Source organism: Streptomyces sp. 4N509B (genome assembly GCF_052245655.1).
In the GTDB taxonomy this organism is placed as follows: Bacteria; Actinomycetota; Actinomycetes; order Streptomycetales; family Streptomycetaceae; genus Streptomyces.
The window spans coordinates 1-115,343 of sequence record NZ_JBQQBZ010000023.1; the positions used below are offsets into that span (position 1 = coordinate 1).

Below are 115,343 nucleotides of genomic sequence, written 5' to 3' on the forward strand. Positions count from 1 at the left end.
GGTGGGGGAGGTGGCGCGGGCGCGGTCGGTTCGACGGGCTCGACCGCCGGGCCGGACGGCGGCGTCGGCGGCGTCGGCGGAGTCAGCGGCATCGGTGTTCCCGGCGGCTCCTCCCCGGTCCGCTGGCGCGGCACCTGGTGGTGCCGTTCGACCGTGCCGGCCTGCTCGTCCCGCTCCCCGCCGCCCTCGGCGTCCGTGTCCATCACCTGTGCTCCTCCCGGACGCCGTCCACGGGATACTCGGCCGCGGTGGACAGCAGTTGGAGGCCCAGGCGGATCCTGCGGCACGCCTCCGCCTCGGCTATGCCGAGCCTGCCGGCCGTCCGCCGGTAGTCCTTGTACTCGAAGCGGGTGAGGTGGAGCGCGTCGCGCAGGGGGAGGGGCATGGCGGAGAAGATGTAGTCCGCGCGGGCCGCCGTGGCGGCGGCGCGCAGCGCGCCGGCCGCGGACTCCGCGTCGGCCCGGCCGCACCGGCCGTCCCGTTCCGCCGCGCCGTCGCCCCGCTCGGCGCGTCTGACCCGCTCGCGTAGCAGGTCGACCGCGCGGCGGTGCGCCTCGGCGGCGACCCAGGAACGCATGGGCCCCAGCTCGGGGTCGTAGTCCTCGGGGCACTCCCAGAGGCGGGCGAAGACCTCCTCCGTGACGCGGCCGGTGTCCTCCTCGTCGCCGAGGATCCGTTGGGCGATGCCGTACGCGAGGGAGGCGAAGCGGTCGTAGAGCTCTCCCAGGGCGGCGGCCTCGCCGGCCAGCAGTCTGTCCCGCGTGCTGCGGTCCCAGTGCGGCGGCGTCTCGTGCCTCATGCGGCACCCATCCTTCCCGAAGCCTCAGCCGTCGCGGCGATCGGGACGACCGACCGGCCCTGATCCGTCAAATGTAGTGCGGGGGACTGCGCGAGCGCGCCCCCGAACGCCGGTGCGCGCCGGGCACACACGGCAAAAGACCGTGAGCGTCCGGCGGTTCCACCGTCCCGATCGTTCCCCAGCGGCGAAGGGGACCGCAGCGATCCGGTCACGTCGGGCGACTCGAACGCGTGGTCACCAGAAAAGTGGGCAGTTCGCCCATAGGGTCGGGGAGTGTCCGACGTGGCACGCGGACCGACGGTGAGACGGAGAGGCTGCGCGGCGTGGCGTTGAAGGTAGAGGAAGAGCAGTGGGGCGAGTGGACCGTGGTGCGGGTCGTCGGCGAGCTCGACCTGGTGACCTCTCCGACACTGCGCCAGCAGGTGCACGAGGCCGTCGCCACCGGCCGGCGGCTGGTGGTGCTCGACCTCTCCGAGGTGCTGTTCTGTGACTCCAGCGGGGTGGGAGTGCTGGTCGCGGCGCGTCGCCTGATGCGGTCCTGCGCGGGCGAGCTGCGGCTGATTCTGCCCGCTCAGGGAGCCGAGGACGGCTCACACGTGAACCGTGTGCTGGCCGCGCTCGGCCTGCGTCGTCTCTTCGACTGCCATCCCGACGTGGCCTCGGCGATCGGCGCCGCGCCCGCGTCGAGCTCGCTGGACCGGCCGGTCTGAGGCGGGCGGGTCCCGGCGGGGACGGTCTCTCCCGGGGTTCGCGTCGCGGACCGGGCCAACGGGGCCCACGGCGGTCAGCCGGGTCCACGGCGGTCGGGCCGGGGCGGGGTGCCGCTCGCCTGGTCGCATGGCCGGGTGGCTGCACGGCCGGGTGCCGGGTGCCGGGAATCTGGGCCGGGTATCTGGGCCGGATGTCCGATGTCGGATGGCCGGATGACCCGCCATGGCCCGCCGGTGACGGCGCGGACGTGACGGAGCGCGCCGGGGCATGAGGCCACCCTGTGCGCATCTCGTGCGCCCGCGCGTGAGCGCGCCCTCGTCCGCCGGGCGCCCACCCCCGAGGCACCGGCCACCTATTGACGTCTCGTGGTGGCCTGATCACCCTAGGGAAAGGCCCAGGTGAGTCCCTGGAGGCGGGGCGGCCCGGGCCGGGGTGACGCGCTGCGAGGGGACGTCGAGGCGGTCCCACGCGAGCCCGCCTCGGCGAACGCGTCGTCACCCCGTGGGCCCTTCCCCGCCCGGGGAGGGGCCCGTCGTGGCATCAGGCCCTGCGGCGTTCCCGTCGGCTCCTGGCGATGGCGCCCGCGATCCTCGGGGCGTCCCTCGACAGCTCGCGCAGCGCGCCGCTGATGGGGTTGGCGTAGCCGGTGAAGTACAGGCCGCGCGCGGCGGGGTGGGTCTCGCGGCCGTGGACCAGCGGGCAGCCGCGGCCGTCGAGCACCCCGAGGTGCCCGACCAGCGGTTCGAGCCCGCGCCGGTACCCGGTGGCGGCGATCACGACCTCGGGGCCGACGACCTCGCCGTCGGCGAGCGTCACGCGGTCGCCGTCGAACGAGACGACGGCCGCGACCGGCTCCACCCGGCGGCGCCGCACCGCGCGGATCAGGCCGGTCCTGCCGGTGTCCAGCACCGGGATCGCGCCCTCGCGGACCCGCGTGTACAGGCCGGTGTCGGGGCGGGGGAGCCCGTACTCGGTGAGGTTCGGGAGCGTCCGCTCCAGCTGGCGGGCGGCGCGGTCCACGATGCGGACCGGCAGGCGCCGCACCAGGACGGCGCTGGCCTGGGAGGGCCAGCCCAGGGTGGAGCGGCGCAGGATGTGCGGGGCGGTGCGGACGGCGAGGCGGACCCGGGCGGCGCCGCCGAAGGCGAGGTCGGCGGCTATCTCGGCGCCGGTGTTCCCGACGCCGACGACGAGCACGTCGCGGCCGGCGTAGCGGTCGGGGCGGCGGTAGTCGGCGGCGTGGAGCAGCTCGCCGGTGAAGCCGTCCATGCCCGGCCAGTCGGGGAGGCGTGGGGTGTGGTTGTACCCGGTCGCGACGACGACGGCGGAGGCGTGCAGCTCGCGGCCGCCGTTGGCGCGCAGCACCCAGCCGTCGCGGTCCGCCGCCTGGTCGACGCGGGCGACGGTGACGCCGGTGGCGAGGTCGAGCTGGTGGAAGCGGGCGTACTCCTCGCAGTAGCGCACGAAGTCGTCGCGGCGGACCCAGCGGCCCGCGGAGCGGGGTATGGGGAGGCCGGGCAGCGAGGACCACCTGCGGGTGGTGTGGAGCCGCAGCCGTTCGTAGTGGGTGCGCCAGGAGGCCGCGACGTCGCTGGAGCGTTCCACGACGACGGCGCGTATGCCGTGTGCGCCGAGGGCGGCGGCGGTGGCGAGCCCGCCGGGGCCCGCGCCCACGACGTAGACCGGGTGGTCGTTCCCGCCGTGCGTCGGGTCGGCCCGGATCGTCCTCGCGGCGCGTGAGGCGTCGTCGGCCGGCGTGGCGTCGTCGGCTCGGGGGGCGCTGTCGGCTCGGGTGGCGTCGTCGGACGCGCGGTCGTCGGTCTGCGCGGTCTGCGCGGTCCGCGCGGTCCGCGGGGTCTTCGCGGCATCCGCGATGTTGGTGGTGCTCGTGGTGTCGGGGGCCGCGACAGCCGGGGATCCCGGTGATCCGGGCGTTTCCGGCAGGGGGGCCTTCGCCGGGTTCTTCGGCATGTGCATGAGAATACGCAGCCGCGCTCGTCCTCGCTTGCCCGCGCTCACCACGGGGCGCGCGGCGGGAGGAACGCGCCGGTCCGGCGGACGGGAACCGGGCGGCGTCAGCCCCGTTCCCTCGTCACTGTCAGCTTGTCGTGTCAGTAGCTGTCAGGGGCTCTCCGTCAAGGCATGGCATGACATGACATGGCGGTTCATTCAGGTACGGGCGGTCATGTCAGGACTCGGGCGACTCGGCCGCGCTCGTCGATCCCGAGGACGGCGCGGCCGCCTTCTTCGCCGGCCGCGTCGACCGTGCGGATCTGGCCGACTTCGTGGTCTTGGCGCTCTTCGCCGTCTTGGCGGTCTTCGCGGTCTTGGCCGTCCTGGCGGACTTCGTGGCCTTGGCCGTCCGCGCGGTCTTGGCCGCCTTGGCCGTCTTGGCGGTCTTGGCGGTCTTCGCGGCCTTGGCCGCCGTCTTCCTGGGCGCCTTCCCCGCGGCGGTCCCTCCGCCGGGCGCGGGCTTCCTGCCGGTGACGCCGAGATGCACCAGCAGCACGAGCGCCGGCCTGAGGTCCGTCTGCTTCGCGCCCAGCGCCTGAAGGCTCTTGGGCTGCGAGGCGACCGCCGTGAGCATCGTGACCAGCGCGTTCGCGACGGCCGCCCCCGACACCTCCGTGCTCCTGCCCGCCTGGTCCACCGCGTCGGCGAGCGGCTTGACCACGCCGCCCTGCACCCGGGTGCGGATTCTCACGAAACGGCGGTCGCCCTCGGCGGCGCCCAGGTCGATCACCCGCAGGATCGCGTCGTTTCTGCGCCAGAACGCCATCAGGCCGTCGACGAGCTCCTCCGCCGCCGCCCTGCCGGACTGGCCGGCCCAGGAACGCCCGTCGACCAGATCCGACAGCTCGGCGCTTTCCGCGACCGCTCCCTCGGCGATCTCCAGAACAGCCGCCTCGACGTCCGGAAAATACTGGTAGAAGGTCGCCGGCGAGGTGCCCGCCTTGCGAGCGACATCGATCACCTTGACGTCCCGGTACGGCGAGCTACTCAGCATCTTTCCGAGACAGTCGAGCAGTTTCTGGCGTGTTGCCTGGCCACGTCGGCCGGCTACCCGGCCGTCAACTGTTGTTACCTGTCCTGTCATGCCGTCAGCTTATCGACACGTGATCAAATCGCTATCTGACCGCATCCGAACGGGTTCCAGGCCACTTCCGGCCTTGTTTTTCCCACCTTCTGGTCGGGATCCACGGGGAAGCAGGTGGGGATCCCGTAAGGATCGGGCAGAGGATCTCGTGGGAAGGGGGAGCGGATCGTATGCGGATTCGGAAAGGCGTCGAGAAGGCCGACGCGGTGGCGAAAGGCGGGGCCCGGCCGCCCCGGGGCCCGCACGACATCCGACGCCCGGAGAAAACCCGAGGTCGACGGCCCGGACACGGCCCGTCACCGCGAACGGTCCGCTGCCCCGGGTTCGCCACTGTCAGTCCCGGAGGGAAGAATCTGTTGAGACGTCCATCGCCCCGGATGGCTCGCCGGAAGGCGTGGCAGAAGGCGTGACGATGTGCGGGTTCGATGGGCAATGAGATGCTGCGTGAAGGGCGGCATGTCGAGAACGCCCTGACGGGGAGGTGCCAGGCAGATGGTGGAGCAGCTGACGCAGCACGATCCGCGAAGGATCGGGCCGTTCGAGGTGCTCGGCCGGCTCGGCGCCGGGGGCATGGGGCTGGTGTACCTGGCCCGTTCCGCCTCCGGGCGGCGGGTGGCGATCAAGACCGTGCGCAGCGAGCTGGCCGAGGACCAGCTCTTCCGGGTGCGCTTCACCCGGGAGGTCGAGGCTGCCCGCGCCGTCAGCGGCTTCTACACCGCGGCCGTCGTCGACGCCGACCCGCGGGCCGCCGTGCCGTGGCTGGCCACGGCGTACGTGCCCGCCCCCTCGTTGGAGGAGATCGTCAGCGAGTGCGGCCCGCTGCCGCCGCAGGCCGTGCGCTGGCTGGCGGCGGGCGTCGCCGAGGCCCTTCAGTCCATCCACAACGCGGGCCTCGTCCACCGGGACCTGAAGCCGTCCAACGTGCTGGTCGTCGAGGACGGCCCGCGCGTGATCGACTTCGGTATCGCCTCCGGCGTCTCGAACACGCGCCTGACCATGACGAACGTCGCCGTCGGCACCCCCGCGTACATGTCGCCCGAGCAGGCCAGGGACTCCCGCAGCGTGACCGGCGCCAGCGACGTGTTCTCCCTCGCCTCCACCCTCGTCTTCGCGGCCACCGGCCACCCCCCGTACCACGGGGCGAACCCGGTGGAGACGGTCTTCATGCTGCTGCGCGAGAGCCCGGACCTGGAGGGGCTGCCGGAGGAGCTGCGCCCGCTGATCGAGGCGCTCATGGTGCACAAGCCGGAGGACCGGCCCACGCCGAACGACCTCCAGGCCCAGCTCGCGCCGCACCTCTTCTCCGGTGGTGACGACAGCGGCACGGCCTCGGCCTGGCTGCCGCCGGGCGCGGTCGCCCTCATCGAGCGGCGCAAGGGGCGCGCTCCCCGCATCCCCGAGCCGCCGCCGTCCTCGCCCCCCTCCATGCCGCGGCCCGTGCCACCGCCGCCGGTCGGCCCGCCGTCCTCGCACCCGTCGCCGCACGCGCCGCGCTCCCACGCCGTGCCACCGTCGCCGCCGCCGCCGAGCATGGCGCCGCCCGCGCCCCCGTTCGCCGCGCCGCCTCCGCCGCCGCATCCGTCACAGCACGGCTCGCCCCCGTCGCAGCCGGCTCACCCGTCCCAGCCCGTGGCCCATCCGTCGCAGCCCGTGGCTCATCCGTCCCAGCCGGTCCCGCCGCAGGGTGGCCACGGCGATCCCGTGCGCCTGCCCGGCTCGCAGGTGCCGATCGGTCCGGGGCCCCACCGTGGCGGCCCGGACCCGTCGGGCGCGGCTCCCTCCCCGGACTGGGCCCGCCCGCCGGCGGAGCCCTCGGCCGCCACCGCGATGCCGAGCCCCGCCACGGCCAACGTGGGCCCCGCCGCGCACGCCACCCCGCCCGCCCCGTCGGTTCCCGCCCAGCCCTCGGGCCCCGTCCGGCAGGGCGACGCCGCCAGCGCCGGCGGCCCGGCCGCGCCCTCCGTGCCGGCCCAGGCCTCCGGCGGCTCGGGCGCCTCGGGCCAGCCCGGCACCGCCTGGGGCCCCTGGCGCTTCCGGATGAACAACGACCTGTGGGGCACGCCCATCGTCCGCGGCGGCCTGGTCTACGTCACGTCCTTCGAGGTGCACGCGCTGGACGTGGCCAGTGGCCGCCGCCAGTTCAAGACCCGCGAGGTCGCCTGGTCCATGGCGGTCAGCTCCGGCCGGCTGTTCGCCTCGGACGGCCCCAGCCTCTACGCGCTGGACGCCACCGACGGCGCGGACCAGTGGCGCGTCTCGACCGACTCGTGGGTCTACGCCCTGCGCGCCGCGCGCGGCACCGTCGTCACCGCCACCCGTGGCGGGGGAGTGCAGGCGTGGGAGGCCGGCACGGGCGAGCAGCTGTGGGAGCTGACCGGCGCCCAGAGCGACTTCGAGTCCGAGGACACGGGCCCCGTCGTGCACGACGGCACCGTCTACGCCTGGGGGGAGGGCCAGCTGTACGCGCTGGAGGCCCGCTCGGGCCAGGAGCTGTGGCGGTACGCCGTCGGCGACAGCTCCACGACCGGCGGCGTGCCGGTGCGGACGCTGCCCACCTCCGACGGCGTGGTGTACGTGTGCGCCGGCTCGCGCGTCCTGGCGCTCGACGCGGCCAGCGGCGCCGAGCGGTGGCGCTTCGACGCCCCCGCCGCGATCCTGTGCCCGCCCGCGTACCAGCCCGACCGCGGCGGCGCCGGCGGCATCTACTTCGCCGACTACCTCGGCACGGTCTACGCCCTCGACGTCACCACCGGCGACGACCGGTGGCGCATCGCCACCGAGGCCCGCCAGTCGACGGAGCCGGTGGTCGTCGCGGACGGCCTGGTCCACCTGGGCAGCGGCTCCGCCATGTACACCCTGGACGCCGTCAGCGGCACGCCACGGTGGCGCTTCGCGGCGGGCGGGACGATCGCGGGCTCGCCCGTCCCCAGCGGCGGCCGGGTCCACTTCGGCTCCGAGGACCACTGCCTGTACACGGTCGACGCGGTCAGCGGTCGGCTCAGCTGGAAGCTGGAGACCGGCGGCGCGATCACCGGCACGCCCGTCGTGGGTGGCGGGGCGGACAACGCCGGCATGGTCTTCGCGTGCAGCAAGGACCGTTGCGTCTACGCCCTCGACGCGGCGTGGGGCACGCGGCAGTCCCGACAGAAGTCGTAGGCCGGCGGCGCCGGGCCCGGACAGGCTCGGGGCTCCCGCCGGCCGCTCCCGGCTGCGGCCGGTGGCTCAGGCGGCGCCGCGGCGGTGGTCCGGCGGCTCCTCCTCCTGACCGGGCTGACCGGGCTGACCGGGAGGCTGCTCCTCCCGGCTCGTCCGCTTCCGCCACGGGCCGTGCAGCAGCCGGCCTCCCCGCTGGTGGCCCGGCTCGTGCGGCGGCGGGGGAGGAGGCTGCGCGGGCGGCGGTGGGGCGGGCTGGGCCTGCGGCTGTTGCTGGGTCCCCGCCGGCTGGGGCTGGGTCGGCTGGCCCGGCTGGGCTTGCGGCGGCGCCGCCGGTTGCGCGGGAGGCTGCTGCACCGGCTGGCCCGGCTGTGCCGGCTGCATGGGCTGCGCGGGCTGCGCCGCCTGCGGCTGCTGCGCGGGCGCCGGCTGGGCCTGCGGCTCCCCCCGCGCCGGCTCCGCGCGCTCCGGTGCCGCCGCCGGCCGGCCGCGCCGGTGCCGCCCGCGTCCGCGCCCGTAGGTCGCGACGGCGCCCGCGAGCGCCAGCACACCGGCCACCAGCGCGCACGCCACCCCCTCGCCGAGCCCTTCCCGGCTGACGGACAGGGTGTCCGCCACCTGGTACTGCCGCACCATCCACAGGATGGTGATGCCGAGCACGATCAGCGAGGCCAACGCCATCAGCCACGCCAGGCGCATCGCGATCGCCAGCACCAGCAGCACGGCGGCGATCAGCATCACCACGAAGACGCCGCTCAGCAGCCCGGCGTTGTCGGTGGAGATGCCGTCGCCCGAGAAGAGGTCCCCGAGCCTGAAGTCGCGTCCCTGGCGTTCGCCGTACCAGTCGAACAGCGGACTGACCAGGGCCAACGCGGCGGCGACCGCCGCCAGCAGGCCTCCCAGCGCGTTGCGGAACCAGTGCCGTTTCGTCGTGGTCTGTCCCGTCGAACGGTCCATGTGTTCGACGCTACGACCCTCGGCGCCCCCTCGCACCCCGACCCGTGTCCCGCGCCGCTTCCGGCCGCTCCCGGCCGCTTCCGACCAGTCCCGGCCCGTTCCGTGCCCGCGCGCCGTCCCCGTGCCGCCCCCGTTCCACGGCTGCTCCGCGCCCGTGCCGGGCGGACGTCGGGCCGTGGTCATCCGGCCCCGGGGCCCGTCCCACGCCGTAGTGCCGCTAGCCTCACGGCACATGAGCCACCCCGCACCCGCGCTCGCCACGCGCACGCTGACGCTGCTGACGGCGGTCATCACCCTGACGACGGTGGAACTGCTGCGTGTCGCGGGCACGACGACCGGCACCTCGGCCGGCGCCGCGACGCTGACCGTGCTCGGCTTCGCCGGCGCCGCGCTGGCGGGTCCGGCGGTGTGGTGGCTCGGCGTGCGCAGCGCCCTGCCCGCGGCCGTGGCCGGGCTCGCGCTGGCCCGCCTCGTCGTGCAGTTCCCCGCCGGCCGCACGGCCCTGATCGTCGCGGTGGCCCTCGCCCTCGCCCTCGTCTCGCTCGTGCTGGCGGTCCGCCGCTGCGCGGCGGCCGGCGGCACGGCACGCGCGCTGCGGGCCGTCGCGTTGGCCGTCGCCGCCGACGTGGCGCTGCGCGTGCCGCTCGACCTGTGGGACCCCGTGTGGCGGGGCGGGCTGTGGGGCTGGGGGGTCGCGCTGGCGCTCGCCGCCTCGCTGGCGGTCCTCGCCCGCGAGGCGTACCACGCGCCGCCGACCGCCACTCCCGCCGGCGCCTCCGGCCCCGAACTGGGGCTGCTCGGTCCGCTCCTCGCGCTCTACGGCGTGTTCCTGGCCGCGCCCGGCTACGTGGCGGCGCAGGCCGGGATCTCCACCACGGCGGCCGGGCTGTGGATCGCGACCGGCTCCCTCCTCGGCGTCTGGGCCCTCTCCTGGCCCTCGGCCGGGCCTCCGAAGCCCTCGGAGTCCTCGGAGTCCTCGGAGTCCTCGGAGACCTTGGAGACCTCGGAGTCCTCGGGATCCTCGGGGGCGGGCTTTCGGTCGCTCCCCGGCTTCCTCCCGGGCCGCCTGGCCGGCGCCAGGGTGCCGACCGCACCGCTCCGGGCCCCCGTCTGGGCCGTGCCCACGGTGCTCGTCGCCGCCGCGCTGACGTTCTTCCTGCTGCCGGGCAACGGCGTGCTGGTCCCCGTGGCCACGGCCGTCGCGCTCGCCGTCCTCCCGGCCGTCACCGCCGCCGCGCTCGGTCGTCGCCTCGCGACGGGCCGGGGAGCGCTCGTCGACCTCGCCGTGGCGGGGGGCGGCGGCGGCCTGGCCTACGCCGTGCTGGTGCTGCCCGTACAGCTGCGCATCGTGCCGGGGTGGTGGCCCGTCCTCGGCGCGGTCGCGCTCGCCGCCGCGGCCTGGTTCGCGACCGCGTCCGCCGCTGCCGCGGCCACCGCCGTGAAGGTCCCGGCCGGACGCGCCGCGACGGCCCTCGACGCCGACGCCACCACGGACCCGGACGCCGACGCCACCACGGACCCGGACGCCGAGATCACCACGGAGCCCGACACGGACACCGCCAGGGACCCGAGCGCCGCCCCCGCCTCCGCACCCGCCCCCACCACCGTCGGCGTGTCGCCACGCCTGTCGCGCCCCTTCCTCCCCCTCCTGCTCGCCACGCTCCTGCTGGCCTACCCGCCCCTCGCCAACGCCGTCCGCTCCGCCCCCGCCCCCCTGCCCACCGACACGGCCGGCGGCGCCTACCGCCTCCTCAGCTGGAACGTGCACTTCGCCGTGAAGGGCGACGGCGAGGTCGTCCCCGACGAGATCCTCGGCGTCATCCGCGACTCCGGCGCGCACGTCGTCGTCCTCCAGGAGGTGCCGCGCGGCTGGTCCGCCGCCGGCGGCCTGGACCTGGTCGGCTGGCTGGAGCGCCGCCTCGACGCCGAGGCCGTCTGGTCCCCGGCCGCCGACCGCCAGTTCGGCAACGTCATCCTCACCAGCCTCCCCGTCGTCGACCGCGAGACCGGGAGCCTGCCGCGCGGCGACGGCCGCATGGACCGCTCCTACGCCTCCGTGACGGTCCGCCTCGCCGACGGCGAGACCGCGCGGATCGCCACCACCCACCTGGAGGGCGGCGGCAGCGGCGCCGCCTCCAGCGCCCGCGCCTCCCAGCTCCAGGAGGTGCTGGCCGCCCTCGACCGCGGCCACCACGCCCACACCGTCCTCGCGGGCGACTTCAACGCCGAGCCCGACTCACGGATCGTCGACACCGTGCTGGAGGCCGGCTTCACGAGCGCCCAGGACGTGGCCGGCAACCCCGACCGCGTCACCCACGTCCCGCCCCACCGCCGCGTCGACTGGATCTTCGGCGGCGAGCCCGTCACCTTCGAACACTTCCGCATCCTCGACAGCCCGGCCTCCGACCACCTCCCCCTCACGGTCACCGTCTGGCTCGACTAGGGTCCGGGGCGGGTGAGCGACACCCAACACGGCACGGACGGGGAGCGGTTGTGCGGACACGAAGGCTGGGCGGGGCGGCCGTCGCGGTGGCGGTGGCGGCCTCGCTGGCGGCGTGCGGCGGCGGTGACGAGGGCGGTCCCGGCCAGCTCGGCGGCGGCAGCGGTCAGAAGCCCGAGGCGGGCGGCGGCGAGGAACTGGCGGCGCTGCCCCCAGAGGAGATGCTGCAACGGGCGATGGACGCGGTCGTGAACGCCGGCTCCGGCCGGGTCACCTACACCGTCTCGGGGATGGCCACCACCGAGGTCGACTACGCGAGGGACTCCGACGGCACCTGCGTGGGTGAGGTCACCAACAGCGAGGTGGGCACGGTCGAGTTCGTCGCGCGAGGCGAGGAGGTGTGGGCCAAGCCCGACGAGCGGATGTGGCAGGACGCCGGGGCGGGCGCGGGCGGCGCGTTTCACGACAGCTACGTCCACGGTCCGGCGGATCACCCCTCCCTCAGCGGCGTGGCCAACGTCTGCGGCGACTGGGAGGAACTCGTCTCGGTGGAGGAGCAGGAGTCCCAGACCGAGGAGACGGGCGCCCGCGTGGAGTGGCTCAGAGGAGAGGACACCGCCGTCCTCGGCCAGCGCGCGCACACCATCCGCTGGGAGTACCGCGACGGCGAGGACAGGATCGACGCGACGTACCTGGTCGCCGCCGAGGGGGAACCGTACCTGCTGCGTACCACCATGGAGAGCACCTCCGAGCTCTTCGGCGACACCACCGGCGAGTTCGCCCTCAGCGACTTCGGCGAGCCCGTGGACGCCACGGCCCCGCCCGCCGACCAGACCGTGGAGATCGAGGAGCTGGGGGACGTCAACCCGTTCGCGAGCCTGGGGTGATCCCGCCCGTCCCGCCCGTCCCGCCCGTCCCGCCGGTCCCGCCGTTCCTGGCCGTCCCGCCCGTCCCGGCGACCCCACCCTCCCCGGCGCCGTCCAGCACCCCCGCCACGCCCCGCTCGGCACGGACGTAGGCCGGGTACTGGTCGGGCGCGCAGCGCACCCGCCGCCAGCCGGGCCCCTCCAGCGGCTCGGCGCCCACCAGGGGCGTCCACGCGCCGTCCGGCACGTAGAGCCGGCGCGAGCCGCCGGGTTCCAGGAGCGGCGCGACGAGGATGTCGGGGCCGAGCAGGTACTGGAACCGGGCGTCGCGGGCGGCGCGGTCGCCGGGGTACGCCAACGGCATCGGCCGCATCAACGGCAGCCGCTCCCCGCCGCCTGCGTGACCCGGTGCGGACGTCACGAGGTAGCTCCGCAGCCGCTGCCGCAGCCGGCAGGCGGCCAGGGCCGCGCTCCGCGCCGGCTCCGGGTAGGCCGTCGGCTCGCGGCGCCCGGTGCCGTGGAAGCGCATGATCGGGCAGAACGCCGCCCACTGCGCCCACCGCCCGTACAACTCGGGCTCGACGTCGGCGACCATCTCGTACGGCGTCATCGTGGCCCGCAGCTCCTCGCCCCGCCGGTACGAGGCCGGCGTCCAGTACCCGCCCGCGTCCTGCGTGACGGCCGAGAAGCCGCTCAGCGACATCGACAGCAGGGCACGCAGGCTGGAGATCAGGCCGCTCCAGGTGGACGGCATGTCGCCCGCCCAGTGGGCGGGGTCGCGCTGCGATCCCGCCGTGCCGGAGCGGGCCAGGGGCACGAAGTCGCCGTGCCGGGCCCGCCGCCCCGCCTCGCGCACGGTCTCCTGGTAGAAGAGGCCGTAGCTGTTGCGTCGCTCCACGCCCGTGCTGCCGTCGGCGAAGACCGCGTCGGCGGGGATCTCCTCGCCGAAGTCGGCCATGACGGCGGCGTTGCCCTCCTCGCGCAGCGTCGTGGCCAGCCGCTCGCACCACCACTCGCGGGCCTCGGGGTGGAGGAAGTCCAGCAGCAGGTTCCTCGGGTTGTCGGAGGTGGCGGCAGGCCGTCCCTCGGCGTCGCGCAGCACGAAGCCGCGGGCGGTCAGCTCCTCGGCCAGCGGCGTGCCGCGCGTGACGTACGGGTTGATCCACAGGCTGACGCGGGTGCCGCGGTCGGCCAGCGGGCGGGTCCAGCCGGCCGGGAAGCGGGCGCGGTCGGGGCCCGTGCTCCAGGAGGCGTCCGCCAGCACGCACGCGTCGAGCCACTCGTCGACGTGCACCACGTCGACGGGGCAGCCGGCGTCGGCCAGCTCCGCCACGTTGTGCTCCACCTCCTCGGCGGTGAAGTACGAGCTGCGGCCCATCCACACCCCGTAGGCCCACTCAGGCAGCGGGCTCGGCGCGCCGGTCAGGGCCAGGTAGCGGTCGAGGAGGGTGGGCGCGTCGCCGCTGAGGAGGAAGAGGTCGAGTTCGTCGCCGACGATCTCGACGCGGGCGGCCTCGGCGTGGGTGGCGCCGAGGTCCGCGGTGATCGGTCCGCCGCCGTGCACGAACATGCCCCAGCCGGCGTCCGACCACAGCAGCGGCACGTTGAGGTACGCCGAGTCGCGGCCGGCGGCCCGGTTCTCCTCGATGTTGCGCAGGCGCCGGCGCCGGCCGCGCAGGTCGATGCCCTGGTAGCTCTCGCCGCCGCCGTAGACGGCGGTGTCGGGCGTGAGGTGGATCGTCTCCACCCACCGCGCCGGCTCGCCCGGGGACGGCGGCACGTACCCGGCGTGGAAGGGGAGCGTGTCGCCCTCGGGCTCGGAGAAGCGGTGGAACGCCCCGAAGCGCAGGGCCTGCGGCGCGCCCTCCTCGTGGTCGGCTCCGTCGAGCCGCCCGGCCTCCCACAGGGCGTGGACGCCGGGGCCGCTGATCTCGATCCCCTCGGGTGTGCGGGTCAGCCGCGCGGGGCGGTGGGGGAGCCCGTTCGACAGAACGGGGTCCGGCAGGCGCCGCGGGTCCTCGCGCGGGTCCTCCCACGGGTCCTCCGGGGCCGGCGAGCCGGGGGCACGGGCGCGCAGCCGGAGGACACCCTCCAGCGGGACGGTGCACGAGACCCGCACGGTGCGGCCGGAGGCGAACGTCACCCGCAGGTACTCCTCGGCGGCCGCCGGCTCGGCGGCGACATAGGGGTCTGTCCGCGTCACCACGCCGCCGGGGTACCCGGCGCGCACCGGCTCTAACGTGCTCGGGCGGGGGCGGGGGCGGAAACGGCTCTGGCCCGGACGGCTTCCCCTCCACGCCATCCGGGCCAGCTTCCCCCCGCTTCCCCCCGCTTTCCCCCATCCCCCCCGTGGTCCCCGGGTCCCCCCAGACCCGGGTCCCCCCCGCTGTCCGGTGGTTTCTCCCAACTCCACCGGACAGCCTCTTTTGAGGCCGACCGCGCACCCCTGCTTCCGGTCGGCCACTGTCGAGACTGCCAGTCAGCCATAAACGAAAAATCAACGCCCGACGAGTGCCGTTCTCCTCGCCCGCCTCGTCGCGGGCGACCCGTCGTGGCGCCGCGCCCTCCAGAGGACTCGGCCCCGGCCCTGGCCCCGGTCTCGGTTTCGGCCCGGCCCCGCTCTCGGTCCCGGCCCCGGTCGCCGGTGGCGGCTCGGGCTTGCGGCCCGGGACTCCTGCCCGGGGCTGCTGCCCGGATTCTCGCCCGGGCCTGGTGCCGGGGCTCTGGCTCGGCGCGGACGGCTCCCCTCCCCGCCGTCCGAGCCGGCGAACCCAGAGCGTGGTGCCTGTCCGGCGACTCCCCCGCAGTCGCCGGGCAGGCACCCCCTGTGGAGGCCGGTCGAGCACCCCTGCTTCCGACCGGTAGCTCTGAGCATGACAGCCCGTCATAAACGTGTAATAAACGTAGGGGCGGGTCCGTGGCGGACCCACCCCTGACGAGTGTGGCTGTGCGGATGTGGTTGTCCCGGCCCTCACTCGATTACTTGGGCCAGAAGTCGTTCGGGGCCGAACCGCTGTCATGCGCAACCGCCGCCGGCTGGTCGGCTAAGGCGGGTGCTGCTGCCCCTGCCACCAGCGCGACCGCGACGGCGCAGGCGGCAAGGATTCTCCGCATTCCTGACATGCAGACTCCCTGGTGGAGGCGGGCTGCCCCTGGTGGTCACGCCGGGTGACGCGCCACCTGAGGCAACGTTTGTTCGTATTGATGCCCGCATTGCTTGTAGTGAGAACCGACAGCGATGATCGGCATGGCGGTGGGCGACCGAACGCCCTCGGAGTTCGCTCCGACGTCGGCGGCTACTCGCCGCTCCGGGGCTCGCTCTTGGGGTAGAAGTCGGTGGGCTCGATGTCGCCGGCCTTCTTGGGCTCGCTCTTGGGATAGAAGTCGGTGGGCTCGACGCCGCCCGTCTTCCGGGGCTCGCTCTTCGGGTAGAAGTCCGTCGGCTCGACACCCCCGTTGTCCGTGGACTCGCCCTTGGGGTAGAAGTCCGTCGGCTCGCCGACAGGCTCCTTGACGGGCTCGTCCTTCGGGTAGAAGTCGGTGGGCTCGACGACGCCCTCGGCCGACTCGTCCCGACGGTCCCTGCTCGTGCCCTGCTTGGGCGTGCTGGTGGCGTCGCTGTCGTGTGTCCTGGTCTCGGACAAGGTGAAACCCCCATGTGTCGTCATCTGGAATCCAGGCCGTCCAGGGCAGTCCTCGCGCCCGTGAACGGACCCCCCTTGCTCTCGCCGTCGCCCCGAGGGCGAGCCGCGCGCCAGAGCGTCGCAGCACCGGATAAACGTTCGGTCAACGTCCTCGTGGCACCAACGTTCCGACGGCGGAAGGCTTGCCTACTCAGACGGTCACGGACGCCAGAAGGTTGCGGACATCCGCGGCTTCCGGGCTCCCGTTGCTGTCGAGGATCTCCAACGCCTGCTCCCAGCAGGCTCGCGCACGCCCCGTGTGTCCGGTGTCGTCGAGCGCGCGCCCCAGGACCGTCAGCACGTTGGCCCGCCACGAGGGCCCTCCGGTGTCCCGCAGCCGCGCCAGCGCCTGTTCGGCCATCGGGGCGGCCTCGGTGGCCTGGTCCGTGGCGAGGTGCACCTCCGCGAGGCGGAAGAGCGTGAGCCCTTCCCAGAGCCGTTGGCGGTTGGACTGGAAGCCGGTGAGCGCGTCGTTGAGCTGGGCGACGGCGGCCGCGTACTGACCGTTGGCGGCCAGTGCCATCCCCAGGGTGTACTGGCCGTTGGCCAGACGAAGCGGCGAGCCGACCCTGCGCAGGATGCCGAGGCTCTCCTCCGCCAGGGCGACGGCCTCGCTCGCGTGGTCGAGGTTGAGGTTGACCCGGGACAGGCAGCTGAGGACGCTGGCCTCTCCGGGAAGGTCCCCGTCCCCGCGGAACTCCTCCAGTGCACGTGTCAGGTACGCGATCGCGTCCTCGTGCCGGTTCTGGTAGAGCGCGATGATGCCGCAGGAGTTCGCCCCGTGCGAGCGGGCGATCGGGTCCTCGGCCGCCACGCCGAGCAGCAGGGCGCGCCGGCCGTGCTCGTAGGACAGGTCGAGGCGGTCCGCCATGTGTTCGGCCTGCGAGAGCGCGATGCGCACGCGCCCCTCGGCCAGGCAGTCCTCGGCCGCCTCCGCGGCCTCCAACACCGCCGTGCAGGCCCGTTCGTACTGTAGGGAGAAGGCGCCGGACTCCGAGAGGTCGAGCGCGACGAGCAGCAGGTCCGCCGCCTTGCGGAGCCGTTCGGCGTCGGTGGCGTGTTGCGCGCACGACAGCAGGCAGTCGGCCTCGGTGAACAGCCAGTCGACCGCTGCCGCCGGGGAGTCGAAGGCCAGGCCGGGGTGGGTCGTCGGCTGGAGGTGGTTCACGCGGCGGTCACCGGGTCGTTGGAGCGCGTAGACGGCGGCGGTCGTCGCCAGATAGAAGTCCAGCAGGCGCGACAGCGCCGCGTGGCGCGCCGAGGAGGGGTACTCGGCGCGCTCGGCGCACGCCTTGGCGAAGAGCCGGACCAGGTCGTGGAAGCGGTACCGGCCCGGCGCGGCGGACTCCAGCAGCGAGGCGTCCACCAGGGACTCCAGCAGCACCTCGGCGGTCTCCGCGTCCCGGTCGAGGAGCGCCGCCGCGGCGGGGAGCGAGATGTCCTGGCCATCCGCCAGTCCCAGGAGCCTGAAGGCGCGGGCCTGTTCGGAGCTGAGCTGGCTGTAGCCCAGCTCGAAGGTCGCCTTGACGGCCTGGTCGCCGGCCTGGAGCTCGTCGAGGCGGTGACGCTCGTCGCTCAGCTTCTGGGCGAGGGCGGCGACGGTCCACGTGCGGCGCGAAGCCAGCCGCGAGGCGGCGATGCGGATGGCCAACGGCAGGAAGCCGCACAGGCTGACCACGACCATGGCGGACTGCTGCTCGGCCGAGACCCGCTCGGCACCGACGATCCGGGTGAAGAGTGTCAGCGCCTCCTCGCGACTCATCACGTCGAGGTCCACGAGGTGCGCCCCCGCCAGGTCCACCATGCGCTGGCGGCTGGTGATCAGCGTGGCGCAGCCGGCCGTTCCCGGCAGCAGCGGCCGGACCTGGGCGGCGTCGCGGGCGTTGTCCAACAACGCCAGGATGCGGCGGCCGTCGAGGAGCGAGCGGTACAGCGCCGACCGCTCCGCGACGCCTTCGGGAATCGAGGAGTCCGGCATGCCCAGGGTGCGCAGGAAGGAGCCGAGCACCGCCTGAGGCTCCGCCGGCTCGGGCCCCGCTCCCTGGAGGTCCACGTACAGCTGCCCGTCCGGAAAGTGCTCGCGCGCGGCGTGGGCGACCTGGACCGCCAGCGTCGTCTTGCCCACGCCTCCGATGCCGGCGACCGCCGAGACCGCCATGACCCGACCGCCCGCGGTCGCGAGCTCCTTCCCGAGTTCGGAGACGAACGCGATGCGCCCGGTGAAGTCGGGGACGGCCGCCGGGAGCTGGGCGGGGCGGATCGGGGGCGGGGCGCCGACCGTGGCCGGCGGGGGGCCGGCGAGGTTCAGGGACTCGTCGGCGTTGAGGATCTTCTGGTGGAGCTCCGCGAGGGCGGGGCCGGGCTCGACGCCGAGCTCGGCGACGAGGACGCGCCGGGCGTCCTTGTACACCGCCAGGGCCTCCGCCTGCCGGCCGCTGCGGTACAGCGCCAGCATCAGCTGCTCCCGCAGCCGCTCCCGGAACGGGTGCGCCGTGGTGAGGGCCGTCAGCTCGGAGACGGAGTCGGCGTGCAGGCCGAGCTGGAGGCCGACGTCGAGGCGCTGCTCGATCAGGACGATCCGCTTGTCGCCCAGGCGGTCGCGGTGCAGCTCGGCGGCCGGGCCGGGTATCCCGGCCAGCGCCTCGTCGCCGTTCCACAGCTCCAGCGCCGCGCCGTACAGCTCGTGGGCGCGCGACAGGTCCCCGGCGCTGGTGAGCTTCTCCGCCTCCGCCACGAGCTGCTCGGAGTGCTCCGCGTCGAGCCGGTCGCCCCTGACCAGCCGGAGCGCGTACCCGCCGGCCTCGGTGACGAGGGCGTCGGCGCGCGGGCCGAAGGCGCGGCGCAGGCGCGTGGCGTAGGTGCGCAGGGTCTGGACGGCCTTCTGCGGCGGCTCCTCGCCCCACAGGGCGCCGACCAGGTCGTTCGCGGTCGCGGTCCGACCGCGGCGCAGCAGCAGGGCGGCGAGCATCGCGCGTTGCTGGGGGGTGCCGGCGGCCAGTGGCTGTCCGTCGAGCCACACGCGGACCGGACCCAGCACGCTGAACTGAAGACTGGGCACGACGCGCTGACCTGCGGTCTCCTCGCCCATGGCACCCACTTCCATGGCGTCCCCTGCTTCTTGCCGCTTCCCCGGGCTTGTGGAACCCTCGCCTCCGCTACGCGTCCAAGGCGAAAGCGTTACAGCCTATCGACTAGTTATGCCGCCTAGGAAGGGGCGCCAAGGAAGATGGGGTTGCTCATCGCGGCCATCGCGCCCGGCAGGCCCGGGGCGCCGCCGTCGGCCGGGGTGTGGCGGGCCTCGGCGCGCACGTAGGCGGCGTGGGAGACGGTGGTCTGCCAGGTGAGCTCGCCGGAGCCCTCGGCCGTCAGGGGCTCGGTGCGCAGCACGCCCTGATCCGTGATCAGGCGCAGCTCGCCGCCGCCCGCCACGCCGGAGGCCCGCGCACGGACCGTCACCCTCGTGTCGGGGCCGGTGACGTCGGCGTCGAGGCGTTCGCCGATGCCGACGTGGCGGCCGTGGTCGTCGCTGACGGTGAGGTCCAACTCGACGGCGGAGGACTCCGCGACGTACGAGCGGCCGGCGCGCAGCCCGTCGAGGATCGCCTCGCGCGTCAGGTCCTCGGCGAGGACGACGGTCTGCGGCAGCCCGACGGGCTGCGGCTCGCGGTGGGCGTCGCTGTTGCCCATGGCCGGCAGCCACGTGCCGTCGCGGCCGGCCGCGACGAGGGCGCCGTCCCAGCTCGCCACGGCCGCCTCGTCGTCGGGGGTCCAGGGCCCGTTCCACACCTCGACGGCGTCGGCGTGCCGCATCCCGAACTTCCAGGCGCAGCCCACGCAGGGCGCGTGGGGGTGTGCGGGGACCAGCAGGCCGCCCGCGCGGTGGACGCGTCGCGCGTAGCGGTCGTACGCGCCGTCGCGGGCGCGGTAGCGCCAGTCGACGAAGGTGCCGGGCTCGATGCCGAGGGCCAGGTAGTGGCCGTTGCGGGTGGTGACCTCCTCACCGCACAGGATCAGCAGGTCGTCGCCCCACAGGCCCTCCCAGGCGCCGTGGCCGGCGGGGGTGTTGTGCTCGGTGGTGGTGATGAAGTCGAGGCCGGCGGCGCGGGCCGCCGCCGCGACCTCGGCGGGGGTGCGCTGGCCGTCGGAGTAGACGGTGTGGAGGTGGCAGTCGCCGCGGTACCAGGCGCGGCCCCGGCCCCGCGCCCGCGTCGGCGGGTGGACGGGGCGGGGGGTGCGGCCGGTGGGGCCGTGGGTGAGGGTGACGGTGACCTCGTAGGCCAGGCCCTGGGGCGCGACGGTGTACGGGCCGAGCGCGACGTGCCAGGTGCCGGCGTTGACGGGCCCGGGGAGGTACCCGGGGGTGGCCTCCTCGGCGCTGATCGCGAACGCGGTGCGGGCGCCGCCCGACCAGCCGCGGAAGCCGTCGCCGGGCAGCGCGGTGCCGCGCTCGTCGAAGACGCCGATGTCCAGGGCGTTGCCCGGGGTGCCCGCGGGGACGGCGGGCCGGTCGTAGCGGTAGGACACCGCGATCCGGCGGACGCCGCGCGGCACCTCGACCGGAAGGTAGACGAGGTCGGGCGCGCCGGGCTCCAGACGGCCCGTCACCGTGCGCGTCTCGGTGCGGCCTTCCTCCGGGGCGCCGTCCCGGCCGTGGTCGGGCCCGCCGTCGGGTCCGTCCTCGGGCCCGTCGTCCCGTCCGTCGGCGTGCGCGGAGCTGTCGGCGAAGGTCACGGGGGCGAGCGTAACGGCCGCCGCGCCCGGTGCGGCAGCCGTGAGACGGAGGAGAGCACGACGCGTCACTCGCGACATAACGGCCTCTTCGGGAGGAATAGGACGCGCGGCGGGGGCGCGCGGGGAGAGTGAGTACCGTCACACACGGAGGTGGCGTGCGGGAGAAGACCCGTCAGGAGCTGAGCGGACGGTCGGAGACGGCGCGGGAACGGGCCCACGGCGGCCGTTCGCGAACGCCCCACGAGTGATCACGGCCATGTCGCGTGTCACCCGCCGCTCTTATGCTCGGGGCCATGACATCACGCGCGGACGGAACAGCGGAGAGAGCCGCGGGGAGCACTCCGCGGCCGGACGGCCCGCCCACGGCCAACGCGATGCGCCGCGCCCTGCGCCGCGCCGAGGACGGTGTGGCGCTGGACGTCGAGGAGGCGGCCGTGCTGCTCCAGGCGCGCGGCGCCGAGCTGGAGCGGCTCGCCGCCACGGCGGCGCGGGTGCGGGACGCGGGCCTTCAGGCGGCCGGGCGTCCCGGCGTCGTCACGTACTCGAAGTCCGTCTTCATCCCGCTGACCCGCCTGTGCCGCGACCGCTGCCACTACTGCACGTTCGTCACCGTGCCGGGACGGCTGCGTCGCGAGGGCCACGGCATGTTCCTCTCCCCCGACGAGGTGCTGGACATCGCGCGGCGGGGCGCCGAGGCGGGCTGCAAGGAGGCCCTGTTCACCCTCGGCGACAAGCCGGAGGACCGCTGGCCGGAGGCCCGCGAGTGGCTCGACGCCGCCGGGTACGACTCCACGCTGGACTACGTGCGCGCCATGTCCGTCCGCGTGCTGGAGGAGACCGGGCTGCTGCCGCACCTCAACCCCGGCGTGATGACGTGGACCGACTTCCAGCGGCTGAAGCCCGTCTCCGCCTCCATGGGCATGATGCTGGAGACGACGGCCACCCGGCTGTGGTCGGAGCCCGGCGGGCCACACCACGGCTCGCCCGACAAGGAGCCCGCGGTCCGGCTGCGCGTGCTGGAGGACGCCGGCCGCTCCAGCGTCCCGTTCACCACGGGGCTGCTCATCGGCATCGGCGAGACCCCGGTCGAGCGGGCGGAGACGCTCTTCGCGATACGCCGGGTGTCGCGGACGTACCACGGCGTCCAGGAAGTCATCGTGCAGAACTTCCGCGCCAAGCCCGACACCGCCATGCGCGGCATGCCCGACGCCGAACTGGCCGACCTCGCCGCCACCGTCGCCGTCACCCGGCTGCTGCTCGGCCCCTCCGCCCGCATCCAGGCGCCGCCGAACCTCGTGGCCGGCGAGTTCGCGCTGCTCCTCCGCGCCGGCATCGACGACTGGGGCGGCGTCTCCCCCCTCACCCCGGACCACGTCAACCCCGAGCGCCCCTGGCCGCAGATCGACGCCCTCGCCGAGCAGACCGCCGCCGAGGGCTTCTCGCTGAGGGAACGGCTCCCGGTCTACCCGGAGTTCGTGCTGCGCGGCGAGCCGTGGCTCGACCCGCGGATCCTGCCGCACGTGACGGCGCTGGTCGAGCCCGACACGGGCCTGGCGCGGGAGGACGCCGTGCCGAGCGGCCTGCCGTGGCAGGAGGTCGACCCCGAGCAGGTCCTGACGGCGGCCGGCCGCACCGAGCTGCACCGCACCATCGACACCGAGGGGCGCGCCGCCGACCGCCGCGCCGACTTCGACGAGGTCTACGGGGACTGGGCCGAGCTGCGGGAGCTCGCCGCCCCCGGCATGGCGCCGGAGCGGACCGACGGGGACGTGCGCGAGGCGCTGTCCGTCGCCGCCGACGACCCGACGCGCCTGACCGACGCGCAGGCCCTGGCCCTGTTCCACGCCGACGGACCGGCCCTCGACGCGCTGTGCCGCGTCGCCGACGAGCTGCGCCGCGACGTCGTGGGCGACGAGGTCACCTACATCGTCACCCGCAACATCAACTTCACCAACGTCTGCTACACCGGCTGCCGCTTCTGCGCCTTCGCCCAGCGCCGCACCGACGCCGACGCGTACACCCTCTCCCTGGACCAGGTCGCCGACCGCGCCGAGCAGGCGTGGGACGTCGGCGCCGTCGAGGTCTGCATGCAGGGCGGCATCCACCCCGACCTGCCCGGCACGGCGTACTTCGACATCGCCCGCGCCGTGAAGGCCCGCGTGCCCGGCATCCACGTCCACGCCTTCTCGCCGATGGAGGTCGTCAACGGCGCGGCCCGCACCGGCCTGTCGATCAGGGACTGGCTGACGGCGGCCCGCGAGGCCGGCGTCGACACCATCCCCGGCACGGCCGCGGAGATCCTCGACGACGAGGTCCGGTGGATCCTCACCAAGGGCAAGCTGCCCGCCGACACCTGGATCGAGGTCGTCTCCACCGCGCACGAGCTGGGCATCCGCTCCTCCTCCACGATGATGTACGGGCACGTGGACGCCCCCCGGCACTGGCTGGGCCACCTGCGCACACTCGCCCGCGTCCAGCGGGAGAACGAGGAGAAGGGCGTGCCGGGCTTCACCGAGTTCGTCACGCTCCCGTTCATCCACACCAACGCCCCGGTGTACCTGGCGGGCATCGCCCGCCCCGGGCCCACCCACCGGGACAACCGCGCCGTCACGGCGATGGCCCGCCTCCTGCTCCACCCGCACATCACGAACATCCAGACCAGCTGGGTGAAGCTCGGCACCGAGGGCGCCGCCGAGATGCTGCGCTCGGGCGCCAACGACCTGGGCGGCACCCTGATGGAGGAGACCATCTCCCGGATGGCGGGCTCGACGTACGGCTCGTACCGTTCCGTCGCGGAGCTGCGCGCGATCGCCGACGCCGCCGGCCGCCCCTCCCGGCTGCGGACGACGACCTACGGCCGGGTCTCGGCGGAGCGCGAGGCGGCGGCGCTGGCGGCCGACGGGCAGCTGCCGAGGCTGCTGCCGCTGGTGGACCGCGTCGCGGAGGCCGGGGTCGCGGACGCCGGTGTCGTGGGGAGCGGGGTCGCGGAGACGGGGGTCGGATCGGAGGTGGGTGCGTGACGTCACCGGTAGGGGGCGCCCTGTGGGGGCGCGCGGAGCAGCAGGACTTCCGCAGCCGCGTCCGCGGCTGCCTGCTCGGCGGCGCCATCGGCGACGCGCTGGGCGCCGGCGTCGAGTTCAGCTCGCTGACCGCGATCCGCGAGCAGCACGGCCCGGACGGCGTCACGGACTACGTGCCGGCGTACGGGCGGCGCGGGACCATCACCGACGACACGCAGATGACGATGTTCACCGTGGACGGCCTGATCCGCGCGCACGTCCGCCGCGACACCGGCGCCTGGCACCCGCCCACGGACGTCCACGCCGCGTACCGCCGCTGGTACGTCACGCAGCGGGACTGGGGCCCGGACGAGCGGCGCGCCGACGACGGCTGGCTCGCCCGCCAGGAGTGGCTCTACGCGCAGCGCTCCCCGGGCCGCGCCTGCCTGACGGGCCTGGGCGACGCCGCGATGGGCACCGTCGAGAAGCCGAAGAACCCCGACTCCAAGGGCTGCGGCACGGTGATGCGCTCCGCGCCGTTCGGCCTGCTGGTGGGCTGGGAGCCGCAGCTGGTCTTCCAGCTCGGCGTCGAGTGCGCCGCCCAGACCCACGGCCACCCCACCGCCCAGCTCGCGGCCGGCGCCTTCGCCGCGATCGTCCACGCCCTCGTGCGGGGCGACTCGCTGGACGCCGCCGTGCAGAAGGCCCTCGCCCAGCTCGCGATCCGGCCGGGCCACGAGGAGACCACCGACGCGCTGAAGAAGGCGCTCGGCGCGGTCCGCCAGGGCATGCCGACGCCCGAGCGGGTCGAGTCGCTGGGGGAGGGCTGGACGGCGGAGGAGGCGCTGGCCATCGGCGTGTACTGCGCGCTGGTGGCGGAGGACATGCGCCACGGCCTGCTGCTGGCCGTCAACCACGGCGGCGACTCCGACTCCACGGGCTCCGTCTGCGGCAACCTGCTGGGCACCCTCCACGGCGAGTCGGCCCTGCCCCCGGCGTGGCTGGCCGAGCTGGAGGGCCGCGCCACACTGCTGGAGCTGGCCGACGACTTCGCCATGGAGATGACCCAGGGCCCCGCCCTCCACGGCCCCGGCGACTCGGCGCCGGTGTGGCTGGAGCGCTATCCGCGGGGGTGAGGGCTCACGGGCTGGCGGTCGCGGCCGCACGCTCCAGCGCGCGGAGGATGCGGGGCAGGTGGCGCGGGGGCGCGGCGAGCCGGACGGGGGTGCCCGCGTCGTCGAACTCGGCGGCGTGCCAGCCGCGGGGGACGCCGTCGCCGTCGTCGCCCCGGACGGGCCGCACGGCCCGCACGGCGAGCCGCCGCACCGGGATCGGCCTCGCCGCGAACCGGCCCGGCCCGGCGTGGGGTGTCACCGCGGGCGGGCCGCTGCCGAGGACGATGTGGGTGCCGAAGGAGCCTCACGGGTTGTAGTCCGTCGCCTCCAGAAACCGAGCCGCCAGAAACACCTCCCCCTCCCCCTCTTCCTCCTCGGGTGTCCCTTCCCCGGGTGACCCGTTCGTCCCCGCCCCGGGCGGCCACGCGCGGGTGGCGCGCCAGGCTCAGGTGAACAGGCCGAGCGTGGCCAGCGAGCCCGCCGCCGCCCAGGCGATCGCCCGGGGCGACGCCAGCAGGGTCGTGGGGTGGAGGTAGCACGGCGGGAGCAGCCACAGGGCCGTGCCCGCGAGCGCGCCCGCGAACGGCAGCGACGAGGGGAGCACCTCGTCGACGGGCCGACGGCGTCCGCGCAGGCGGAGCACCACGATCGCGCCGGGGTAGCCCGCGGCGAGCGCGGCCAGGGCGGCGAGGACGGCCACCACGCCGGCCTCCGGGATGTGCTGCCGCCACGCGTGGTGCTCGCCGACGACCTCCCGCACTCCGCCGCGCCAGACGGTCAGTTCGACCTCGTCGCCGGGTTCGAACCCCTCGGCGCCCTTCCGCGAGACCGAGACCCGTTCCAGGGGCCGGCCGTCGACGAAGTACAGCCAGCTCCTTCCCTCTCTGCCCCTGCCGACCTCGGTCCGCGCGATCACGGCCGGCAGCCTCGTCAGGCACTCGCGCCGTTCCGCGGCGGGCGTCGTCGCCGTGCACTCGACGGCCGACGTCCACTCCCACGTCTCCGACTCGGCGACCGGCACGAACCGGGCGGCCAGGCCCGCGGCGGCGAGCAGCGCCCCACAGGCGACCAGCAGCACGACCAGGCCGCGCCCGGCGGTGCGGTGGTGACGACCGGCACGTGGCCCGACGCCGGGGCCCCGTATCGGCGGTGCTCGCGCGCAGCGCCGCCAGCCGCGCGTCGAAGTCGCCCTGCCCTCCTCCGACGGGCAGCGGCAGCGGCAGCCGCCGCCGGCGCCCGTTGCGCTGCACGAGGACCACGCGGCGGATCACCCCGTGACGCGTGCGGTGCTGGTACTCGCCCAGGTCGGCGACGTCGGGCCAGGCCCGTTCAGCATGCGGCGGGGACACCCGCGGTGGCGAGACCGCCCGCCGCCGACGTGTGCTGTGCAACGAACGTTTGACAGGTGCTGAACGCCGTCTATCCTGGAAGTATGGCAGCGACCATAGGGTTCCGTCCGACGGAAGAGGATGCCCGGATCATCGAGGCGGCCACGCGTGAGGGCGAGAGCACCAGCGACGTGATCCGCAGGGCGCTGCGCCTGCTGGAGCGGGAGGCATGGCTGATGCGCGCCAGGGCCGACGCGGAGCGGCTGGCGGAGGAGGATCTCTCCGACGAGGCGGATGCCTGGTGATCCGCGGCGCCGTCTACCGGGTCGACCTCGGTGAGGCGAAGCGGGGCCACGAGCAGCGGGGGCGCCGCTACGGCCTGGTCCTCAGCCCCAGCGCCATGCCGTGGAACGTGGCCACGATCGTCCCTACCTCGACCAGCGCCCAGCCCTCCGTGTTCCGTCCCGAGCTGGACCTGCTGGGGACGACGACCCGATTCCTGGCGGACCAGATCCGCACGGTGGACGTCCGCTTCATCCACGGCGACCCCGTGCACTACCTGGACCGGGACGAGATGGCCGAGGTGGAACACGCGGTGAGCCGCTACCTGGGGTTGTGACGAGACAGCCACGCCGACTGGGCGCGCCACTCCAGCAGGCGCAGCACCGTGCGGTCGAGGGCGTGGCTGCTCCGCCAGGGTCGGGAAAGCGCTGTGGCGCGCGGACAGCGTGTGGAGCGCGTCGTGGTCGCGGACGGGGACCCGCAGCGGCTGGCCTGCGTGAGCTGCCGCTCACCCTGGCGCCGCGGGTCTCGTCCGTGGCCCATACGCCTGTCTTCCCGGTGGGTGGCTGGTCGTCGTTCGTCGCCGCAGTGCAGCGGCGGCGGCTCTGGCAGGGCGGCGGCGAGCGGGACGTTTGTCGTTGGCCGTAGGCCTACCGGTCGGTGGTCACCAGTCCCGGGTGGCGATGAGCTCCTCCACGTCCGCGCCCGTGAAGCCGTAGGCCGAGGCGACGAACCAGAAGTCCTCGGCGATCGCCTCCCGCGCGACGGTCTCGATCTCGCTGCCGGCGGCGTCGAACTCCGCCTCCAGCCGGTTGAACTCCTCCGTCGCGGCCTGCGTGAGCACGTACAGGGCCGCGAGATCCGCCGGCTGCTCCGACTCGATCCGTTCGCACAGCCGCAGCAGGATCGCCCTGCCCCTGTCGAGGGCGTGGTCCGGGAAGTAGGGGTCGGCGTAGAGCTGCCGCAGGAATGCGTGTGCGGTGACCTGCTGGCTGGTAATCGGCATGGTGACTCCTCGTCCCGTCGTCGCGAGCCGGCGATGCCGATCATGCAGCACGCCACTGACAGCCGGCCTACAGCAGCCGCAGCTGGGTGTCGCGCGGCGCGCGCGGGCGGGGGACGGGGGCGCCGACGCGTTCGCACAGGGCGGGGTCGGTGGCCAGCGGGTCGAGGAACGGTGAGCGGGCGGCCGTCCGGACCGCGCCGTGGCGGAAGCGTTCCGCGGCGTGCGTCAGGTACAGGCGGCGCTGGGCGCGGGTCATGCCGACGAAGAGGAGGCGGCGTTCCTCGGACTCCGCCTCCGGGTCCAGGTCGGCCCCCGGCCAGCGCATCGGCAGCAGGCCGTCCTCGCAGCCGACGACGAAGACGACGGGGAACTCCAGGCCCTTGGAGGCGTGCAGCGTGAGCAGGGAGATCCGGTCGGCGCGCGGGTCCCACGTGTCGACCTCGACGCCGAGCGCCAACTGGTCACGGAAACGGGCCAGGTCGGCGCCGCACTCCGCGGCGAGGGGGAGGAGCAGGTCGACGGCGGCGCGTTCCTCGCCGGAGGAGGCGGGGGTGAGGGTGGCGCGCAGCGCGTCCCCCAACGCCTCGTCCGCGGTGGGGGCGAGGGCGGCCAGCACGGCCGCGACGCCCGGCCGGTCGGCGAGGCGGTCGTGGGAGCGCTTCTGGAACGGCAGGCCGGTGCGCGTCAGCGTCTCGACGAGGACCCGCGCCTGCGCGTCCGTGCGGTAGAGGATCGCGAAGTCGGAGAAGCTCAGCTCGCTCAGCGCGTTGGACTCCTCCGTGTCGACCCGGCCGCTGTCGAGGGAGTGGAACGACGCCCCGCCGATGAGCCGTTCGATGGTACGGGCCACGAACGACGCCTCCGCCTGCTCGCCGGCGGCGGCGTGGAGCGCCGGGCGGCTCGTGCCGTGGCCGCGGCCCATGGGGTCCAGGCGCCGGTCCGGGACGAGGCTGCTCGGCGCGATGGCGCGCAGCGAGGCGGCCAGGATCGGCGCGGCGGAGCGGTAGTTGCGGCTGAGGTGGACGGTGCGGGCGCCCGGGTAGTCCCGCTGGAAGCGGAGGAAGAAGCCGACGTCGGCGCCGCGGAAGCGGTAGATCGCCTGGTCGGGGTCGCCGATGGCGGTGAGGTTCGCGGCCCCCTCGGAGGGTGAGAGGAGGCGGAGCAGCCGGTACTGCCGCTCGTCCACGTCCTGGTACTCGTCGACGGAGATCCAGCGGTAACGGTCCTGGTAGGCGGCGGCGAGGGCCGGGTCGGCGGCCAGCAGGGCGAGGGGGAGGGCGATCAGGTCGTCGAAGTCGACGAGATCGTGGGCGCGGAGCGCGGCGCGGTACGCCTCGCCGCGCTCGTCGTCGCCGGCCGCCTCGGCGATCTCCGCCTGGCGGGCGGCGTCGGCGATGCCGAAGCCGGCGCCGAGCCCGGCCCGTTCGTGCTGCTCGCGGAGGATGGCCAGGCCCAGGGAGTGGAACGTCGCCACGGTCACGCCCGGCGCGTGGGCGGGCGCGAGCGCGGCGAGGCGTTCGGCCATCTCCTCGGCGGCGCGACGCGTGAACGTGATCGCCAGGCACTGCTCGGGCGGCACGCCCCGCTCGGTGACCAGGTGCGCGACGCGGTGCGTGAGGGTGCGGGTCTTGCCGGTCCCCGGCCCGGCGATGATCAGCAACGGCCCGCCGTCGGAGCCGGCCGCGGCCCGCTGCTCGGGGTCGAGACCGTCGAGCAGCGACGGCACCCGCGGGGCCGGCGGGCTCGCGGGCGCGGGCCGTCCCGTGCCGCCGGCGTCGCCGCCCGCAACCGCCGGACGGGCGTGGCGCGGGGTGGTTGTCCCGTCGCCCGCGCTGTCGCGGTGCGCTGCGTCGCCGCTCCCGGCCGCCCGTTGGGTGGGAACGGGTGCGGGGCGGGCGCCCTCCGGGCTGCGCTCCGCGGTCCGCTGGCCCGGCAGGGCCGCGCCGGCCGGGCCGACCGCGCGGGCCGGGCCCGCCAGGGTCTCCGCCGAGCCGAACAGGCCGTCGTCGTCCCCGAAGAGCGTCGGGACGGTGACGGCCGTTAACTTCTTCAGCTCGCCCGGTTCGAAGAGGCGGATCACGCCGTACTCGCCGTCGTAGCCCGCGTCGCGGATGACCTCCCCCCGACGCAGCCGCGCCACCGCCTCTCCCAACAGCGGGTGGTGCGCCGCGATCTCGTCGACCGGCAGCTCCTGAAGGATCGGCAGCTCCGGGCCGAGCGCGGCCGTCAGCGCGTCGAGCTCGCCCCGCACCTTCTTGCTCTTCGGCCCGACGCCGAGGATCTCGCTCATCATCTCCGGCAGCGGTACCAGGCTGTGGAAGGGGGCGGCGCCGGCCAGGCGGAAGCCCTCCGGCCGGTCGGCGAGGTCCAACACGCGGCTGAGCACCCCCACCGTCAGCGGCTTGCCGCACGCCGGGCAGCGCCCGCCCCGCTCCCGCGTCTCCTCCGGCTCAAGCCGCACCCCGCACGCGCGGTGCCCGTCGACGTGGTACTTGCCCTCCTCCGGGAAGAACTCGACCGTGCCGGCGTGCCCGACGCCCGTCTCCAGCGCCCGCCGGACGGCGAAGTAGTCCAGCTCGGTGTCGAAGAGGGTCGTCTCGCGGCCGAGCATGGGCGGCGAGTGGGCGTCGGAGTTGCTGACGAGGCGGTAGCGGTCGAGGGCGGAGATCCGCCAGTTCATCGCCGGGTCGCTGGACAGGCCCGTCTCCAGCGCGAAGATGTGCTCCGACAGCTCCAGGTAGCAGTCCTCGATCGCGTCGAAGCCGGACTTGGAGCCGAAGACGGCGAACCACGGCGTCCACACGTGCGCCGGGATCAGGTACCCCTCGCCCCGGCCGCACTCCAGCACGATCTCCAGCAGGTCGTGGGAGTCCAGGCCCAGGATGGGGCGGCCGTCGGAGGTGATGTTGCCGATGCGGCCGAGCCGCGCGTTGAACGCCTCGGCGGCGGCGAAGTCCGGCATGTAGATCAGGTGGTGGACCTTGCGGGTGCGGTCGGCCCGCTTGTAGATCGTGGAGATCTCCACCGAGAGCATGAAGCGCACCGGCGCCGCCGCCATGCGGGGCGGCAGCGTCCGCGCGATGTCGCGGTCGAGGTCGTCGCGCAGCCGGAACAGCCCCGGCTCCGCCGGCACCAGAGTCTCCTTCAGGTGCGCGAACCAGGCCGGGTGCGTGAAATCCCCCGTGCCGACGAGGGTGATGCCCTTGCGCCGCGCCCACCAGGTCAGATGCTCAAGGTCGCAGTCCTTGCTGCACGCCCGGGAGAACTTCGAGTGAATGTGGAGATCGGCATGGAAACGCATCACCGGGATCCTGCCACAGAACGCCGACGCCCCCCGCAGGTCGCCGTCTGCGGGCCGGCGGACTGCACCCGGGAGGAGGCGGAACTCGCCCGCCGCGTCGGGCGTCTGCTCGCCGAGCGCGGCGCGGTGGTCGTCTGCGGCGGCGGTGGCGGCGTGATGGCCGCCGTCGCGACGGGGGCGCGCGCCGCCGGCGGGCTGGTGGTCGGCGTGCTGCCGACCGCGAGCCGCGAGGGTGCCTCCCCCGAGCTGTCGGTGGCCGTGGTCACGGGCATGGGCCAGGCGCGCAACGTCGTCATCGTCCACTCGGCCGACGCGGTCATCGCGGTCGGCGGCTCCTGGGGGACGCTCAGCGAACTCGCCCACGCCAGGCGCCGGGGCGGCATCCCCGTCGTCTCCCTGGCCGGCTGGCGCCTCCTGGACGCGGCCGGCGCGCCCGTGACCGGCATCGACCACGTCGACACTCCGGAAAACGCGGTGGCCCGCGCCCTCGCCCCCTTGGTGTAGTGGGCACATGACGAGGACGGCGAGGACGGCTATGGATGGTGTGGCGGGTGGGGCCGGTGTGGCGATCAGACGGGCCGTCGAGGCGGACGCGGCGCGCCTCACCGCGTTGGTCCAGCACTCCGGCGCCTACCGGGGCCGGTACGCCTCCATCGTCGCCGGCTACGAGGTCAGCCCCGAGGACATCTCCGAGGACCGCGTCTACCTCGCGGCCGACGCCGCCGGCGGGGTGCTCGGCTTCTACGCGCTCCGGCTTCGGCCACCGGGGCTCGACCTGATGTTTGTGGCGGACGAGGCCCAGGGCAGGGGCATCGGCCGCCTGCTCGTCGACCACATGCTCGCCGAGGCCGGCGACGCCGGCCTGAGCGAGGTGCGCGTGGTCTCCCACCCGCCGGCCGAACGGTTCTACCTCCGCGTGGGCGCCGAACGCGTCGGGACGATGCCCCCCATCCCGCCGGACGTCACCTGGGAGCGGCCGGTGCTGCGCTTCGCCGTCCCCGAGCCGCCGGCCGAGGAGCCGCTGACCGGAGGGAACGTCAGCGCCGGCGTGGTGCGCGTCGGCGACACGGTCCGCCGGCCCGCCGGGCCGTGGACGCCGGCCGTGCACGCCCTGCTGGACCACCTCCACCGGGCGGGCTTCTCCGCCGCCCCACGCCCCCTCGGCCTCGACGAGCAGGGCCGCGAGGTGCTCGGATACGCCCCCGGCGAGCCGCTGTGGCCCGACCCCGAGCGGTTCGCGTACCTCGCGCCACCGGAACGGCTGGCCAGGCTCGGCCGCCTGATCCGTGACTTCCACGACGCCGTCGCGGACTTCGTGCCACCGCCCGACGCCCGGTGGCGGCCACTCATGGCGGCGCCTGCCGACGAGGACGGCGAGATCATCGCCCACCACGACCTGGCGCCGTGGAACCTCGTGGCCGACGGGCCCGACGGTGCGTGGGTCGTCATCGACTGGGACACCGCCGGACCAGGCTCCCGCCTGTGGGACCTCGCCTACGCCGCCCACGGCTTCGTCCCCCTCTCCGCCCACCCGGACTGGCGCCTCCCCGACGCCGACGCCGCCTCCCGCCTGCGGGTCCTCGCCGACGCCTACGGCCTCTCCGACGCCCAGCGCCGCCGCCTCGTCCCGCTCCTCACCCGCCGGACCCGCGCCATGCACGACTTCCTGCGCGAGCAGGCGGCCGAGGGCGTCGAGCCCTGGCTGACGCACTGGCGCACCGGCCACGGCGACGCCTGGCGGAACGACGCGGAGTACACGGAGCGGCGCGAGGAGCTGTGGCTGACGGCGCTGCTCGGCTAGGTTCACCGCGTGAGCGGCGGCATGCTGGAGGGACCTCCACGGCGGAAGGCGAGGGCGAGCGCGATGGCGACGAGCAGCGAGAAGGCGGAGCGGGCCGACGGTGCGGAGCGGGCCGAGGACGCGGAGGCGGCGGCGGAGGCCGAGGCGGCCGGCGAGGCCGAGGCGGCGCCGGAGGGCGCGCCCGGCGAGCCGCCCGCCGGGCCGGACGCGGAGGCGGACGGCGAGGCGCCGTACCCGCACCCCACGGCCGGCTGGGGCGCCGCCCGCAGCGTCGGGCGGATCCTGGCGCGCACCAGGACCCCGGTCAACGGCACCCGCGCCCTGCTCCGCATGAACCACGAGGACAAGGGCTTCGACTGCCCCGGCTGCGCCTGGCCCGACGACCCCGGCGGCCTCCACCTCGACATCTGCGAGAACGGCGTCAAGCACGCCGCCTGGGAGATGACCCCCAAGCGCGCCGACCGCGCCTTCTTCGCCGCGCCGGGACACACCGTCACGGAGCTGATGGAGTGGAGCGACACGGCGCTGGAGGAGGCCGGCCGCCTCACCGAGCCGATGTTCTACGACCCCGACACCGACCGGTACCGGCCCGTCAGCTGGGACGAGGCGTTCACCCTCGTCGGCGACACCCTGCGCGGCCTGGACAGCCCCGACCGCGCCACGTTCTACACCTCCGGCCGGCTCAGCAACGAGGCGTCGTTCCTCTACCAGCTGATGGTCCGCGAGTACGGCACCAACAACCTCCCCGACTGCTCCAACATGTGCCACGAGGCCAGCGGCCGGGCCCTGCGCGCCTCCCTCGGCACCAACAAGGGCACCGTCGACCTCGGGGACTGGGAGCAGGCCGACGCGATCTTCCTCATCGGCTCCAACGCCGCCTCCAACGCCCCCCGCATGCTCACCTCCCTCGCCCACGCCCACCGGCGCGGCGCCCGCGTCGTGCACGTCAACCCGCTGGTGGAGGCCGCCGCGGGGCGCACGATCGTGCCGCACGAGTTCCGCACCATGGCGACCCGCCGCGCCACCCCCACCGGCAGCCTCAACCTCCAGCCCCGCATCGGTTCCGACCTCGCCCTGCTGCGCGGCATCGCCAAGGCCACCATCGAGGCCGGCGCCGTCGACACGGTCTTCCTCGACCGCTTCACGGAGGGCTACGAGGCGTACCGCGACCTGGTGGCGGTCACCGAGTGGGAGGAGATCACCGAGGCCACGGGGCTGACCGAGGCCCAGGTCCGCGAGGCCGCCGAGATCTACGCGGGCGCCGGCCGCACGATCATCGCCTGGTGCCTGGGCATCACCCAGCAGGAGCACGGCGTCGACACGATGCGCGAGATCGTGAACGTCCTGCTGCTGCGCGGCAACATCGGCCGCCCGGGTGCCGGCCCCTGCCCCATCCGCGGCCACAGCAACGTGCAGGGCAACCGCACCTGCGGCATCACCCACCGGCCCGCGCCCGAGTTCCTCGACCGGCTCGCGGAGGTCTGCGGTATCGACCCGCCCCGCCGGCCCGGCGCCGACACCGTCCGGAGCATCGAGGCGATGCACGCCGGCGAGATCACCGTCTTCGTCGGCATGGGCGGCAACTTCGCGCTCGCCGCGCCCGACACGTCCTACACCTTCGAGGCGCTGCGCCGCTGCGCCCTGACGGTGCAGGTCTCCACCAAGCTCAACCGCAGCCACCTGGTCCACGGCCGGCGGGCGTTGATCCTGCCGTGTCTGGGCCGCAGCGAGCGGGACCGGCAGCCGGGCGGCGAGCAGGCGCTGTCGGTGGAGGACTCGATGAGCATGGTCCACCTCAGCCGGGGCATGAAGCGGCCCGCCTCCCGGCACCTGCGCTCGGAGCCCGCCATCATCGCGGGCATCGCGCGGGCCGTCTCCCCGTACTCGCGGATTCCGTGGGACACCTACGGCCAGGACTACGACAGCGTGCGGGAGGTGATGGCCCGCGCCCTCGACGGCTTCGACGACTTCAACCGCCGCGTCCGCAGGCCCGGCGGCTTCCGCATCCACCAGCCGGCGCGCGAGCGGATCTTCCTGACGGGCTCGGGGCGCGCCGAGTTCTCCCACGCGGCGCTGCCCGACGCGGCCGTGCCCGAGGGCATGCTGCGGCTCGGCACGGTCCGCTCCCACGACCAGTGGAACACCACGATCTACTCCGACGACGACCGGTACCGGGGCGTGAAGGGCCTGCGCACGCTCGTCTTCATGAACGCCGCCGACATGCGGGAGCGGGGCCTGGCCGCGCGGGACCTGGTCACCATCACCAGCCACGCCAGGGACGGCAGCCGCCGCACCCTCTCCGGGTACCAGGCCATCCCCTACGACCTGCCGCGCGGCTGCGCCATGGGGTACATGCCGGAGATGAACGAGCTGTGTCCCATCGGCGACTTCAGCCCGCAGAGCGACCAGCCGATGATGAAGCACCTCACGGTGGACATCCGCGGGGGCGGTGGCCGGTGACGGGCGGGGAGCCGCAGCCGCGGGCCTCCCACGTGCTGCGGATCGAGTACTGCACGCGGTGCCGGTGGCTGCCGCGGGCGGTGTGGCTGGCGCAGGAGCTGCTCGGGACGTTCGAGGCGGAGCTGGCGGAGGTCGCGCTCGTGCCCGGGACGGGCGGCGTGTTCCGGGTGTCGGTCGGGGACGAGGTGTTGTGGGACCGCCGCGAGCAGGGCTTCCCCGAGCCGACGGCCGTCAAGCGCCTGGTCCGCGACCGAGTGGCACCCGGACGCGACCTCGGACACGCTGACGGGGCGGGCGGGGCGGGTGGGGCGGGCGAGGGCTCCGCCGGGGCCTCTCCGGACGGGTGAGGGGACGCCTGAGGTCCGCCAGTCGCCGCCCGAGCGCGCTCATGCGGCCGGGCGCTGCCGCCCGGCCCGGCCTCGACGGGCGGCCCGGCCGCTCGTCCGACCGCCGCTCCGACGGCTGCCCCGACCGCTGCCCCAGCCACCGGCCCAGCCGCCGGTCCAGCCGTCGGTCCAGCCGCAGAAGGCGGGGCTGCACGATCGGCATCGTCAGCCGCCGCACCGGCGGCGACGCCAGCGCGGCGGAGGCCGCCACGCACAGCACCACGAGGAGGGCCTGGGCGGCGAGGCCGCCCCGCGCCCAGTCCATGACGCCCGCGGCGTTCAGCGGACGCAGCAGGAAGCCGTGGAGGAGATAGATGTACAGGCCGCCCGAGCCCAGGTAGGTCACGAACGGCAGGCGGCGCCTCGGGAAGAGGCGCACGAGGCTCAACGCCACCGCCATGCCGCCCAGCAGCACCCCGCAGCGCACCAGCCAGTCGAACGCGACGGGCAGCGGGACGCCCAGCTCCTCGTAGGTCTCGCGGAACGTCAGCCACTCGCGGTCGACGCGCTCGCGCGCCAGCCAGGCCGCGCCGCCCGTCGCCGCCAGGACGACGGCCGCCGCCCCGCCCGTCAGGCGGCGCCGCGCGCGGAGCGCCGGCAGGAGTGTGCCCTCGCGCAGCCGCCAGCCGAGGAGGAAGAACGGCAGGAACGCGATGGCGCGGGACATCGCGAACGGCAGCGGGTCGATCGGCAGGTAGCCGGCGACGAGGGCCACCACGACGGCCGTGGTCACCGGGTACCGCAGCCGCGCCAGGTACGGCAGCGCGAGCCGCCACAGGAACAGCGCCAGCAGGAACCACAGGGTCCAGGCCGCGTTGTGGATCCCCATGTCCCACAGCCCGGCGCCGCCGGCCGCGCCCATCAGCCGTATCTCCAGCCAGGCCAGCAGCAGCACGGCCAGGTACGGCACGAGCACCGCCTCCGCCAGCCGTCGCACGCCGCGCCGTGACAGCGGCGTCGCGCTGCTGAAGTAGCCGGCGAGGAGGGCGAAGAGCGGGATGCGCATGGCCCACGTCGCCAGGTAGAGCCAGTGCAGGCCGTCGCCGCCCTCGTCCACGGGGAAGGACTCGGTCACGTGGATGAGGAGGACTCCCGTGCCGGCGAGGAACCGGAGGTTGTCCCAGCGGGGGTCGCGCCGCTGCATCGCTGCTCCAAGGGATGTGTCGGTCAGCTCGTCGAGAAGTGCTGAGTGAATACCAGGTATGAATACGGGGTGTATGCCGCGTGTAGGTGTGGCGGCGCCGGGTCGGGGAACCGCGGACCCACCGGACGCGGGCGGTCGCTCGGGGAATCAGGCGATCAGGCGATCAGGAGCGATCCGCGTGATCGGGTCGTGGGGGACGGAGACGGGGGACGTGGGGGTCATGGGGATGGGGGGACGTGGGGGTCGTGGGGGCGGGTGTCAGGAGGGTGTCACGAGGCGGGCCTCGTAGGCGAAGATCGCCGCCTGCGTGCGGTCGCGCAGGCCGAGCTTGACCAGGACGCGGCTGACGTGGGTCTTGATCGTGGACTCGGCGATCGTGAGGTGTTCGGCGATCTCCGCGTTCGACAGGCCCTGCGCGATGAGCGCCAGCACCTCCGTCTCCCGCTCCGTCAGCTCACCGACGCGCGCCCGCGCCGGGGGCTTGGGCGCGCCGCCCATCCGCGAGAACTCGGCGATCAGCCGCCGCGTCACCGTCGGAGCGAGCAGCGCCTCGCCCGAGGCCACCACCCGCACGCCCTCGGCCAGCTGGCTCGCGGAGGCGTCCTTCAGCAGGAAGCCGGAGGCGCCGGCCCGCAGCGCCTGGTAGACGTACTCGTCGAGGTCGAAGGTGGTCAGCACGAGCACCCTCGTGTCGCTGTCGGTGGTGATGCGGCGGGTGGCCTCGATGCCGCTCATCTCCGGCATGCGGATGTCCATCAGCACCACGTCGGGGCGGAGCGCGGCGGCCCGCTCGACGGCCTCGCGGCCGTTGACCGCCTCACCGGCGACCTCGATGTCGGGCTGGGCGCCGAGCAGGACGGAGAAGCCCTCGCGGACCATCATCTGGTCGTCGGCGATGAGCACCCTGATCGGTCCCGTGACCGGCGCGGTGGCCGGCTCGGTGGTCATGCGGCCCCTCCCGTTCCCCCGATGTCCCGGGTCGTCCCGGCTGCCCCGGCTGTCCCTTCGGACTCGCCAGTCTCGCCGGTCCCTCCGGCCTCCCCGGTGTCCACGCTCCCAGGCCCCTCCGTGGTTGCGCCCGAGGGCACGGGTATGAACACCGCCGTCTCGTAGCCGCCCTCGTCCGTCGGGCCGGCCGTCATCTCGCCGCCGAGCATCGTGACCCGCTCCCGCATGCCCGTCAGCCCGTGCCCCGCCCCGGGCGACGGCGGCGCCGGCTGGCTCGGCGGCCCGTTGACGACGCGCAGGCCGAGGCCGCCCAGCACGTAGGAGACCTCCACGCGGGCCGCCGCTCCCGGCGCGTGGCGGATGCAGTTGCTGAGGGCCTCCTGCACGATCCGGTACGCCGACAGTTCGAGGCCCTGCGGCAGCTCACGCACCGCCCCCGTCACGGCCTTCTCCACGGGGACGCCGGCCTCGCGGACGTTGGCGAGCAGATCGTCGAGGTCGGCCAGGGTCGGCTGCGGCGCGTCGGGCGCCTCGTGGTCCGCCGCGCGGACGACGCCCAGCACCCGCCGCAGCTCGGCCAGGGCCGTCAGCGCGTTCTGCCGGATGATCGCGAACGACCGCACCAGCTCGGGCGGCGGGTCCGCCACCCGGTACGGGGCCGCCTCCGCCTGGATCGCGACGACCGACATGTGGTGCGCCACCACGTCGTGCAGCTCGCGGGCGATGGTGGTGCGCTCCTCCAGCAGCGTCCGCTTGGAGCGCTCCTTCGCGGTGACCGCCACCTGCACCGCCACCTCGCGCTGCGACTCCCACCAGCCCTGGACCAGCACCACGGCGAGCAGGACGACGAAGGACACCACGAGCATCGCGGGCGTGGTGGTCGGCGACCACAGGTCGGTCGCCACGTCGAAGCCGGCGCCGAGCACCACCGTGAGCAGCCACATCTCGGCCGCCACCCGGGGCCGGGACCTGGCCGCGACCACCGCCATCACCACGACGTGCATGACGAACGTGGAGGGGCCCCACGGCGCGGCGCCCCAGGAGACGGTGCTCGCCCCGATCAGCCAGCCGCCGAGGAACGACAGCCAGAACGCGCCCATCCGCCAGAACAGGGCCGAGATCACGGTGGCGCCGACCAGGAGGGCGTCCAGGACGCTGGACCGCTGCCAGGCGCCGTTGACGTCCCAGCCGGCGACCGTGAGCATCGCCAGGGTGAAGGCGAGGCTGACGAGCAGGATGTGCGGCAGCCAGCGGGCCGGCTCGCGCAGCGTCGGCGGCAGCCGGTCCAGCTGCGGCAGGTTCTCCGGGAGCTGCCGCAGCGGGCGGACGACGAAGGCGCCGCCGAACAGGTCCCTGCCGAGGCCACGGGCGACGCTGCGGGCGGAGCGGAGATCGGAGCGCAGGCTCTCGCCTGTCGCCAGTCGGCTCGTCCGGTCTGGGGGCTTGGTCTCGGTCACGGGCATCACGGTACGGGCCGTGACCGACGGTCGTCGTCGGCTTGGGTGCCGATCCTCGGGGGTCCGTCTCACGACGGACGTGGACCCGTCTCACGACGGGCCCACGTCCTGGTGTCCTCCTCCGGTGCCATGCGGCGCCGGCTGCCCCGGCCGCCTTCGCCCGGGCCGTTCGCCCGGCTACTCCGTGGCGATGGCGCGCAGCACGTTCAGCCGCGCCGCCCGCCGCGCCGGGCGGACGCCCGCCAGCGCGCCGGCCGCGAGGCCGACCACGGCCACCACCGCGAGCTGCGTCGGCGGCACGGTGAACGCCCCGGTGCCGGCCGAGTCCGTGGCCCGGACCAGCGCCCAGCCCAGGAACCCGCCGAGCGCCAGCCCGCCCACCGTTCCGAACGCCGCCACCAGCGCCGACTCCCACCGCACCACGGCCCGCAGCTGCCGCCGCGTCTGCCCCACGGCCCGCAACAGGCCGAGCTCGCGGGTCCGCTCGTGCACGGCGAGGGTGAGGGTGTTGGCGATGCCGAGCAGCGCGATCAGCACCGCCAGGCCCAGCAGCGCGTAGACCAGCGTCAGCATCAGGTCCACGCCCTCCCCGGCGGAGGCGGCGTACTCCTCGCGCGTCTGCACCTCCGGGTTGCCGAACTCCGCCGCGACGGCCGCCACGGCCGCCTGGCCCTCCTCCGTCGAGACGCCGTCGGCGAACGTGACGGCGACGAGGGTGTCGGCGTCCTGCCGCGCGTGCGGCGCCCACGCCTCGCGGGTGACGACGTAGTCCCCTGCCAGGTCGTCCTGCTCGTAGACGGCCCGGACGGTCAGCTCGCTCGTCTCCCGGTCGGCGAAGGTGAGGGCGACGGTGTCGCCGACGCCCCAGCCGTGGGCCTCGGCCTCGTCGGCGGAGACCGCGACGCCGCCCGGGCCCAGGCCGGTCAGCCGGCCCGTCACCTCGCCGAGGTCGAGGACGCGGCCCAACGCGCCCGGGTCGGTCACCGTCAGCTGCTCGCCGTCGCCCTCGACCTCCGCGACGCCCCGGCCGAGGCCGAGCGCGGTGTCCACCTCGGGCAGGCCGGCGACGGCGGGGGCGAGGTCGGGGCTGAGGTCCGTGCCCTCGGTGGCGAAGCCGGGCGCCCGGACGGCGACGTCACCCGCGAAGGCGCGCGAGACGGTCTCGTCCAGCGAGGTCTTCAGCGAGGCGCCGAAGACCGTGAACAGGGAGACCACGGCGACGCCGATCATCAGCGCGGTGGCCGTCGCGGCCGTGCGCCGGGGGTTGCGCAGCGCGTTCCGCCGCGCCAGCGAGACGTTGAGCCGCAGACCCCGCGCGCCCCGCAGGCCCCGCGCGCCCCGTGCCCGTCGGCGGCCTCGGCGCGCACCCGAGGGGCCGCCCAGCGCGCGCAGCGCGAAGGCCGCGGCGACGGGGCCGAGCGTCACGAACGCCACCAGCGTCGCGACGGACCCGAGCACCGTCAGCGTCACCGAGCCGCCCCCCGTGCCGCCCGCCGCGCCGAAGGCCGTCAGCCCGACACCGGCGACGCCGAGCAGCGCCCCGGCCACCGTGCGGCCCCGGGAGGTGCCCGAGGTGTCGACGGCCGTCTCCCGCAGCGCCGCCAGCGGCGCGACGCGCCCCGCCCGCAGGGCCGGCAGCAGCGCCGAGCCGACGCACACCACCACGCCGACGGCCACGGACAGCGCCAACGCGCCGCCCTTCACCACCAGCGGCCCGTCGGGGAAGGGGAAGCCCACGGCGGGGAAGAGCGCCTGGAGCCCGACGGCGATGCCGAGCCCACCCAGCAGCCCGACGCCCGCGGCCACCGCCCCGACCACCGCCGCCTCGGCCATCGTCTGCGCCACCACCAGCCGCCGCGTCGCGCCGAGGGCGCGCAGCAGCGCGTTCTCCCGGGTGCGCTGGGCGACGATGATCGCGAAGGTGTTGTGGATGCTGAACGTCGCCACCAGCAGCGCCACCACCGCGAAGCCCGTCAGGCCCATCGTGAAGCCGGACAGGAACATGCCGGCGATGTCGTCGAGGTTCTCCTCGGTGACCTGCTCGCCCGACACGGCCTCGACGCCGTCGGGCAGGAGCGGCGCGAGCGCCGCCACCAGCTCGTCCTGTCCCGTGCCGTCCGCCGCCCGCACCAGCAGGCTCTCGGCCTGGCCCGGGGTGGCCGTCAGGTACCGCTCGGCGTCGGCGCGGGTCATGCCGGCGAACGTGGTCTGGCCCATGCCGTCCTCGCCGCCGAAGACCGCGATGCCGGTGACCGTCACCCGCACCGGGTCGGGGGTCAGCAGGGTGGTGGTGTCGCCCACCGCGAGGTCGCCGTCGGTGGCGGCGCCACGGTTGACGACGATCTCGCCCGGCCGCTCGGGCGCCCGGCCGTCCACCAGGTCGTACGGGTTCAGCGCCGAGTCGTTGATCCAGTTCCCCGCGGTGGTCGGCGGCCCGCCGCCGCCCAGCGGCTCGCCGTCGGCGCCGAGCAGGCGACCGGTGCCCCGGATGTCCGGCTCGACGGCCGCGACCTGCGGCAGGGCGCGGATCCCGTCGACGAGCGAGGTCTCCACGGGCTCCCGTATCGGCTGCTCGTCGCCGACGACGATCTCGTCCTCGCTGCGGACGACGGCGTCGGTGCCGGTGCCCGCGTCCGTGAAGAGCGTGTCGAACGCGCCCCGCAGGGTGTCGCCCATCACGAGGGTGCCGCTGAGGAACGCGGTGCCCAGCAGCACGGCGAGGAAGGTGCCCACGAAGCGGCGGCGGTGGGCCCGCAGGGAGGCGAGGCTCAGCCGGACCCCCGTGCGGGCGGTGCTTCCCGTCGCGTCGCGTGCCGTGTGCGTCGTGGTTCTCGTGCTCATGACCGGACCTCCTTCGCGGTCTCCTCGTCCGCGCCGCCGATGCCGTCAGTGCCGTCAGTGCCGTCAGTGCCGCCGGTGCCGCCGGTGCCGCCGGTGCCGTCCGCGCCGCCGGTGTCCCCGGCCAGGTCGCGCATGCGCCGCAGCACCCGCTCCGTCGTCGGCTCCGCCATCCGGTCCACCAGGCGCCCGTCGGCGAGGAAGACGACCTCGTCGGCGTGCGAGGCGGCCACCGGGTCGTGCGTCACCATCACCACCGTCCGCCCCAGTTCCCGCACGCTCCGCGCCAGCAGGCGCAGCACCTCGCCGCCCGAGCGGGAGTCGAGGTTGCCCGTCGGCTCGTCGGCGAAGACGACCTCCGGCCTGCTGGCGAACGCGCGGGCGACCGCGACGCGCTGCTGCTGCCCGCCGGAGAGCTCGCTGGGCCGGTGGCGCAGCCGGTCCCGCAGCCCGACGACGTCGATCAGCGTCTCGATCCACGCGGCGTCGCCGGGGTCGCCCGCCAGGTCCATGGGGAGGGTGATGTTCTCCGCGACGGTCAGCGTCGGCAGCAGGTTGAACGCCTGGAAGACGAAGCCGACGCGCGCGCGGCGCAGCAGCGTGAGCCCCCGGTCGTCCAGGCCGCTGAGCTCGGCGTCGCCGATGTAGGCCGCGCCCGAGGTCAGCGTGTCGAGCCCGGCCGCGCAGTGCATGAGTGTGGACTTGCCCGACCCCGAGGGGCCCATGATCGCGGTGAAGCGGGCGGCCGGGAAGTCGACGCTCACCCCGTCCAGCGCGCGCACCTCGGTGCCGCCGGTGCCGTAGACCTTGACGGCGTCGACGACGCGGGCGGCGACCGCCGTTCGATCCCGTCGATCCCGTCGATCCCGTGCCTGTGCCAGGGCGTTCATCCCCCGTCACTTCCTCTCTGGCTCTCTGTCGTCGGTGTCTCTCCTACGTCTGCGAGCCTCCCGCGCGGGGGTGTCGCGGGTCGTCGTACGGCCGTCGGCACCCGCCCTGCTCTCCCTGGCGTACGCGCGGGAAGCCGCCTACTCCCTCCCCTCCGGCGCTCCCCGCTGGCGTCGGCCCGCGCGTCGCGAAAAAGCAGGGCGCCACGGCCACGCGGCCTGGCATGGTGAGGGCGGGAGGGGGTGGCCGCCGTGACGGCGAGTGCGGACGGGACCGCGAGGACGGCGACGGCACCGGCGACGGTGCGGGCGTACTACAAGGAGTGGGAGTTCGGCTGCTGCGGCGACCCGTTCCACCTCGGGGAGGAGGTGGTCTGGGAGCTGGGGCTGATGGAGCTCGACGAGGAGGGCCTCGCCGTGTGGCGCGACCACCTCACCGAGCTCGACCCCGACGTGCTCCCCGCCCTGCGGCGCACGGCGGTGGAGCGCGCCCCGGCCTCGCCGCCCCCGGGCGCCCGCCTGCACGGCATGGTCGTGGCCTCCCACCACGGCGTCCTGGACGGCGAGTCCCAACGGGTCAGCGCCCGGGTCGCCGCGATCCACGTCGTGAGCCACCGCTGGAGCGAGCGCCCGTCGGACCGGCTGCGGCTGAGCCCGGCCACGGACTGGGCGGCGCCGTTCGGGGGCCCGAGCGGGGCGCCCGGCGTGGACGGCTGGCTCGTCACCCTGGAGGAGGTGACGTCTCCTCCGCCGCCTGACCGGGAAGCGGCCCGGGGCCGCCGGGCCCGGGGTCAGCGCGGTCAGCGGGGCCAGCGGGGCCAGCGGGGTCAGCGGCAGCGTCGCGGGGGCCGTCGCTGAGCAGGTCCGACGGCAGCAGCTGCTCGGTGAGGAGCCGCCGGACGCGGCCGGCGCGGTCCTCGCGGCTTCGGGCGGCGTCGAGCCAGGCGTCGAGCAGACGCCAGCCGTGGACGTAGGCGAGCTGGTACAGGCAGGCGGTCGCGGAGCGCAGCAGGCGCAGGACGAGGGCCACCTCGCTCTCCGACAGCAGCGCCCACCGGGTCAGGTACGCGGCGACCTCCGCCTCGCCCCGCCCCTCGGCGACCAGGAACGCGGCGTTGCCCCAGGCGGCGAGGAGATCGTTCTGCGCACGGTGGATCGCCGCCAGGTCGAAGCCGGCCCGGCCCGTGTGCCGTCGCAGGAGGCCCCGGTCGCTCAGCCACGCCTGGGCCTCGTCGCCGGGGAAGAGGATCTCCTCCGCGTGGAGCCCCAGGCCCTCGCTGAGCACGAACGGCGGGGTGGGCAGGAGCCGCACCCCCTGTTCGAGACGCCCCTGCTCCTCACGGAGTACGCGCTCCTTCAGCAGCGACTCGGCGATGTGTCCTGGGTGGCCCTCGTGGGCCACCACGTAGAGGAGGTTCGCGAGGTTGAACGGGAGGTCCGCGCTGACGAAGATCGTCGAGCGGACACCGCCCTCGTAGTGCCCGGCGGCGGCGAAGTGCGCGCCGGGCTGGAGCCGGCAGGACACCACCTCGTCCTCGGGCAGCGGCACGATGGTGGCGGCCGTGCGCCGCCGGGTCTCGGCGACGGCCGAGGCGACGAGGTCGGGCAGGCGCGCGGGAAGCTCCCCGGGCGGCAGGCTGTGGGCGGCCTGCCAGGCGTGGAGCCGTTCGGCGAGCGAGCCAGGACCCGACGGCAGCGCGGCGGCCAGCCGGTCGTGGGCGTCCTCGAACAGCTCCTCGGGCAGCGGGTCGGCCTCGACGCCGAGACAGGCGCGGGCGTACTCCGCCAGCGGCCGTTCCTCACCGTCGAGCCGCCGCGCGACCGCGCGCAGGGCGCGCACGTGGGCGGCGAGGTACCGGGCGCGGGGCGGCGTGAACGCGGCGACGCCCGCCAGCGCCGCGAGGAGTTCGTCCGCCTCGTCCACCAGCCGTCCGACGGGCGGCGGGTCCTCGGCCTCGGCCCGCGCACGCAGCTCCTCGGGGCCCCGGTAGATGAGCACGGTGCCGCCCTCCGTCGCCGTCAGCCGGCGGTTGACGCGCAGCGCCAGCAGCGCGTAGCGGCGCTGCCAGTCCCGTTCGGTCGGCGTGATGGTGATCGTCGCGGTGCTCCTGGCCATGGCCCGAAGCTAGCCGTACGGTTTTCCGTACGCTGTACGGACGAGACCGGGTGGGGTCAGTCAGGAGAGGACGGACGCGACCATGGCGCGGCCACCACGGACACCGCACGCCGTCTGGTTCGACGAGGAGCGGCCCAGGAAGCCCCGGCTCTCGCGCGAGCGGATCGCGCGGGCGGCGGTCGAACTCCTCGACGCCGAGGGCGTCGCGGGCGTGTCGATGCGCCGCCTCGCCGCCCGGCTGGGCTCGGGCACGATGTCGGTGTACGAGTACGTCGGCGGGCGGGAGGACGTGCTCGACCTCGCCCTCGACACCGTCTTCGGCGAGATCGAACTCGACGAACCCGACGGCACGCACGACGAACCCGACGGCACGCACGACGGGCCCGACGGCGCGGGAGGGGAAGGCGACGCGGGCGGGAGGGACGGGGAGGTGGAACCGCCCTGGCGGGAGGCGTTGACGCGCCACCTGACCCGCAGCCGCGCGGTGATGCGGCGCCACCCGTGGGTCCCCGCCCTGGCCGCCACGCGCCCCCTCGTCGGCCCCAACGCCCTCGCCCGCTCCGAGGCGTTCTACGCCCAGCTGGTCCGCGCGGGCCTGACCGGCCCTCACCTCGTCGCCGCCGTCGGCGCCCTCAGCTACTACGTGCAGGGCTTCGTCGCCGCCGAGAACACCTTCCACGACCGCGTCCGCGACCCGGCCGACGAGGCCGAGCTGCGCCGCGCCACCGAGCGGTTCATCGCCGACCAGGGCGACCGGTACCCCACCCTCACCCGCCACGCCCAGCTGGGGAACGACGACTTCGACGGCCTGTTCCTCCTCGGCGTGACCACGATCCTCGACGGCATCGAGGCCGGCAGCCACCCCGTCACACGCGCGCGACGAGCCTGACCTCGACCAACAGCTCACGGAAGGCCAGCCGGGGAGTGCCGACCACCGTGCTCGTCACCTGCGGGTCCGGCCGCCCGTACGCCTCCTTGCGCACCGGCCCCGCGACGGCGTCGATCGCGTCGAGGTCGAGCGCGAAGATGACCTCCTCGACGACGTCGTCGAGCGAGGCGCCGAAACGCCGCAGGAGTTCCGCCGCGTTGGCGTAGCACTGGCGCAGCTGCTCGCCCGTGTTGGAGAAGTCGGTGACACTTCCGTCCTCGTTCACGGGCGCGGGGGCGACGATTTCCGACCCCTTGTGCGCCACCTGACCGGAGAGGTAGACGGTGTCGCCGCGCCGGATGGCCTGAACGTATCCGAATTCCCTTTCCCAGGGGACTCCGAAGTTCTCGACCTGCTGTGTGTCGCTCATGCTGCTCCGCATCGTCGGAATTCCTCCCTCGCCGGGGTTTTTCCCGGACGGGAAAACGATAGGAGCGAGCGGCCGGGGCCAGCCAGAGGCGCTTGTGCCACTCCCGGCAAGGATCGTGCCAGAACCGCGTTCCGGGTACCCTCCGCCGCCCTCGTACGCTGGACGGGTGCATGGAGGAGAACGCGCGCACGAACAGGGTGCGCTGGCCGTCGCGATCGTCGCGGTGCCGGGGGCGTACGCGCTCGACGTCAGCATCGCGGCGCACGTGTTCGGCCAGCACCGGGGCTACCGGGTCCTCGTCTGCGGGGCGCCCCACCCCACCCCGGGGAGGGCGTCGGGCCACCAGCCGCCACGCGGCGGCGTCGACGCCGACATCCGGCCCACGCACGCGCTGTGCGAGGCGGAGTTCGCCGACGTCCTCGTCGTCCCGGGATACGAGGACCCGAGCCGCACGGTCCCCGAGGAGTACCTGGAGGTGCTGCGGGGAGCGGCCGCGCGGGGCGCCCGCATCGTGGCCGTCTGCACGGGCGTGTTCGCCCTCGCGGCCAGCGGCGTGCTGGACGGGCGGTCGGCCACGACGCACTGGCGCCACACCCACGAGCTCCGGACCGGGTATCCCGGAATCGACGTCGTGGAGAACCGCCTGTTCGTCGAGGACGGCCCTTTTCTCACGTCGGCGGGCGCGGGCGCGGGAATCGACGCGTGCCTCCACGTCGTCCAGTCCGACTTCGGGACCACCGTCGCGGACGACGTCGCGAAGGACGTCGTCCTCTCCGCCGCACGCGGCGCCACCGAGCCGCAGTACACGGACACGGCGACGCCCGCCCGGGACACGCTGAGCGCGACGCGGGAATGGGTCCTCCAGAACATCGGGTCGCCGATCACCGTGCAGCGCATGGCGGACCACAGTCTCCTCTCGCGAAGGACCTTCATTCGCCGGTTCGTGCGGGAGACGGGAATGCCTCCCATGCACTGGGTCGTCCAACAGCGCATTCTCGGAGCGCGTCGACTTCTTGAATCCTCCGACTGGTCCGTGGAGCGCATCGCGGGGGCGACGGGATTCGGCACGGCCGCGAACTTCCGGACCATCTTCAGGCGGGAGGTGGGCGTGACCCCGACCGCCTACCGGAAGGCGCACGAGCCGCCCCCGGCGGCGCGGCTCGCCCCGTGAACCCCCAGGCTTCCTAGGTGGCCCGGGCGTCCCTTGCGTCCCGGGTGTCCCGTGCGTCCCCGGTCTCCTGGATGTTCCGTGCGTCCCCGGTCTCCCGTTCGGTCTCCACCGGGACCCAGCCGCCCTCCGCCGCCGAACGGGTCATCGCGTCCAGCGCGGTGGCGGCCCGCACCGCGTCGTCGAGCGTCGCGCCACGGGGGACGCCGTCGGCGACCGAGAGCAGGAAGCGGTGGGCCTCGATGACCTTCAGGTCGTCGTAGCCCATCGCGTTGGCCGCCCCCGGCTGGAAGGCGGCGAAGTCGCCGTCGCCCGGACCGGCGTGGACGGTGGCGACGGGCTGGTCCTGGTAGGCCGCCTCGGGCGTGGCGCGGCTGACGCGCAGCTCGTTGAGCCGCCGGAAGTCCCAGGAGACCGCGCCCTTCGTGCCGTGGATCTCGAAGCCGTACGCGTTCTGCTCGCCGACCGCGACCCGGCTGGCCTCCAGCACGCCGCGCGCGCCGGAGGCGAAGCGCAGCAGGCAGGAGACGTAGTCCTCGTTCTCGACCCTGCCCATCACGGCCGCGCCGTCCACGACGCGGACGTGCCCCGCGGTGGCGCCCGTGGGGCGGGCGCGTTCGGGGAGGAAGACGGCCGTGTCGGCGGTGAGGGCGGCGATCGGCCCCAGCAGGTGGCGGGCCAGGTCGATGCCGTGGGAGGCGAGGTCGCCGAGCACGCCGCTGCCGCCGCGCTCCCGCTCGTACCGCCAGGTCAGGGCGGCGTTCGGGTGGGCGGCGTAGTCGCTGAAGAGGCGGACGCGGGCGTGCGTGACGGCGCCGAGCTCCCCTGCGGCGATCATCCGGTGCGCCGCCTCGACGGCCGGCGCGTTGCGGTAGTTGAAGCCGACGGCGCTCCGGACGCCGGCGGTCCTCGCGGCGTCGGCGACGGCGCGGGCGTCGTCGGCGGTCAGCCCGACGGGCTTCTCGATCCACAGGTGCTTGCCGGCCGCCGCCACGGCGAGGCCGATCTCGCGGTGCAGGAAGTTCGGGGCGGTGACGCTGACGGCCTCGACGCGCGGGTCGGCCACCAGCTCCCGCCAGTCCCGGCTCGCCGTGGCGAAGCCGAACTGCTCGGCCGCCTCCTCCGCCCGGCCGGGCACCTCGTCGGCGACGGCGACGAGCTCCGGGCGCAGCGGCAGCGCGGGGAAGTGGTGCGGCAGACGGGCGTACGCCCGGGTGTGGACCCGCCCCATCCATCCGAACCCGACCACCGCGACACCGACCGACCGCCGCCGGGGACGACCCGCACCGGCCTCGGCTTCCACGCCAGTCCCAGCGGTGCCACCATCGGCGCCAGCGCCAGCAGGGCTCATCCGTCCCCCTCCGTCCCGCCTCGTCGCGTCATTTCACTGTCACATGTCACTGAACCATCGATGCCCTCGCCATGACAGGACAATTCGTGCGGGTCGCAGAGGTGTCACGGGGCGACGGATCGGGCCGAGCGAGCACGCTGGCTGAGCGTGCCGGCTCGCTACGGGGAGATCCGGGACGGGTGGCCGAGAAAGAACGACAGATCGGGTGCAACCCGGGGGTGGGGTGGCGCGTAGAGATCACGTAACCCGAACCACTCGATCCCTGGGGGGTCCCATGACCACGCGCCTTTCGCACCGCCGGGCCGGCCTGCGCTGCCTCACCGCTCTCGCTGTTCTCAGCCTGGCGGCCCTGACCGGGTGCAGCGGTGACGACGGGGGACCGGCGTCGGAGGCCTCGTCCGACGTCTCGACGTCGCCTTCCGCGTCGGTCGAGGAGACGGCCTCGGCCACCGGGCCGGACGACACGGCGGGCTCGGGCGGCGCGGACCAGGCAGGCGACGCGGACTCGGAGGGCACCGCGGACTCGGAGGGCACCGCGGAGCCGGACGACGACGGGGCGTCGACCGATGCCGCCGCCTGGGCCGGCACCAAGCAGTTCGTGCAGATCGAGGACGCCTGGACCAGCGACGGGCAGACCTACCTGTCGGTGCGGACCGCCCAGAAGGAGGTCCACGAGCAGTTCGAGGCGTGGGTGATCACCCCCGGCGAAGGCCCCTACACCGAGGTTCCCCTGGCCGAGGACGCCCAGGTGCTGCTGTCGGTCCCGATCGGTGACGAGACGCAGGCCGCCTCGTACTCCCAGGCCGAGTTCCTCAGCAGGCTGACGGCCCTGTCGCCTTCGGAGCGCTCGCACGTGGGCTACGACCTGAGCTTCGACGGAGACGGCCAGGTGACCAGGGTGGAGTCGCTGCCCGCGACCTGAGCGGGAGCCGCTTCGGACGCGCGTGCCCCGGAACTCCGAGTGTTCCGGGGCACTGGGCACGGCCGCCGCGCGCAGGACGCACAACGCCCGCGTGCGGTGGGAAGCGGCGAGCGAGCCGGGTCAGTCGTTGGCGTTGAGCACCGGCAGGTAGCCGCTGCCGTGGCCCGTGCTCGTCGGGTGGTACGCCTCCCAGATCGGCAACGCCAGGTCGTGCAGCCAGTCGTCACCGGAGCACAGCTCGTGGTTGTTGAACGTCGGGCGGACGTCGCCGTAGCGGAAGCCGTACGCGGCGGCGCGGGCGGAGATCACCGAGTTCAGCACGTCGGAGGTGTCGTTGATGGCCTCGCGCTTGGTGTTGCTCAGGCCCAGGCAGTACCAGGGGGACGGCTCGATGTACATGTGCGGGTACCCCAGCACGACGACGCGGGCGTTGGGGGCGCGGGAGTCGATGGCGGAGTAGACCGCGTTCAGGCGGCTGGGCAGCGTGTTCGTGATGTACGAACGGGCGGTGGCGAGCCGGTTCAGGCAGGTGCTGTCCGAGCTGGTCACGCACGTCGTCATCGCGTCGGCGAAGCCGGCGTCGTTGCCGCCGATGGTGATGGTCACGAGTCCGGTGGACGAGTTGAGCGCGCCCAGCTGGTTGTTGATCACGGTCGTGGTCACCGCGCCGGAGCAGGCGGCGAAGGTGAAGGACGACGGGCTGTTGGCCCTGGCCCAACGCGCCGGGTAGGCGTTGTTGCTGCGGTGACAGTCGCCGCTTGACGAGATGTAGCTTCCGGCGCCGTTGCCGGACGAGTACGAGTCTCCGAGCGCCACGTAGGCGGGCCCGGCGGCCTGGGCCGGGCTCGCGCCCAGCAGGGACAGGAGGAAGGCGGATACGAGGAGGGATACGGCGGAGAGGGATCTGGTCAGTCTCACGGGACCTCCATCGGCAGAGACCGAACCGTTGTAGCAAGCTACGCGCGTAAACGGAAGTGTGCATGTCAAATTCGGCTTGAAGAGCCGGTGAACACACGTCAATTTTCGGCGGGGTGACGAAGCGTCACGTGCTGCGCCCCCGACCGTTCGGGCGGGGCCGGGGACGCGACCACCCGGACGACGGACGGATGAGACGCGCGTCACACGCGTTTCCGATCCCCGTTGTGTCCCCTGCCGCCGATCCCACACGTCTGAGAGGTGCACCCCCCAAACACACAGCAGGAGTGCTGATGGAAGCTCACCTGAACCTCGCCGAGAACCCGGTCGCGGCGCGGGCAGTGTCGTTCCTCGCGTCGGTGGCGGACTCGCCCCTCTCACCCGTGACGCGGGAGCTGGTACTGCTGCGGGCGAGTCAGATCAACGGTCGCGGTACCTACGTCGACACGCACGCGCGGGGCGCCGCGCGCGACGGGACGTCGTCGGCGCGGCTCGGCCTCGTGGCGAACTGGCGTGAGGCCACGGTCTTCACCGACGCCGAGCGCGCGGCGTTGGAGCTGGCGGAGCAGGGGACCCGCCTGGCCGGCGCCGCCGGCGGCATCACGCACGAGGCGTGGGCCGACGCCGCGAAGCACCACGACGAGAACGAGTTGGCGGCACTCGCCTCGCTGATCGCCGTCATCAACGCCTTCAACCACCCGGCCGCAACGGCTGCGCGGCCGACCGGGTCCCAACGGCCCGACCGGTTCGGCTGACAGGCCGAGGCCGCGAGACTCGCCAGGGCACGGGCGTGGGGGCGTGCCCTGGCGGTGGGGGTCTTGGTGCCCACCCCGGGGGTTGTGGGTGTGAATCAGCGGTTTCCCCGGGGTGGGCGGGTGTGTCCCTCACCGCGTTGCGGCACCCCAGCGAAGGGGCGGACCGGGGCGGGAGCGGCGGCGCGCCGCTTGGCCGCTCGGGGCTGGTCCGGTCGGGGGACTTGCCCGGCCGCCCCGCTGTGGGGGGTGGCCGGGATTCTTCGCGGGCCTATCGGTTGTGGTGCTGGTGGTCGGCGTTGAGGGTGAGCTTGTCGAGGTTGGCTCGCCACTCCCAGCCGGAGCCGTCGGTGGGTCGTAGGTGGGCTTCGGTCCACAGGACGCGTTCGCGTCCGAGGACGTCGTAGGCGACGTGCTCGACGACCAGCCCGAGCCGGCCGGTCCTGCCGGTTCGGGGCTCGACCACCCGTTGCCCGATCCAGGGATGCGCGACGTCGCGCAGCACCTCCCTGCCGTTGTGCAGGCCCCCGATCACCGGGCTCCTCCCGCCCCGGCGACGGCGATCGTCAGCGCCTGGTGCAACAGGCCGGGGTCGGTCAGGCCGTCCCAGCCCGGCTCGGGCCGGACCAGCCACTCCACCCACCGGTTGCGGTGCGGAGCGATCGAGGGCACCAGCAGGTGACAGGCGACGCAGTACACCTGCACCGGCAGCTCGTCCTCCCAGCCACGCGCCGCCCCCGGTCTCACCAGCCAGAAGCAGACACCGTCACAGCTGTCCGCCATCACCGCCCCCGACCGCCCCGCCAACGCATCCACCACCACACCAGCCACCCGCTCCGGCACACGAACGGCATCAAACCACCGCCCACACGGAACACTCCGCAAACTGACACCATCAGGCGGCAACCACACCGGCAGTGGCGCGGCAGGAGAGGGGATGGGCGATGCGGGCTGTTCAGGCATGATCCGCTCCAGTGACGTGCTGTGCACGGAGTGTCGATGCCAGGACGCTACGCAGCCCGATGCCCCAGTTCAATGTCACTTTGACGGGCTGTGCGGCTAAGTGCCACAGCGCGTTACAGCGGAAGCCTGACCGCGTCTGCCAGCGTCCGCATCCCCGGCGTCAGGGTTCGTCTGCGCTCGACGAGCCGACCCACGATGTCCCGCGCGTACCTCTGGTTCGGCAACCACTGCGGCGCGTCCTGCCACACCCGCGTCAGCTTTTCCATGGCCGCGTCGTACCGCCGCAGGCGTGTGTACGCCGCCGCCACGTCCAGCAGATGACGATTCCGGTTTCCGCTGGTCTTCCGCATCCGGGCCAGATCCACACCGCGCGCGATACGCAGCACCTCGTCCGGCTGGTCGCGGACCATGGCGTACTCCGCCCGCTGCATCTCCACGGTGGAGCGTGAGTACTCGTGAAGCAGCCCGAGGTGGGGCAGCGACGACTGCCTGCGGCCCATCGCGGCTGCCGCAGACTCCGCCAGGGCCAGCGCCTGTTCCGCCTCCCCGTGCCTCCCGTCCCGAGCGGCGGCCGCTGCGGTGCGCAGCAGCACCCATCCCCACGCGGCCAGATCGAGAGTCGTCGCGCGGGACATCCGCCGTGGCTCGATGTCCTCCGCCCACGTGGCGGCCAGGGTCAACGCATCGGACAGTCGGCCACGTCGAAGCAGGAAGAAGCACCGGACGTTCGTCAGGGCCACGCCGTGAATCATGTCCGGCACATCGCGTTCCGCCCGTGCGAGTGCGATCCGCGCGGCGTCGTACTGCCGCGTCTGCGTCATCAGACGTCCCGTCATGGTCAGCACCCGCATGCGCAGGGTGGGACCTTCGGCGGCGATGTCGGCCAGTGCGTCGGCGTCGCGGATCAGGGAAGGCAGCATGGCGCCGATACCGGCGAAGTCTCCGGCGCGGTAGAGCTCCGTCGCGGTGGCGTATCCGGCGCGTACGCCTTCGGCGGTGGGCGCCTCGTCGATCTCGCCGTCGGTGCCGTCGAGCGCGGCTCGGACCGCGTTCCACTGCTCGGGCGAAGCGACGGCCACGTCCTGCTCGTCGGCGTGTTCGAGGATCAGGGCGGTCGTGGTGGTCTCCAGGGCCACAGCCAGACGGTGAAGGGTCTCCAGCCGCGTGTCACGCCGGTCGCCCTGTTCCAGTTTGCGAATGAGGGAAAGGGAGACGCCTGAAGCGCGGGCGAGTTCGTGCTGCGTGAGACCGGCCCGCTTCCGCGCCTCGCGCAGCCTGTCGCCGATATAGGCAGACATGACAGTATGGCTCCCGTTCTGACGTAGACAATCGGAACGGTACGCCCCAGGGGCAGCAGGGGTACAGCGAACGACCCCATCGGAGTAGGGCCGTTGCCGGCCTAGCGTGCCTGCCCGGGGTAGGTGCCGAACGACCACAGGTTGCCCTCGGGGTCGCGGACGGCGAACTCGCGGGAGCCGTAGTCCGTGTCCGCGAGCGGGCGGATGACGTCGGCGTTCCGTGCGACGACCCGCTCGTGCAGGGCGTCGGGGTCGGTGGTGACGACGTATCCGCCGGCCGTGCCGGGCTCCCGGGACCAGGCGCGGCCGGGGCGGTGGGTGCCGAGCATGATGCCGCCGCTGCCCTCCGGCCACAGCAGCTCGGCGTGGTCGACGACGTCGCCCTCACCGTGCCGTGCGGTCAGGACGAAGCCGAAGGTGTCCACGTAGTAGTCGATCAGCGCGGGGGCGTCGGTGGCCTGGAGCGTCAGCCACACGGTCGGGGTCGGGATCGGGGCCTTCGCAGTGTTCGCGGCGTTCGCGGCGTCGTTGTTCATGGGGCCAACTCTGGCCAGCCCGCGTGGCCCCCGTCTTGTATGTTTCGGAACTCCTCGGCCAGCCAGCCGCGCGGCGACGTCCCGGCGAACCGGCCGAACTCGTGTGTGAGGTGCGCCTGGTCGCAGTAGCCGCCGCGCGCGGCGACGGCGGCGAGATCGACCCGACCGCCTCGGCGTGCCGCGTCCGCCATCAGGGTGGTCGCGTGCTCGAAGCGCATCAGCGTCGCGACTGTCTTCGGCGAGCGGCCCACCTCCCGCCCGAAGAGCGTCGTCAGGTGTCGCGCGCTGAGCCCGACCCGTTCCGCCAGCGCGGCGACGGGGACCCGCCCCCGTTCGCGTGCCAGCAGCCGCCAGGCGTGCGCCACCTCGGGGCGCACCACGGCGCCGCCCCGGCTCCCCTCCCGGTCCCGGTCCCGTCGCGCCGCCTGGGCCCGGCACCAGTCGGTGACCAGCGCGAACGCCGCCCGCCACCCGCCGGCCGCCGTCGCGGCCCCGGCGACCCGCTCGCGTAGCTCCTCCACCCGGCGGCCCAGGACCGCCGTCCCGTCGAAGTCCGTCACGCTCAGCTCGGCCGCCGGCACCCCGAACAGCGCGCGGGCGGCGAGCGGGTGCACCGCCAGCTGCACCCCGGCCTGCCCGGGACGCTGCCTGACGTGGCTCGCGGCGACGTGCAGGCCGCCGAGGAGCACCGGGTGCGGACGCGCGGCCGGCAGCGCCTCGGCCGTGGCGGTGGCCTCGACGCCCTCGTCGAGGCTGAGGACGAACGTCAACGACGGCGACGGCAGGCCCCGGTGGACGTGCTCGGGAACGTCCAGCGCGCGGTAGCCCACCATCGACACGATCCCGGGCGCGCGGCCTCGGCTCGCCGCCGCCGCCACGGCGAACTCCCACCGGCCGCGAGCCGCCTCGTCGTCATCCCCGAACGCCACGCCTCCGACGCTAGCTCGCCTCTGTCGAAAGACAGAGGCGACGGGCGTCGACGGACAGATGTCCCGGCCCTCCGCCCGTTCCTAGCGTCGTGGGTGCGACAACACCAGCACATCGGCACAGGAGCGGGACGATGATCACCCTGGAGCGGCTCACCAAACGGTTCGGCGACAGCACCGCCGTGGACGACCTCACGGTCACCATCGGAGCCGGCCAGGTGACGGGCTTCCTCGGCCCCAACGGCGCGGGCAAGTCGACCACCATGCGGATGATCCTCGGCCTGGACCGCCCCACCGCCGGCCGGGCCCTCGTCACGGGCAGGCCCTACGGCGAGCTGCGCCACCCGCTGCGGGAGGTCGGCGCGCTCCTCGACGCGAAGGCGCTCCACCCGGGCCGCGCCGCCCGCACGCACCTGCGGGCGTTGGCCCGCACTCACCACATCCCGGCGCGGCGCGTGCAGCAGGTCCTCGACGTCGTCGGCCTCACCGACGTGGCGGGGCAGCGGTGCGGCGGGTTCTCCCTCGGCATGCACCAACGGCTCGGCATCGCGGCGGCCCTGCTGGGCGACCCGGGGGTGCTCGTCTTCGACGAGCCGGTCAACGGCCTCGACCCCGACGGCGTGCTGTGGATTCGTGGCCTGCTGCGGTCGCTGGCGGAGGAGGGGCGGACGGTCTTCGTCTCCAGCCACCTGATGAGCGAGATGGAGCTGATGGCCGACCGGGTGGTCGTGATCGGGAAGGGCCGGTTGATCGCGGACGCCCCGCTCGCCGAGGTGATCGCGTCGAGCTCGGCGGCGTCGACCGTCGTGGTGCGGTGCGCCGACGCGGCCGGGGGCGCCCGGCTGCGCGAGGGGGTCGTGGCGGGCGGCGGACGCGTCGAGCCGTCGAACGGGCCGGGCGGCGACGGCGGCCGGCTGGTCGTCTCCGGCCTTCCGATCGAGGAGGTCGGGCTGCTGGCCCACCGGCTCGGCGTCGCGCTGCTGGAGCTCAGCGCGCGGCAGGCGTCGCTGGAGCAGGCGTACATGGAGCTGACGGCCGACGCCACCCGTTTCACCGCCTCGTGACCGGCCCGAACCGACCAGCACCGTCCGACGCCACCGCGCCCACACCACCGCGCCCACACCACCGCACCCACACCACCGCACCCACACGACCGCACCCACGCCCACGAAAGGCACGCCGCCATGCCAGCCGCGCCCGCACACACGCCCGCTCACACGCCCGTTCCCTCCGCGCCCGCCGTTGACCGCTCGCCGCTGCTCGGCACGCTGGGGTCGGAGTGGACGAAGTTCTGGTCGGTGCGCTCGACGTGGTGGGCGCTGCTGAGCGCCCTCGTCCTGCTGGCGGGCTGCGCGGGCGTTCTCGGCATGGACTTCGCGAACGACGTCGAGTCCGGCGACGCCTCGGACGGGTCCACGATGGGCTTCGGCGAGCCGATGGCCAACGGGGTGCTCTTCGCCCAGTTCGGGGTGGTCGCCTTCGCGATGCTGACGGTGACGGCCGAGTTCGCGACCGGGGCGATGCGGACGACCCTCACGGCCGACCCCCGGCGCGGCCGGGTGCTGGCGGCGAAGACGGCGGTCGTGGCGGCGGTGACGGCCCCGTTCGCGCTGCTGCTCGCCCTGGTCGGCCTCGGGCTCGGCCACGCGACGCTGGGCTCGCACGGCGTGGGGGACGCCGCGTCGGGGGCGCGGGACGTCGTCGGCGTCGTGGTGTACCTGGTGCTCACGGCCGTGCTGACGGTGGGCGTGGGCGCGCTGCTGCGCAGCTCGGTCGGGACGTTGAGCGCCGTGTTGACGGTGATGATGGTGGTGCCGATGGTCGTCCGGATGAGCGGGACGCAGTACCTGCCGGGGGAGGCCGGGCTGACACTGCTGGGCATGATCTCCGCTGACGACGCCGCGCTCGGCCGGGCGGCGTCGGCCGCCGTCGTGGCGGCCTGGGCCGCCGCCGCCCAGCTCGGCGCCTACGTCGTCCTTCGCCGCCGCGACGTCTGACGCGCCCGACGCCCGACGCCCGACGCCCGACGTCGACGCCCGACGCCCGAAACGCCTAGGTCTCCAGCCGCTCGACCAGGCCGGCCTCGTACGCCACGACGGCGGCCTGGACGCGGTTGCGGATACCGAGGCGGCCCAGGATGGCGCGCACGTGGGTCTTCACGGTGCCCTCGGTGAGCCCGAGGCGTTGGCCGATCTCGCCGTTGGACAGGCCGGAGCCGAGCAGCGCCAGCACCTCCCGCTCGCGGGCGGTGAGCGTGCCGAGGCGCTCGGCGCCGTCCGGGCCCGGCTCCGGGAACAGCCGGCCCCGGCCGAGACGGCTGATGACCCGCTTCGTCACCCGTGGCGACAGGTACGCGGCGCCCTCCGCCGCCGCCCGGACGCCCGCGACCAGCTCCCTCGGGTCGCCGGTCTTCAGCAGGAACCCGGTGGCGCCGCTGTCGAGGGCCCGCGTGATGTAGGAGTCCTCGCCGAAGGTGGTGAGGATGACGACGGCGCAGTCCGGGAGGGCGCGCCGCAGCTCCGCCGTGGCGGCCAGCCCGTCGAGTCGCGGCATCCGGATGTCCAGCACGGCCACGTCGGGCCGGTGCCGCAGCCCCAGCTCGACGGCCTCCCGCCCGTCGCCGGCCTCCGCGACGACGTCGATCCCGGGGCCGGCGGTGAGGATCGCCCGCACCCCCGCGCGGATCAGCGGCTCGTCCTCGGCGAGGAGGACGCGCACGGGGCGCGGCGCGGGGCCGTCGGGCTCGGGAGTGGGCTCGGGGGCGGGCTCGGGGGCGGGCGCGGTCATGTCCGGAAGACTAGGCGTCCGCCGCGCCTGCCGCGTCCGCCGCCTCTCCCCGGGGCGGCTGGTGGGGGTGCACGACGCTGGTCCCACCAGGCGCCCGAGAGATAGAACCGTGCCATGCCAGGCTTCGAGATCACATCGATCGGTACGGTCCGGAACAACCGCACGGACGTCCAGCACACCGACAACTGGGGTGCCGTCCGCAGCACGATCACCATCGACGAGCGCTTCGGCGAGGCATGCCTCCAGGGCCTGGAGGGCTTCTCCCACGCGGAGATCCTCTTCGTCTTCGACCAGTTCCCGGAACGCGGGGACGAGGCCCACCGCGAACCCAGCCCCTACCGTGGCCGCCCTGACCTCCCGCCCGTCGGCGTCTTCGCCGGCCGGGGGCCCCGACGACCGAACCGCATCGGCGTGACGCGCTGCGCCATCGAGTCCGTCCGTGGCCGCGAGCTGACGGTGGTGGGCCTCGACGCGGTCTGTGGCACCCCGGTCATCGACGTGAAGCCGTTGATGGTGGAGTTCAGCGTCAGCGCGGTGGACATCAGGCAGCCGGCGTGGGTCAGCGACCTGATGGCGGACTACTTCCGGCCCTGAACGGCGTTCTCCACGGCGTTCCCCTGGGCGTTCCCCTCGGCGTCCTCCTCCAGCGGAAGCTCGTGGCGGGAGACGAGCAGGCCGTCGCGGAAGCACAGGCGGTAGACGTGGGTGGGGAAGAGGAGGCTCGACGCGTAGTACTCGCACCGGGCGCCGCGCGGCGCGGGGGGTTCGCGGGGCGGTCGTTCACCGGTCTGGCGGTCGGGGAGCGACGGGGCCAGCTCGGCGCGGGACTGGCCAACGCGGGCGCGCTCGTACACGTCCTCGTCCAGCTCGGGCGTGCCCCGGACGAAGAGCGACACCACGGCGGCGAACGCGACCGCCACGGCGACGAGGACGAGCGAGCGGGCGAACCGGCGCCGCAGCGTGTCCTGCTGCGCGATCCGTTCCGCCACGGCCGACGCCGTCGCCGACTCCGCCGTCTCCGCCGTCTCCGCAGGCCACGGCGCCCTCGGCACAGGCCCGGGGTGGTCCGGCCGGTGGGGGAGGCGCGCCTCGACGCGGAACCCGCCGTCCGCCGTGGCGACCGCCGCGAGCGTGCCGCCGAGGAGATGGGCCCGTTCCCGGATGCCGACCAGGCCGCGCCCGCTCCCCACGGCCGGTGACGCCGGCGGCGAGACCTCGGGCGGCGGGCCGTTGACGATCCTGACGGTGGTGTCCCCCCCGGACCCCTCGACCGTGATCCGCACGGGCGCCCCCGGGGCGTGCTTGGCGGCGTTGGTGAGCGCCTCCCGCGCGATGCGGTGCAGGGCCTGCTCCACCAACGGCGGGCGCCCGGCGCCGGACGCGGGGCCGGGCCGGTGCAGTGTCACGTCCATGCCGGAGGCGCGGCAGCGGTCAACCAGGTCGTCCAGGCCCTCCCCCACCGGGTCCGTGGGCGCGCCCCGGTCCTCCTCCTCGGTCTCCCGCAGCACGCCGATGATGTCGTGCAGGCGCTCCAGCGCCGCCGCCGTGCCCGAGCGCAGCTCGGCCACCCCGGCGCGCTGCTCCTCGTTCAGTCCGGCCGTGTACTCCAACGCGCCGGCACGGACGGCGAGCAGGCTCAGGTCGTGGCCGAGGGAGTCGTGCATCTCCTGGGCGATGCGGGCCCGCTCCCGCAGCCGCGTCTGCTCGGCGACGATGGCCTGTTCGCGCTCCAGCCGCGCCGCCCGTTCCCAGCCCGCCTGGCCCAGCGCGATCCGCTGACTCTGGTACCGCCCGACGAGCCACGCCGGCACGACGCTGACGAGCAGCTCGACCGGGAGGTTGGCCAGCTCGTGCACGGTCCCGGGGCGCGGCAGCGCGATCACGACCGGGACCGCCAGGGCCGCGAGCCACGCCAGCGGATGCCCGGGAGCCCGGCCCGGACGGCGGCCGGCGAGGAACGCGACGAGCCCCGCGACGGCGTAGAACCGCTCGTCCCACTGGGCGAGGGCCAGCCCGTACGCGAGGGCGGCGGGCGGGTGGGCGCGGTTGACGACGGCGGCCACCGCCGTGCCGGCGACGACCACCGCGACGTCCCGGAGCCGCGGCGGGAACGGCACGTTGATGCTCAGCATCCCGGCCAGCACCAGGCCCCACCACGTGAGGTCGGCCCACCGCCCCCTCACCCGCCGCCCCCTCACCCGCCGTCCCCTCACCCGCCGGCCACGGCCCTTCCCGCCCGTGCCCGCCGCCCCCGCCGCCCCCGGCGGAGCGAACCGGAACCTCCCGCGCCCGCCCGCCCGCTCGTCGATGCCCACGACCACGACGCTAGCGCGCGCTCCACGGGAGACCGGGGCGACGCCGGTAAACCTCCGGGCGTGAAAGTGGCAAGAAAGCGCCGTTCGCCACTCTGGTACGTCGAACGAGCATCACGATCTTGGAGTGCGCATGAGGTGGCCTACTCGACTCGCCGTGGCCCTGGGGGCCATGGCCCTGGTGGCGGGCTGTTCGAGCGGAGGCTCGTCCGAGCCGGGCGAGGACGCGGAAGGAACCGCCGGCGCGGGCGGGGGCGGTGAGCAGCGGGAGGAGCAGCAGACCCAGGAGTCCGAGGAGCCGGTCGCGCAGACCGGATTCGACGAGTGTGGGCTCTTCGAGCCGGCCGAACTGGCGGAGATCATCGGCGTCCCCGAGCTGTACGTCACCGAACGGTCGGCCGCCCCGCAGTGGGCCGGCGGGCGCCTGGCGGGCTGCGGCTACTACACGGACAACGTCCCGGGACTGGCCGACCTGACGATCTACACCGTGGGAGGCGCGAACGAGGACGAGCTCTTCGCGGCCTTCGAGGGGCGGGAGGCGGGTCCGGTGGAGGACCTCGGCGACCGTGCCGAGGTGGTGGCCATGTCCGCCCCGGGCGGCGTCCTCCGTTCGCGCGAGCTGAGGACGATCGACGGCGACGTCGGGCTGATCGTCACCATGGTCTACGGCGAGACGCCCGGCGGCTTCCCGGAGATCCCTGACGCCGAACTCGGCTCGGCGTTCGCCACGCTCGCCGTCCTCGCGCTGGAACGCGTCCCCGAGGAGCTGACCATCCTCGACGGCGAGCCCGAGGGACCGTGCGCCGGGATCGACCTGACGCAGGCGGCCGAGACGCTGGGCGAGGAACTGGTGACGGCGCGCGCCGTGTTGGATGACGCGGGCGGTTCGTTCTGTCAGTTCTCGGGTGACGAGGCGGAGCTGACCGTCAACGTGTTGACGGACGAGGAGGCCGCCGGCAACTGGAGTCCCGCGGCCGAGGAGATCACCCACCCCGACATCGGCGACGGGGCCCGCTTCAACTCCGACAGCGGCTACCTCGAAGCCAGGGTCATCCTGGGCGAGCGCGTCGTGGTCATCGAGTCCTCGCACACCGAGGCCATCGGCCTGCCGGAGACGCCCCGGCCGGAGGACGTGGAGCTGGTGCGCTCGATCGCCGCTTCCGTCTGAGCCGTGTCGCTGTGACGGGTGTCGCTGTGACGGCCTGGTCAGCCGGTCGGACGTGGCTGTCCCACGGCTGATCGCTGACGCGGGGTGGGACCGGATCGCGCCGCCGAATGTCGGCCGATCCGGTCCCTGGCGGGGTCCCTGGTGGGGCCCCTGGTGGACACGGCGCTGACCAGGGAGAAGGAGACCTAGCCGATCCGTTCGGCCAGGGCGACGATGATTCCCGAGGGGCCGCGGAGGTTGCAGAGCCGGTAGACGTTCTCGTACTCGGTCACCTCGCCGAGGAGTTCGGCGCCGTGGCGGCGCAGGCGGCTGATCGTGTCGTCGATGTCATCGACGGTGAACATGACACGGTGCAGGCCCAGCGTGTGGGGCGGCGGGTTGAGCGGTTCGGCGGTGATCGCCGCGGGGGTGTGGAACGTCGTCAGCTCCAGCTTTCCGTGGCCGTCCGGGGTGCGCATCATCGCGATGGCGCTGCTGACGCCGTCGAGGCCGAGCATCTGGTCCGGCACGGTTCCCTCGATCCGTGCCTCACCTTCCAGCTCCATGCCGAGCTCGGTGAAGAAGGCGACGGCGGCCGCCAGGTCGTCGACGACGATGCCCACGTTGTCCATCCGCTGAATCGTCACGGGGTGCTCCTTACGCGTCACGCGGTTCGTTCTGGCTACTGGTACACCCGGGACGGAGCCGGTGCCGCGTTCTCGACATCCGGACGCGACGAGTTCTTCTGGGTGCCTCACCTGGCCGGTGACCTCAGCCGGAGGCCGTCACGAGGCCCGCCTCGTAGGCGATGATCACGAGCTGCACCCGGTCGCGGGCGTCGAGCTTGGCGAGGAGGCGGGTCAGGTACGTCTTGGCGGTGGCGACGCTGAGGGTGAGCTCGTCGGCGATCTCGGCGTTGGACAGGCCCCGGCCGACGAGGGTCAGCACCTCGCGCTCCCGGTTGGTGAGGGTCCCGACGCGGGTCGCGCGCGGTGAGGCGGGCTTCGCCGTGGCGGGGGAGCGGCCGGTGAACTCCCTGATGAGGCGGCGCGTCACGCTCGGGGCGATCAACGCGTCCCCGGCGGCGACGACGCGGACGGCGGCGAGGATGTCGTCGAGGGCCATGTCCTTGACGAGGAAGCCGGAGGCGCCGGCGTGCAGCGCCCCGTAGACGTAGTCGTCGTCGTCGAAGGTCGTCAGGACGAGGACACGCGGCGATCCGCCGCCGGCGCCGGCGCCGCTCGCGTCCGTCGTTTCGGTCACGTCGGTCACGTCGGTCAGGGCCCTTGTGCCGGCGGTGATCTGGCGGGTGGCCTCGATGCCGTCCGTGCCGGGCATCCGCAGGTCCATCACGACGACGTCGGGGACGAGCCGCCGCGTCAGCCGCACCGCCTCCGCGCCGTCGGACGCCTCCCCGACGACCTCGATGTCCTCGGTGTCGGTGATCACCATCGTCAGGGCCGCCCGGACCAGGGGTTGGTCGTCGGCGAGCACCACGCGGATCGTCATCGGACCTCGGCCCCCGTCCCGGCCCCCGTTCCGGCCCTGGCCGTGACCCCGGCCGGGACCCCGGCCGCGCCATGGCCCGTGATCCCGGCCTCGACGGGCAGCCGGGCCGTCACCAGGAAGCCGCTCCCCGGGCGCGGCCCGGCCGCGAAGTCACCGTGCAGGAGGGCGACGCGCTCCCGCATGCCGAGGAGCCCGTATCCCGAACCGGCGACGGCGCCTCCCTCACCGGCCCCGCCCCCCGCGCCGTCGTCGGACACCTCGACGACCAGCTCGTCCTCCCGCTGGTCGACGGTCACGTGGCAGGAGCCGGCGCCCGAGTGGCGGACGGCGTTGGTCACCGCCTCCTGGATGATCCGGAACGCCGCGAGGTCCACCTCGCCCGGCAGCGGCCGGCCCTCGCCCCGCCACGTGACGTCCACACCGAAACCGGCGGCCGTGGTCGTCGCGGCGAGCCGTGGCACGTCCGACAGCCGGCCGCCCGCGCCCCACCCCACCGGCCCCGCCGCCGTCCCCGGCCCCATGCGGTCCCCGCCGCCCTCGCCCTCGGCGTCGGCCTGGCGCAGCGAGCCCAGCATCCGCCGCAGCCCCGCCAACGTCTCGCGCCCCGCCCGCTCCACCGTGAGCATCGCCTCCCGCGCCTTCTCCGGCTGCGTCCCGACGACGCGCGCCGCGGCGCCGGCCTGGAGGGCGATGACGCCGATGCTGTGGGCGACGGTGTCGTGCATCTCGCGGGCGATGCGCAGCCGTTCCGCCGTCACCGCCTGGGCGGCGGCGCGGGCGTTCAGCTCCCTGGTGTGGGCGCGGGCCTGGTGGACCGAGTTGCCGACGAGCCAGGCGACCGCGACGGTCAGCGCCACGTACGGCTCGGCCACCGTGCCGGAGTGCGTCCCCGCGACCGCCCGCGTCACCCCGTAGGCCGCCAGCATCCCCACCGCCACGCCCGCCGCCACCAGCGACTCGCGCCGCCCCCGGGTCGCGGCGACGTACGCCACCACGACGTCGACCGCCAGGAACTGGAGGGTCGGCACCTCGTCCTGCCGCCACGCGAGCGTCGAGACGACCGTGCCGGCGACCACCAGCCCGTAGGCCAGCAGGGTGCGGCGGCGCAGCAGCGCGCTGCCGACCAGGACGAGGGCGAAGGCGAGGGCGAGGAGCAGCCGGGCGCTGAGGGGGCGCAGCCCGTCCTCGGGGTAGTCGAGCGAGTATCCCCGCGCGGGCGGGTACACCACGTACCGGAGGATGGGCTCCACCGCCGCGACGAACCACACCAGCGCCGTCCACAGGCCCGGCGGCACGCGTTTGAGCAGGGGCGACGGCGGGGGCGGCGAACCAGGGCCAGACATGCCGCGATCGTAGACACACAGCGTCGAACCGGTCATCCGACCGGGGCTGTACGACCGGGGTCGACCCAGGCCGCCACCAACTGTCAGCGTCGGTCCGACGACGGCGCGGGGTCGCCGCGGGCACCGTTGGCGGCATGATCGAAGTCAACGGGCTCACCAAGCGATACGGCCGCACGGGCCGCACGCGCCGCACCGGGCGCGACGGGGGCGACGGGGGCGCCGGCCGCCGCGACCGCGGCACGACGGCCGTCAGGGACCTGAGCTTCACCGTGCTGCCCGGCCGCGTCACCGGCTTCCTCGGGCCGAACGGCGCCGGCAAGTCCACCACGCTGCGCCTGATCCTCGGCCTCCAGACACCCACCAGCGGCACCGTCACGGTCAACGGCCGCCCCTTCGGCGAGCGGGCGCGCGGCCTGCGCCACGTCGGCTCGCTGCTCGACGCGCACGAGGTGCACGGCGGGCGCAGCGCCCGCGCCCACCTCGCCGCCCTCGCCCGTGGCAACCGGATCCCCCGCGACCGCGTCGAGCGGGTGCTGCGGGAGGTCGGGCTGGCCGAGGCGGCCGGGCGCCGCGTCGGCGGCTTCTCGCTCGGCATGAAACAGCGGCTCGGCATCGCCTCCGCGCTGCTCGGCGACCCGCCGGTGCTGCTCTTCGACGAGCCGCTCAACGGCCTGGACGCCGAGGGCGTTCGCTGGGTGCGCGGCCTCTTCCGGCGGCTCGCCGCCGAGGGGCGCACCGTGTTCGTCTCCAGCCACCTGATGTCGGAGATGGAGCACACCGCCGACCACCTCGTCGTCATCGGCCGCGGCGAACTCGTCGCGGCGGAGAGCCTGGCCGCGTTCTCCGCCCGCGGCGCCCGGCAGCACGTCACCGTCACGACGACCGCCACGGACGCCCTGCGCCGTCTCCTGGCGGCCGAGCCGGGCGTGCGGGTGCGCGTCGAGGGCGAACAGCTCACCGTGACGGGCCTGACGGCGAGCCGCGTCGGGGAGACGGCCCAGCGCCACGGCATCCCGCTCCAGGAGCTGACCACCCGCTCGGCCTCCCTGGAGGAGGCCTTCATGGCGCTCACCGCCGACCGCGTCCAGTACCCCGCGGGAGCGGCGGAGCCGACGGGAGACGCCCGATGACCACCCTCCGCTCCGTGACCCGGCCGCCCGCCGACCACCACGCCGTGGTCGAGCCCCGCCCGCGCTTCGTCGACCTCCTCGCCGCCGAGTGGATCAAGCTCCGCTCGCTGCGCTCGACGTGGATCGCCTACGCCTGCACGGCCGTGGCCGTCGTCGCGTTCAACGTCGGCAGCGCCTACGACGCGGTCAGCCACTGGCAGGAGGCGGACGCGGCGTACCGGGCGGAGTACCTCCGCGACGGGATCCCGTTGCAGCACGCCTTCACGGCGAACTCCGCGACGCTCCTGGCCCTGGCCCTGACCGTCCTCGGAGCCCTCGGTATCGTCGGCGAGTACGGCACCGGCACCATACGCACCACCTTCGCGGCCGTGCCGGCACGCCGCTCGGTGATGGCGGCGAAGGCGGCCGTCGTCGCGCTGGCCACCACGGTCTTCGGGCTGCTCGTCGCGGCCACCTCGTTCCTGCTGACCCAGGCCGTGCTCGACGGGAAGGACGTGGGCCTGTCCATCGGGGACGCGGGCGCGCCGCGCGTCGTGCTCGCCTCGGCGCTGCTCGCCCCGGTGTGCGCGCTCACCGGCCTGGCGCTCGGCGCCGCCCTCCGGTACACGGCGACCACCATGGTCGTCTCGGTGCTCGTCGTCCTGGTGCTTCCCATCAGCCTCACGGACGGCCGGCACTGGTCGGCGGTGGCCGCCCACACGCTGCCGTTCGAGGCGTGGCTGCGCCTCACCCTGGTCAACGACAACAACCCCACCGCGTACCCGTGGACCACGGGCGGGGCCTGGACGGTCTACGGGGCCTGGGCCGTGGCGGCGACGGCCGTCGCCGTCGTCAGCGTCCACCGCCGCGACCACTGAACCGCTCCCCGCGCCTCGGATCCCGGATCCCGGATCCCGGATCCGTCGTCGTTTCGTCGCCCCCGCTTCCCAGAGCTGTAACAGTCGGTTCACCGGCGCGTGCCGGAGGCTGCCCCGGGGCTAGTCTGCGCTGACGCTCAACCGGGCCTGACCGCACGCCCGTTGGCGAACACGAACTGCGTACGAACGATCGGGGGATGTCATGCGTACAGCGCTGCGCTGTGCTCTGCCTGCCGTCGCCGTGATGGCGGCCTTAGCACTGACCGGGTGTGGCGACGGGGGCGAGGGCTCCGACGAGGACCCGTCGGCCGGAGGCGGCATTGAGGCCACGGAGTCCGCCGAGCCCACCGAGTCCGCCGAGCCCACCGAGGACGCCGCGACGGACCCGGGGGACGGCTCGACGAGCCCCGGTCCCGAGGAGACCGGCTCCGAGGGAGACACCGGAGGGCTCGACCTCGGCATCGCCACGGAGCTTGAGGGAACGTGGGCCTCCGGCGACAGCACGCTGACGTCGACGATGGCGACGCTGTCCTTCACGAGCCCCACCAGCGGCGAGTGCGAGGGCGTCGCGACCGACGCCGACATCGTGCTGACCACCTGCGAGCTGCTGGACGCGACGGACCCGGTCGCCTACATGTCCATGAACGGCACCTACGCGGTGAACGGCGACGCGCTCACGGTCACCTGGCTGGACGGCAGGAGCGAGGAGTACACCCGGCAGTGACGCGGCGCGCGGCGAAGCGCGCGACGAGGTCGACGTCCCACGGCAGCCCGGCCGTGGGACGTCGCCGTGTGCGGCCGTGTGCCGGCGTCGTGCGCCGGCCGTGTCCGTGTCCGTGTCCGTGTCCACCGATCGGTGGACACCAGGTTCAACCGGCCGATGCTGTCGGCGGAAACCCCCCTCCGACCAGCATCTTCCTCATGAGAAACCTTCCCGTACGCATGGCCCGGTGGAGCGCCGGGCACCCCTGGCGGGCGATCGCCGGCTGGTTCCTGTTCGTGGCCGTCTGCCTGGGTGCGGGCCTCACGGTCGGGTCCCACCCCGCGACCACGGAGGACTTCCGCGTCGGCGAGGCGGGCCGGGCCGAGGCGATGGCCGCCGAGGGCGGACTCCAGCAGCGGCCCGTCGAGCGGGTGCTGATCACCGCCCCGGCCGACAGCCCCGCCGACGCCGGACACGCCCTGGACATGGCGGCGGCCGAGGAGGCGGCCCGCGACGTCGCCGACCGCATGGCCCGGCTGCCCGAGGTGCTGTCCGTGGCGGAGCCGGTCCGTTCGGCCGACGGTTCCGCGCTCCGCGTCGACGTCACGATGCGCGGTGAGGAACGCGACGGCCCGAACCACGTCGCGCCGTTGCGGGCCGTCACCACCGAGGTGCAGCGCGACCACCCCGAGCTGTGGGTGGAGCAGACCGGCAGCCCCTCGATCAGCGACGGCGTCGCCGAACAGCGCGGCGACGACCTCGCCCGCACCGAGCTGATCGCCCTGCCGATCACGCTCCTGACGCTGCTGTTCGTCTTCCGCTCCGTCGCGATGGCGGCCGTGCCGCTGCTGCTGGCGCTCACCGCCATCGTCGCGGCCGTCGGCCTGTCGATGCTGGCCTCGCACGCCTTCCCCGACGCGGGCGTCGGCGCCAACGTCATCCTGCTGATCGGCCTGGCCGTCGGCGTCGACTACACGCTCTTCTACCTGAAGCGGGAACGGGAGGAACGGGCGCGCGCCGGCGGCCGGCTGAGCCCCCAGGCCGTCGTGGAGCTGGCGGCGGCCACCGCGGGCCGGGCCGTGGCGCTCTCGGGCCTCGCGGTCGCCGTCTCCAGCGCGACGCTGTACCTCGCGGACGACGTCATCTTCTCGTCCATCGCCACGGCCGCGATCGTCGTCACGCTCGTGGCCGTCGTGAGCTCGCTGACCGTGCTGCCCGCCCTGCTGGCCACGCTCGGCGCCCGCGCCGAACGGCGCGCCGCACGCCGGGCCAGCCGCCGCGCGGCCGCCCGTGGCCAGCAGCCGTCCGCCGAACGCTCCCCGTCCGCCGAACGCTCCACGGGCCGCGCGGCGGCGGCGTCGCGGCGCGCCGAGGACGGGGAACCCGGGCGGTTCACCCGCGCCGTGCTGCGCCCCACCGTCCGCCACCCCGCCGCCACGCTGCTCGTCTCCGCCCTCGCCATGGTCGGCCTCTCCCTCCCCCTCCTCGGCCTCCACCTCACCGACATGGGCCGCGAGACCCACTCCCGCGAGATCCCCGCCATGCAGACCTACGACCGCCTCAACGCGGCGTTCCCCGAGCTCAAGGCGATGCACCAGGTCGTCGTCCACGCCGACGCCGCCCACGCCGACGCCGTGACGGACGCCCTGCGCGCACTGGCCCGCCGCGCCGAGTCCGACCCGGCCCTCGCCGGCGCGCTCGCCGGCACCGCCGAGCTGCGCACCTCGCCCGACGGGCGGACCAGCCTCCTCGAACTGCCCGTGCCCCACCACGTGAGCGAGGAGCCCGCGCTGCGGTCCCTGGAGCGGATCCGCGAGGACCACGTGCCCGCCACCGTCGGACAACTCGCCCCGTCCGTCGGCGCCGAGACCGCCGTGACCGGCGACGTCGCCCGCTACGCCGACTACCCCGAGCACCAGAAGCAGAAGCTGCCGCTGATCGTCGGCGCGCTGCTGCTGGCGACGTTCGCCGTCACCGTGTGGGCGTTCCGCTCCGTGGTCCTCGGCCTGGTCGGCATCGTGCTGAACCTGCTGTCGGCCGCGGCCTCCCTCGGCGTGCTGGTCTGGGTCTTCCAGGGCACCTGGGCCGAGGGCGTCCTCGACTTCGACTCCACGGGCTCGATCGGCTCCCGCGTGCCGCTGTTCCTCTTCGTGATCCTCTTCGGGCTCTCGATGGACTACCAGGTCTTCGTCATCAGCCGCGTCAGGGAGGCCGTGCTGAACGGCGTCCCGACCCGGCAGGCCGTCCTCGACGGGCTCCACCGCTCGGCCTCGGTCGTGACGAGCGCGGCGTTCGTGATGGTGACGATCTTCGCCAGCTTCGTGGGCCTGCACATCATCGAGATGAAGCAGATCGGCTTCAGCCTGGCGGTGGCGGTGCTGCTCGACGCCTTCGTCGTCCGCGTCGTGATGCTCCCGGCGCTGATGCTGCTGCTGGGCGAGGCGAGCTGGTGGCCCTCGCGTGGGGCGCGGTGGGCGCGGTGGGCACGGCGGGCGCGGCGGGGGAGCGGCGGCACCGAGGCCGTCGCCGCGGGCGACGCGGAGAACTCCACCGCGAGCGCCGCCGGGAACACCCCCGCGAGTGCCCCCGCGAGCGACGCCGGCGAGCCGACGCCGCCGCGAGCGGCCACCGTAGGCTGACCGGCATGAGCCAACGGTCCGAGGCCGGCGACTGGCTGGGGATCGGCCGGGCACGCGCCTGGTACGCCGCCGTGTGGGTGGTCCTCGGCCTGTGCCCGCCACTCCTCGCCGTCGCGGACGACGGCGGCCGTGCCCGGTTCGCGACCCTGGCGCTGATGCCGCTCCTCGGCCTCGCCTACGCGCTCGTCGGCCTCCGCCGGGCAACCGGCTGCTGCGCCCCCGCGCCTACCTGTGGCTGCTGGTCGTGGGCCTCGGCGCGATGGCCGCGCTGCCGGGCGGCGGCGCAGCGCTCCTCCTCGTGTCCCTGCCGCAGTTCTGGATCGTCGCGTCGGGGCCGAGGCAGGCGGTCGGTCACAGCGGCGCCGCGACGCTTGCGACCGTGCTCGGCAGCACCCTCCACCAGGGCTGGAGCCCCGACTTCGGCACCGGCGACGTCGTCGCCGCCGTCGCGGGATACGCGGGGTCGGTCCTCCTCGGGCTGTGGCTGCACCGGATCGTCGAGCGGAGCGAGGAGCGCACCGCGCGGCTCGCCGCCGAACTCGCCGAGGCCCAGCGGGAGCTGGCCGAGGCCCACCGGCGGCAGGGCGCCACGGAGGAGCGGGCGAGGCTCGCCCGGGACATCCACGACACCCTCGCCCAGGGGCTCGCCTCGATCGTCGTCCTCGCGGAGGCCGCCCGCACGGGGCTCGACGACGGCGGACCCGACGGCGACGGCGACGGCGGATCGGACGGCGACGGCGGCTCCGGGCGCGGCGCCCGGCGGCTGCGGTCGATCCAGCAGTTGCGGTCGATCGAGAGGACCGCCCGCGAGAACCTCGCCGAGGCACGGCTCCTGGTCGGCTCGGCCGAACCGGGGGAGGCCGCCACGGGCCTGGCCGGCGGCGGCGCCGCCGAGGGCGGCCCCGTCGCGCCCGCCCTGCGGCGGACGGTGGACCGCTTCGCCGAGGACACCGGGATCGCCGTCGCCGCCGAGCTGCCCGAGGACGTCGTCTGCGACCGGCCCGGCAGGATCGCGCTGCTGCGTTGCCTCCAGGAGTCGCTGGCCAACGTGCGCAAGCACGCCGCCGCCTCCACGGTCACCGTCGTCCTCACCGGCACCCCCGGTGCCGCGGCCGGGGACGCCGGCACCGTCGAGCTGGAGATCACCGACGACGGCCGCGGCTTCGTGGTCGCCGACGCCCACGGCTTCGGGCTGGACGGCATGCGCAGGCGGCTGGCGGAGCTCGGCGGCGAACTCGGCGTCACGAGCTCGATCGGGGACGGCACCCGCGTCCTCGCCCTCCTGCCCACGAACCTTCCCACGAACCTTCCCACCAACGTTCCCACGAACAGCGAGGCGTGAGATGCCCCCACCCGCCACGGACGCCACCGACGCCACGCACCCCCCGGACGAGAGCCGTAGCGGCCCTCGCCTGCGGATCGTCCTGGTCGACGACCACACGGTGATGCGCGCCGGCCTCGTCGCCCTGCTGGCGGCCGAGCCCACCATCGAGGTCGTCGGCGAGGCCGGCAACGGCCGGGACGCCGTCGACCTCGTGCGGCGCCTCGAACCCGACGTGGCCCTGGTCGACCTGCGGATGCCCGTCCTCGACGGCGTCGGCGCCACCGCCGAGATCGTCGCGGGCCCGACCCCGACCCGGGTGTTGATCCTCACCACCTACGACACCGACAGCGAGATCGAGCGCGCCGTCGAGGCCGGCGCCACCGGCTACCTGTTGAAGGACGCCACCCGCGAACAGCTCGTCGACGCCGTCCGCACCGCCGCCAGGGGCGAGACCGTCCTCGCCCCGCGCGTCGCCCGTCGCCTCGTCGCCCGCATGCGGCGGCCGGAGCCCGTGGCCCTGACCGCGCGGGAGCGGGAGGTGCTGGCGGGGGTCGCCGACGGCCTGTCGAACGCGCAGATCGGCGGGCGCCTGGTCATCGCGGAGGCCACCGTCAAGACCCACCTGCTGCGGATCTTCGCGAAGCTGGACGTCAGCGACCGCACCCGCGCGGTCGTCGTGGCGATGGAGCGCGGACTGTTCACCGATCCGGTATCGAAGCGTTCCCCCGAGTAGTCGTCAACGACTGGACGGGGCCGCCGCGATCGCCGACGCTGTATGGCGGCACCGATGCCGTAGGGCGCACCGACGACCGGGAACGGGGAGGCCAGGCGTGGAAGCCTTGGAGCCGGACGATCCGACGACCATCGGCCCTTACCGGCTGTTGGGCTGGCTCGGCTCGGGCGGCATGGGGAGGGTGTACCTGGGGCGGTCCGGCAGCGGCCGGACGGTCGCCGTCAAGGTCGTCCACAGCGACCTGGCGCGCGACCCCGAGTTCCGGCGCCGCTTCCGCGCCGAGGTCGAGGCCGCGCGGCGCGTCAGCGGCGTGTGGACGGCGCCGGTGCTGGAGGCCGACACCGAGTCCACCGTCCCCTGGGTCGCCACGGGGTACGTCGCGGGCGCCCCGCTGCGGCAGGTCGTGAACCCCGACCTCCACGGCCCGCTGCCGGAACAGACGGTGTGGGCGCTGGCGTTCGGCCTGGCGCACGCGCTGACGGAGATCCACGACAGCGGGCTGATCCACCGCGACCTGAAGCCGTCGAACGTGATGGTGACGCTGGAGGGCCCGAAGGTCATCGACTTCGGCATCGCGCGGGCCGTCGACGCCAGCGTCGTGACCCGGACGGGCGGCACGCTCGGCTCCCCCGGGTACATGCCGCCGGAGCAGATCACCAACGACCAGCCCCTGACGGGCGCGGTCGACGTGTTCGCGCTGGGGGCGGTGCTGGCGTACGCGGCCACCGGGGTCCAGCCGTTCTCGTGGGACGAGGCGCACCTGCACACCGTGCAGTACCGGGTGATGAACCTCGAACCGCACCTCGGGCCCGAGGACGGCCCGCTGGGCGGCGAGCTGCGCGCGCTGGTCGCGCGGTGTCTGGCGAAGGACCCGGCGCAGCGGCCGGCGTTGGCGGAGATCATCCCGCTCGCGGAGGCGCGGGCGGGCACGGCGTTCTGGCTGCCGCAGGGCCTCACGGCCTGGCTGGGGCGGAACGCGACGAAGCTGCTGGACCTCGACGGGCCGCCGGCGCCGGTCATGCCCGGCGCCGCGGCGCACGTCGCCGGACCGTCCTCCGTGCCGTCGGCGCCCGGCGCACCGTCGGCGATCCCCGGCGACACGACGTTCCCCTCGGGCCACCACACCCCGCCCGTGCCGCGGACCCCGGCGACTCCGGTGACGCCGGTGACCCCGGGGATGCCGGTGCTCCCGGGGATGCCGGCGCCTCCAGGAGGTCCAGGAGGTCCAGGAACTCCGGGGACGCCCCCGACGCCCGTCCACCCTCCCCGCGTCTCCGGACTCCCCGCGCCTCCCGTCTGGCGCCGCCCACGCGTCGCGCTCGCCGCCGCCGCGGGCGCCGTCGCGCTCGCCCTCACGGCGTGGATCGTGGTGGCGAACGGCGGCGAGGGCGGCGGCGGCGCCCAGGCGGGCGACTCCGGCGGGAACGGGGGCGGTTCCTCGCAGGAGGTCGACGACGGCGAGGGCGCCGCCGGCGGGAACGGCGACGAGGGCGGGCCCGACGCAGGCGCGGACGCGCCGCTGGCCCACCGCGTACCGCGGGAGGTGCGTGACGCCGGCGGCATCACCGTGCACAGCGCGGACAGGGACGGCGATCCGATCCTCTCCCTGCCGGAGGGCGGGGACGTCCCGGTGGGCTTCGAGGTCGACCTGGTCGAGGAGATGGCGGCACTGCTCGGCGTGCCGGTCACCTACGCCCAGCCGACCGAGGAATGGCCCGAGGCCGTCGAGGAGGCGATCGGGGCGGCCGGCGACGACGGTGCCTGGCACATCGCGCTCGCCACCCTCGCCGAGGACGAGGTCGAAGGGGAGAACCTGGACGTCGGGATGGTCGAGCACTACCGCGACGGCTGGTCCGTGCTGAGCGATGACCCGAACCGGAGCGGTGACCTCGCCGACCTGTGCGGCCTGACCGTGGTCACCTACGACGGCGACGTGAACACGGACGCGGTGCGGAGCAACACCGAGCACTGCGAGAACCGACCCCGGGTACGGACCTTCGGCTCCCGCGACGACATGGTGGACGCCATCCAGGCGGGCGACGCCGACGTCGCGATGCTCACCTACACCAAGGCGGCGGGGTGGATCCGCGAGAACCCGGACGAGGGCATGTACGTCGCGCCCGGCTCCCTCGGCACCCGGGGCATCGCGGTCCCCGAACGGCACGGCGAACTGGAGATCGTCCTCCTCACCGCCCTGGACATGCTCCAGGAGAACGGCACGTACGCCGAACTGCTGGACCGCTGGAGCATCCCCGAGGCGGCCGTCGACTGAGGCGTGTTCACCTTGAAAACCCTGGTCAGGACTCTGGCGCGGCCGGGTTGGAGCGGCTCCCCCTGATCGAGGATCCCCCGGCCTCCTCGTCGCTTGCGAGGAGGACGAGGTCTGTCCCGGCTCCGTCGGTTGGTTCGCGGCGAGGGGCCGGGCTACTGCTCGTCACATGGTCCGACGGGTGTCAGGGAGCCCTGTGCGGGGCCGGCGACACCGATGCCACCTCGGACCCCGACGTCTGACGGGGAAAGGCACGGCGGTAGTCGGTCGGGGAGACGCCGATGTGCCTGAGGAAGTGGTGGCGGAGGTTGTTCGCCGTGCCGAGGCCGCTGAGGTGCGCGATCCGTTCGACCGGCAGGTCCGTTGCCTCCAACAGGCCCTGGGCCCTGCCGAGCCGCTGGTTGAGCAGCCACCGCAGCGGCGTCGTCCCCGTGACCTGCCGCAGCCGCCGGTAGAAGGTGCGCGGGCTCACGGCGGCGCGCCGCGCCAGGTCCTCGATCGTCAGCGGTTGGTCGAGGCGCTCCCGCGCCCACTCCAGCACCGGCGCCAAGCCCTCGTCGTCGGCGACGGGCACCGACAGGTCGATGAACTGCGCCTGGCCACCGGGACGGTGGGCGGGCACCACCATGCGTCGGGCGAGCTGGTTGGCGACGTGCGCGCCGAGGTCGCGGCGGACCAGGTGCAGGCACAGGTCGAGCCCGGCGGTCATTCCGGCGCTGGTGAGCACGTCGCCGTCGTCCACGTAGAGCACCGAGTCGTCGACGTGGACCTTCGGGTACCGCTCGGCGAGGGCGGCGGTGTGCATCCAGTGGGCGGTGGCGCGGCGGCCGTCGAGAACCCCCGCCTCGGCCAGCGCGAACGCGCCGGTGCACAGGGAGACCATCCGGGCGCCCACCGCGTGCGCCCGGCGCAGCGCCTCGACGAGACGCAGCGGCAGCGGGGCGCCCTCCTCGACGCAGGGGTCAGGCACCGACGCCACGATGACCGTGTCCGCGCCCACCAGATCGTCCAGCCCGTACCGGGTACGCACCCCGAACCCCGGTGCGGCATGAACGCCGGACGGGTCGGGCCCCCCGGACAGGTCGGACGAGCCAGGCGACCGGTCGCCCGTGCCGCACAGCAGCAGCTCGTACCACGGGTCTGCGAGATCGGGCTGCGGCTTGCCGAACACCGTGGCGGCGATGCTCAGCTCATACAGATCCCAGGACGGGATCTCGATGTCCTCGGCCACCACCAGGGCGACGGAACCGGCGCTCATGGCCGCCATCGTAGGGCCGCCGCCTGGCAGGAATTTGGCGGGAGTCGTCATCAGTGTCACTGGTGAGGCCAGGGCCACACTGCGAATCTTGGGCGCAGGTGATCAACCTCCCCAAGGAGAACACGCATGATGTCCGTCCCACCGCCGGTGACCGTCCTCGGGCTGGGGAACATGGGCACAGCGCTGGCCACCGCCCTGCTGGGCCGCGGCCATCGCGTGACCGTCTGGAACCGCTCGCCGCAGAAGGCCGCGCCGCTGATCGAGCTGGGCGCCCGCCTCGCCGCGACGCCCGGGGACGCGGTCGCGGCGAGCGAACTCGTCATCCCCTGCGTCCTCGACTACGAGGCGCTCTACCAACTACTCGCCGGGGCCACCGACTCGCTCGCCGGCCGCACCGTCGTCAACCTGACCTCCGGCAGCCCGGAACAGGCGCACGAGGCGCTGGCATGGTTCCGCTCACACGGCGCCGACTACCTCGACGGCGCGATCATGACGACTCCGCCCGGCGTCGGCCTCGACGAGGTGATGCTGCTGTACAGCGGCCCACGCGAGGTGTTCGACGGCCACCGCGCCACCCTGGCGGCCCTGGGCGACCCACTGCACCTCGGTGCCGATCCCGGCCTGGCCTCCCTCTACGACGTCGCCTTGCTGGGCCTGATGTGGGCCACCATGACCGGCTGGCTGCACGGCGCCGCGCTGCTCGGCACCGAGAAGGGCACGGCCACGACGTTCACCCCCGTCGCGATCCGCTGGCTGGGCACGGTGAACGGCTTCCTCACCCGGTACGCCGGCCAGGTGGACGCCGGCCGCTACCCGGGCGACGACGCCACCGTGGACGTGCAGATCGCGGCCATCGACCACCTCCTCCACGCCGCCGCCACACGCGGCTTGGACACCACGCTGCCCGAACTGCTGAAGTCCACCATGGAGCGGGCCAGCGCCGCCGGCCACGGCTCGGACAGCTTCGCGAGCGTCATCGAGGTGCTCGCCGCCCCGAAAGCGACGTGACCACCGCGCCCGGCGTCCGGGCACCCGGTGCCCGCGTACCGCACGTCCGTTGACGGTGGAGGAGAGGACCCGGCGTCAGGGAAGGCCGACGTGAACGCGGGCCCTGGCGCTGGCCGACGGCCTGCGTGACGCGTGGGGCACGCGTCGTCCGGACCACGTCCGCCCGTCCCCGGGCGAGCGGCCCCGCCCGGGGCGCGGGAGTGCGCGGGCGGGGCTGGGGTGGCCGGAGCCGGGTGGAACGGGTGGAACTGGTGGAACGGGACGGATCAGAAGGTCACGTCGCTACAGAAGAAGTAGATCTGGTCGGCGTGGGAGGCCTTCCAGATCGTGTAGACGACGTGGTGTCCGGAGCGGCCCGGCGCACTGACGTTGGTGGTGTAGTGCTCGCCGGGCGCGTACCGGCCGGTGGACTGCCTCAGCTCCAGGTCGCCCCAGTCCAGGGCGTCCGTCTGCGCGTTGTACCCCTGCTTCGTCACGTAGACGTGGAGGTAGTCGGCACCGTGACGGGCCTGGTCGTAGACGTCGACCGTGAAGTTGGTGCTGATCTGCGAGGTCTTCCAGGCGCCCGGGTTGTCCATCGAGTTGTACCTGCCGTCGCCGGTCTGGCCGGCGCTGCACAGGGTGTTGTCGGGGATGAAGGCCTGGAAGTTGCCGCCGGTGCCCTCGCGGTAGAGGCCGTTCCAGTTCCACATGGCGTTGGTGTCGTGCTGCCACGCCTGCCAGCACATGGGGTCTTCCTGTGCCATGGCGGGGTTCTGGAAGTCGCTGCCCCAGCGCTGCCAGCAAGCGTAGTTGCGGGAGACCGGGTCAGCCGTCGAGCCGTGAGCGGAGGCCGTCGGGGTGGACCACGGCGTCACCAGGAGGGTGGCGGCGGCCAGGACGGCGAGAAGCGCGCGGAGCGTCCATCCGCGCGCGCTGGTCTGATCGTGTCGAAGTGTTGTCACTGCGGCTCCTCGTCCGGAGTCGGTGGGGGGTTCCGAATGAGAGCGCTCCCACAGGGGCGTTTCCCAGCGAGCGCGGAATTGAAACGTTCCATTCCCTCCTGGATACGGGAACTGACGGAACGTTTCCTGGAACTCCCCGCCCCGTGCGGACAAGAGGAGGCGAAGGACCGCTCTCATCATCGATCCCCGACCGTTCAGGAGACAACCCCTGTGCGCACAATGCACCGACCAGACGGACAGAATCGAACAACCGGGGTGCCCGGCCTCGTGGCGTCCCTGGGCCTGGCCGCGCTGCTCCTCCCCGCGACGCCGGCCGCCGCCTCGGCCGGGCCGTCGCGCGCCCCGGAGGCGCCGCGACCGACGGTGGCGGACCTCGGCGACGCGGCCACCGGGGCGTACCTCACGCGGTTCTCTCCCGGCGGCGACGGCGAGCACGAGCTGGTGCCGGTCGACCCCGCCGACGTCGCCGCCGCGTGGCCCGTCGACCACCTCCGCCCAACCCCGGACGCCGTGGGCGCCGCCGGTTCCCCGGCGCGGCCCGTCACCGGCCAGAGCGAGCTGTACGAGATCACCGAACGCGGCATCGGCGACGCCGGACAGCCGTTGACCCCCGGCGAGGAGTGGACGAGCTACGCCGTCGACCTCGACACCCTCGCCGCCTACTCCCCCGAGGAGGCCGTCCCCGCCGGGGACTACGCCGTCGTCTCCGTCGTCGACGGGCACGTCCTCCAGGTCCACACCCTGCTGGGCCTGGCCGAGGACACCGCCGTCACCTTCGACACCCGCCAGGCCACCCCGGTCGACCTGACCGTCTTCGACGCCGACGCCACGGCCACCACCAGGACCGCCACCGTGTCCTTCAGCAGTGACGACCTCGGCGTCGGCATCGGCCTCAGGTACGTCACCCGGACCACCGACGCGGGCGAGGCCGCCGTCTTCCGCACGCAGTACTCCGGCGCGACCGACCCCGAGGGGCGGCTCACGGCGGGCCTCGGCGCGAGCTGGGCGGACGAGGAGGGGACCGCCGCGTACCACGCCGGGTACGAGGGCGACGCCCCCGACCTGTTGGACGGCTTCTCCCGCCAGGTCACCCGGGAGGAGCTGGCCGCGATCGAGCTGCGCCAGGGCGGGCCGGCGGGCGGCCCTGACGAGGGTCTGCTCCGTGTCGACGGGGCGGCCCACGGCTTCGTCGGCGAGGTGACGCTGCCCCGCACCACGACCCACCACGTCCAGGGAGGCGACTGGGCCGTCCTGCTGAACGTCCCCGACCCCGTCAGCGGGGCCACCCTCGTCTACGGCTCCGAGTTCGAACCCTACGAGGCGGGCCGGACGTACGCGCGCACGCTCAACGTCGGCCCGTTCGCCCCGACGGCGGACAGCGGCTGGCTCTACCGCCAGGGAGACGAGCTCATCGTCAGGACCCAGCTGCTCGCCGACGGCGACGGCCACTTCGTGGGCGCGGTGCCCTACGCGGGCGAGACCACCCTGCGGCGCGACGGCGAGCTGCTGGCGACGTCCGACGCGCCGCTCTACCGCGACCAGTTCACCCTCCCGGCGGAGTCGGAGCCGGCCACGTACGAGCTGACGACGAGCTTCCGCCGGGACGCGCCGTTCAGCTCGGAGGTCACGCTGTCGTTCACCTTCGACTCGGCGACGGTGCCGGGCGACGGGACGCAGGAGCTGCTGTCGATGGTGGAGTTCTCCCCGGCCCTCCGGCTCGACAGCACGGCGCCGGCCGGCCGGCGGATGACAATCCCGGTCACGGTCCACGGCGCGGCGGCGGGAGAGAACCTCGACGCGCTGACGGTGGAGGCGTCCTACGACGGCGGCGAGAGCTGGCGGCGCGTCCCGGTGACCGACGACGGGACGGCGCGCGTCGTGAACCCGCCGGCCGGCGGCTCGGTCTCGCTCCGGGGCACCGCCACCGACCACGACGGCAACGTCACCACCCTCACCGTGATCGACGCCTACCGCACCCGCTGAGGCCGGTGTCCGCGGCCGTCACGCGTCGGCGGCGACCGTCCGGGTCGTCAGGTCGTCGTCCGTGACGGCCCGCAGCACCCTGCACGGCACCCCGACCGCGACCACCATCGGCGGGACGTCCCTGCTGACGACGCTGCCGGCGCCGATGACCGACCCGTACCCGATGCGGACACCCGGCAGGACGACGGCGTTGCTGCCGATCCACACCCGGTCCTCGATGACGATGGGCTCCGAGAACCGCGCGAAGTCGACGCGGCGCGCCGGATGGACCGGGTGGCCCGTCGTGGTGAGGGTGACGTTGGGAGCGATCATGACGCCGTTCCCGATGCGGATGTCGACGTCGTCGACGAACGCCAGGTTGGCGTTGCCGAAGAAGTCGTCGCCGATGTGGACGTTGCTTCCGAAGCCGGCGCTGAACGGCGCGTGCAGCACGGTGCGCTCGCCGACCGAGCCGAGGATCGCGACGAGCAGCGCGCGCCGTCTCGCGGCGTCGCTCGGCGGGGTGTGGTTGTACTCGAAGACCAGGTCGGCGCGTCGCAGCGGGGCCTGGAAGGCCGCCTCGGACTCGGTGTAGACGAGGCCCTTCCGTATGCGGTCCAGGACCTCCCGCTCGTCGCTCTCCGGCACAGCGTTCTCCCTCCGCACGTCGGACCCGCACAGCTTAGGCACCGACCCCCGGCCGGCCGGGAGGCCGGGGGTCGGGGTCGGGGGTCGGGGAGGCGTTCGCGCCGCCTTCGCACGGGCGGTCGGCGGTTCGGCCGTGTGGGGGGCGTCGCCGCGTCGTTCCGGGCAAGGAAGCTCGCCGTGGGGTGGGTGCGCCACCCCTGAACGAAGGGAGTGGGGCGATGGTGAGGCGACGACTCGGGGCCGCCGTGGCCGCTGTGGCGGCGGCGGGTGTGGCGGGCTGTCTCGCGCTGTCCGGTGCGCAGGCGGCCGGTGCCCAGGCGGCCGGCGCGCGGGGTGTCACGCCGCAGGACTGCGAGGACGCGGGCGGCACGGTCGTCGAGTACGGCCCTGGGTTCGTGCTCTGCCGGGGAGGGGCCCACGACGGCACGATCATCGCCGTGCCGTAGGGCGGCCGCGTAATCGGCTTGAGCCCCGGGGGGTCGGTGAGGACGATGGCGGGCGACAGGCCGGTGGCGACACGGCATTCTCCGGACGAACGTGAGACCCATGAGTGAGCAACCCGAGCGATGGAGCCAGGCGACCGTCCACCCCGACATGTGGGCCGACCCGGACGACGACCCCCGCGAGAGCGACGGCGGCACGCCGGACGGCGAGCTCCCGACGCTGCTGGACTTCCTGACGAACTACCGCATGACGCTGCGGCTGAAGTGCGAGGGTCTGGACGCGGAGCAGCTGGCCCGCCGGTCGGTCCCGCCGTCGACGATGTCGCTGCTCGGCCTGCTGCGCCACCTCGCCGAGGTGGAACGGGACTGGCGCAACTGGATCACCGACGGGGACCCGTTGCCGAGGCTCTACGGTCCGAAGGACGCGGACTTCGACGGCGCCGTCGCCGACGAGGCCGTGGTCGAGGCCGCGTACGCCGACCTGGAGCGCGAGCAGGCCGCGACCGACGCCGTGCTGGCCGCGCACCCGGACCTGGGGGAGCGGCTGGGCGAGGAGCGGATCGCGGTGCGGGAGCTGATGGTGCACCGGATCGAGGAGTACGCCCGCCACTGCGGGCACGCCGACCTGCTGCGGGAGCGCGTCGACGGCCGGGTGGGCCAGTAACGGGAGGCGGGAGACCCGGGACGGGGGTGCCGACGCCGGCGGTGACGTCGGCGGTGACGTCGGCGGTGATGCGGCGAGGGACGGCCGGGACGGCCGGGGCGGCTGGGCCGGCTGGTGCCGGCCAGCGAACGTGGCGATGGCTGGCGAAGCGGCCGAGACCGGCTCGTCTGTCGGTGGTGCGGCGTACCCTGCGAGGAGTGGGTGGGGGCCCGCCACGAGGGGGGTCGCGAGGATCGCGAGGGGAGCCACGAGGGGGAGGCGAGAGCCGTATGACAGTCAAGACGAGGTCGGCGGCGCGGGTTCGGGACTCCGGTCCGGACCGGCCGTTGCGTTTCCGGGACGCCGTGTCCGGGTGCGTGTTCCTGCTGGGCACGCCGCACGGTCAGCCCGCGCTCTGGCGCCGCGTCGTGCACGGCGCGGTGCGGACGTACCGGCAGGTCGGGGCCGAGGACGCGTTTCCGTACGAGGAGGTGGCCGACGGCCGCTCCACGTCGATGTTCGTGGCCGGCGTGTGCCCGGCCGGACGGGTGGTCGCGGGCGGGCGGATGCAGGGCCCGTACCGCGTGCCCGACGAGGCGCACGCGGCACAGGTGTGGCGGGGGCGGGACGGCGAGGCCGCGCTGCGCGAGACGATCGCGGAGCGGATCGGCGAGGGGGTCGTCGAGGTGAAGTCGGGCTGGGTGGCCCGTGACGCGGAGCACCGTTCCGCGCTGGGCGCCGCCCTGGGGCGGGCGATCGTGCACATGGCCACGCTGCTGGGCACGCGGTTCGTGCTCGGCTCGGCGGACCGGGCACGGACCGGGCGGTGGTGCGGCAGCGGCGCCCGGGTGGACGCGCGGATTCCGTCGAGCCCGTATCCGGACGAGCGGTACGACACCGTGGTGCTGTGGTGGGACATGACGTCCTGGCGTGAGGTCGCCGACGCGGGGCAGGTGACGCTGGTCGACGCGGAGCAGACCGTGTGGGGCCTCGGCGCGGGAGGGTCGGGGGTGCGCGAGGGATGACAGGCCATCAGACCGCGCGCCCGTCGGCGCGGGCGGACGAGGCGTACCGGCCCCGGCTGCTGGACGAGGCCGACCCCGGGGACGCCCGGGTCCTCGCCGCGTTACGGGCGGAGCCCGGGACCGTGTTCCGCGACCTCCGTGCGGAGCTCCGCGCCGAGTTCGCCGGGCTCGCGGCGCCGCCCGAGTTACCGGAGGGCCCCGAGGCCGACCGCTTCGTGCACTACCCCTGGCGCCGGGCGGTGCTCGGCCTGCCGGGGCCGCTGCTGCTGCGCGCCGTCCGTCTCGACCGCAACCGGGACAAGCTCACCCGGGAGGAGCAGGCGCGGCTCGCGCGGCAGACCGTCGGCGTCGTCGGGCAGAGCGTGGGGCACGGCGTCGCGCACACGCTGGCGCTGGAGGGCACCTGCGGCCGGCTGGTACTGGCCGACTTCGACGCCATGGAGCTCACCAACCTCAACCGGGTGCCGGGCACCCTCTTCGACGTCGGGGTCAACAAGGCGGTGGTCACCGCCCGCAGGATCGCCGAGCTGGACCCGTACCTGCCGGTCGAGATCCTGTCCGGCGGCGTCACCGCCGAGAACGTCGACGCGTTCCTGGCCGAGCTGTCGATCGTCGTCGAGGAGTGCGACTCCCTCGACGTGAAGCTGGCGGTGCGGGAGGGGGCCCGCCGCCACCGGCTGCCGCTGGTGATGGAGACCAGCGACCGGGGGCTGCTGGACGTGGAGCGCTTCGACCTCGAACCGGAGCGGCCGCCGTTCCACGGCTTCCTCGGCGACACCACCACCGAGCAGCTGCGCGGGCTCTCCACGCGCGAGAAGGCGCCGTTCGTCGCGCGGATCCTCGACGCGGGCGGGCTGTCCGCCCGCATGGCGGCGAGTCTGGTGGAGATCGACCACACGCTGTCGAGCTGGCCGCAGCTCGGTGGGGAGGTGCAGCTGGGCGGGGCGCTCGTCGCGGCGGCGGTGCGCCGCATCGGCCTCGGGCTGCCGCTGCCGTCGGGCCGGACGCGGGCGGACGTGGAGAGCGCGCTGGACGACCTCGCGTCGCCGCCGGGTGTCGGAACGCCGGGCGTCGGAACGCCGGGTGTCGGAACTCCGGGCGCAGAGCCGTCGGATGGCGAGCCGTCGGGCGTCGGGCCGTCGGCCGTAGAGCCGTCGGACGCCGACGCGACCGCGGCCCCCGGTGGGCGGCCGGAGCCGGCGGCCGGAGAGACGGGGGCGGCGGGCCTGGCGGCCGTGCTCGCGTGCGCGCAGCGCGCCCCCTCGGGCGGCAACGCGCAGCCGTGGCGGCTGGCCCACGACGGCGCCACGGTCACGATCGCGCTCGACGCGGGGCCCGAGCGGACCTCGGCGATGGACGTCGGACGCCGGGGCAGCGCGCTCGCCGTCGGCGCCGCCCTGTACAACGCGCGCGCCGCTGCCGCCGCCCACGGGCTGCTGGGCGGCAGCGAGCTGCTGACGGCGGGCACGGACGCGGCTCCCGAGTCCCCTGACCGGCCCGCGCCGCTGACGGCGGTGCTGCGGCTCGGCTCCGGCGCCGATCCCGAGCTCGCCGCGGACCACCCGGCGCTGCTCGCCCGCCACACCAACCGCCACCTCGGCACCGGCCAGCCGCTGGCCTCGGGCACCCTCGCCGAGCTGGCGGACACCGCCCTGGCCGCGGGCGCCCGCCTGCGCGCGGTCACCGCGCGGCCGGCGCTGGAGGAGGCCGCCACGCTGCTCGCCGGCTCCGACCGGGTGCGGTATCTCACGCCCCGCACCCACCGGGAGATGATCGCCGAGCTGCGCTGGCCGGGCGAGGACCCGCGCACCGGCATCGAGCTGCGCACGCTGGAGCTCGCCCCCGACGAGGCGGCGGCCGTCGAGATAGGCCGCCGCGCCGACGTGATGGCGCGGGTGCGCGCCGTCGGGGGCGGCGCGTCCCTCGGCGACTACACCCGCGACCGCGTGTTGAGCAGCTCCGCCGTCGTCGCCGTCACCTTCCCCGTGCCGCCGCCCGCACCGGGGCCGGGGGCGCCGACACCGGCGGACGGGCCGCCGCCCCCGGCACCGGCCGCCGAGCTCCTCGCCTACGCGGGGGCGGGCGAGGCGTTGCAGCGCGTCTGGATCGGGGCCGAACGGCTCGGGCTGGCGGTGCAGCCCGTCTCGCCGGTCTTCCTGTTCGCCCGGACTCCGGCCGAACTGCACGCGCTCTCGCCGGAGTTCACCGACACGCTCGCCGCGCTCCAGCGCCGGTTCCTCGCGCTGCTCGACGTGCCCGAGGGGGAGGCCGTCGCCCTGGTGCTGCGCCTGAGCCACGCGCCCGCCGCCACGGCGCGCAGCCTCCGCCTCCCGGCGCTCCCGGCCCGCTGAGGCGCGTGGTCGCGGCACCGGCCGCGCCCTCAGCGAGCGCCTCCCTCCGAGCGAGCGCCCACCGGGTCCCCGACACGCTCAGGCGTCGCCCTGGCGAGATCGCGCCTCGCCGATCTCCGACGCGTGGCGCACCGCCCAGTCGGCGAGCGCCGACAGCGGCTCCAGCAGCGTGCGCCCGAGCGGCGTCAGGCTGTACTCGACGCTCGGCGGCACGGTCGGGTGCACCGCGCGGTGCACCAGTCCGTCGGCCTCCAGCCCGCGCAACGTGCGGGTCAGCATGCGTTGACTGATGCCCTCGACGGCTCGGTGGAGCTCGTTGTACCGGTGAGGGCGGCTGCCGAGGAGGACCACCAGCAGCATGCTCCACTTGTCGCCCAGACGCCGGAACAGGTCCCCGACCGGGCAGGCGGCGAGTTCGTCCGCCGGGACGGGACGAGGCAGTTCGTGGGCGAGCACGGAGGGCACATCGGAGGGCACAACGGAGGGCACATCGGTGTGCGTACCGGACATGAAACTGCCTTCTTTCGGCTTCTGGCGCGGCGGCCCACGATGGGTCAGTCGCCGCCGAGCCTAGGGAGAACACCGTGCCGGGCCAACCAGCCAAGACCGTCGTCATCAGCGGGGGGACCGACGGCATGGGACGTGAGACGGCCCTGCGACGGCTCGCACACGGCGACCACGTCACCGTCATCGGCAGCAACCCGGCCAAGGGGAAGGCGTTGCTGGCCGAGGTCGACAACCCCAGGCTGCGCTTCGTTCGGGCGGACCTGTCCTCCATCGCCGAGGTCGAACGGGTCGTCGCGGCCATCGCCGAGCGGCACGAGGCGATCGACGCGCTGGCGCTGTTCGCCAACCGGGTGCGCCCGAGGCGACAGGAGACCGTGGACGGGCTGGAGCACACCTTCGCCCTCTACTACCTGAGCCGATACCTGCTCAGCCACCGCCTCGTCCCCCTGCTCGACGCCGCCCCCGCCCCCGTCGTCGTCAACGTCGCGGGCGTCGGCACGACCGCGGGCCGGATTCACTGGGACGACCCCCAACTGACCCGCCGCTACGGCCAGGTGCGGGCCCAGCTCCAGGCGGGCCGGGCCAACGACCTCCTCGGCGTCGCCTTCGCCGGCCGGGCATCCACCCGGGCCCGCTACGTGCTCTACCACCCGGGCTTCACCCGCAGCGGCGCCGACGCCCACAGCAGTCCCCTGATCAGGGGATCGATCAGGCTGCTCGCGAGGCTCTTCGCCCGACCCGTGGCCGAGGCGGTCCGCCCGATCGTCGACTGGATCGACCACCCTCCGCCGGAGCCGCTCACCGCCGTCGACCGGGGCAGCCGCCTGGACCTGTCGCTCAGAACCCTCGACCCGGACGACGCCGCGCGCCTGGCCACCTACACCGAGGGCCTGCTGCGCGACCGCTGAGGCTCGACCGCCGGCGCGACCCCTGAGGTTCCTCCGACCCGACGGTCGAGCGGCCCGAGGCCGCGTCACCGCGTCACAGCCTCGCCGTTTGTCGCCCGAACCTCCGCGCCGAACCCGCGCGCGCCGCCCCCCGCGCCGCTCGGCCGGGAACCCTCCCACCCCACCCCCTGTTCCATGGCTCGTGCCAGGTCGGGAACGCCCGACACGGCACCGACACCACACAGCCACGCGTACGGAGGTAGGGCGATGGAGGAGATCAAGCTCTCACCCGAGGAAGTCGACCGCGTCAAGGGCATCATCGCCCAGGCGTACGTCGAGATGGGCCAGGTCGCGACGGGCATCGGCGGGCACGCCGGCAACGTCGGCGCCGCCTACAACGGCTCGGGCACCGCCACCGCCATGGAGACCTACGAGGGACTCGGGCGCGCCGGCCAGGCCCTGGCCGACGCCCTGGACGGCCTCTCCATGGACCTGGGGCTCACCGCCAACACCGGTCGCGAGACCGACGAGGCCGCGTTCGGCGCGCTCGGCAACGTCGCCGTGCCGAACACGTCCTCCGACCTGTCCATCGCCGCGCAGGTCTGACGGACCGGCCCACACCGGCCCGGCGCGGCACCCGCCACGCCAGGCCACGCCACGCCACGGACACACCGCCGACCACGCCACACGAGGGGAGACCACCATGACGTTCAACGGGCTCATCCACTTCAGGAACTCGGAACTCGACTCGATCCAGTCCCAGACGGTCAGCCAGCAGGACCAGTACATCCAGATCTGGGACAACGTCCGCCTCCAGCTGACGGGCCTGATCAACGCCGGCCAGGTCGACGTCCAGATCGGCAACGTCCTCACCGAGCGGGACGAGATCTTCCGCCGCCAGGCCACCGGCTACGACGAGAGCGTCACCGCGCAGAACACCGCGATGCGCAACGTCCAGAGCATCGGCAACGAGGGCGGCGCCGCGATGGTGCGCGCCGCCGCCGGCGGCGGACGCTGAGCGGGACGGGGACACCACGATGGACCTGATCCCGATCAACATCACCGGGGTGCGCGAGGCCGAGGCCGGCGCGGCCGACCGGGACGGGCTGGCCTCGTTGAAGGAGAAGCTGTCCCAGATCTCCTCCGACGCCGCCATGTTCGGCGGCGTGCCGAACGCGGCGCGGGCGGCCCAGGCGCTGAGCGCCGCCACGCTGGCCATGTTCAGCGCGGTGGAGGGGGCCGGGCGGACCGTTCAGGACATCGAACGGTCCGCGAGGACGGCGGCCGGGATCGGCGAGCAGACCGACGCCGAGGCCCAGGGCGCGCTGATGGCCGTGCAGGCCGAGCCGGACCGGAGCCGGAAGGCCGCGATGGCGCTGACCGACCTGCTGTCCGACCGGAGCGGGGGAGCGTGAGCCATGAGCATCGAGGCCGAGTTCGCGGCGACGATCAAGATGATCACCGACACCCAGGAGTACAGCATCCGCGCGGCGGCCGGGGCCTGGCTCGGCATGGCCAGCGCCGCCGGGCAGGAGCAGGGCGCCCTGGCCAGCACGGCGCAGCAGGCGGCGAGCCAGCAGGGCATGGGCCTGGTGGAGCTGGCCGACCGCCTGACCGCGACCAGCGGCTGGGCGGCCGGGGCCGCGGGCGTCGCGCAGCAGATCTCCGACCAGCTGACGCGCGCGGGTGACCGCACGGCGCAGGCCGTCGAGCGCGCGTTCGAGCTGGCGCAGCAGTTCGCGATGTTCGAGCGGTACGGGCTCACCGGACCGTCGGCCACGCCCGAGGCGCGGGCGCGGGCGGAGCAGGAGATGCTGCGGCTGCTCGGCCTGGCGCGGCAGGAGGTCCAGGCGCTGGGCGAGGAGTACGGCCGGATCATCGGCGGCGAGGCGCCCGCGCCGCCGGAGGGGGGCGGCGGGGGCGGTGCGAGCGCGGTGCCGGCCGCCGCTGGGCCCTCGGCGGCGTCGGCGGCCTCGGCCGCGTCGGCCGCGTCGGCCGGTGGCGCCGCTGCCGCCGCCGGTGCGGCGGGAGGCGCGGGAGCGGCGGCGGGCGCCGCCGACCACCAGGCCGCCAACGGGTCGGCCGTCGGCGCGGGCACCTACCCGCACTCGCGGGTCATGGGGCCCGAGCAGGGCGACTTCGCCGGCTGGGTCCAGAGCCCCACCACCGGCTACCTGGTCGACCCGGCGACCGGCCGGGAGTTCGACCCGGCCTACGGGCGGTGGATCGACCCCGTGACGGGCCAGCCGTTCGGCGAGGTCACCGAGTACTCCGCCCGGCTGTCGGGGCTCGGCAACGGCCCCGGCACCATCGCCTCGCCCAGCGGTCTGGGCCTGGTCGCCGGCGGCGCCGCGCCGACGGCCGGCGCGGTCGGTGCCGGCGGTGCCGGCGCTGGCGGCGGGATGGCCGGCATGTACGGCGGGATGCTCCCGCCGAGCATCGCCCAGGCAGGACCGGTCCGCGGCCAGGTGACGGCGCAGGCCCAACGCACCATGAGCCAGCGGGCGGGCGTCGCGCGCCACCTCGCGATGCGCGAGGCGGCCCAGGGCGGGCGCCCGTTCCTGCCCCCGCCGGCCACGGGCGCGGCGGCGGCCACGGCCCGGGGCGGCCAGGGACGCCCGACGGGGGTCGGCCGCGTCGGCCGGACCACCGAGCTGACCGAGGACCCCGAGGTCTGGGCCCCGGCCCACGCCGCCAGGGGCGTCCTCGGCGAGTAGCCCCTCCACCGAGACCAGAGAGGAGAACGACGATGTCCGCAGACGGCCTGTGGTACCTGCCCGAAGGCTTCCGCGAGGGCGCCCGGGGCAACGAGGCCACCGCCCAGGCGGCGGAGACCACCCGCGACCTGCTGAACCGGGTCCAGGTCAACGCCTCCGACTACGGCGGCGCCGACGCGTTCGTCACCGCGCTCACGACGACGCGGGACACCAACGCCCGGGGCGCCGCCCACGCGGCCGAGGGCCGGCACAACATGGCCGCCGCGGACACCCAGGTCGCCGATTACGGCGAGGAGATGGACGCCGCCGCCGCGCAGACGCTCGGCGCGGCGTCCGCCCCGCCGTCCGCCCCGCCGTCCGTCCAGCCCGACCAGGCCGTCGCGAACGGCCTGTGAGTCGAGGGGAGTGCAGACAGTGGACGCGAGCTTCGAGTTCTCACCGGCGGAGGTCGCCGCCCGCGCCGGCAAGGACCCCTGGGCCATCCGGACGCGGTTCACGAGCGAGGTCGACGTCGGCGCCATGGGCCGCGCCGGTGACGCGCTCCTGGAAGCGGCGCGGGAGGCGCGCGGCGTCAAGGACCTCGCGGTACGCGCCGACGAGATCGCGCAGGGCGCCGGGGCACACAACGGAACCCCGATGGCCGACGCGGCCGACCGGTTCGACCTGACGAACGTGCAGCTGCGCGACCCGCAGCTCGACCGGGCGGTCGAGAGCAACTTCCGCGCCATGCAGATCGCGGACCGGACGGTGACCCTGGTCGACGCGAAGGTCGGCGGCCCGGCCGGGCTGGAGAGCCGCATCACGGGCTACGAGGGGGAGGCGCAGGCGGAATGGAGCTACTGGACCTCTCTGCGGGACAGCCTCAACGCGCAGTACGGCAACTCCGCGATGTCCCCGCCGCCGACCGTTCAGTACAACGGCCGCTCGGTGACCTTCGGTCGGCTGCCGAGCGGCGAGCTCACCCTCCCGACCGAACTTCCCGCGATGATCCGCGAGACGTACCTGAGCCAGGCCGGGGACGACGCCCGCCTGACCGGCGACGACATGGACAACCTGATCGCCCGGTATCGGCGTGACCTGATGGACCTGGCGACCGGCCTGAACAACATGGGGTTCGACGTCTCCGAGGGGCCGCTGAAGAACTTCGTCAATCCCCAGATGGCGGACTTCGCCGCCGAGCAGATCAACGCCGCACTACGGGACGGAAACGCCACCCCGGCCGATCTCGACATGTACACCGGGTATCTGGAGTCCATCAGGCGGGAGATCCACAGCGAGCCCACGGATCGGTTCGGAAATCCCAGGGGACAACTGGATCCGCGGGACAACGCATTCCTGTGGAACTTCTACGACCGCCTCACCCCGGAGTCGCTCGGGAAGCTGGGACAGCTGGACGACACCCACGACCTCGCGAAGACGAACGTCGCCAACGGCATCCAGATGCTGATGAACCCGGAGATCGGCGGCATGAATCCGAACGGATCGGCCGTACCCGAGTCCATTCGCCACTTCGTCCAGGACTATCGGAGCAGCGACCTCGTCCAGGTGGGGACGCCCGGCCTGCGAGACGAGGTCGAGCGGTTCACCGGTTTCGGGAACGTCATGTCCCACGCGACCGTGGCCAGCAGTGACGACTTCTCCAAGAGCCTGGCCTATGCCGCGACCGGCCTCCAACAGTCGAATCTCGCGCACTACCCCGGCCTCTCCCTGAACGACGCGGGCAGTGGCATGCTCCAGGCCGCCGCGTTGAACAGCGGAGCCTCCGCCGAGCTGCTCAACGAGGAGGCGTTCCGCGGTGACCTCCTGATCACGGGAGGCCGGGGCGCCGCCGCGCTGATCGAGAGCGGTGCCGTCATTCCCGACGGGATGGATCCCGCCAGTCCGGAGGCGAAGCCCTACGTCGACGCCGGCTTCCACGTGCTGACGGACGCGGCCCGCTACGGCGACGAGGCGATCGCCCACGCCGAGCTCGCCGGGGTCGACGGCAGCCACCTGCGGCAGGCCATCGGCAACACCGCCATCGCGCACATGGACCTGATAGCGATGGGCGGAGGCGGCGAATCGAAGCTTTGGGACCCCCACGTTCCCGTTCCCACGGGCGGCCCTCAGTGGGGCTTCACCATCGGTGACGAGGACCGCCAGAAGCTCTTCGAGATGATGCACAACGACGAGGCCACGCGGAGCCAGTTCTTCGGGGACGTCGCCGAGTGGCAGCGCGAAACCACCCTGGAAACCTTCCAGAACAACCCGTTCGGCCAGGGGGGCGGCGACTACGCGAACATGAACGCCATTCGTGGCGCGGGGGAGATCCAGGGCGTGGTGGCCGCCGTTCAGGGGAGGGACGAACTCGCTCTCTCCCAGGGCATCACCGACACGGCCACCTACGCCAACTACGCCGCCACGGCGGCCGGGGCCGCGTTCCCGGTCGTCGGAGCCGCCACCGGGACGGTGAGCGGATGGGCGAAGGACCACTTCCAGAACGAGTTCGGCGAGCAGTTCGCCGACTTCGCGGCCACCAGGCAGGCCGCCGGGATGTACACCGTGACCCAGGCGGCGGTCGACGCGGGCTACAGCAACTTCAGCGCGGAGACCCACGCCGATTCCGAAGCCCTCCGCGGACAGTCGGAGCTTCCTACGGAACGGGTCCAGTGGTTCACCAACCTCGCCGCCGGCGCGGACGGCATGGGTGAGGTCGCGAACGCGTTCAACACGGGTTTCGACGATGGCGTGCGGAGCGTCAGGTAGCGAAGAGGAGCTGAGAGATGACCACCCCCACCACCACCCTCTTCCGCCGCCCACCGCGCGCGGCGGCGCCCGTCGTGCCCGAGCAGGAGCTCGTCGTACAGGCGCCGCCGCAGCTGCCGCAGCCGGAGGAGAACCAGGCCTGGATGATGGCCCTGCCCGCGCTCAGCGGGCTCGGGTCCGTCCTCTACATGCTCACCATGGGCCGGGGCCCCATCGGCTACGTCATCGGCGCGATGTTCCTCGTCTCCTGCCTCGCCATGGTCGTCGGCGCCCTCGTCTGGCACCGCGCCCGCACGCGCGGCGCCGCGCGGAACGACCGGCGCGAGTACCTGCGGTACCTCGACCAGACCCGCGCCGAGGTGCGGCGCACCGCCGCCGCGCAGCGGGAGGCGCTGGAGTGGAACGCGCCCGCGCCGCAGGCGCTGTGGGCCGTGGCCGAGAGCCGCCGCATGTGGGAGCGGCGCGGCACGGACCGGGACTTCGGGGTGGTGCGGGTCGGCACCGGCCCGCGGTACCTGGCGACGCCGCTGGTGGCGGCGGAGACCGCGCCCGTGGAGGACCTCGACCCGCTGAGCGCGGTGGCGTTGCGGCGCTTCGTCGACACGCACGCCGTGGTGCGGGGGCTGCCGTTGCAGGTGGCGCTGCGGCGCTTCGCGGCCCTGTCGATCGTGCCGGCCGACCACGACGGGCCGGGCGGCGGCTTCCACGGCGGCTTCCACGGCGGTGCCCGGCGCGGCACCCGCGCCGCCGCCGGGCTCGGCGCCGCCCGTGCGCTGGCCCGCGCGGTCGTGGCGCACGCGGTCACGTTCCACTCGCCCCGCGAGCTGCGGGTCCTGGTCTGCACCGCCGAGCCGGAGGCCCCGGACTGGGCCTGGGTGAAGTGGCTGCCGCACGCGCACCACCCGCAGGAGGTCGACCACGCCGGCCCGGTCCGGATGGTCCACCCGAGCCTGGCGCTGCTGGAGGAGTGGCTCGGCGCCGAACTGACGCGCCGCAGCCGCTTCAGCCGCACCGCCGCGCCCGACCCCGAGCTTCCGCACCTCCTCCTCGTGCTCGACGGCGGACTGGTCACCGGGACGGAGGCGCTGCTCGACCCCGGCGGCCTCCAGGCCGTCACGGTGCTGGAGGTGGGGGGCCGGGCCGCCGGGCCGCTGGCGGAGGCCCACGGCGTCTGCCTGGAGGTCGGGCCCGCCGACGCAGCGGGCACGGCGACAGGCCCAGGAGCGGGCCCAGGAGCGGGCCCGGGAACAGCCCTCGGAACGGGAGCGGGCGCGGGCGCGGCGACGCTGACGGCGCTGGTGGGGGAGACCCGCGACGCGCTCGGGCACGCCGACGCGCTCACCGCCCCCGAGGCGGAGGCCCTCGCCCGCCGCCTCGCCCGTTTCCGCGTCGACACCCTCACCCCCGCCGCCGACGCCGGCGGCGAGGACCTCACCACCGTCGCGAACACCCTCCCCGCCCTCCTCGGCATCGCCGACCCCGGCGAGCTGAACCTCCCGACGCTCTGGCGGCACCGCCCGATGCGCGACCGCCTCCGCGTGCCGCTCGGCGTCGCCGCCGACGGCGGGCTGCTGGAGCTGGACATCAAGGAGTCGGCGCAGAACGGCATGGGCCCGCACGGCCTCCTCGTCGGCGCGACGGGCTCCGGCAAGTCGGAGCTGCTGCGCACCCTCGTCCTCGGGATGGCGGCCACGCACCCCTCCGAGCACCTCACCTTCGTCCTCGTCGACTTCAAGGGCGGCGCCACCTTCGCCGGCATGGCGGACCTGCCGCACGTGGCCGCCGTCATCACCAACCTGGAGGACGACCTGACGATGGTCGACCGGATGCGGGAGGCGCTGGCCGGCGAGATGAACCGCCGGCAGGAGGTGCTGCGCGACGCCGGGAACCTCGTGTCGATCCGGGACTACGACCGCGCCCGGCAGCGCGGGGCACAGCTGCCGCCGTTGCCGAGCCTGTTCATCGTCGTCGACGAGTTCTCCGAGCTGCTGACGCAGAAGCCGGACTTCGCCGAGCTGTTCGCCCAGATCGGGCGGCTGGGCCGCTCCCTCGGCCTGCACCTGCTGCTGGCCTCGCAACGCCTCGACGAGGGCCGGCTGCGAGGGCTGGAGGCCCACCTGTCGTACCGGATCGGCCTGCGCACCTTCTCGGAGTCCGAGAGCCGCACCGCCCTCGGCGTCCCCGACGCCCACCACCTGCCCAACGCCCCCGGCCACGGCTACCTGCGCACCGACACGGCGACGCTGAAACGCTTCCGCGCCGCCTACGTCTCCGGCCCCTACCGCACCGGCGAGGAGGGCGGCGGCCCGGCGCTCGGCGGCGCCCTGGACGTGCGCCCCTTCCCCGCCGGCTACCTGCCGGTGCCCGAGGACGAGCGCCGCGCCGCCGAGCCCGAGCCGGCGCCCGAGCCGGCGCCGGCCGCCGACGAGTTCGCGGAGGGCGAGGAGCTCGGCACCACCGTGCTGAGCGTCATGGTCGAGCGCATGACGGGCCAGGCGCCGCGCGCCCACCAGGTGTGGCTGCCGCCGCTGGACGAGCCCGAGCCGCTCGACGCGCTCCACGGGGACCTCGCCGTCCGCGAGGGCCGCGGCTTCGGCACCGACCCGTCCCGCCCGCCCCTGACGGCCCGCCTCGGCGTCGTCGACCGGCCCTACCACCAGCGCCGCGACCCGCTGGAGGTGGACCTCTCGGGGGCCGGCGGGCACGTCGCGGTCGTCGGCGGGCCGTTGAGCGGCAAGTCCACCGCCGTGCGGGCGCTCATCGCCTCCCTCGCGCTGCGCCACACCCCGGAGGAGGTGCGCTTCTACTGCCTGGACTTCTCCGGCACGCTCTTCGCGCTCGCCGGCCTGCCGCACGTCGGCGGCGTCGCGGGACGCACCGACACCGAGCTGGTCAACCGCACCGTCGCCGAGGTGCTGGAGATGCTCCAGACCCGCGAACGCCGCTTCCGCGAGCTGGGCCTGGAGTCGATGGCCGCCCACCGCGCCGCCCCCGTCGAGGGCCGCGACGGCCGGGCCGACCGCTTCGCCGACGTCTTCCTCGTCGTCGACGGCTGGCTGGCGCTGCGTCAGAGCTACCCCGAGCTGGAGGAGGTGCTGATGGCCGTGGCCGGGCGGATGCTGACCTACGGCATCCACCTGGTCGTCACCGGCAGCCGCTGGATGGACATGCGCATGGGGCTGCGCGACCTGCTGGGCACGAAGATCGAGCTGAAGCTCGGCGACGCCCTCGACTCCGAGGTCGACCGCAAGGCGCAGCGGGACGTCCCCGCCAACCGGCCGGGACGCGGCCTCACCGCCGAGAAGCTGCACTTCCTGGTGGCGGTCGCGCGCGTCGACGGCGTCCGCTCCGCCGACGGGCTCGCCGCCGGCGTGGCCGACCTGGTGCGACGCGTCGACGAGGCGTGGACGGGGCCCCGCGCGCCGAGGGTGCGGCTGCTGCCCACCACCTTCGGCCTGGCCGACCTGCCGGCGTCCCTCGCCGAGCGGCAAGGGCTCGCCGAGCGGCAGGGGCTCGCAGAACAGCAGGACGGCACCGGGCGGCAGGAGGGCGCCGGGCGGTCCGGCGTCACGATCGGCCTGGAGGGCAACCGGCTGGAACCCGTCGTGCTCACCCCCGGCGAGGACGCCGGCCTGATCGTCGTCGGCGACAGCGAGACCGGCAAGACCGGCCTGCTGCGCGCCGTCGCCCGCCAGGTCGTCCAGCGGCACACGCCCGAGCAGGCCAGGCTCGTCATCCTCGACCACCGGATGACGATGCTGCGCGAGTTCGACGGGCCGCACCTGCTGGGGTACTCGACCACCCACGAGCGTTCGCTGGAGGTCGTCGGCGGCCTGGCCGAGGGGCTGCGGAAACGGGTGCCGGGGCCGGACATCACGCCCGAGCAGCTGCGGGACCGCTCCTGGTGGACCGGCCCCGAGATCTACCTCCTCGTCGACGACTACGACCTCGTCGCCACCTCCCGCGGCAACCCCCTCGCCCCGCTGCTCGACTTCCTCCCGCACGCGCGGGCGATGGGCCTGCACCTCCTCGTCACCCGCCAGGCGGGCGGCGCCGGCCGCGCCGTGCTGGAGCCGGTGCTGGGGCGGATGAAGGAGCTGAACTTCCCGGCCGTGCTGCTCAGCATTCCCAAGGACGAGCTGCCCATCTGGGGCGTCAAGCCCGCGCAGCGCGCCCGGGGTCGCGGGCTGCTGCTCCACCGCAGGCTCGGCAACGTGCCGCTCCAGCTCGTGCGCGAGGACTCCGCGCCGACGAGGACCGCCGCGACGCCCGCCGCACCCAGGACATCCCAGACGCCTGAGACACCCAACGGACCACGCAGGGACCGATGACCATGAGCGCGATCCTCACCCACCAGGCAACCGCCTCCCCGAGCCCTTCCCCGACCCCCAGCCCGACCCCCGACCCCGCGTCCCGCCCCGCGCCCGCGCCCACCGGCGCCGCCGCCGCGTTCGTCCGCGTCGGCGTCGCGGGCCCCAGGGGCCGCGTCGACCTGGCCGTGCCGGCCGCCGTCCCCCTCGCGACCCTGCTGCCGACCCTGCTGCGCCAGGCCGGCGAGGACCCGGGGCCCGACGGCGGAACCCGCCACGGCGCCTGGGTCCTGCGCCGCGCCGACGGCATCCGGCTGGAGGCGGCCGGCTCCCTCGCCGACCAGGGCGTCGCCGAGGGCGACCTGCTCTTCCTCGGCCACGGCTCGGACGACGCCACGCCACCGGTCTACGACGACGTCGTCGAGGTCATCGCCGAACACGGCGTCCGCCACGCCTGGTCCGCCACGGCCACCCGCTACGGCGCCGCCGCCCTCGCGACCATCGCGCTCCTCGCCGGCACCGCCACGCTCGCCCTCGCCCCGGGCACGCTGCCCGGCTGGCTGGGCCTGGCCACGGCCGTGCTGGTGCTGTGGGCCGGGGTGCTCATGGCGCGCGGCTTCGGCGACGCCCACGCGGGGACGTTCGCCGGCGCGCTGGCCGCCCTGCCCGCCTCGGTCGGGGTGGTCCGGCTGCTCGGCGTCGAGGGCGACGGGCCCGGCGCCGCGCACCTGCTGCTGGTCTGCGCCGTGGTCGCCGTCATCGGCGGGCTGGGTCCCGTGCTGGTCGGCGGCGGGGACGGGGTGTTCGCCGCGCTGGTCGTCGCCGCCGTGCTCGGCGCCGTCGGGGCGCTGCTGTGCACGGTCTGGCGGGACGTCAGCCCGACCGAGGCGGCGTCGGTCGCGGCGCCGCTCGCGCTCGCGTTGACGACGCTGTGGCCGACGCTCGCGCTCCGCTTGGCCCGCCTGCCCGCCCCCCAGGTGGCCGCCACATCCGAGGACCTGGAGCGGCTGCCCAGCCAGCTCGCCCACGAGCGGCTGACGGCCAGGGTCGCCGCCGCGCGCCGCCTGCTGGGCGGCCTGCTGCTGGGCAGCCACGCCGTCGCCGCCGTCGCGACGGTGCTGCTCCTGGCCTCGACCGAGCTGTGGGCCTCGACGCTGGCCGGCGTCCTGACGCTGCTGACGCTGCTGCGGGCCCGCCTGTTCCGCGAGACGACGCAGACGGTCACGGCCGTGGTGACCGCGCTGGTCGCGGCCGGCGGGGCGGCGGTCGTCACCGTGCTGGACCGGGCGTCGCAGGCGGTGCCGCTGCTGGGCCTGACGCTGCCCGTCACCCTGACGGTCGCCCTGGTCGCCGGCACCGTGGCCGTCGCCGCCCGCCGCCACCGCCTCAACCCGCGCCTGGCGCGGGCGATGGACGTGCTGGAGACGACGCTGCTGCTGGCGGTGGTCCCCCTCGTCCTGGCGGTGTGGGAGGTCTACGGCGCCCTGTTGAACCTGAGGGCGTGAGCGCGATGACCACCAACGCCACGCGGCGCTCCCACAGGGCCCTCCGGTCCCTGCTCGCCGCCGCGCTGCTCGCGGGCGGCGTCGCGCTGGCCGGGGCCGCCTCGCCGTCCGCCGCCGCCTCCGAGCCGTGCCGCACGCGCGTGGTCGGCGAGGAGCTGCCCGAGGGCACCGGGCCGCACCCGCTGATCGAGCAGCTCGCCCTGCGCCAGGCGTGGGACCTGTCCACCGGCGCGGACGTCACCGTCGCGGTCATCGACTCCGGCGTGGACGACCGCCACCCCGACCTGGCCGAGAACGTCGGGCGGGGCAGCGAGTACACGGTGGTGCCCTACGAGCGTGGCTTCGACCACGCGACCCCCGAACGGCAGCGGGACTGTGTGGGGCACGGCACCGCGGTCGCCGGTCTCGTCGCCGCCCGCCGCGCCGAGGGGGACCGGATGACGGGCGTCGCCCCCGACGCCCGGGTGTACCCCGTCCGCCTCGTCGACGACGTCGCGCGGGTCACGCCCGACACGCTGGCGGCGGCGATCGACGACGCGGTCGCCTCGGGAGAGGCCGACGTCATCAACCTCTCGCTGGCCGTGCCGCGCGACGACGACGCGGTGCGGGAGGCGATCGCGGCGGCCGTCGCGGCGGACGTGGTCGTCGTCGCGGCGGCCGGCAACGAGGGCAACCGGAACGTCACCGGCGGCCTGATGTACCCGGCCGCGTACGACGGGGTCCTCGCGGTCGGCGCGGTCGACGCGCGGGGCAGGCCGTTGGACTCCTCCAACGCCGGCCCGTGGGTGGACCTCGCCGCCTTCGGCGACGACCTGGTGGCGCCCGCGCCCGGCGGCAGCGGGTACCGGTACGCCTCGGGCACCAGCGCCGCCGCCGCCCAGGTGGCGGGGGCCGCCGCGCTGGTCCGCTCGCTCCTGCCGGAGCTGACGGCGGAACAGGTCGCGCGGCGGCTGACCGAGTCCGCCACGCTCCTCGGCGGCGCGGTCAACGAGCGGACGGGACACGGACTCGTCGACCCCTTCGGCGCGCTCACCCACCTCGACGAGCCGGCGGGCTCGGGCGACGCCGGGGCAGGGGCCGAGGACGGGGGCGAGGCCGAGGCCGAGGCCGGGGGCGTTCCCGGCGGGGCCGTCGAGGTGCAGGCCATCCCGCGCGAGGAACCGCTGCTCAGCCGGGCCGCCACCACCGCCGTGGCCTGGAGCGGCGGCCTGCTGCTGGCCGTCGTGCTCGGGCTGCTCGCCGCCCCCGGGGTCCGCCGGGCCGCCCGGCGCGGCTGGCGCCGGCCACCCGCCGCGGCACCGTCCGCCAACGGGCCCGGTGGGCCCGGCGACACCGCCGACACCGCCGACACCGCCGGCACCCGGACGGAGCCGCCGCCCTCGCCCGGGACCCGCCTCGCCTGGCTCGGCGGCGACGGCACCGGCGACCCCGGCGGCGGCCACCCCACCCCCCACCACGACCGGAGCGGGAGCCGATAGCCATGGCGACGACACGCGAGCAGGCGGAGGCGTACGGCTACGCCAACCGCCGCATGATCACCAGCCTCTTCCGGGGCGCCGACGAGGCCCGCCTCGACCCGCGCCGCCGCCTCAACCGCGCGCTGGGCGCGGGCGTCGCGATCGGCGTCCTCATCATGGCCGGCTTCGGGATCGCGGGCTGGCTCGGCGGCGGGCGCGGCCCCGCCCTGCCCGGCAGCGGCGCCGTCGTGGTCGGCGCGGGCGGCGACCCGTACGTCGTCCAGGACGGGGTGGCGCACCCCGCGCTCAACATCGCCTCCGCCCTGCTCGTCGGCGGCGGACAGCTCACCGAGGTGCGGCAGGCGACGATCGACGAGGCGCCCCGCGGCCTCCCGGTCGGCATCCCCGGCGCCCCCGACGCGCTCCCCGACGCCGACGACCTGCTGACCGGTGACTGGACGCTGTGCGCGACCCCCTCCGAGACCGGCGGCGACCCGCTGCGGACCGCCCTGTACGTCGGCGTGCCGGGCGTGCCCGGAGGGCCGGGCGGCCGGGTCGAGCCGGAGGACGGGGCGACGCTGCTGGTGGCGACGGAGGACGAGCGGCTGTGGCTGCTGGCCGAGGGCCGGCGCCACGCGCTCGAACCGTCCGTCAGGGACCTGCTGGGCCTGCCCCAGCAGCCGGTGCGGCTGCCGGCGGACGTCGTGGCCACCGTTCCCGAGGGCCCGCGCCTGAGCACTCCCGACGCGGGCGCGGGCGCGGGGACCGACGCCGGCGAGGAGCCGGCCGTCGAGCTGCCGTTCGACGCGGCCGTGGGCGACCTCGCCCACACGGCGGGAGCGGGCGCCGCCACCCAGCACTTCGTGGTGCGCCCCGACGGGCTGGCCGCGGTCTCCGAGCTCGTCCACACGCTGCTGGCGGCCGAGGCCGGGGCCGACCACGCGATCAGCGCCGCCGACGCCGCCGAGGCGCCGCGCGTGACCGAGACCGTCGGCGACCCCGCGTGGCCCCGCTCGGTGCCGGTCGCCGACGACCTCGAACGCGACCAGCCGGTGTGCGTCAGCACCCCGCCGGGCGGCCAGCCCGGCGACACGCCCTGGCGGGCCACCGTCCACCTGCCGACGACGATGCCCGAGCCGGAGGACGTCACCGCGGTCGAGGCGGTCGACGGGCAGCGGCTGGGCCTGCTGGACCGGATCTACCTGCCGGCCGGCGCGGGTGCCGTGGTCCGTTCCACCGCCTCCGCCGGGACCGTGGGCACGTACACCCTGGTCACCGACGGCGGGGTGGCCTACCCGTTCGCCTCCTCCGACGCGCTCGAACGCCTCGGCTACGACCCGGCGCGGGCGCCGGCCATGCCCAGCGCGTACGTCGGGCTGCTGCCGAGCGGCCCCGTGCTGGACCCGGAGGCCGCGGCACAGGAGCAGCGCGGCACCACCTCGGACGGCGAGCGGGAGAACGACGAGCGGTAGCGGCGGCGGCAGCGGCACGAGCAGCGGAACCAGGAGACCGAGAGAAGGACCGGGAAAGGGGGCGGGAGCCCGTGAACACGACGACGAGGACCACGAGAACCACCAGGACCACGAGGTCGACGAGGTCGACGAGGTCGACGAGGAACACCCCGGCGGACGCGACGCTGAACCTGACAGGCGGCACGACGCCGGACACCACGTCAGACACGCCAGCGCGCCGGACGCCAGACGCGGCGCCAGACGCGGAGCAGGGCACGGCACCAGGAACGACGCCGCGGCCGGACGCGTCGCGGAGGCGCGGCGCGCTGCGGCGCGGCGCGCGGAGGTGGGCGGCCGGGTTCGGCGCCGGCCGGCTGGTGGCGGTCGAGGCCGGCGTCGGCCTCGCCGTCGCCGGCGGCCTGGCGCTGCGCGGCGTCCTCGGCTACGCCCTGGCCGGCGCGGGCGTCGTGGTCGTGGTCGGCGCGCTGCTGCGCCGCCGCGGCGAGTGGGCGGACCGGCGGCTGCTGGCCCGGCTGCGGCGTGGCCGGCTCGCCGTCACGCCCCCGCAGGGCGTCCGCCCGGCCGCCGCCCTGGGCGTGGCGCAGACGCTGCTGCCCGCCCTGACCGTGACGGAGGTCGCCGACCGGAACGTCCCCGGTCCGGCCGGCCTGGGCGTGGTCTCCGACGGGCGTGGCCACGCGACCGTCGCCGCGCTGCCCGGCGGCGTCCTCCCCGACCTGCCCGCGGGCATCGTCGCCCGCTGGCTGGCGGAGGACCCGGCCAGGCCGGCGGCGGCCCAGCTGGTGGTGGAGCAGTTCGCCGTGCCGTCCTGGGACCTCCACCACCGCTTCCAGCCGACGGTCGCCTACCGGCAGTTGGACCGTGGCGGGCGCCCCGTGGCGGTGCGGTCGTGGCTGGTGGTGCGCCACGAGCCGCTCGACGCGCCCGAGGCGGCGGCCCGCCGCGGCGGCGGCGAGGACGGGGCCAGGGCGGCGGCAGCGGCCTGCGCCGCCCGGCTGCGCGCCCGGCTCGCCGCGCACGGCGCCGAGACGACGCCGCTGGGCGCGCCCGCGGCGCGCGAACTGCTGCGGCAGCTGGGCGACCCCGACACCCAGGGCCGCAGCCTGCCGTGGATCTGGGCGAGCGGCACGGCCACCCACTCCACCCTCTCGGTGCGGGTGAGCAGCCAACGCGACTGGCACCGCCTGCTGTCGGGCCTGGCCGACTGCGCCGCCGACCGCGTGGTCGTCGCGGCGACCCTCACGGCCGACGGGCCCGACCTCCGCGTCCAGACGGCCGTCCGGGTCGTCAGCCCGCTCGCGCAGCACGCCGCCGCGCAACGCGACCGGCTCCGCGCGGCCGGCGTCACCGGCGCGCCCGTCGTCGACCAGGCCGCCGGCCTGCTCGCGACCCTGCCCCTGGCCTACCCCGCCCGCCCGCTCGACGAGGCCACCGGCCTGGCGAGCCTGGGTGTGCGACTCCCGAGAGGAGGTCGATGACGATGACGACCAGAGCGGCCACGGCAACGGCCACGGCGACAACGATGGCCACGGCGACGGCGACGGCGCGGGGGACGGCGCGCGCGCACGCCGCGCCCCCGGAGCCCCCGACCCTCCACCTCGCCTCCAGCCGCCCCCGCCCCACACCCGCCTCCCCACCCACGCCCGGCCCGGCGACGCCCGCGCGCGCCGCCGGCCCCGGACGCCCGGCGCGCCCCGCCGGACCGCGTCCGCGCCCCACCACCCCCGACCTGGCGAGCGTCCCGGGCGCCACCTGGGAGGAGGACACCCACGCCCCGTTCGCCCTCGCGCCCGCCCACGCCGGCATCCACCTGGGCACCGGCCGCGACGGACAGCCCGTCACGCTGCCGGCCCCCGGGCCGGAGGGCGTCCGGGTCGCGGTGCTCGGCGAGCCGCTCTTCGGCCGCCTCGTCGCGCTGCGCCTGCTCGCCGCCGGTGCCGTGGTCACCGCCGCGACCCGGGACCCCGCGCCGTGGCAGCCGCTGCGGCACGCCGCCGCCGGCCGCCTGGTCCTCGGCGAGGACCCCGCGGCCTGGCCGCCGCACCCCCCGGCGCCGCCGGGCGTGGGCAGCGGGCCGCAGGCGCTCGTCAGCGACCAGCGCCGCCCTCCGCCGCCCAACGCGGCCGTCGGGCCGTGGCGCACCGTCCTGCACGTCGCCGCCGCCGTGCCCCGGCGCGCCGCGTTCTGGCACCGGCCGGCCGCGTTGCTGGCGTTGGACGCGCGGCACGCCGAGTCCGTCGGCCGCCTCCTCGGCCCGGAGGCCGCCGACCACACCGCGCGGCTCGCCCGGGGCGAGATCATCCTCTTCCGCCCCACCTCGGCCGTCGTCCTGCGCCCGGACATCGCCCCGGGCGAGACGGCGCTGCTGACGCCGGGCCAGGAACGTTCCGCACCCGGCGCGCCGCGCTGACGCCGTACTCCGACGCGGGCCCGGGCCCCGGGCCCGGCCCCGGGCTCGGCCCCGGCCCGGGTGGGCCACCCACCCTCGGCCGGGAACCCTCCCGACGCCCGCCGCCTACGGTCACGCCGACGAGCCTCATGGCTCCGAGGCCCCGCCCCCCACGGCGAACACCACGAGGGGCCGGGCCGAGCAGGGAGAACCCAACGAGGAGGAGAGGACTGTGAGGCACACCCGTTCAACCCGGTCCGCGCCCTGGCGGCGCCGCCCGGCACTGGCGACCGCCGCCGCCCTGGCCACCGGCGCCGGGCTGCTGGCCGTGCCGGCGATGGCGCAGGCCGCCGACGTGGAGCTCACCCCCGACGCCGACGGCGTCTCGGCCAGCACCAGCGACGAGAACGTGGCGGCCAACGCCGTCGACGGCGACCTCCGCACCCGCTGGTCGGGCGAGGGCGACGGCGCCTGGCTCGAACTGGACCTCGGCTCGACCGAGACCGTCACCGAGGTCAGGCTCGCCGTCCACCAGGGCACCACGCGCCAGAACGTGTTCGAGATCCAGGCGTGGGACGGATCGGGCTGGCAGACGGTCTACGACGGCGAGAGCAGCGGCACCACGACGCAGCTGGAGACGTTCGCGTTCGAGCCCGTCGAGACGTCCCGCATCCGGTACCTGGGCCACGGCTACGAGGGCGAGGGCGAGGGCGACTGGAACAGCCTGACCGAGATCGAGGTCTGGAGCGGCGACGGGGACGGGGACGACGGTGGCGGGGACGACGACGACCCGCCGCCCACGGCGGAGGTCCCGGCCGACGTCCTCGACCTGAGCAACTGGAAGGTCACGCTCCCCATCGGCGAGGAGGAGGACCCGACCGAGATCTTCCAGCCCGAGCTCGCCAGCTACTCCCACGACGAGTACTTCACCGTCACCGAGTCCGGCGACGGCGTCCGTTTCCGCGCGCCCATCAACGGCGTCACCACCGGCGGCTCCAGCAACCCGCGCTCCGAGCTGCGCGAGATGGTCGAGGACGGCAGCGACGAGATCGCGTGGTCCGCGACCGAGGGCACCCACACCATGACGCTGCGGGAGGCGTTCACCAGCGTGCCCGAGGGGGACCGGCCCTACGTCGTCGGCGCGCAGATCCACGGCGGCGATGACGACATCACGGCGCTGCGGCTGGAGGGCTCCGAGCTCTGGATCACCGACGGCGACACCCGCCACCACCACCTGATCACCGACGACTACGAGCTCGGCACCTTCTTCGAGTTCCGGTACGTGGTCAGCGACGGCGAGATCGACGTCTACTTCAACGGCCAGCTGGAGACGACCCTCGAGAACGAGGACTCCTCGAACTACTTCAAGGCCGGCGCCTACACCCAGGCCAACTGCGAGAACGCGAACGGGCCGTGCAGCGACGACAACTACGGCGAGACCGTGATCACGGACCTGGCCGTCAGCCACGGCGACGGCTCGGACGACGGCTCGGACGACGGGTCCGGCGACGGTGACGGCGACGGTGACGGTTCCGACGACTCGACGCAGGCCGCCGTGCGCTACGACTGGGGCACCCCCCACCCGATCTCCGACGAGTTCGACTACACCGGCGCCGTCGACCCCGAGCGCTGGGACGTTCCCTCCGGTGAGGAGGGCGGCACGCCGCAGTGCTGGCCGGGCCACGCCGACAACGGCCGCCGCTGCGGCAAGAACAGCGTCGTCGGCGACGGCATCCTCACCATGACGGGCGAGGAGAACGGCGACACGGGCTGGATCCGGCAGAACCTCGACACCCAGTACGGCCGGTGGGAGATCCGCTCCCGCTCGCGGAACGTCGGCGACGAGGGCGGCCTCTACCACCCGCTCCACCTGATCTGGCCCACCGCGGGCAACCGGCTGGAGAACGGCGAGTACGACTGGGTCGAGTACTCCGACCCCGACGCCGACTGCCTCTCCGGCTGGCTGCACTACCCGCAGAGCCCGACCGACGAGAAGGAGCGCGTCGAGCACTGCCCGATGGACATGAACGAGTGGCACAACTTCGCGTTCGAGTGGACCCCGGACGAGCTCGTCGGCTACGTCGACGGTGAGGAGTGGTTCCGGCTCGCCGACGGCGCGAACGAGGACCGCGGGAACATCCAGGACATGCCCCTGGGGAACCTCGTCATCCAGCTCGACAACTTCACCGGCGACGGCGGCCTGCGCCCGGCGGTGTACGAGGTCGACTGGGTGCGCTTCTACGAGGTGAACTGACACCGCGCCAGCACACTCACCACCACAACTCTCACCAGCACTACCCTCACCACCGCGTGAGCCGGGGTCCCCGCCCGGTCCGACCGCACCCCCGGTCGACCGGGCGGGGACCCCTCCCCGTCCCCTCGCCGAACAATGAGGCGCGTCCGGTGCTCCGTACCGAGGAGGGGAACCAGTGACCACGCCGTTCGACGCTCCCGACCGTTCACCGAACCCGGGCCCCGACCCCGTCCCCGACCTCGACCGGGACGGGGACGGGGACGGGGACCGCCCCTCCGAGCCGTCGCCCGCCCACCGCACCCGCCCCCGCGACCCGCTCGCCGCAGCGCTCGCGAACGCCTCCCTCCTCAGCGTCGGGTACGTGCTGCTCCGCCGCTGGGGCACGGCCCTGCTCACCGTGTCCGTCACCGCCGGCCTCGTCGGCGCCATGGCCCTGGACGCGGACAGCGCCTGGCCACGCGTCACGCTGCCGGTCTGGTGGGCGGCCCTGACCCTCCACGGCTGGTACCTCGCGCGGCTGACGGCGCGCGGACCCCACCCCGCCGCGCCGTTACCCGAGCAGCCCGCCGCCCCGCCCGGCACCGGGACGGTGGCGCAGCGCGGCATCGCGGTCGGCGCCGTGGCCGTGGTGGCGCTGACGCTGGTCTCCTTCCGCGTGGGCGCCGCCGAGATCGAGCGGCGGGCCGAGCAGGCCCACCGCGACGGCGACTGCGAGCGGGCCGTGTCGCTGCTGGAGGGTCTGTGGGCCGGCCACCGGCTGACCGATCCCGGCCTCGTCGACCGCGCCGAGGACAGCGTCGCCGCCTGCGAACTGCTCCGGGACGCCGAACAGCAGGAGCACTTCGACCGCCTGCGGGCCGCGGAGACGCTGGAGCACTACGAGGCCCACCCCGCCGCCCTGTGGGAGGGCGCACCCGGCCGCCGCGCCGACCTCGTGCTCGCCGAGGCCGCCGAGGAACTCGACTCCGCCACCGCCGGCGACCTCGACGCCCTGGCGACCGGCTTCGAGCACCTCGCCACCGTCCTGACCGAGCAGCCCGGGGAGGCGGACGCGGTCGAGGAGGTCATGGACGGGTTCCTCGGCGCGCTGCCCACGGACGACGCCTGCCACACCCGGCGGATCACCGACTGGCTCGCCGGCAGGACGCCCCACCACGACGTGCTGGAGCGCGCCGCCGACGTCGTGCCGGCGGTCGCGCCCGCCGCGATCGTCGCGTGCGGGGACGAGGCGCTCGCGGACGAGCGCTGGACGGAGGCACGCGACCAGTACCGGCAGCTGCTGGACCAGTACCCGGGCCACGACCTCGCCGCCCAGGCGTCGGCGGGCGTCGAGGAGGCGGAGACCGCGATCGAGTTCGAGCGCTTCCGCGACCTGCTGCGTCCCAGCGTCGCCGGGACCGAGCCCGCGTACTGCGACGACCCCGTCCCCTACCGGGGCGCGGAACCGTACGCGGGCGGCGGACCCCACCCGGCGCTGCACTTCGGCCACCCCGACCACCGCAGGGACCTCCCCGACGCGTGGCGGGCCGACGGCGCCGAGGACGCCGTGATCGTGATCTGCGTCGGCGACCAGGACCGGGGCTCGGCCGTCGAGACCTGCCCCTACGAGACGGACACCACCGCGTCCGGCTACAAGAACGTGACGTTCCACAACGAGCGCTTCGAGGTCCGCGTCTACGAGGTGCGCACCGGGCGGCTCGTCCACGACACCCGCGTGGAGGTCACGGGCGCCAGCTGCCCCTCCGTCATCTTCTACGAGTACTACGGCGAGGACCCCGGGCCGCCCTCCACCGACTACGTCACCCCCACCCGCGACGACGTCCGCGACGCCTACGCGCCCTTCGTCACCCCCTGAGCCGAGCCGAGCCGCCGCCGTGGCCCGTCGCCCCGCGGTCCGTCGCCCCGCGGTCCGTCGGCACGCGGTCCGTCGCCGGCCGGTCCGTCAGCGCCAGGACGCCCGCCGCCAGGGGCAGCACCGCCACGGCGGCCAGGGCGGTCCGCGGGTCCACGGACCGTGACAGGGTGCCGACGGCCGCCGCCGCCATCGCGCCGCCGACGAAGCACGCCTGGTTGAGCAGCCCCGTCGCGCCACCCCGCGCGGCCGGCCCCACCCGCTGCGCGATCCGCGCCGTCACGACGACCTGCGTCACGGCGAACGCGCACAGCGCCGCCGAGGCGGTGACCACGACCACGGCGCTGCCGTCCACGACGGCGGTGAGGGCGAGGCAGCCGGCCGTGGCGAGCGACGTCACGGCGAGGAGCAGCGTCCCGACGCGCACCGTGGCGGCGGACGCGCGGCGCGCCAGCACCGCGCCGACGACGCCCCCGGGCAGCAGCGCCGCGCCGACCACCAGCACGTCCCACCCGTAGCGCAGCACCAGGATCTGCGGCGCGGCGAACACGGTGGCGAACAGGGCCCCGAAGACGCCCACGCCGAGCCCGACGGTGCGGAGCACGACCGGGTCGGTGACCAGCGGCCTCGGCACGAAGCCGTCGGCCCGCCGCCTGACCCGCGCCACCAGCGCCGCGAGCGCCGACGCGGCGAGGACGGCGAGCGGGACGGTGGCCGCCGCCGGCAGCCCCAGCGTCGGCGACTGGACCACCACCAGCAGGCAGGAGGCACAGGCGGCGACGAGCCCCGCGCCGGCCGCGTCGACCGGCCGGCCGGATCCCGCGCGGCCGGCCATCGGCAGGCACAGCGCGAGCGCGCCGAGCGCGAGGCCCGGCAGCACCAGCGTCACCCGCCAGCCGAGCCCGTCCGTCACGACGCCCCCGGCGAGGGTGGCGGCGGCCGAGAAGCCGGCCATCGTGCCGCCGAAGCCCGCGAGGACACGGGGCCTTCGCTCGGGTGGGAACGCGGCGACGAGCGCCACGGCCCCCGAGGTCGTCGCGCCCGATCCCGTGGCCAGCGCGAGCCGTCCCGCCACGAGCAGCGGGAGGTTCGGGGCGAGCAGGCAGACGAGCGTGCCGAGCCCCAGGGCGAACGCGCCGAGCAGCAGCGCGAACCGCACCCCGCGCGCGTCCGCCAGCCGCCCCGCCACGGCGGCGCCGACGCCGAGCGCGAGGGCGTGGACGGTCAGGACCCAGGCGGTGGCGGACGGGGCCGCGTCGAGGGCGCGTCCGACGTCGGGCAGCGCGAGGCCGGCGGCGGTGACGCCGAACACGGCGGGGCCGCCGAGCAGGCCCAGCCGCACCCCCGCCGTGGCGGGGGAGCCGGCGTGGCCGGGGGGCGGGGCGCCGTGCGGGGACGGGGACATGGGGTTCCTTTCGGCCGTGGAGAGCCGACGCCACCCGGCGCCGGGCGCCGTCAGCCTGGCCGGGCACCGCCGCGCGGCCCATCCCGCAGGTGGGGGATGGGCCCCGCCGCGCCGTTCCCGCAGCATCGACGGCGCGGCCGACCGGGGCGGCCCGCCCGACGCGCCCCACGCGTTCGGCACGCGCCGCGCCCGTCCCCGCCACCGCACCACCGCCACCGCACCACCACCCAGGCACACCAGCACGCGAAGGAGTCCCACGCATGCAGGCCATCGTCGTCACCCACCACGGCGGACCCGAGGTCCTCCGCCACGTCCACGACCACCCGGACCCCGAGCCGGGCCCCGGCCAGGCGCTCGTCGACGTCGCCGCGATCGGCGTCAACTTCGTCGACGTGGCCCACCGCCGCGGCGTCTTCCCCGTGCCGGCACCCTTCGTCCCCGGCGTCGAGGCCGCCGGAACGGTCACCGCCCTCGGTCCCGCCGTCGACGCCGGCGTCGACGGCGCGCGTCCCGACGTCGCGGTCGGCGACCGCGTGGCGTGGGCCATGGCCGGCGGCGTGACCGACGCGCACGGCGCCTACGCCCAGCGCGCCGTCGTCGCCGCCGACCGCCTCGTCCACGTGCCGGACGAGCTGCCGCTCGACGTGGCGGCCACCGTCCTCATGCAGGGCATGACGGCGCACTACCTCACCCACGACACCCACGCCGTCGGCCCCGGCGACACGGTCCTCGTCCACGCCGCGGCGGGCGGCCTCGGCCGGCTGGTCACCCAGTACGCCGTCGCGAGAGGCGCCCGCGTCATCGCCACCGCGTCCACACCCGAGAAGCGCGACGTCGCCCGCGCCGCCGGCGCCCACGAGGCGGTCGCCTACGACGACATGCGGCTCGCCGTGGCGAGGCTGACGGGCGGTGAGGGCGTCTCCGTGGTCTACGACGGCGTCGGCGCGCCCACGCTGGAGGCGAGCCTGGCGAGCCTGCGCCGCCGTGGCCTGCTGGTGCTCCTCGGCGCCGCCGGCGGCCCGGTGACGGCCCTGGACACCGGGCGGCTCCTGCACGCCGGCTCGGTCTTCCTCACCCGCCCCGGCCTTCCGCACCACGTCGCCGACCGGGAGGAACTCACGCGCCGCGCCGGCGCCGTCTGGCGCGATCTCGCCGCCGGAACGCTGCGCGTCACGGCCCACAGCCGCCCCCTGGCCGAGGCCCGGCTGGCCCACGAGGACCTTCAGGCGCGCCGCACCACCGGCAAGCTCCTCCTGGTGCCGTGACGGACCGGCGCCGGACCGCTGCCGTGACGAGGCGAACGACGACGGGAACACGCGGGCGCACCCGCGGCGTTGACCCCCACATGGCCGAGACGCCCCCGGCGGGGACGGACCGACGCACCCCGTGGCGCCGCGAGCTGCTGCTGGAGCGCGCCGAGCAGGCGCCCGACGCCCTCGCGCTGTTCGCGGTCGTCTCGGCGCGGCTGCGCCGGATGCTGCCGTTCGACGCCGCGATCTGGCGGGCGACCGACCCCGTCACCGGCCTGATGACCGCGCCGATCCGCGTGGAGAACCTGGCCGAGGGCGGCTGCACGGCCTACTGGGGCACCGAGGCGTCGCCCGAGGCCGTGATCCCCTTCCGCGAACTCGCCACCGCGGCCAGCCCGGCGGCGGCCCTCGGCGAGGCCACGGCGGGCAGCCCGGAGCTGAGCCCGCTGTACGAGGCGTACCTGCGGCCCCGTGGCCTCGGCGACGAGCTGCGCGCCGTGCTGCGCGTCGGCGGCCGGCCGTGGGGCGCGGTGAGTCTGTTCCGCGAACGCGGCCGGCCGGCGTTCACCGCCGCCGACACGGCGTTCCTCGCCGGGCTGTCCGGGCCGCTCGCCGCGCGGCTGCGCTCCTACGCGCGCCCGGCCGGCGAGCCCGTCCCGCTGCCCCCCGACGGCGGGGGCGCGGGGCTGCTGCTGTTCACGCCGGAGGGCCGGGTGGTCTCGGCGAACGACGCCGCCTGGCGCCACCTGGCCCGCCTGCCGCGGGTGGCGGCGAGCGGCGCGGCCGTGGGGCGCGGCGGAGGCGTCGAGGAGGTCCCCGTGTGGATCAGGACCCTCGCCGCGGCCGGCGAGGGCCGGCTGCGGGTGCGGGACCTCGACGACCGCTGGCTGCTCTGCCACGCCTCGCGCCTGGACGGCGAGCAGGGCTTCACGGCCGTCGTCCTCGAACCCGCGCCCGTGTCGGAGGTGGCGCGGCTGGTCGTGGAGACCTACGGCCTCTCCGCGAGGGAGCTGGAGATCACCCGCCTGATCAGCGCGGGCGCCACCACCGGCTCGATGGCCGAACACCTCGGCATCTCCCGGCACACGGTCCGCGACCACGTCAAGGCGGTGTTCGCGAAGGTCGGCGTGACGAGCCGGGGGGAGCTCGTCGCGAGGCTCTTCACCGAGCACCTCGAACCGGCCGCCCTCGCCCACACCGTGCGCGTCACCACCGAACCCTGACCGTCGACCCCGAACCGTCGACCCCGGCCGTCGACCCCGACCGTCGGCCCTGGCCGAGCCGGGCGGGCCGCTGTACGATCCTCGCGATGACTTCTCACCTCCTCGCAAGATGGGGGGACCCGTTCGCGCAAGGTGAGTGCTGATGGCCACTCACGTCGCGAACGAGGACCCGCGTCCCTCCCTCTCTGCTTCTCTCCCTCCCCTTTCCTCTCCTTCCTCTCCTTCGTGTTCTCCTGCCTTCTGGCTGTCCCTCTGGCTGCGCGTGCGCGAGTTCGCCGTGCCGCCCTCGATGATCGAGACCGCGACGGCCCGCCGGCGCGTCGGTGACTGGGCGGGAGCGTGCGCCGCCTCGCACGTCGACGTCGATCTCGGTCTTCGTTCCGTCGCACGCCGTCACGGCCGGGAGCTCGCCTCCCGCGTCCGGGCCGACCTCCGCCACCTGGCGCCCGACCTGCTGCGCTGGCACATGCCACGGATCGCCCCCGACGGGCTGCTGCGGCCGGGACTGACCGTCACGCTCGCCCGCTACGAGGTCGGCGACGGCGACGGTGTGCCGACGGTGCACCTCGTGGCCAGGACGGCGCCGGCCTGGGCGGACGCCGGGCAACGGATCAGCCTCGCGCTGTGGGAGCCGCCCGGGCCGGCGGGACCCGCCGGCCCCGGGACCGGAGCACACCCCCGTCCACACCACCATCCACACCCCCACCCCAGCCGGCGCTTCCGCCTCGACCTCCACCGTCACCTGTGGGACGCGCGCCGGGCCGGCGAGCTGCGGCTCCGCTCCGCGGCCGAGCGGCCCGCCGTCGACCGGTGGGCGGCCGAGGCGGCGATCCTGCTCCGCGCCGAGCGTCGCGCCAGCGGCTCCGTCCTGGTGCGGCTCGGCGCCCGGCGCCGGCTGCTCCTCGACCTGGCCGCCGACGGCGGCGACCGCGCCGGGCCACCCACGGTGCGGATCACGGCGGCGCCCCGGCACGGGCGCGGTCGCGCGGTGCCGGTCCTGCCCGACGCCGCGACCTGGGCGCCGCCCGACGTCGAACTGCTCCGCGCCGGCCTGATCACCCCCGACCGGCTGCACCCGCTGGTCGCCGAGGCGCTCGCCCCGGGCGGCGCCCCGGCCGGGACGCCCCGGACCGGGCACGGGGCGGCGACGCCGTCGTACCTGGTGGAGTGCCGGGGCGAACAGCACAGGATCGGGCTCGTCGACGGGGCGTTGGCGGCGCTCGACCACGACCCCGACGAGGTCCGCCGGGAGGAGCTGCTGGCGGCCCTGACCGGCACCCCGCTCCCCTGCCTGCGGGTCATCGACGAGCTGCACCGCAGCCCCGACTCCCTCTCCGGCATCCGCGAACAGCTCAGGCACGGCGACGTCACCGGCGCGCTGGCCGTCGTGGAGGGACTGCTGGGCCCCGAGGCGCGGCTGCGGGAGGGCGAGCTGCGGGACGAACTGGAGGCCGCCGCGCGACGCCGCGTCGTGCACGGCCTGTTCAGGGCGGGGCTCGTCGGGCCGGGGCCACGGTCCGGCCGCAACCGCCCGGCCACGAGGCGGCCGGCCGACCACCTCCACCACCCGCGCCACGCCACCGCGCGCTGACAGCCCCTCCCCGCTTCTTCTCCTCACTTCTCCTTCTTCTCGTTCTTCCTCCCCTTCTTCTCCGTCCTCCCGTCCCTGCTTCAGGGACCCCACGAAACCCCAGGTGATGACGCATGCCGACGCCCACCCTCTCCGCCCCGTCAGCCCTGCCGCCCGCCACGTCGGACGCCTCCCAACTCGTCGTCGCCGGCGAGCTGCTGACCCTGCTGCGCGACACCACCACGGAGCCGCGCCCCGACGTCCAACTGGAAGCCCTGACCCTCGCCGTGGCCGCCGACCTGCCCGTTCTCCTCTGGGGCGAGCCGGGCATCGGCAAGACCGCGGCCCTGACCCAGCTCGCCGCCGCCCTCGACCTCCCCCTGACCACCGTGATCGCCAGCGTCCACGAGCCGTCCGACTTCTCCGGCCTGCCGATCGTCGGGGACGATCCCGCCGAGCAGGGCGTCCCGATGGCCCCGCCCGACTGGGCCGTACGCCTCGTGCGCGCCGGCCGGGGACTGCTCTTCCTCGACGAGCTGTCCACCGCGCCCCCGGCCGTGCAGGCCGCCCTGCTCCGCCTCGTGCTGGAGCGGCGCATCGGCGCCCTGCGGCTGCCGCCCGAGGTGCGGATCGTGGCCGCCGCCAACCCCCGCTCCTCGGCCGCCGACGGCTGGGAGCTGAGCCCGCCCCTGGCCAACCGGTTCGTCCACCTCCAGTGGACCCACGACCACGAGGTCGTGGTCCGCGGCCTCGGCGGCACCTGGCCCCGGGCGACCCTGCCCCGGCTCGACCGCCGGGCGCTGCCGGCCGCCGTGTCCTTCGCCCGCCGCGCGGTGTGCGAACTGCTCGCGGCCCGGCCCGGCCTCGTGCACCGCCTGCCGGACAACGAGTCCCGCCGCGCCGGCCCCTGGCCGTCGCCCAGGAGCTGGGACATGACGCTGCGTCTCGTCGCCTTCGCGACCGCGGCCGGCTCAGACCGCGACGTTCTCTCCCTGCTCGTCAGGGGCACGGTGGGCGACGGCCCCGGGCTCGAACTCCTCGCCAGCATCGACCGGATGGACCTTCCCGACCCCGAGACGCTGCTGGCCGACCCGGCCGGTGCCGTCCTGCCGGAACGGGGGGACCTGCGCCAGGCCGCGCTCGACGGCGTGGTGGCGGCGGTGCGCGCGCGTCCGGAGAGGTCCCGGTGGGACGCGGCGTGGGCGCTGCTGGTCCGGGCCGTGGAGACCGGGCCGCCGGACCTCGTCGTCGTTCCCGCGTCCACGCTGGCGGCGCTGCGCCGCGAGGACTGGGACGTTCCCGCGTCGATCGAGGGGCTGGTCGGCGTCGTGTCCGTCTCCCGCCGAGCGGACCGGGCGGCGACCTCCTCCGCCTCCCTCCCCCGGTCCGGCCGATGACCCGGACCCCGACGGCCCACGCGCCGACACCCCAGACCCCACCGTCCCGGGGCGTCCCGCCCCATCCCGCCCTCGACCTCGACAAGCTCTACGCCGCCCGCCTCCACGCCGCCCGCGTCCGCCCCTACCTCGCCACGGCCCTGTTCGCCCTCCACGTCGTCCCCTCGCGCCGGGTGCCGACGATGGCGGTCGACCGGCACTGGCGGTGCTACGTCTTCCCCGCGTTCGTGGACCGGACGCCGCTGGAGGAGCTGGCCGGGGTGTGGGTCCACGAGGTGTCGCACCTGCTCCGCGACCACCACGGGCGCTCCGACCGGTTCGCGCGCGACCACGGCCTGACGGGCGCGGCCGAGCGGCTGCGCATGAACATCGCGGCGGACTGCGAGATCAACGACGACGCCTTCGGCGACGGGTTGGCGCGACCCGAGGGAGCCGTCACGCCCGCGTCCCTCGGCCTGGGCCGGGACAAGCTGATGGAGGAGTACCTGCGCCAGTTCCGGCTCGGCCCCCACACCCAGGGCATGGCCTGGCTGGACTGCGGCAGCGGCGCCGACGGGCTGGAGCGGGAGTGGGACCTCGGCCCCGACGGCGCGCACGGCCTGAGCGACCAGGAACGGGACGCGGTCCGCTTCCGCGTCGCGCAGGGCATCACCGCCGAGCCCGGCACCGTTCCGCGCGGCTGGCGCCGCTGGGCGGAGGAGGCGTTCCACCCGCCGCAGCCCTGGCGGGACCTGCTGGGCGCGGCGGTCCGCTCGGCGGTGTCGGGGCCCGGCGTGGGCGAGGACCACAGCTACGGCCGGCCGTCGCGGCGCTCCGCCGGCGTGCCCGGCGCCGTCCTGCCGAGCCTGCGCCGCCGACCGCCCCGGGTCACGGTCATCGTCGACACCTCCGGCTCGGTCAGCGACCGCGAACTCGGCAGCGCCCTCCTGGAGGTGGCCGCGATCGCCCGCGCGGTGGGCGGGCGCCGCGACCTTGTCACGGTGATGTCGTGCGACGCGGCGGCCCAGGCCGTGCACCCGCTGTGCCGCGCGGAGGGCATACCGCTGGTGGGAGGCGGCGGCACGGACCTGCGTACGGGCTTCGCCAGGGCGCTGCGCGCCCGCCCCCGGCCCGACGTGATCGTCGCGCTGACGGACGGCCAGACGCCCTGGCCCGACGCCAGGCCCTCCTGCCGGACGGTCGTGGGCCTCTTCCCCCGGCGGTCCGCCCGGTCGTGGAGCGAGCACCACGCCGACCGCCTGTCGGACGGGCCACCCGCGTGGGCGCGCGTCGTCGTCATCGGGCCGGACGGCGGCGGGGCGCGGTGACTCCGGGGTGCCCAGGTGCCCGGGGGTGCCGGGGCGCCGGGGGCCGGCGGGGTGCCGGGGGCCGGCGGGGCCGGCCCGACCCGGCCACCTAACCTTGACCTGCTGCGAAGATCAAAGATCACACTTTCGGAGGATGAGGCATGCGAAACCTGCCGACATTCGTACTCGTTCACGGCGCCTTCGCGAACTCGTTCTCGTTCGCGCCGCTCCAGGGCGAGCTCGCGCTGCTCGGGCACCGCTCGGTCGCGGTCGACCTCCCGGGCCACGGCTTCGAGGCGACCTTCCCCGCCGCCTACCAGGCCCCGCAGGACCTCGCCGCGCTCGCCACGGAGCCGGGGAGCATCAAGGGGGTCACCCTCGCCGACAACGTCGCCCGCGTGGTCGACGTCCTCGAACGCGCGAAGCGGAACGGCCCGACCGTCCTCGTCGGCCACAGCAGGGCCGGCATCACGCTCACCGCCGTCGGCAACGCCCGCCCCGATCTGATCGACAGGATCGTGTACGTCTCCGCCTGGTGCCCGGTCGACCTGGAGGTCAGCGGCTACTACGCCGAGCCGGAGATGGCGGAGGTCGACCCGGGCCTCTTCGCACCGGCGCTCCTCGGGAACCCGGCCGAGCTGGGCCTGCTCCGCACGAACTTCCGGACCGCCGACCCGACGGTGCTCGCCGGGTTCCGGCAGGCCTTCGCCGCCGACCTCACCGACGACGAGTTCCGCACCTTCCTGAACACCTTCCAGCCCGACGAGAACCTCGACGCCGGGACGTCCGCCGACCGGGCGCGGGCGGAGACGTGGGGGCGGATCCCCCGCGCCTACGTGCGCCTCGCCGAGGACGCGAGCATCCCCCTCGCCATGCAGGACCGCATGATCCGCGAAGCCGACGCGCTCACCCCCGACAACCCGTTCGCGGTGCGGACCCTGGAGGGCAGCCACCTGCGCTGGCTCGTCCACCCGAGGCCCGCCGCGGAGACCCTCGCCGACCTCGCCGCCCTCGCCGAGCTTCCGGGGCGCTGACCGCCCGGACCGCCCACCGCCCGGACCGCCCACCGCCCGACCGCCGCCGGCCGGGGCACGGCCGTCAGTCCCACCAGAAGTCCCAGTTGAGGGTGTCGACGAGCCGCTCGGCGTAGGCCTCCAGGGTGTAGGGGCGCTGGCTCTGCCAGACGTTGTCCGGGCAGAACGCGAAGTGCTCGGCGGCGACGCGCAGCGCGTCCTCCCGGCGTCTGGGCGGCGCGGCGACGCCGAGGTGGAGCGTGTCGTGGCCGACGGCGACGACGCGGGCGCCGAAGCGGCGTTCCCAGTCGGCCACGACGGCGGCGTACTTCCCGGTGTCGCCGTCGTAGTTGGCGGGCCCGTGCCAGCCGACGGCGGCGAGGGCGGCGGCACCTGACCCGGCGGCCACGAGGCCCAGCCGCAGGTGGGGCCGGT

General features: G+C 74.9%; 90 protein-coding genes and 2 pseudogenes (1 of these 92 running past the window's edge). 55 read left to right on the top strand and 37 right to left on the bottom strand.

What is annotated here, in order from left to right:
• Together ACTWP5_RS20520 and ACTWP5_RS20525 are read right to left on the bottom strand one after the other, a co-directional pair.
• A pseudogene (locus tag ACTWP5_RS20520) lies at positions 1-206 on the bottom strand (hypothetical protein); the annotation flags it as partial.
• Positions 203-799, bottom strand: coding sequence for an RNA polymerase sigma factor (locus ACTWP5_RS20525; RefSeq protein ID WP_443222494.1), 597 nt, complete (start codon positions 797-799; stop codon positions 203-205). The gene ACTWP5_RS20525 and the pseudogene ACTWP5_RS20520, both read right to left, overlap by 4 nt.
• 323 nt (positions 800-1,122) lie before the next feature.
• Between ACTWP5_RS20525 and ACTWP5_RS20530 the strand changes: the two genes are divergently transcribed.
• Complete coding sequence (locus ACTWP5_RS20530; RefSeq protein WP_443222495.1) at positions 1,123-1,509, top strand: STAS domain-containing protein; 387 nt, start codon at positions 1,123-1,125, stop codon at positions 1,507-1,509.
• A 541-nt stretch (positions 1,510-2,050) separates the two neighbouring features.
• Here ACTWP5_RS20530 and ACTWP5_RS20535 read toward each other — a convergent pair.
• Together ACTWP5_RS20535 and ACTWP5_RS20540 are read right to left on the bottom strand one after the other, a co-directional pair.
• The gene (locus ACTWP5_RS20535; RefSeq protein WP_443222496.1) at positions 2,051-3,481 is read right to left on the bottom strand and encodes a flavin-containing monooxygenase; all 1,431 of its coding nucleotides are present in this window, start codon (positions 3,479-3,481) and stop codon (positions 2,051-2,053) included.
• Between the two features lie 499 nt (positions 3,482-3,980).
• Positions 3,981-4,607: pseudogene (locus tag ACTWP5_RS20540) on the bottom strand (TetR family transcriptional regulator); the annotation flags it as partial.
• A 492-nt stretch (positions 4,608-5,099) separates the two neighbouring features.
• Here ACTWP5_RS20540 and ACTWP5_RS20545 point away from each other — a divergent pair.
• The gene (locus tag ACTWP5_RS20545) at positions 5,100-7,763 is read left to right on the top strand and encodes an outer membrane protein assembly factor BamB family protein (protein WP_443222497.1); all 2,664 of its coding nucleotides are present in this window, start codon (positions 5,100-5,102) and stop codon (positions 7,761-7,763) included.
• Between the two features lie 66 nt (positions 7,764-7,829).
• Here ACTWP5_RS20545 and ACTWP5_RS20550 read toward each other — a convergent pair whose 3' ends face one another.
• The gene (locus ACTWP5_RS20550; RefSeq protein ID WP_443222498.1) at positions 7,830-8,717 is read right to left on the bottom strand and encodes a hypothetical protein; all 888 of its coding nucleotides are present in this window, start codon (positions 8,715-8,717) and stop codon (positions 7,830-7,832) included.
• 232 nt (positions 8,718-8,949) lie between these two features.
• Here ACTWP5_RS20550 and ACTWP5_RS20555 point away from each other — a divergent pair, with 232 nt between their 5' ends.
• Positions 8,950-11,160, top strand: a complete 2,211-nt coding sequence (locus ACTWP5_RS20555) for an endonuclease/exonuclease/phosphatase family protein (protein WP_443222499.1) — start codon at positions 8,950-8,952, stop codon at positions 11,158-11,160.
• Between the two features lie 50 nt (positions 11,161-11,210).
• Positions 11,211-12,044, top strand: coding sequence for a hypothetical protein (locus ACTWP5_RS20560; RefSeq protein WP_443222500.1), 834 nt, complete (start codon positions 11,211-11,213; stop codon positions 12,042-12,044).
• Here the strand turns inward: ACTWP5_RS20560 and ACTWP5_RS20565 are convergent.
• The 4 genes from ACTWP5_RS20565 to ACTWP5_RS20580 form a co-directional block, all read right to left on the bottom strand.
• On the bottom strand, positions 12,019-14,229 hold the full coding sequence (locus ACTWP5_RS20565; protein WP_443222501.1) for a glycoside hydrolase family 31 protein: 2,211 nt from the start codon (positions 14,227-14,229) through the stop codon (positions 12,019-12,021). The two genes, ACTWP5_RS20560 and ACTWP5_RS20565, sit on opposite strands and share 26 nt — an antisense overlap.
• Before the next feature lie 1,090 nt (positions 14,230-15,319).
• The gene (locus ACTWP5_RS20570; RefSeq protein WP_443222502.1) at positions 15,320-15,667 is read right to left on the bottom strand and encodes a hypothetical protein; all 348 of its coding nucleotides are present in this window, start codon (positions 15,665-15,667) and stop codon (positions 15,320-15,322) included.
• A gap of 190 nt (positions 15,668-15,857) precedes the next feature.
• A complete protein-coding gene (locus ACTWP5_RS20575) occupies positions 15,858-18,809 on the bottom strand; it encodes a BTAD domain-containing putative transcriptional regulator (protein ID WP_443222503.1) in 2,952 nt (983 codons plus the stop codon).
• A 101-nt stretch (positions 18,810-18,910) separates the two neighbouring features.
• Positions 18,911-20,515 carry a CehA/McbA family metallohydrolase gene (locus ACTWP5_RS20580; protein WP_443222504.1) on the bottom strand — a complete coding sequence of 535 codons (1,605 nt, stop codon included), beginning with the start codon at positions 20,513-20,515 and terminating at the stop codon, positions 18,911-18,913.
• A gap of 215 nt (positions 20,516-20,730) precedes the next feature.
• Between ACTWP5_RS20580 and ACTWP5_RS20585 the strand changes: the two genes are divergently transcribed.
• Positions 20,731-23,457: a bifunctional FO biosynthesis protein CofGH gene (locus ACTWP5_RS20585; protein ID WP_443222505.1), complete on the top strand. Its 2,727-nt coding sequence runs from the start codon at positions 20,731-20,733 to the stop codon at positions 23,455-23,457.
• On the top strand, positions 23,454-24,572 hold the full coding sequence (locus ACTWP5_RS20590; RefSeq protein WP_443222506.1) for an ADP-ribosylglycohydrolase family protein: 1,119 nt from the start codon (positions 23,454-23,456) through the stop codon (positions 24,570-24,572). Before ACTWP5_RS20585 ends, ACTWP5_RS20590 begins: the two co-directional genes overlap by 4 nt.
• 4 nt (positions 24,573-24,576) lie before the next feature.
• Here ACTWP5_RS20590 and ACTWP5_RS20595 read toward each other — a convergent pair whose 3' ends face one another.
• Both ACTWP5_RS20595 and ACTWP5_RS20600 read right to left on the bottom strand, forming a co-directional pair.
• On the bottom strand, positions 24,577-24,810 hold the full coding sequence (locus tag ACTWP5_RS20595; RefSeq protein ID WP_443222507.1) for a hypothetical protein: 234 nt from the start codon (positions 24,808-24,810) through the stop codon (positions 24,577-24,579).
• A gap of 186 nt (positions 24,811-24,996) precedes the next feature.
• Entirely contained in the window at positions 24,997-25,629 is a 633-nt protein-coding gene (locus ACTWP5_RS20600) for a hypothetical protein (protein WP_443222508.1), read from the bottom strand.
• 354 nt (positions 25,630-25,983) lie between these two features.
• Between ACTWP5_RS20600 and ACTWP5_RS20605 the strand changes: the two genes are divergently transcribed.
• Both ACTWP5_RS20605 and ACTWP5_RS20610 read left to right on the top strand, forming a co-directional pair.
• On the top strand, positions 25,984-26,184 hold the full coding sequence (locus ACTWP5_RS20605) for a hypothetical protein (protein ID WP_443222509.1): 201 nt from the start codon (positions 25,984-25,986) through the stop codon (positions 26,182-26,184).
• The gene (locus tag ACTWP5_RS20610) at positions 26,181-26,498 is read left to right on the top strand and encodes a type II toxin-antitoxin system PemK/MazF family toxin (protein WP_443222510.1); all 318 of its coding nucleotides are present in this window, start codon (positions 26,181-26,183) and stop codon (positions 26,496-26,498) included. Before ACTWP5_RS20605 ends, ACTWP5_RS20610 begins: the two co-directional genes overlap by 4 nt.
• A 327-nt stretch (positions 26,499-26,825) precedes the next feature.
• On the opposite strand, the gene ACTWP5_RS20615 is transcribed toward ACTWP5_RS20610, so the two are convergent.
• Both ACTWP5_RS20615 and ACTWP5_RS20620 read right to left on the bottom strand, forming a co-directional pair.
• Complete coding sequence (locus ACTWP5_RS20615; protein WP_443222511.1) at positions 26,826-27,167, bottom strand: DUF5713 family protein; 342 nt, start codon at positions 27,165-27,167, stop codon at positions 26,826-26,828.
• A 67-nt stretch (positions 27,168-27,234) separates the two neighbouring features.
• Entirely contained in the window at positions 27,235-30,468 is a 3,234-nt protein-coding gene (locus tag ACTWP5_RS20620) for a UvrD-helicase domain-containing protein (RefSeq protein WP_443222512.1), read from the bottom strand.
• Here ACTWP5_RS20620 and ACTWP5_RS20625 point away from each other — a divergent pair.
• The 4 genes from ACTWP5_RS20625 (at position 30,457) to ACTWP5_RS20640 (ending at position 35,076) form a co-directional block, all read left to right on the top strand.
• Positions 30,457-30,972 (top strand): TIGR00725 family protein, encoded by a 516-nt coding sequence (locus tag ACTWP5_RS20625; protein ID WP_443222513.1) that lies wholly within the window; start codon positions 30,457-30,459, stop codon positions 30,970-30,972. The two genes, ACTWP5_RS20620 and ACTWP5_RS20625, sit on opposite strands and share 12 nt — an antisense overlap.
• Before the next feature lie 58 nt (positions 30,973-31,030).
• A complete protein-coding gene (locus ACTWP5_RS20630; RefSeq protein WP_443222514.1) occupies positions 31,031-32,269 on the top strand; it encodes a GNAT family N-acetyltransferase in 1,239 nt (412 codons plus the stop codon).
• 63 nt (positions 32,270-32,332) lie between these two features.
• Complete coding sequence (locus ACTWP5_RS20635; protein ID WP_443222515.1) at positions 32,333-34,729, top strand: FdhF/YdeP family oxidoreductase; 2,397 nt, start codon at positions 32,333-32,335, stop codon at positions 34,727-34,729.
• Positions 34,726-35,076, top strand: coding sequence for a SelT/SelW/SelH family protein (locus ACTWP5_RS20640; protein WP_443222516.1), 351 nt, complete (start codon positions 34,726-34,728; stop codon positions 35,074-35,076). The genes ACTWP5_RS20635 and ACTWP5_RS20640 overlap by 4 nt, the downstream gene beginning before the upstream one ends.
• Here the strand turns inward: ACTWP5_RS20640 and ACTWP5_RS20645 are convergent.
• The 5 genes from ACTWP5_RS20645 to ACTWP5_RS20665 form a co-directional block, all read right to left on the bottom strand.
• On the bottom strand, positions 34,961-36,259 hold the full coding sequence (locus tag ACTWP5_RS20645; RefSeq protein ID WP_443222517.1) for an acyltransferase family protein: 1,299 nt from the start codon (positions 36,257-36,259) through the stop codon (positions 34,961-34,963). The two genes, ACTWP5_RS20640 and ACTWP5_RS20645, sit on opposite strands and share 116 nt — an antisense overlap.
• Positions 36,260-36,517: 258 nt before the next feature.
• On the bottom strand, positions 36,518-37,207 hold the full coding sequence (locus ACTWP5_RS20650; protein ID WP_443222518.1) for a response regulator: 690 nt from the start codon (positions 37,205-37,207) through the stop codon (positions 36,518-36,520).
• Positions 37,204-38,670 (bottom strand): sensor histidine kinase, encoded by a 1,467-nt coding sequence (locus ACTWP5_RS20655; protein WP_443222584.1) that lies wholly within the window; start codon positions 38,668-38,670, stop codon positions 37,204-37,206. Before ACTWP5_RS20655 ends, ACTWP5_RS20650 begins: the two co-directional genes overlap by 4 nt.
• 171 nt (positions 38,671-38,841) lie before the next feature.
• Positions 38,842-41,505 carry an ABC transporter permease gene (locus ACTWP5_RS20660; RefSeq protein WP_443222519.1) on the bottom strand — a complete coding sequence of 888 codons (2,664 nt, stop codon included), beginning with the start codon at positions 41,503-41,505 and terminating at the stop codon, positions 38,842-38,844.
• The gene (locus ACTWP5_RS20665; RefSeq protein WP_443222520.1) at positions 41,502-42,392 is read right to left on the bottom strand and encodes an ABC transporter ATP-binding protein; all 891 of its coding nucleotides are present in this window, start codon (positions 42,390-42,392) and stop codon (positions 41,502-41,504) included. Before ACTWP5_RS20665 ends, ACTWP5_RS20660 begins: the two co-directional genes overlap by 4 nt.
• A 249-nt stretch (positions 42,393-42,641) precedes the next feature.
• On the opposite strand from ACTWP5_RS20665, the gene ACTWP5_RS20670 reads away from it, so the two are divergent.
• On the top strand, positions 42,642-43,247 hold the full coding sequence (locus ACTWP5_RS20670) for a DUF6578 domain-containing protein (protein WP_443222521.1): 606 nt from the start codon (positions 42,642-42,644) through the stop codon (positions 43,245-43,247).
• A gap of 1,340 nt (positions 43,248-44,587) precedes the next feature.
• Positions 44,588-45,394, top strand: a complete 807-nt coding sequence (locus ACTWP5_RS20675) for a TetR/AcrR family transcriptional regulator (RefSeq protein ID WP_443222522.1) — start codon at positions 44,588-44,590, stop codon at positions 45,392-45,394.
• Here ACTWP5_RS20675 and ACTWP5_RS20680 read toward each other — a convergent pair.
• Entirely contained in the window at positions 45,372-45,803 is a 432-nt protein-coding gene (locus ACTWP5_RS20680) for a Rid family hydrolase (RefSeq protein WP_443222523.1), read from the bottom strand. The two genes, ACTWP5_RS20675 and ACTWP5_RS20680, sit on opposite strands and share 23 nt — an antisense overlap.
• Positions 45,804-45,969: 166 nt before the next feature.
• Between ACTWP5_RS20680 and ACTWP5_RS20685 the strand changes: the two genes are divergently transcribed.
• Positions 45,970-46,974, top strand: coding sequence for a GlxA family transcriptional regulator (locus tag ACTWP5_RS20685; protein ID WP_443222524.1), 1,005 nt, complete (start codon positions 45,970-45,972; stop codon positions 46,972-46,974).
• Positions 46,975-46,987: 13 nt separating this feature from the next.
• On the opposite strand, the gene ACTWP5_RS20690 is transcribed toward ACTWP5_RS20685, so the two are convergent.
• Positions 46,988-48,274, bottom strand: coding sequence for a Gfo/Idh/MocA family protein (locus ACTWP5_RS20690; protein ID WP_443222525.1), 1,287 nt, complete (start codon positions 48,272-48,274; stop codon positions 46,988-46,990).
• A 322-nt stretch (positions 48,275-48,596) separates the two neighbouring features.
• On the opposite strand from ACTWP5_RS20690, the gene ACTWP5_RS20695 reads away from it, so the two are divergent.
• Positions 48,597-49,244 (top strand): hypothetical protein, encoded by a 648-nt coding sequence (locus ACTWP5_RS20695; RefSeq protein WP_443222526.1) that lies wholly within the window; start codon positions 48,597-48,599, stop codon positions 49,242-49,244.
• Positions 49,245-49,364: 120 nt separating this feature from the next.
• Here ACTWP5_RS20695 and ACTWP5_RS20700 read toward each other — a convergent pair whose 3' ends face one another.
• Positions 49,365-50,162, bottom strand: coding sequence for an SGNH/GDSL hydrolase family protein (locus tag ACTWP5_RS20700; protein ID WP_443222527.1), 798 nt, complete (start codon positions 50,160-50,162; stop codon positions 49,365-49,367).
• 290 nt (positions 50,163-50,452) lie between these two features.
• On the opposite strand from ACTWP5_RS20700, the gene ACTWP5_RS20705 reads away from it, so the two are divergent.
• Positions 50,453-50,914 carry a carboxymuconolactone decarboxylase family protein gene (locus tag ACTWP5_RS20705; RefSeq protein ID WP_443222528.1) on the top strand — a complete coding sequence of 154 codons (462 nt, stop codon included), beginning with the start codon at positions 50,453-50,455 and terminating at the stop codon, positions 50,912-50,914.
• 268 nt (positions 50,915-51,182) lie between these two features.
• Here ACTWP5_RS20705 and ACTWP5_RS20710 read toward each other — a convergent pair whose 3' ends face one another.
• The 5 genes from ACTWP5_RS20710 to ACTWP5_RS20730 form a co-directional block, all read right to left on the bottom strand.
• Positions 51,183-51,446: a hypothetical protein gene (locus ACTWP5_RS20710; protein ID WP_443222529.1), complete on the bottom strand. Its 264-nt coding sequence runs from the start codon at positions 51,444-51,446 to the stop codon at positions 51,183-51,185.
• Complete coding sequence (locus ACTWP5_RS20715) at positions 51,443-51,694, bottom strand: hypothetical protein (RefSeq protein WP_443222530.1); 252 nt, start codon at positions 51,692-51,694, stop codon at positions 51,443-51,445. The genes ACTWP5_RS20710 and ACTWP5_RS20715 overlap by 4 nt, the downstream gene beginning before the upstream one ends.
• 293 nt (positions 51,695-51,987) lie before the next feature.
• Positions 51,988-53,172 carry a helix-turn-helix domain-containing protein gene (locus ACTWP5_RS20720; RefSeq protein WP_443222531.1) on the bottom strand — a complete coding sequence of 395 codons (1,185 nt, stop codon included), beginning with the start codon at positions 53,170-53,172 and terminating at the stop codon, positions 51,988-51,990.
• A gap of 101 nt (positions 53,173-53,273) precedes the next feature.
• The gene (locus ACTWP5_RS20725) at positions 53,274-53,708 is read right to left on the bottom strand and encodes a VOC family protein (protein WP_443222532.1); all 435 of its coding nucleotides are present in this window, start codon (positions 53,706-53,708) and stop codon (positions 53,274-53,276) included.
• Positions 53,705-54,637, bottom strand: coding sequence for a helix-turn-helix domain-containing protein (locus ACTWP5_RS20730; RefSeq protein ID WP_443222533.1), 933 nt, complete (start codon positions 54,635-54,637; stop codon positions 53,705-53,707). Before ACTWP5_RS20730 ends, ACTWP5_RS20725 begins: the two co-directional genes overlap by 4 nt.
• Positions 54,638-54,768: 131 nt before the next feature.
• Here ACTWP5_RS20730 and ACTWP5_RS20735 point away from each other — a divergent pair, with 131 nt between their 5' ends.
• Both ACTWP5_RS20735 and ACTWP5_RS20740 read left to right on the top strand, forming a co-directional pair.
• The gene (locus ACTWP5_RS20735; protein ID WP_443222534.1) at positions 54,769-55,698 is read left to right on the top strand and encodes an ATP-binding cassette domain-containing protein; all 930 of its coding nucleotides are present in this window, start codon (positions 54,769-54,771) and stop codon (positions 55,696-55,698) included.
• Positions 55,699-55,818: 120 nt separating this feature from the next.
• Positions 55,819-56,631: a hypothetical protein gene (locus ACTWP5_RS20740; RefSeq protein ID WP_443222535.1), complete on the top strand. Its 813-nt coding sequence runs from the start codon at positions 55,819-55,821 to the stop codon at positions 56,629-56,631.
• A gap of 55 nt (positions 56,632-56,686) precedes the next feature.
• On the opposite strand, the gene ACTWP5_RS20745 is transcribed toward ACTWP5_RS20740, so the two are convergent.
• Entirely contained in the window at positions 56,687-57,421 is a 735-nt protein-coding gene (locus ACTWP5_RS20745) for a response regulator (protein ID WP_443222536.1), read from the bottom strand.
• 114 nt (positions 57,422-57,535) lie between these two features.
• Between ACTWP5_RS20745 and ACTWP5_RS20750 the strand changes: the two genes are divergently transcribed.
• The gene (locus ACTWP5_RS20750; protein ID WP_443222537.1) at positions 57,536-58,015 is read left to right on the top strand and encodes an SAM-dependent methyltransferase; all 480 of its coding nucleotides are present in this window, start codon (positions 57,536-57,538) and stop codon (positions 58,013-58,015) included.
• On the opposite strand, the gene ACTWP5_RS20755 is transcribed toward ACTWP5_RS20750, so the two are convergent.
• Positions 58,000-59,604, bottom strand: coding sequence for a sensor histidine kinase (locus ACTWP5_RS20755; protein ID WP_443222538.1), 1,605 nt, complete (start codon positions 59,602-59,604; stop codon positions 58,000-58,002). The two genes, ACTWP5_RS20750 and ACTWP5_RS20755, sit on opposite strands and share 16 nt — an antisense overlap.
• A 262-nt stretch (positions 59,605-59,866) precedes the next feature.
• Between ACTWP5_RS20755 and ACTWP5_RS20760 the strand changes: the two genes are divergently transcribed.
• Positions 59,867-60,901 (top strand): hypothetical protein, encoded by a 1,035-nt coding sequence (locus ACTWP5_RS20760; protein ID WP_443222539.1) that lies wholly within the window; start codon positions 59,867-59,869, stop codon positions 60,899-60,901.
• Positions 60,902-61,086: 185 nt separating this feature from the next.
• Here ACTWP5_RS20760 and ACTWP5_RS20765 read toward each other — a convergent pair whose 3' ends face one another.
• The 3 genes from ACTWP5_RS20765 to ACTWP5_RS20775 all read right to left on the bottom strand — a co-directional run bounded on the left by ACTWP5_RS20765 (position 61,087) and on the right by ACTWP5_RS20775 (position 63,732).
• Positions 61,087-61,512: a VOC family protein gene (locus ACTWP5_RS20765; RefSeq protein ID WP_443222585.1), complete on the bottom strand. Its 426-nt coding sequence runs from the start codon at positions 61,510-61,512 to the stop codon at positions 61,087-61,089.
• Positions 61,513-61,651: 139 nt separating this feature from the next.
• Positions 61,652-62,389, bottom strand: a complete 738-nt coding sequence (locus tag ACTWP5_RS20770) for a response regulator transcription factor (protein ID WP_443222540.1) — start codon at positions 62,387-62,389, stop codon at positions 61,652-61,654.
• Positions 62,386-63,732 carry a sensor histidine kinase gene (locus ACTWP5_RS20775; RefSeq protein WP_443222541.1) on the bottom strand — a complete coding sequence of 449 codons (1,347 nt, stop codon included), beginning with the start codon at positions 63,730-63,732 and terminating at the stop codon, positions 62,386-62,388. Before ACTWP5_RS20775 ends, ACTWP5_RS20770 begins: the two co-directional genes overlap by 4 nt.
• 134 nt (positions 63,733-63,866) lie before the next feature.
• Here ACTWP5_RS20775 and ACTWP5_RS20780 point away from each other — a divergent pair, with 134 nt between their 5' ends.
• From ACTWP5_RS20780 to ACTWP5_RS20810, 7 genes are all read left to right on the top strand, one after another.
• Positions 63,867-64,862: an ATP-binding cassette domain-containing protein gene (locus ACTWP5_RS20780; RefSeq protein WP_443222542.1), complete on the top strand. Its 996-nt coding sequence runs from the start codon at positions 63,867-63,869 to the stop codon at positions 64,860-64,862.
• Positions 64,859-65,719: an ABC transporter permease gene (locus tag ACTWP5_RS20785; protein WP_443222543.1), complete on the top strand. Its 861-nt coding sequence runs from the start codon at positions 64,859-64,861 to the stop codon at positions 65,717-65,719. The genes ACTWP5_RS20780 and ACTWP5_RS20785 overlap by 4 nt, the downstream gene beginning before the upstream one ends.
• 244 nt (positions 65,720-65,963) lie before the next feature.
• Positions 65,964-66,443, top strand: a complete 480-nt coding sequence (locus ACTWP5_RS20790) for a hypothetical protein (RefSeq protein WP_443222544.1) — start codon at positions 65,964-65,966, stop codon at positions 66,441-66,443.
• A gap of 197 nt (positions 66,444-66,640) precedes the next feature.
• Positions 66,641-69,061 carry an MMPL family transporter gene (locus tag ACTWP5_RS20795; RefSeq protein ID WP_443222545.1) on the top strand — a complete coding sequence of 807 codons (2,421 nt, stop codon included), beginning with the start codon at positions 66,641-66,643 and terminating at the stop codon, positions 69,059-69,061.
• A gap of 244 nt (positions 69,062-69,305) precedes the next feature.
• Positions 69,306-70,403, top strand: coding sequence for a sensor histidine kinase (locus ACTWP5_RS20800; RefSeq protein WP_443222546.1), 1,098 nt, complete (start codon positions 69,306-69,308; stop codon positions 70,401-70,403).
• Between the two features lies 1 nt (position 70,404).
• Positions 70,405-71,118, top strand: a complete 714-nt coding sequence (locus tag ACTWP5_RS20805; RefSeq protein ID WP_443222547.1) for a response regulator — start codon at positions 70,405-70,407, stop codon at positions 71,116-71,118.
• A gap of 97 nt (positions 71,119-71,215) precedes the next feature.
• Complete coding sequence (locus ACTWP5_RS20810; protein ID WP_443222548.1) at positions 71,216-73,390, top strand: protein kinase domain-containing protein; 2,175 nt, start codon at positions 71,216-71,218, stop codon at positions 73,388-73,390.
• 181 nt (positions 73,391-73,571) lie between these two features.
• Here ACTWP5_RS20810 and ACTWP5_RS20815 read toward each other — a convergent pair whose 3' ends face one another.
• Complete coding sequence (locus tag ACTWP5_RS20815) at positions 73,572-74,624, bottom strand: GlxA family transcriptional regulator (RefSeq protein ID WP_443222586.1); 1,053 nt, start codon at positions 74,622-74,624, stop codon at positions 73,572-73,574.
• A 147-nt stretch (positions 74,625-74,771) separates the two neighbouring features.
• Here ACTWP5_RS20815 and ACTWP5_RS20820 point away from each other — a divergent pair, with 147 nt between their 5' ends.
• Complete coding sequence (locus tag ACTWP5_RS20820) at positions 74,772-75,653, top strand: NAD(P)-dependent oxidoreductase (RefSeq protein ID WP_443222549.1); 882 nt, start codon at positions 74,772-74,774, stop codon at positions 75,651-75,653.
• 266 nt (positions 75,654-75,919) lie between these two features.
• Here ACTWP5_RS20820 and ACTWP5_RS20825 read toward each other — a convergent pair whose 3' ends face one another.
• The gene (locus tag ACTWP5_RS20825) at positions 75,920-76,597 is read right to left on the bottom strand and encodes a lytic polysaccharide monooxygenase auxiliary activity family 9 protein (RefSeq protein ID WP_443222550.1); all 678 of its coding nucleotides are present in this window, start codon (positions 76,595-76,597) and stop codon (positions 75,920-75,922) included.
• 267 nt (positions 76,598-76,864) lie between these two features.
• On the opposite strand from ACTWP5_RS20825, the gene ACTWP5_RS20830 reads away from it, so the two are divergent.
• The gene (locus tag ACTWP5_RS20830; RefSeq protein ID WP_443222551.1) at positions 76,865-78,580 is read left to right on the top strand and encodes a hypothetical protein; all 1,716 of its coding nucleotides are present in this window, start codon (positions 76,865-76,867) and stop codon (positions 78,578-78,580) included.
• An 18-nt stretch (positions 78,581-78,598) separates the two neighbouring features.
• Here ACTWP5_RS20830 and ACTWP5_RS20835 read toward each other — a convergent pair whose 3' ends face one another.
• Positions 78,599-79,207, bottom strand: coding sequence for a sugar O-acetyltransferase (locus ACTWP5_RS20835; protein ID WP_443222552.1), 609 nt, complete (start codon positions 79,205-79,207; stop codon positions 78,599-78,601).
• A 218-nt stretch (positions 79,208-79,425) separates the two neighbouring features.
• Between ACTWP5_RS20835 and ACTWP5_RS20840 the strand changes: the two genes are divergently transcribed.
• From ACTWP5_RS20840 to ACTWP5_RS20855, 4 genes are all read left to right on the top strand, one after another.
• Positions 79,426-79,653, top strand: a complete 228-nt coding sequence (locus ACTWP5_RS20840) for a hypothetical protein (RefSeq protein ID WP_443222553.1) — start codon at positions 79,426-79,428, stop codon at positions 79,651-79,653.
• A gap of 100 nt (positions 79,654-79,753) precedes the next feature.
• Positions 79,754-80,314, top strand: a complete 561-nt coding sequence (locus ACTWP5_RS20845; RefSeq protein WP_443222554.1) for a DinB family protein — start codon at positions 79,754-79,756, stop codon at positions 80,312-80,314.
• A gap of 269 nt (positions 80,315-80,583) precedes the next feature.
• A complete protein-coding gene (locus ACTWP5_RS20850) occupies positions 80,584-81,318 on the top strand; it encodes a hypothetical protein (RefSeq protein ID WP_443222555.1) in 735 nt (244 codons plus the stop codon).
• Complete coding sequence (locus tag ACTWP5_RS20855; RefSeq protein WP_443222556.1) at positions 81,315-83,669, top strand: Rv1355c family protein; 2,355 nt, start codon at positions 81,315-81,317, stop codon at positions 83,667-83,669. Before ACTWP5_RS20850 ends, ACTWP5_RS20855 begins: the two co-directional genes overlap by 4 nt.
• A gap of 78 nt (positions 83,670-83,747) precedes the next feature.
• Here the strand turns inward: ACTWP5_RS20855 and ACTWP5_RS20860 are convergent, their stop codons facing one another.
• A complete protein-coding gene (locus tag ACTWP5_RS20860) occupies positions 83,748-84,179 on the bottom strand; it encodes a winged helix-turn-helix transcriptional regulator (protein WP_443222557.1) in 432 nt (143 codons plus the stop codon).
• Positions 84,180-84,253: 74 nt separating this feature from the next.
• Here ACTWP5_RS20860 and ACTWP5_RS20865 point away from each other — a divergent pair, with 74 nt between their 5' ends.
• The 15 genes from ACTWP5_RS20865 (at position 84,254) to ACTWP5_RS20935 (ending at position 105,767) form a co-directional block, all read left to right on the top strand.
• Positions 84,254-85,084: an SDR family NAD(P)-dependent oxidoreductase gene (locus tag ACTWP5_RS20865; RefSeq protein WP_443222558.1), complete on the top strand. Its 831-nt coding sequence runs from the start codon at positions 84,254-84,256 to the stop codon at positions 85,082-85,084.
• A gap of 246 nt (positions 85,085-85,330) precedes the next feature.
• Entirely contained in the window at positions 85,331-85,669 is a 339-nt protein-coding gene (locus tag ACTWP5_RS20870; protein ID WP_443222559.1) for a hypothetical protein, read from the top strand.
• A gap of 97 nt (positions 85,670-85,766) precedes the next feature.
• Positions 85,767-86,081, top strand: coding sequence for a hypothetical protein (locus tag ACTWP5_RS20875; RefSeq protein WP_443222560.1), 315 nt, complete (start codon positions 85,767-85,769; stop codon positions 86,079-86,081).
• A 19-nt stretch (positions 86,082-86,100) separates the two neighbouring features.
• Positions 86,101-86,478 carry a hypothetical protein gene (locus tag ACTWP5_RS20880; RefSeq protein ID WP_443222561.1) on the top strand — a complete coding sequence of 126 codons (378 nt, stop codon included), beginning with the start codon at positions 86,101-86,103 and terminating at the stop codon, positions 86,476-86,478.
• A gap of 3 nt (positions 86,479-86,481) precedes the next feature.
• Entirely contained in the window at positions 86,482-87,780 is a 1,299-nt protein-coding gene (locus ACTWP5_RS20885) for a hypothetical protein (protein WP_443222562.1), read from the top strand.
• A 32-nt stretch (positions 87,781-87,812) separates the two neighbouring features.
• Entirely contained in the window at positions 87,813-88,175 is a 363-nt protein-coding gene (locus ACTWP5_RS20890) for a hypothetical protein (protein ID WP_443222563.1), read from the top strand.
• 19 nt (positions 88,176-88,194) lie between these two features.
• Positions 88,195-90,525, top strand: coding sequence for a hypothetical protein (locus tag ACTWP5_RS20895; protein WP_443222564.1), 2,331 nt, complete (start codon positions 88,195-88,197; stop codon positions 90,523-90,525).
• Positions 90,526-90,542: 17 nt separating this feature from the next.
• Positions 90,543-94,856, top strand: a complete 4,314-nt coding sequence (eccCa, locus tag ACTWP5_RS20900; protein ID WP_443222565.1) for a type VII secretion protein EccCa — start codon at positions 90,543-90,545, stop codon at positions 94,854-94,856.
• Between the two features lie 2 nt (positions 94,857-94,858).
• A complete protein-coding gene (gene eccD, locus ACTWP5_RS20905; protein ID WP_443222566.1) occupies positions 94,859-96,340 on the top strand; it encodes a type VII secretion integral membrane protein EccD in 1,482 nt (493 codons plus the stop codon).
• 5 nt (positions 96,341-96,345) lie between these two features.
• On the top strand, positions 96,346-97,818 hold the full coding sequence (locus tag ACTWP5_RS20910) for a S8 family serine peptidase (protein WP_443222587.1): 1,473 nt from the start codon (positions 96,346-96,348) through the stop codon (positions 97,816-97,818).
• A 2-nt stretch (positions 97,819-97,820) separates the two neighbouring features.
• On the top strand, positions 97,821-99,269 hold the full coding sequence (gene eccB / locus ACTWP5_RS20915; protein ID WP_443222567.1) for a type VII secretion protein EccB: 1,449 nt from the start codon (positions 97,821-97,823) through the stop codon (positions 99,267-99,269).
• A gap of 356 nt (positions 99,270-99,625) precedes the next feature.
• The gene (locus tag ACTWP5_RS20920) at positions 99,626-100,747 is read left to right on the top strand and encodes a type VII secretion protein EccE (RefSeq protein ID WP_443222568.1); all 1,122 of its coding nucleotides are present in this window, start codon (positions 99,626-99,628) and stop codon (positions 100,745-100,747) included.
• A 2-nt stretch (positions 100,748-100,749) separates the two neighbouring features.
• On the top strand, positions 100,750-101,679 hold the full coding sequence (locus ACTWP5_RS20925; RefSeq protein WP_443222569.1) for a hypothetical protein: 930 nt from the start codon (positions 100,750-100,752) through the stop codon (positions 101,677-101,679).
• Positions 101,680-101,890: 211 nt separating this feature from the next.
• The gene (locus ACTWP5_RS20930) at positions 101,891-103,912 is read left to right on the top strand and encodes a polysaccharide lyase family 7 protein (RefSeq protein ID WP_443222570.1); all 2,022 of its coding nucleotides are present in this window, start codon (positions 101,891-101,893) and stop codon (positions 103,910-103,912) included.
• Between the two features lie 175 nt (positions 103,913-104,087).
• Positions 104,088-105,767 carry a hypothetical protein gene (locus tag ACTWP5_RS20935; RefSeq protein ID WP_443222571.1) on the top strand — a complete coding sequence of 560 codons (1,680 nt, stop codon included), beginning with the start codon at positions 104,088-104,090 and terminating at the stop codon, positions 105,765-105,767.
• Here the strand turns inward: ACTWP5_RS20935 and ACTWP5_RS20940 are convergent.
• Positions 105,757-107,169, bottom strand: a complete 1,413-nt coding sequence (locus ACTWP5_RS20940; protein ID WP_443222572.1) for an MFS transporter — start codon at positions 107,167-107,169, stop codon at positions 105,757-105,759. The genes ACTWP5_RS20935 and ACTWP5_RS20940 overlap by 11 nt on opposite strands.
• 260 nt (positions 107,170-107,429) lie before the next feature.
• Here ACTWP5_RS20940 and ACTWP5_RS20945 point away from each other — a divergent pair, with 260 nt between their 5' ends.
• The 6 genes from ACTWP5_RS20945 (at position 107,430) to ACTWP5_RS20970 (ending at position 114,929) form a co-directional block, all read left to right on the top strand.
• Complete coding sequence (locus tag ACTWP5_RS20945) at positions 107,430-108,434, top strand: quinone oxidoreductase family protein (protein ID WP_443222573.1); 1,005 nt, start codon at positions 107,430-107,432, stop codon at positions 108,432-108,434.
• A gap of 80 nt (positions 108,435-108,514) precedes the next feature.
• Positions 108,515-109,642, top strand: a complete 1,128-nt coding sequence (locus ACTWP5_RS20950) for a helix-turn-helix transcriptional regulator (protein WP_443222574.1) — start codon at positions 108,515-108,517, stop codon at positions 109,640-109,642.
• A gap of 142 nt (positions 109,643-109,784) precedes the next feature.
• A complete protein-coding gene (locus tag ACTWP5_RS20955; RefSeq protein ID WP_443222575.1) occupies positions 109,785-111,233 on the top strand; it encodes a hypothetical protein in 1,449 nt (482 codons plus the stop codon).
• 113 nt (positions 111,234-111,346) lie between these two features.
• The gene (locus ACTWP5_RS20960; RefSeq protein WP_443222576.1) at positions 111,347-112,609 is read left to right on the top strand and encodes an AAA family ATPase; all 1,263 of its coding nucleotides are present in this window, start codon (positions 111,347-111,349) and stop codon (positions 112,607-112,609) included.
• On the top strand, positions 112,606-113,916 hold the full coding sequence (locus tag ACTWP5_RS20965; protein WP_443222577.1) for a vWA domain-containing protein: 1,311 nt from the start codon (positions 112,606-112,608) through the stop codon (positions 113,914-113,916). The genes ACTWP5_RS20960 and ACTWP5_RS20965 overlap by 4 nt, the downstream gene beginning before the upstream one ends.
• Positions 113,917-114,056: 140 nt before the next feature.
• On the top strand, positions 114,057-114,929 hold the full coding sequence (locus tag ACTWP5_RS20970) for an alpha/beta hydrolase (RefSeq protein WP_443222578.1): 873 nt from the start codon (positions 114,057-114,059) through the stop codon (positions 114,927-114,929).
• 64 nt (positions 114,930-114,993) lie between these two features.
• On the opposite strand, the gene ACTWP5_RS20975 is transcribed toward ACTWP5_RS20970, so the two are convergent.
• On the bottom strand, positions 114,994-115,343 hold the final stretch of the coding sequence (locus tag ACTWP5_RS20975; protein ID WP_443222579.1) for a DUF4253 domain-containing protein. Its footprint extends 439 nt past the window's final position; 350 of the gene's 789 nt are visible here — the last part of the coding sequence; its start codon lies off the right edge, out of view; the stop codon is at positions 114,994-114,996.

Coding starts and splice junctions, on each gene's coding strand:
- ACTWP5_RS20715 (WP_443222530.1), bottom strand. CDS start 51,694: ATGGCGGACAGCTGTGACGGTGTCTGCTTCTGGCTGGTGAGACCGGGG.
- ACTWP5_RS20615 (WP_443222511.1), bottom strand. CDS start 27,167: ATGCCGATTACCAGCCAGCAGGTCACCGCACACGCATTCCTGCGGCAG.
- ACTWP5_RS20795 (WP_443222545.1), top strand. CDS start 66,641: ATGAGAAACCTTCCCGTACGCATGGCCCGGTGGAGCGCCGGGCACCCC.
- ACTWP5_RS20760 (WP_443222539.1), top strand. CDS start 59,867: ATGAGGTGGCCTACTCGACTCGCCGTGGCCCTGGGGGCCATGGCCCTG.
- ACTWP5_RS20860 (WP_443222557.1), bottom strand. CDS start 84,179: ATGTCCGGTACGCACACCGATGTGCCCTCCGTTGTGCCCTCCGATGTG.
- ACTWP5_RS20875 (WP_443222560.1), top strand. CDS start 85,767: ATGACGTTCAACGGGCTCATCCACTTCAGGAACTCGGAACTCGACTCG.
- ACTWP5_RS20765 (WP_443222585.1), bottom strand. CDS start 61,512: ATGGACAACGTGGGCATCGTCGTCGACGACCTGGCGGCCGCCGTCGCC.
- ACTWP5_RS20585 (WP_443222505.1), top strand. CDS start 20,731: ATGACATCACGCGCGGACGGAACAGCGGAGAGAGCCGCGGGGAGCACT.
- ACTWP5_RS20605 (WP_443222509.1), top strand. CDS start 25,984: ATGGCAGCGACCATAGGGTTCCGTCCGACGGAAGAGGATGCCCGGATC.
- ACTWP5_RS20910 (WP_443222587.1), top strand. CDS start 96,346: ATGACCACCAACGCCACGCGGCGCTCCCACAGGGCCCTCCGGTCCCTG.
- ACTWP5_RS20660 (WP_443222519.1), bottom strand. CDS start 41,505: ATGAGCACGAGAACCACGACGCACACGGCACGCGACGCGACGGGAAGC.
- ACTWP5_RS20885 (WP_443222562.1), top strand. CDS start 86,482: ATGAGCATCGAGGCCGAGTTCGCGGCGACGATCAAGATGATCACCGAC.
- ACTWP5_RS20950 (WP_443222574.1), top strand. CDS start 108,515: ATGGCCGAGACGCCCCCGGCGGGGACGGACCGACGCACCCCGTGGCGC.
- ACTWP5_RS20780 (WP_443222542.1), top strand. CDS start 63,867: ATGATCGAAGTCAACGGGCTCACCAAGCGATACGGCCGCACGGGCCGC.
- ACTWP5_RS20840 (WP_443222553.1), top strand. CDS start 79,426: ATGGTGAGGCGACGACTCGGGGCCGCCGTGGCCGCTGTGGCGGCGGCG.
- ACTWP5_RS20870 (WP_443222559.1), top strand. CDS start 85,331: ATGGAGGAGATCAAGCTCTCACCCGAGGAAGTCGACCGCGTCAAGGGC.
- ACTWP5_RS20525 (WP_443222494.1), bottom strand. CDS start 799: ATGAGGCACGAGACGCCGCCGCACTGGGACCGCAGCACGCGGGACAGA.
- ACTWP5_RS20735 (WP_443222534.1), top strand. CDS start 54,769: ATGATCACCCTGGAGCGGCTCACCAAACGGTTCGGCGACAGCACCGCC.
- ACTWP5_RS20680 (WP_443222523.1), bottom strand. CDS start 45,803: ATGAGCGACACACAGCAGGTCGAGAACTTCGGAGTCCCCTGGGAAAGG.
- ACTWP5_RS20725 (WP_443222532.1), bottom strand. CDS start 53,708: ATGAACAACGACGCCGCGAACGCCGCGAACACTGCGAAGGCCCCGATC.
- ACTWP5_RS20750 (WP_443222537.1), top strand. CDS start 57,536: ATGCCAGGCTTCGAGATCACATCGATCGGTACGGTCCGGAACAACCGC.
- ACTWP5_RS20945 (WP_443222573.1), top strand. CDS start 107,430: ATGCAGGCCATCGTCGTCACCCACCACGGCGGACCCGAGGTCCTCCGC.
- ACTWP5_RS20695 (WP_443222526.1), top strand. CDS start 48,597: ATGACCACGCGCCTTTCGCACCGCCGGGCCGGCCTGCGCTGCCTCACC.
- ACTWP5_RS20550 (WP_443222498.1), bottom strand. CDS start 8,717: ATGGACCGTTCGACGGGACAGACCACGACGAAACGGCACTGGTTCCGC.
- ACTWP5_RS20880 (WP_443222561.1), top strand. CDS start 86,101: ATGGACCTGATCCCGATCAACATCACCGGGGTGCGCGAGGCCGAGGCC.
- ACTWP5_RS20770 (WP_443222540.1), bottom strand. CDS start 62,389: ATGACGATCCGCGTGGTGCTCGCCGACGACCAACCCCTGGTCCGGGCG.
- ACTWP5_RS20960 (WP_443222576.1), top strand. CDS start 111,347: ATGCCGACGCCCACCCTCTCCGCCCCGTCAGCCCTGCCGCCCGCCACG.
- eccCa (WP_443222565.1), top strand. CDS start 90,543: ATGACCACCCCCACCACCACCCTCTTCCGCCGCCCACCGCGCGCGGCG.
- ACTWP5_RS20575 (WP_443222503.1), bottom strand. CDS start 18,809: ATGGAAGTGGGTGCCATGGGCGAGGAGACCGCAGGTCAGCGCGTCGTG.
- ACTWP5_RS20805 (WP_443222547.1), top strand. CDS start 70,405: ATGCCCCCACCCGCCACGGACGCCACCGACGCCACGCACCCCCCGGAC.
- eccB (WP_443222567.1), top strand. CDS start 97,821: ATGGCGACGACACGCGAGCAGGCGGAGGCGTACGGCTACGCCAACCGC.
- ACTWP5_RS20925 (WP_443222569.1), top strand. CDS start 100,750: ATGACGACCAGAGCGGCCACGGCAACGGCCACGGCGACAACGATGGCC.
- ACTWP5_RS20845 (WP_443222554.1), top strand. CDS start 79,754: ATGAGTGAGCAACCCGAGCGATGGAGCCAGGCGACCGTCCACCCCGAC.
- ACTWP5_RS20535 (WP_443222496.1), bottom strand. CDS start 3,481: ATGCCGAAGAACCCGGCGAAGGCCCCCCTGCCGGAAACGCCCGGATCA.
- ACTWP5_RS20955 (WP_443222575.1), top strand. CDS start 109,785: ATGGCCACTCACGTCGCGAACGAGGACCCGCGTCCCTCCCTCTCTGCT.
- ACTWP5_RS20620 (WP_443222512.1), bottom strand. CDS start 30,468: ATGCGTTTCCATGCCGATCTCCACATTCACTCGAAGTTCTCCCGGGCG.
- ACTWP5_RS20855 (WP_443222556.1), top strand. CDS start 81,315: ATGACAGGCCATCAGACCGCGCGCCCGTCGGCGCGGGCGGACGAGGCG.
- ACTWP5_RS20820 (WP_443222549.1), top strand. CDS start 74,772: ATGATGTCCGTCCCACCGCCGGTGACCGTCCTCGGGCTGGGGAACATG.
- ACTWP5_RS20705 (WP_443222528.1), top strand. CDS start 50,453: ATGGAAGCTCACCTGAACCTCGCCGAGAACCCGGTCGCGGCGCGGGCA.
- ACTWP5_RS20655 (WP_443222584.1), bottom strand. CDS start 38,670: ATGCCCGTGACCGAGACCAAGCCCCCAGACCGGACGAGCCGACTGGCG.
- ACTWP5_RS20970 (WP_443222578.1), top strand. CDS start 114,057: ATGCGAAACCTGCCGACATTCGTACTCGTTCACGGCGCCTTCGCGAAC.
- ACTWP5_RS20665 (WP_443222520.1), bottom strand. CDS start 42,392: ATGAACGCCCTGGCACAGGCACGGGATCGACGGGATCGACGGGATCGA.
- eccD (WP_443222566.1), top strand. CDS start 94,859: ATGAGCGCGATCCTCACCCACCAGGCAACCGCCTCCCCGAGCCCTTCC.
- ACTWP5_RS20745 (WP_443222536.1), bottom strand. CDS start 57,421: ATGACCGCGCCCGCCCCCGAGCCCGCCCCCGAGCCCACTCCCGAGCCC.
- ACTWP5_RS20775 (WP_443222541.1), bottom strand. CDS start 63,732: ATGTCTGGCCCTGGTTCGCCGCCCCCGCCGTCGCCCCTGCTCAAACGC.
- ACTWP5_RS20790 (WP_443222544.1), top strand. CDS start 65,964: ATGGCGGCCTTAGCACTGACCGGGTGTGGCGACGGGGGCGAGGGCTCC.
- ACTWP5_RS20555 (WP_443222499.1), top strand. CDS start 8,950: ATGAGCCACCCCGCACCCGCGCTCGCCACGCGCACGCTGACGCTGCTG.
- ACTWP5_RS20940 (WP_443222572.1), bottom strand. CDS start 107,169: ATGTCCCCGTCCCCGCACGGCGCCCCGCCCCCCGGCCACGCCGGCTCC.
- ACTWP5_RS20645 (WP_443222517.1), bottom strand. CDS start 36,259: ATGCAGCGGCGCGACCCCCGCTGGGACAACCTCCGGTTCCTCGCCGGC.
- ACTWP5_RS20675 (WP_443222522.1), top strand. CDS start 44,588: ATGGCGCGGCCACCACGGACACCGCACGCCGTCTGGTTCGACGAGGAG.
- ACTWP5_RS20625 (WP_443222513.1), top strand. CDS start 30,457: ATGGAAACGCATCACCGGGATCCTGCCACAGAACGCCGACGCCCCCCG.
- ACTWP5_RS20545 (WP_443222497.1), top strand. CDS start 5,100: ATGGTGGAGCAGCTGACGCAGCACGATCCGCGAAGGATCGGGCCGTTC.
- ACTWP5_RS20740 (WP_443222535.1), top strand. CDS start 55,819: ATGCCAGCCGCGCCCGCACACACGCCCGCTCACACGCCCGTTCCCTCC.
- ACTWP5_RS20650 (WP_443222518.1), bottom strand. CDS start 37,207: ATGACCACCGAGCCGGCCACCGCGCCGGTCACGGGACCGATCAGGGTG.
- ACTWP5_RS20635 (WP_443222515.1), top strand. CDS start 32,333: ATGGCGACGAGCAGCGAGAAGGCGGAGCGGGCCGACGGTGCGGAGCGG.
- ACTWP5_RS20720 (WP_443222531.1), bottom strand. CDS start 53,172: ATGTCTGCCTATATCGGCGACAGGCTGCGCGAGGCGCGGAAGCGGGCC.
- ACTWP5_RS20580 (WP_443222504.1), bottom strand. CDS start 20,515: ATGTCGCGAGTGACGCGTCGTGCTCTCCTCCGTCTCACGGCTGCCGCA.
- ACTWP5_RS20785 (WP_443222543.1), top strand. CDS start 64,859: ATGACCACCCTCCGCTCCGTGACCCGGCCGCCCGCCGACCACCACGCC.
- ACTWP5_RS20965 (WP_443222577.1), top strand. CDS start 112,606: ATGACCCGGACCCCGACGGCCCACGCGCCGACACCCCAGACCCCACCG.
- ACTWP5_RS20890 (WP_443222563.1), top strand. CDS start 87,813: ATGTCCGCAGACGGCCTGTGGTACCTGCCCGAAGGCTTCCGCGAGGGC.
- ACTWP5_RS20850 (WP_443222555.1), top strand. CDS start 80,584: ATGACAGTCAAGACGAGGTCGGCGGCGCGGGTTCGGGACTCCGGTCCG.